The organism is Mycobacterium asiaticum (assembly GCF_001673635.1).
GTDB lineage: Bacteria > Actinomycetota > Actinomycetes > Mycobacteriales > Mycobacteriaceae > Mycobacterium > Mycobacterium asiaticum_C.
Genome location: NZ_LZMH01000061.1, coordinates 1 through 115,343, shown reverse-complemented (window position 1 = coordinate 115,343; position 115,343 = coordinate 1). Strand labels below are relative to the sequence as shown.

Here is a 115,343-nt window from a genome sequence, read left to right as displayed (position 1 = left end):
GTCGAGGAACGGAAGCAGTGCGGTGCTCAGCTCGACTTCCCAAGTGGGGTGCACGGCACTGACCGGTTGGCCGAGCAGCGGGTGCACCGGCCGGTAGTACAGGGCTTCCGCCGCTTCCGGGGTTTCGTTCCAGAAGCGCTTGGACTGCCAGGGGTAGGCGGGAAGTTTCAGCAACCGAGCGCCGGCGCGCGGATATAAGGCGTCCCACGCCAATTCGTGGCCGTTGCTATGAAGTACACCGACGTAATTCAGGAACGTGCGCAGGTCGTCGTCATTGCGGCGTTGCGCGGCCAGGACCAGCGGCTGCTCGGCGCCGGCGATCTCAAAGATGGATGAGGCCAGCGCAGGGTGCGGGCCGAGCTCGACGAAATGGGTGTAACCGTCTTCGAGCATCCGCCGGATGGCGGGCTCGAAAAGAACTGTGGCGCGGGTGTTCTGCCACCAGTAGGCGGCACCGGCAGCGTATTGGTCCAGCCGGTCGCCGGTGACGGTGGAGTACAGCGGGACGGCAGCCGGCTGGGACGACAGTCCTTCGAAGGCGGCGTGCAGTTCCTCTTTGATTTCCTCCATGTAGTGGGTGTGATAGGGCACCTTGCCGGAGAGGTATCGGTTGAACACCTCCGCGTCGTCAAGCCGCTGCGCGATGTCGTCCAGAATGTCTGCGTCACCGGCGATCGTCACCGCTGACGGGCTGTTGATCGCTGCGATGGACACTCGGTGGCCGAACTCTTCCCGCGTCTGCTCGTCGAGTGCCTGCGTGAGCGCTTCGGCGTCGAGGCCGACGGCGAGCATGCGGCCCAACCCGCGGGTTCGTTGCTGCAATCGACTCCGGTGATAAATCACGTGGACCGCTTGCTCGAAACTGAGCAGCCCGGCGAGGTAGTGTGCCGCGACTTCACCGGCGCTGTGGCCGATTACCGCATCGGCGTGGATCCCGAACCGTCGCAGTTGTTCGGCCAGCGCAACCTGGATCGCGAAGTTGGCCGGTTGAGCGACGTCGGTTTCGCCCATCCGCGAATTGGTCTCGTCGCGGCGGAGTTCCTCGATCAGGGACCAGTCCGTGTACCGAGAAAGCTCGCGATCGGTTCGCATGATGCTCTCGGTGAAAGTCGGTAGCACGTCCAGCAATCCGCGGCACATCCGCCACCACTGCGGGCCCATCCCGGTGCAGACGAACGCCAGCTTCGGTACGGTCGGGGAGGCACGGCCCGAAGTAATCTGCCCGCCTTCGGCCAGGGCTTGAAGCTGGTCTCGGGCGTCAGCGACACTCCGCGCGATCAGGGTGTGGCGATGACTGAGGTGGGCGCGTCGCTGCGAGAGCGTATAGCCCAGATCCCGCAACGTGACCTCGGGGTGTGCCTCGAGGTGTGCCGCCAGCCGACCGGCCGCGTCGATCAACGCTTCGTCGTTGCGCGCCGAGATCGGCAGGACGGACAGCGGCAGTTGGCCGGAAGCATCGTCAGCTGAAACGTGCGACTCGACAGCGGGTTCGGCCAGGACCACATGCGCGTTGGTGCCGCCGAATCCGAATGAGTTGACCCCGGCGATGCGCCGCTCGGACCCGGGAAACCGGCGGCCCGTTCGCGGGATGTCGATCTTGAGATCCGTGAGGTCGACCTGATTGCTGGGGTTTGCCAGGTGCAAATGCGGTGGGACGTAGCCGTGCTTGAGCACCAGAGCGGTTTTGATCAGACCCGCTACTCCGGCACCGGCCTCGAGGTGGCCGATGTTGGTCTTGACCGACCCGACCAGCAACGGTTGAGTGAGCGGTCGGCCCGAAGTCAGCGCCGCGGCCAGGGCGCGTATCTCCACCGGGTCACCGACGGGCGTTCCGGTGCCGTGTGCCTCCACGTACCCGACTTCACCCGGCTGGACGCCGGCGTGTCGCAGCGCCGAGGTGATCGCTGCCTGTTGGGATTCCGCGCGTGGGACAGTGATGCCGTCGGTGCGGCCGTCCTGGGATACGGCCGTGCCCAGGATCTGGGCGTAGATCTCGTCGCCGTCGCGCAGCGCGTGTTCGAGCGGTTTGATGACGACGACCGCGCCACCCTCTCCCCGGGCGTAGCCGTCGGCGGATTCGTCGAAGGCCTTGCAGCGCCCGTCGGGACTGAGGAATCCGCTCTTGGACTCCGCGATCGTGGTGTTTGGCCCGATCATGATGTTGACGCCGCCGGCGAGGGCGAGGTCGCTTTCGCCGTTCCAGATGCTCTGCGCCGCCAGATGCACGGCAACGAGCGAGCTCGAGCACGCGGTGTCGATCGTCATGCTCGGTCCGCGGAAGTCGAAGGCGAACGAGATCCGGTTCGCCAGCATTGTCATCATCATTCCGGCGGCGGAATGCGTCTTGAACCGGTAGCGACTGGTGGGTCCCTGGTTCTGCAGCAGTTGGTAGTCGAGGGTGAAGCCGCCGACGAACACCCCGACGTTGGTGCCCGCGAGGCCGTCCGGCGCAATTCCGCCGTCTTCCAATGCCTCCCACGTAACCTGCAGCAAGAGGCGTTGTTGTGGATCCATCGAGTGCGCTTCGCGCGGGGAGATGCCGAAGAATTGTGGGTCGAATTGGTCTATCTCGCTGAGGAACCCGCCGCGGCGGGTCACCATCTTTCCGACTTTTCCTGGCTTCGGGTCGTGGAATCTCGCAGCGCTCCAACGTGTTTCGGGGACATCGCAGGTAGCGTCCGTCGCACCGCCCAGCAAGTTCCAATAGCCCTCCGCAGAATCGACGCCGCCCGGCAGGCGGCATCCGATTCCCACGATCGCCAATGGTGGGTGGCTGGGGCGGTCAGTGCGCATCTTCATGCTTTTCCCGCACATCCTGCTGCGAAAACAAGTCATGCCCCACGGCCATCAATTGCCCTCCCGTCGTAATCGGCACTGCCGCCGTGCGTGGCACGGCCCCAGGTAATTCGTTGCCGGAACGACGATGGATGGGTCGAATTTTCCCGCCCGCTCAACCTGGTCGTAGCTCAGGGACCGCGGTGAGGATCCAGTCTCGGCTGAGCGGATTGGTGGGCTGGGCGTCCCGATAAATCGATCGCAACTCCCGCAACAGCGGATCCCGCTGCCACGCCTGGACTTGCCGCACGACGGCGTCATCCCAGAACATATGGGTTTTGTCCGCTAGAACGGTCTCGACCAGCTGGCCCGCCAGCTGGCGGAGCATCCGGGAGTTGGCATCGAACCGCTCGGCGAAGTTCGGCGCCAAGCCCATCATCGCTTCATGCAGGGCGACCATGAAATTCAGCGGCGAGTACAGGTCGACGAATCCGACCGGCGAATCTTTACTCTCCACCTCGGCCCACTCGCGGAAGAACCGCTGTACCCGGTTGCTGAGTTCGATGAGCCCATCGAGGTGTGGGACGACGGCGGGATCGTCTGCCACCGTCACGAATTTTCCATTTCGGTACAGCAAGCCGATGAATCCCCAATAGAACGCGATGTCCCAGATGACCTTGGCTGACATCACCTTCGGGGTGCCCATGAGCGGGTACTGGTCTTGATACACCGCGATCCACATCTGGGTGAGGGAGCGGAACAGGGAATCACTGATCCCGGCTCGCGCTACCACGTCCTCGCCCTCGAGGTCGCGAACGATCATGTCGGTGATGAGGCCATTGCCGATCGCGACGAGGTCGAGTCCCGAGGAATACAACGGGTCCAGGAAGACTCCCGCATCACCGGTCAGGCACCACCTCTGACGGCCGTCGAACACCTTGGCGGCGGTGTGGCTGTAGTGCTTCATCACCCGGAAGTCCCGGATCAGGTCGTCGTGCCTGGCCAGTTCGTCCGCGCACTGCGGTTCGTGTTCGCGTAGCCATGCCTTGGCCTTCGGCAGCGTGTTGAAGGTGTCGAACGGATGGATCGCGGGGTCGGCGACGATGCCGACGCTGGTGGCACCGGAGGCGAGGCGGATCAGCCATACCCAGTAACCGTCGCCCATCAGGTGGTTCGTGGACAGAGCGCGGTCACCCTCGACCAGCCGGGTGTGCCATGTCGGATCGGTGGTCCACTGGCCCACGTCGAGTTCGACGGCGACGCGCAGCCAGGCGGCATTGCAGTGATGCTCGGTGGCGCGCCTCAGGTCGAGTTGGCGGGACAGCGCGCGGTTTCGCCCTGAGGCGTCCACCACCCAGCGAGCCTTGGTGCTGGTGGTCGAGTCGTCGTCTTGGAAGGTCACCGTGTGCGGCCCGCGCTCGCGGCCGATGTCAACGGATCGGACTCGGCCGCAGGTGATTTCGACGCCGTCGGACACGCATCGCCGATTGAGTTCGTTTTCCAGTCTGCCGCGGTCGATTTGATAAGTCACCTGGGGTACGAAGCTGGAACTACCCAGTTCCATCCGTCGGGCGATGTCGGTGTTGCCGTCCTGGGTAAAGAACATCCGCAGCCCCATCTTGCGAAGCTGAGCGGTGCGCAGGTGCTCGTGCAGGCCGATTCGTTCGCGCAGGTAATGCGCGGAGATCTCGACGGTCGACTCGCCGACCGTGTGGGTGATCTCGGGCACCGGGTGAGCGGTCGCCTCGATGATCAAGACCCGCGTCCCGGGTCGGGCCGAGCGAATCTCCAGCGCCAGTGTGAGGGCGGCGACCCCACCGCCGACGATGACGAGGTCGTGATCGGCGCCGGAGTCATCCTTGGCCAGCTGACTCCGTATTCGTCTGGCCAGAGCCGCCCGAGCCTCGGGGCTCAGCTGTGACAGCTGCGCTCGCATCTCCACGCACTTACTCCCCTCGACACTGAACGCTTTAAATACCCCGATGTTGATTTCGCTACACGGCCAACCGGCTAGCGGTTGCCGGCTGGCTTTCCGTCTTTGTGTCGTCAGCCGCCGCCCGGTGCCGTCCGTAGGCGAACTCGAATATCGGCGACGTCATGAGCGTGGTGACAATGGCGACCATCACCAGGATGGTGAACAGCGTCGGAGTGATGATCCCGGCCTCGAGACCGATGTTGAGCAGGATGAGTTCGATCAGGCCGCGGGCATTCATCAACGAACCCAGCGCGACCGATTCACGCAATGACACCTTCCGCAGCCGGGCGGCCAGAGTGCAGGCGATTCCTTTCGCCGCGATCGCAACGACGAGGATGCCCAGAGTCACGCCCCACAACTGCGGGGTGTTCACCAGACCGATCTCGGTGTTCAACCCCGAATAGACGAAGAACAGCGGCAGCAACAGCGTCGTCGTGACCGGCTCCAAGTTGGCGGTGACGTGTTTGGCAAAGAAGCCGGACGGCATGGCGACGCCCAGGATGAACGCACCGAAGATCGCGTAGATCCCGATCGTGTCGGTGAACCAGGAGCACAGCATCAGCAGGACGAGGACGACGCTGAGGACCGCTGGACTGACCGTGTTGCGGCGTTCGGACATCGGCCCGAGAACATTCAGTGTCCGGCGACCGAGCGTCAGCACCACCACCGTGTAGAGGATTCCGCCGACTATCGCGATCAGTGCCGTTGCGGGATTGCCCCGGTGCATGGCCAGCACTATCGCCAGGATGCACCACGACAGAGCGTCGTCGGTTGCACCGCATGCGAGGGCTAGCGTGCCCAAAGGTGTTCCGGAGAGCTTTTTTTCAAAAATGATTCGGGCGAGCATCGGGAACGCGGTGGTAGCGATCGACGCCCCGAGGAACATCATCGCCATGGCCAAGGTGGTGTTTTTCGCGAAGAAGCCGCCGCCGGCGACCAGCGGCACGGCCAGCACCGCACCCAGCGCCAGCGGCACGAAAATGCCGGCAGCGGAGACCACCGCTGCGGTACCGGCGCGGTGTTTGACCAGGTTGATATCGAAGTTGAGGCCGACCAGGAACATGTACAGCACCAGGCCGATCTGCGCCGCGGTGAACAGCACGACATTGGCCGCACCCGGTGGGAAAAGCTCCTGCTGCACGCCGGGCGCTATCCGTCCCAGCAGCGAAGGCCCGAGAACCACACCGGCCAGCATTTCGCCTACGACCTGAGGTTGACCCAGGCGTTGTGCCAACAGCCCCACGACACGGCAGGCCACCAGGATGACGGCAAGTTCCAGGAAGAAATGAACGGCAACCGCTGCGCCCATGTCACGCCCTCCGCTTCGAGAGGGAGTGCGGCGTAGCGGCATTCGCGAACACGTCTATGGCTCATCTCGTCGTCCGGGACATCCGGCGACCGGATGCGGAGTCGACGACGGTAGCGTCTTCGACGCGGTGAGGTATTGCCGTATTGCGCACGGACTAATCCCGTCTTTCTCCGGGGCTGGTTCGAAGACGTCGGCAACGGGCAAACGGGTCGCTATGGTCAGCGAAGCCCTCGACAACCGTTCGATGTCCAGATTGCTCGTGCCGGCCGCGGTCGGCCTGGCCACCGTGGCGACGCTTTTCGTCAACAGCCTGGCCAACGCGTTGCCCATCAACGGCCAGAGCACGGGTGACGTCACCCGCCGCTTTCAGGTCTACTTCGTGCCGGCCGGTTATGCCTTCTCTATATGGAGCGTCATCTACGCGGGGTTGATCGCCTACACCGTCTATCTCGGTATCACCGCGGGCAAGCGGCGCACCGACAGCGGCGCCGCGCGAGCGATAGCTCCCTGGTATCTGCTGACGGCGTTGGCCAACTGTTCATGGCTGTTCGCATGGCATTACAACCGATTCCCGCTGAGCATGGCGCTGATGGCGGTGCTGCTGGGCGCACTGATCGTCATCCACCGACTGCAGGACGCCCGCCCACCCGCTTCGACGATCGAGCGGTGGGCGGTGCACATTCCCTTTCGGGTCTACCTGGGTTGGGTCTCGGTGGCCACCATCGCCAACGCGACGATCACGCTCGACGCCGCGGGCTGGAATGGATTCGGTCTGTCGGAGCCCACTTGGGGGGTGATCATGATCGTGGTGGCGACCGCCCTCGGTTTGACGATGAGCTTCCGGGGAGATACCGCCTACGCGCTGGTTGTGGTCTGGGCGCTGGTTGCCATCGCGGTGCGCCTGCATCAAACCACTCCCATCCTGATCGCGGCGCTGGCCGGAGCGATCGCGCTGATGCTGTCGCTGCTCTGGCGACGCCTCACTGGTCCACCTGAAAGTCCTTCCGGTGCAACGCAAGCCAGTCGCGGAAAGACTGCAGGTCCGGGTTGAGCTCGCGCACCTGAGCCAGATCGCGGTCGCCGACGAAGCGTGCCGAGTTCTCCGCGTAGTACTGGAACATGTTGCCCATTTCAACCGCGCCGGGAAATCCCTGCCCGCGGAAATCGTCCCAAGCCGGCGGCTGGTAGCTGACGGTTTCGCCCATCGCATCGCTCAGCGCTGACGCGTATTCCTGACCCGTCAGGTGGTCACCGGCGATGCTGACGGTCTGGCCGATGTAGGCCGTGCCGCGCGCGAAGATCTGCAGCGCCGTCTTTCCGATGTCTGCGACGGCAATGCCCGACAAGCGTTGGTCGGCCATCGGCAGCATCAGCCGGAGTTGACCGTCGTCTCCTCGAACAGGTGCCAGCGCGTCGGCGAAACCCTCGAAGAACAGGGTGCTGCGCAGGAACGTGGTCGGCACGTCGTACTCGCGGAAGAACTCGTCCGCCTCTGCCTTTGCGTCGAAATGCGGCACCTTGTAGCGCTCGTCGACGGTCGGCACGCGGTCGTCGTCACCGAAGTGGTCGCGCGTGTCCTCCAGCGTCGACCAGACCACGTGCTCGACGCCGGCCTGCTTGGCCGCGAGCGCGCCCGTATCGGCCTGCGCCAGTTCCCTTTCGGCTCGTGTCCGGATGCCCTCGTCCTCCTCCGACAGCGGCGCCCAGTAGTTGGTGACGATGAACGCCCCGTGCGCGCCCTCGAAAGCGCTGCGCAGGCTTGCGCCGTCGTCGAGGTCGGCGGCCACCACTTCCGCGCCTGCGTCGGCCCAGTTGCGGGCGGCGGTCGACTGCGGGTTGCGCGTCAGCGCACGCACCCCGAACCGGCCGTGCTGATCGTCGAGGATTGCTTTGACCAGGCCCCCGCCTTGGGATCCGGTCGCCCCCACCACTGCGATCAACTTCTTGGTTGTCATTTCTCTGCCTCCTGGTTGATATGTCAACCCATCCCACGCTACGGCGGGCAGGTTGATATGTCAACCCGTGCGGGTACGCTGCATTGCATGACCGAGCGGTGGCACCTCAACCGGGACGAGCTGGCTGCCTGGCGGAGCTTCGTCGACATGCACCACCTCCTGCACCGACACCTGGGCAGATGCCTGCAGCGCGATTTCGGCTTATCCGACTCCGACTTCGAGATCCTGGTGAACCTTTCCGAGGCGCCGGGTGGTCGGATGCGCGCCTACGAACTCGGCCGGGCCACGATGTGGGAGAAGAGCCGGCTGTCCCACCACCTCAGCCGAATGGAAAAGCGCGGCCTGATCAGCCGCGAGATGGATTCCGGTGCTGATGCCCGGTACCCCCAGATCGTGCTCACGACGGCTGGGCGCGCGGCGATCGAGTCGGCGGCGCCCGCGAACGCGGCCCGGGTGAAGGAGCTCTTCGTCGACGTGCTGGGGCCGGAGCGTCTCGCGGTATTTGCGCAGGCGTCCCAAGACGTGTTGGCCGCCGTCGAGGCACAGCACCGAGATTCGTCTGACGACTGAAGGTGGCCGCCGCGATGAGTTTGCCGGCGGTCAGCGGTCAGACTTGCCGACCGCACTGACGCAATCTGGGAGCAACGCATGGGCCTCATTCACCTCGAGCTGTTCGCGACCCTCGACCTTGTCGGGCAGGCGCCCGGCGGCCCCGACGAGGATCCGGCCGGATTCTCGTTCGGCGGCTGGCAGGCGCCCTTGATGGACGAGGTGGCCGGAGCGCAGGTTGGTGCCGCGTACGAGGGCACCGACGCGCTTCTGCTGGGTCGGCGGACCTACGACATCTTCGCCGCATACTGGCCGCACCAGGAAGGCGGCGAGGACAGCGAAATCGCGACACTGTTCAACCGGGTCCCGAAGTATGTGGCTTCGCGCGGCCGGCCGAACCTCTCGTGGAACGGGTCAACCCAGCTCGGCGCGGACCTGGCCGCCGCCGTGCGCGATATCCGTGATCGGCATGAGCACATCAAGGTCGTCGGCAGCCTGGATCTGGTACAGACGTTGTTGCGCGAGCGGCTTTTTGACCGAATCGACCTCTGGCTGCACCCCCTTATGCTCGGCGTCGGCAAAAAGGTGTTCGCCGCTGGCGCGGTACCTACCAATCTCACCCTGCTCGAACCGCCCGCGGCCGGTGGGAAGGGCACGGTCCTGCTGCGCTACGGCCTGGCCGACGGCACGCCCGCCACCGGTGACATGAGCGCGCCCGATCGTGGGCTGAAGCGCGATTAGGCGGTTGCTCTGCGCGCCGCGATAGCGTTGCAGGACAAGCTATTCCGTAACTTCATGCCGCGACGTTTTTATCCTCACCCCGTCAGCGGAGTGCGGATCCCCAGTACCGGCTGCCGGCGTCGCCCGTGACTCCACCCGCGATCCCACGGCCAACGGCGCCGATCGTCGGTCCAGACCAGTTGAAACGCACGGAGGGGCGGCTCGCACAACCGAACCGCGAATTTCAGGTGCACGTCCGGGTGTTCGACCTCGACCACCTCGAGCAGGAATTCGCCCTGATAATCGATGTGTACGGCGGGCTGCAGGACCATGCCGTCGTCAACGATCTGGTGTGCGATCGAATTCAAGATGCGCGTCGACCGCTGCGGGAGCATCCCGGTGATCAGCAATTCGGGCAGACCCCGATCAGTCAACCCGATCGTGTACGCAAACGGCCGTGCGTCGTGCTCGACGTACTGCACCACCCAACCGTGATCCGCGATGATGTCGCGCAACTCGTTCAGGTAATCATCGATGGTGCCGTGGGGGTTGTCGCACTGCCAGCACATATCCCGCTACCCTTCTCCTCGTACCTTCTCTCGTGGTTACGAGCAAGGGTGCACCGACCCACTGACATCGCCCGATCCCCGCGGCGGTCCCGTCTCGGGACTCACTGACCTACCGGACAGTGGTGTAGCGGCGGGATCTACTTCGGTGGCATCCGAATTCCGCCGTCGACACGAACGACTTCAGCGTTCATGTACGAGTTGGTGATCAATTCGATGACCATGGAAGCCAATTCATCGGGCTTGCCAAGCCGGTGCGGAAAGAGCACGGACTCGCCCAGCTTCGCCTTGAAGGCCTCGGAATGTTCGCCTTCACCGTAGATCGGAGTGTCAATGAGGCCGGGCGCCACGGTGTTGACTCGGATACCGACCGCGGACAAGTCGCGTGCAACCGGCAGGGTCAATCCGACGACGCCGCCCTTGGAGGAAGAATAGGCGGCTTGTCCGATTTGTCCGTCGAAGGCCGCGACACTGGTCATGTTCACGATCGCCCCGCGTTCACCGGTCTCGGTCGGCTCGTTGCGGCTCATCGCGGTGGCGGCCAGTCGGATGCAGTCGAACGTGCCGACCAGGTTGATCGCAAGCACCTTCTTGTACGCGTCCAGGTTGTGCGCAGAGGCGAACTCACCGTCCTTGCCGATGGTGCGCTGTGCCCACCCCACACCCGCCGAGTTCACCAGCGCCCGCAGCGGCCCGAGGTCGACTGCGGTGTTGACGGCGTCTTCGATCTGTTCGGTGTTCGTCACGTCGACGTTGACGAACACGCCGCCGATCTCGTGGGCGAGTTCCTGTCCGCGTTCGGCCTGCAGGTCGGCGACGACGACCCGGGCACCCTTGGCGGCGAGTTGGCGGGCGGTCGCGGCTCCAATCCCCGACGCGCCTCCAGTGACGATTGCGCTAGCTCCGTTGATATCCACGGTCTGCACATTACGTGACGGACCGATGCCGTCCGACAGGCGATCGAACCTAGCGGGGGCGGATGCCTGCAGTCAGGCCAATGGCCCTGTCGCGGCGCGCAATTCGTCGCGGGTGGCCAGGGCATGCCTGACGGCGCGGACTAATTCCGACGACGGACCCGCACGTGACCGGAATGAATTCAAGGTCACCTACGTCGCGAAATGTCAGCAACGAGAACGCGCCGTCCCAGTACCTCACCTCGCCATATTGGCGAACCGCGACAGGTGCAACTGGTGTGCGACGGTCACTGTCTTGGTCGGACCGTTACGGTGTTTGGCTAGAATGAAGTCTGCTTCGCCCCCGCGTGGGTCGTCCCGCTCGAAGGCGTCGGGGCGATTCAACAGAATCACCATATCCGCATCTTGTTCTAGCGAGTTGTGAACCCCAATGCCGTTGGCTACGAAATTGTGTGTGCCGCTGACGGTTCCGTCGTAAACATCGTCTTCGCCCAGGCTGCTGATCTCGACAACCGTGTCCCAGTAAACGTCGCTGGTGGCCAGCGCATGAACGTCACGGTCCTCGAGCACCGCTGCGGCGCGGTGCAACCTCGAGCGGCTCGGCGCACGCTTCCACATTGTCGACCCGCAGAACTGGGTACCCATCGCGGCGGCAAACTGACGATGCGTTAACCGCTTTCGGCTCAACGCATCCCGAACTTGAACCCATACGCCCTGCGGCACCGTGTCGAGGTTCGGATTACGCACCACCTGCTCGAGATGCGACACCACCTCTTGCGCCGGTGCCGATTTCGCACCATGCACACCGACGTGGCGAAGGAACCTGAGTTGATTCTCGGCACCATAGATGTGCACGTGCCACGAATCCCGGTACCCATGCTTTTTCGCAAGCTTGATGCGTGCGAAAACACCGACACGCAACAGCAAGTGCGTCACATCATCGGCCAAACGTCGGCTTGTCGTCGCGTAGTAGATGCGCCCTTCGCCCACCTTGCCGTCCCAACGCACGGACCCGTCCGTCGCCCACAGATGCCGCAGGAACAGCGCCACCTGATCGTTGGGCGCACGGAAAACCGCTGCGGGCACGAACTTCTCGTGACTGCGCTTACCGAACAATCCCAGACCGTCGAGCCAGGCGGCGATCGGATTGCGCTGACCGCGTGCCAGCCGGCACGGGGCCGGCATCCGAAGGGTCGTGACGCGTGCCGCCGGATACTCGTCGCGCACCGCTGTCACGCCGAACCGCATGGCCGAGGTCACCGCGAGTAGGTTGGCTTCGTCCGCCGACGCGTAGCGGATGGGCTGGCGCTTCACGCACGATCCGTCGCCGATCATGTGCGCAAGCAGGATGACTTCCGACTCCTCCATGCGCTGCGTGTTCACAGGCTCGGGCACCCGCCGCGGTGCCGCGATGCGGTCACCGATCTTGAGCTGCTCCAACGGAGTCCAGCCTTCGAGCTTCATGAAAGGGTGGTTACCGGTGGCCTCGACCTCACGCCCGGACGCCAGCCGGAGCCGGAACACCTCCTTGCGCCCACTCGGGAAGACGTTGGTCATCGGCCGAGCCACCATGCGCAGCTGTTCATCCAACGACCACACCAACGGTCGCTCGCCGGTGCGCATCAGCTCACCGAACGTCACCTCCGCTCCGGTGTCGGCGCGCAGGATCCTGGTGGCCGCCGTCAGACACCCCGACTCACGGAGGTCAGACAGCATCGGCTTCTTGTCGGTCCGCTGTTCGGGACCGCGGTTCAGCTGGCTGATCGCTACCACCGGTACCTCGAGTTCCTTGGCCAAAAGCTTGAGGTGCCTGGAGAACTCGGACACTTCAATCTGGCGTGACTCGACCTTCTTGCCGGAGGTCATCAGCTGCAGGTAGTCCACTACGACAAGCTTCAGGTTGGCCTTCTGCCGCAGCCGCCGCGCCTTGGCACGGATCTCCATCATCGTCAGGTTCGGTGAATCGTCGATATACAGCGGCGCTTCAGAGATTTCGCTCATCCGCCGCGCCAGCCGCGTCCAGTCGTCATCGGTCATCCGGCCCGACCGCATATCGGCCAGCTTGATCTTGGCCTCCGCCGACAGCAGTCGCATGACGATCTCGGACTTGCTCATCTCCAGCGAGAAGATGACGCTGGCCATCCGGTGCTTGATCGAGCATGAGCGCATGAAATCCAGGCCGAGCGTGGAATTGTGCGTCGGCACCATCCCCTCGCCGGCAAGGTAGAGGTGTTGGTCGTTGTCCACCTCGACGCAACGCACGGGGACACTGGGCACTCGGCGTACCGACTTGATCTGCAGCACGGGCGCGAGCACGGCGACGCCCTGTCCGAACGATCCTGCCGGCGCGATGGTGTCCATACCGCTGCGCAGCTGTGCTGACGTTCGAATACCCCAGCCGGTCGGCCAAAGGTGATTTGCGTCCGCGACGATAGCCGTGCCGTCCGAGAATTCGATTTCGTAGCAGGGGCGGCCCAGCATGACCTCCGTCGCCGCCATGACCTGAGTTGGGATGCCCTCCGCGTCGAGGAGCCAGTCACCGACCGCGACATCACCCATCGTCGTCCAGCCGTATGAAGTGGGCAGTGGGGTGTTCAACGCGAGCGCTTTCCCCACACCCGGCCTCGCCGCAACGATGATCATCTGCCCCGGGTGCAGCCCATTAGTGACCTCGTCCAGCTCCGTAAAGCCGGTCGGCACCCCGCGCGAGATGCCGCCGTTGGACGCAATCGCGTCGATCTCGTCCATCGTCGGCTGCAACAGGTCCTCGAGCGGCACGAAGTCTTCGGACGTCCGCCGCTCGGCCACCTCGTAGATCTCGGCCTGCGCCCGGTCGACGATCTCGGCCACATCAGCGCCGTCGGCCCCGGCATAGCCGTACTGCACCACCCGCGTGCCGGCCTCGACCAAGCGCCGCAGCAAGGCCTTCTCGGCGACGATGGTGGCGTAGTAGCCGGCGTTGGCCGCCGTGGGCACCGTGGAGATCAGGGTGTGCAGATACGGCGCCCCGCCGATGCGGCGCAGCAGGCCGCGGCGATCCAACTCGGCGGCCACCGTCACGGCATCGGCCGGCTCGCCTCGGCCGTAGAGATCCAGGATTGCGTCATAGACGTTCTGATGAGCGGGCCGGTAGAAATCGCCGGGCCGCAGCCGCTCCAGGACGTCGGCGATGGCGTCCTTGCTGAGCAGCATCCCGCCCAGCACCGACTGCTCTGCGGCGAGATCCTGGGGCGGCTGACGACCGTAATCCTCACTCGGAGGCGGGGAATCCATCCCAGGGTGTGGCAGATCGTCAACGACCGCCATCGGCCCTCACCTCCTCTTGACTTAGCACCGAACATATATTCGAAGAATGCGATTCAGAGCGTAAGTCAAGGCACTGACACCCACCCCCGTCCCACCTCATGGCCCCAATTGGCCAAGGCGCCGGGATGAACGTAAACGTTGCTGGCGCATCCTCCAAGGGCCTCTGTTCATGAAGCTGTGCATCGTGTGTGCATATCCATCGACACCAGTGTTAAGGGGGGTGTGGAGAACTTGTGGATCACTGCGGGGTGTTAGGACATCACTGCTGCTGACCGCCATACAACGCCACGAAATCGGTGTGGACAAGAATTGCTACGGCGTGTCGGCGCAGGTTATCGCCTCGGGCGTGTTGGTTTTCGGCCAGATTTTCGCCGCGTGAATGGCGGGTTACACGGCCGGCCGGTCGAGGACCAGAATTCGTTCGCCAGTTCGGGTACGCGAAAACCCGGTGTGGCCGATAGGAGGCGGCCACACCGGGTGAGTAAGACAGCGGCGAGTTAGCTCTGGCCGACGACCTCGAGTGACACCTCGACGTCGATTTCCGGGTGCAGGTGCACCACCACCGGATGGGTGCCGACCGACTTGATGTGTGCCTTGGGCAGCCGGACGATCCGCTTGTCCAGGTTGGGCCCACCCGCCTTCTTGATGGCGGCCACCACGTCACCGGCGGTCACCGAACCGAACAGCTTGCCGCCGTCGGCCGCGGTCTTCACCGGCAGGGCGACCGACCCAAGCGCCTGGATCGCGGTCTTGAGCTCGGTGGCGTGCTCGCGGTCGCGGACCGTCTTCGTCTCCCGGGCCCGACGGATCTCGTCTGCCTGCTTCTGGGCACCGCGGGACGCGACGATCGCCAGACCGCGCGGCAGCAGGAAATTGCGGCCGTATCCGTCTTTGACCTCGACCGTGTCGCCGACGGAACCGAGGTGGTCGACGTCAGCCGTGAGAATCAGCTTCATCGTTGAGTACTTTCGTTACGCGCGCGGCGGTTACCGCGTCGAGGAGGTGAAGGGCAGCAGGGCGACCTCGCGGGCGTTCTTCACCGCAACCGCGATGTCCCGCTGGTGCTGCACACAGTTGCCGGTGACCCGGCGGGCGCGGATCTTGCCGCGCTCGCTGATGTAGGTGCGCAGCAGCGTGGTGTCTTTGTAGTCGATCTGCTGATCTTTCTTGGCGCAGAAAACGCATTTGCGCGCTTTGATCGGCTTCTCCGGAGCCGGGCGCCGCTTGGTGGACTTGGCCATGTCTGTTGTTCTTCCGTTCTCGTGCTCTGAGGTTCTCTAATTCAGAAGGGTGGTTCGTCGTCACCGCCGCCGAACGAACCCGATGCCGGGGCGCTGCCCCACGGGTCGTCGCCGGATCCGCCGGACGGGGCCGGGGCAGATTGGCGGGATGCGCCACCACCGCCGCCGCTGTAACCACCGCCACCGCCGCTGCGGCTGGCCTTGTTGACCTTGGCGGTGGCATACCGCAGCGAAGGTCCGATCTCGTCGACCTCGACCTCGACGACGGTGCGCTTCTCGCCTTCGCGGGTCTCGAAGGACCGCTGCTTGAGCCGGCCGGTGACGATCACCCGCGCGCCGCGGGTCAGGCTTTCGGCCACGTTCTCGGCCGCTTCCCGCCAGATGTTGCAGCGCAGGAACAGCGCTTCGCCGTCCTTCCACTCCCCGCTCTGGCGGTCATAAATCCGCGGCGTTGACGCCACGGTGAAATTGGCCACGGCAGCACCCGACGGCGTGAACCGCAGTTCCGGGTCAGCAGTGAGGTTTCCAACGACCGTGATAGTCGTGTCACCAGCCACAATGTCCTCCTTGGTCCCGCCTGATTCTTACCTGGTCCTGGCCTGATGGTTATTCACGAACGAGCGTAGGCACCGGTCCCGACAGGGACTGCTAGTGCTTGTCGGTGCGCATCACCTTGGTGCGCAACACCGACTCGTTCAGGCTCAGCTGGCGATCAAGCTCGGAGACCGTCGCGGGCTCGGCCTTCAGGTCGACGACGACATAGATGCCTTCGGCGTGCTTGGCGATCTCGTAAGCCAGCCGCCGCCGGCCCCAGATGTCGACCTTCTCGACCGTTCCACCGTCTTTGCGGACGACGTTCAGGAACGTCTCCAAGGACGGGGCGACGGTGCGTTCGTCGAGCGTGGGGTCAAGGATGACCATGATTTCGTATGGACGCATAGGGACCTCATCACCTCCTCTGGTCTGAGCGGCCACGGACGTTCCGCGGCAGGAGGGTCGCCTGCGTCGGCAACCGCATCAGGGTACCGGACGCCGTACCGACCTGGGAAATCACTTCCGCGCCGTCCGGAACTCCGCGGCCCGGGCCCGCGTCGCGTCAAGGGCCTTGGCCACCGAGCCCGTGTCGAACGGGGGTTGGGGGTCGTACTCGATGAGCAGTTGGATCGCCTGCGCGGCCTCGCGGTCGACAAGCAGTTCCACCAACCGCAGCGCCATGTCGATGCCGCTGGACACCCCGGCGGCGGTGATGATGCGCTGCGGCAGATGCTCGACGACCCGCTCCGGCACATACCGCGCGCCCAACTTGTTCAGTTCGTCGATGGCGGCCCAGTGGGTGGTCGCGGTGAGACCGTCGAGCAATCCGGCACCGCCGAGCAGCAGCGCCCCCGTGCACACCGAGGTGGTGAAGATGGTGCCCGGATGGACAGCTCGCAGCCAGCCGCTGATGGTTTCGTCGCCGATGAGCACGCGCGTGCCGATGCCGCCGGGGACCACCACGACGTCGGGCGAATCCACCTCCTCGAAGGTGGCATCGCACGTCACTCCCAGCATGCCGTTCTCGGTGCGGACCTCGCCGCGCTGTCGACCCACGAACACCACCTGCGCCGAAGGCAGGCGCTGCAGAACGTCGTAGGGCCCGACGGCATCCAGGGCGGTGAACCGGGGGAACAGCGGAATGGCGATCTGCATCAGGACTTCTCCCCAACCAATTCAGCTTCCGGGGCCACCGCCCGCTGTTGCGGATGCCGCGCCGACTTGGGCCGCAACCACTTCGGCAGCCAGCTAGGTGGTGCGTCCGGCGCCAGGTCGTAGCTTCCGCCGGCGGGGTCGTCCACCCGGCCCTGCCAGCGCACCAGGTCCTCGCTCGGCCGGTAGATCTGGCGAATCACCAGCGCGCACAACGCTATAACCGCGATGTCGCGCAGCAGCACCGTCGTCGTGAACCACTGCTCGGGCAGCGAACGATTCGGATTGCCGTACAGGTAGTACATCCGCGGCACCCACACCAGCGCATCGATAGTCATCCACACCAGCAGCACCCGCCGATGCGGCACCGCCAGTACCGCCAACGGCACCAGCCACAGCGAGAACTGGGGACTCCACACCTTGTTGGTCAGTAGGAAGACCGCCACCACCAGGAACGCGAGCTGCGCCAGCCGCGGCCGGCGTGGAGCGGTGAGCGCGATGTAACCGATTGCCGCACAACACAACAGGAACAGAACCGTGACAACGGCATTGAGCACCCTCGGTGGCTCCCAGAAGCCCAGGGCAGGGTCGAACCCGTGCCAACCGGTGAACGACTTCACCACATTGAACAGCGAATCCATGTCGTCACCGCGACGGGTGTTGAGCCGGAAGAACTCCGACCAGCCACGCGGATAGAGGACCATCACCGGCAGGTTCACCGCGAGCCAGGTTGCCGCGGCGGTCAGCGCCGTGCGTGCCACGCCCCGCAGCCGCCCGGACCGAATGCCCAACACCAGCAACGGCCCCAGGAACAACAGCGGATACAGCTTGGCCGCCGCCCCCAGCCCGATCAGCACCCCGGCGAGCACCGGCCGGCGCCGCGCCCACGCCAGCAGCCCGCCCATCGCGAAAGCCGTTGCCAGCGCGTCGAAGTTGGTGAAGATCTGGAAGATCACCAACGGCGACGCGGCCACCAGCGCCGCGTCCCACAGCCGGCGTCCGGCCAGTCCCGCCGTCGCCCACACCGTCACCAGCCAGGCCAGCGCCAACCCGAACGCGGCAAAGTTGAAGAACATCACCACCTCGGCCACCACCGGGAGCGGCGCGATCTTGCTCAGGGTGGTGTAGGTCTTGGCGACCGCCATCGACAGGTATTGGTAAACGCCGGTCAGCACCGGATATTCCATGTAGCGCACCGCGAGCTTGCCGTCGTAACGGACCTGCGGCCGACCACCGCTGTCGGTCTCGACCCAGCTGGACTTGTACGGAAACTTGCCCTGGCTCAACAACTCCGCGCCGTAGAGCGGCACCGTGTCGGAGTAGCACAACTCGTAATATGCGCGCTGGTTGTCCCAATTGGCGACCCGCTGATCACCCGGGCCGGTGCCGGTGCTCTGCAGGCACGCGGCCTTCGTCGACCAGCCGAGCGCCAGGAACACCAGCGCGATCAGGAACATCACCCGCAGCGGCGTCATGAAGCGGGTCCGGCCGATCAGCGCGTGCCGCCCAACGCGTCCGCCGATGACGTTGGCCAGGGCCGCCCCGAGCGCATCGGTGCGGCTGGGGCAGTCGCGATTGTCCGCGCTACGCCGATCGGCAGCGATCGGCAGCGGCGAGATGGTGGCGCGTTCGGTCGGAACCTCGGTCACGGGGGCGGCTGGGGGATGTCAGCCGGCGGCGGAAGTCCCGGAACCCCCGGCGGCGCAGTCGATCCGGGAACACCCGGCACACCCGGCCCGCCCGGTGGCGCCGACGGTGCCACGGTGACCGTCTGCGGCGGCCCCACCGGGATGGTGATGCCCGGCGCCACTTCGACGGTGGGCTGGATGACGGTCTCGGAGGGCCGCGGCGGCGGCGGTGGCGGTGCAGCCGGAACCCCCGCATAGCCGCCGATCTCTGTCGGCTTGGGGAAGGTTTCGTTCTGCGCGCCCTTCAGGGCACCGTCCATCGTCGATTTCCAGATGTCCGACGGCAGGCCCGACCCGTACACCGCGCCGCCGGAGGCACTCACCAACGGCTGGTCACCCCGGACCGTGCCCACCCACACCGCGGTGGACAGAGACGGGGTGTACCCGACCATCCACGCATCCTTGTTCGCGGTGGTGTCGCCGAGCTGTGTCGTCCCGGTCTTGGCGGCGGATGCCCGGCCCCCGGCCAGGCTGTGACCACGCGAGTAGCCGGCGATCGGCTGCATGGCCGCGGTCACGTTGTCCGCCACGGCCTTGGGGATGCGTTGGTCACCGCTGTTGTCCGCGGTGCTGGCGTCGAAGAGCACCTGCCCCTCGGAGTTGACCACCTTCTGCACGAAATGCGGTCGGTGGTAGATGCCGGACGCGGCCAGGGTGGCGTAGGCCGAAGCCATGTCGAACACGCGGGTCTGGTACTGCCCCAACACAATCCCGTTGTTGGGCGGTCCGCCCTTGCCGTCCTCGGAAAGGGTGTGCGCGACACCGGGGAAGCTTTCGGCGACACCGGCCTGGTGCGCGGCGTCCGCGACCGCCTGAGGCCCGCCCTTGAGCTTGAGCATGAGCCGGTAGTAGGAGGTGTTCAACGACATCTTCAGCGCCTCGGCCAGGTTGCAGGTCCCGCAACTTTCGCCCTCGACGTTGCCGATCTTGATGCCGTCGACGGTCAGTGGCGAACTGTCCACCTGATAACCCAAACCGATGCCCTGCTCGAGCGCCGCGACCAGAGCGAACACCTTGAACGACGAGCCGGTCTGCAGGCCCGCCTGGGCGAAGTCGAAGCCCTGGGCGTCGGCGCCCCCGTAATAGGCCTTCACCGCCCCGGTACGCGGGTCGATCGAGACCACCGCGGCCCGCATCTCGGGATCCTCGCCGTCCAGGTACTTCGACACCGCCCGCTCCGCGGCCTGCTGCGCCTGCGGGTCGATCGTGGTTGTGACCTGCAATCCTTGGGTGTTGAGCGTCTGTTCATCGATGTTGAACAGTTCCAACAGTTCCTTGGTGACCTGCCGCTCGATCAGGCCGTTGGGGCCGGTGGTCTGGTACGCCGCCCGCGCCTGGTCCGGCGAGACCGTCCTCGGAAAGATCTGCGCGGCGCGGTCATTGGCGGCCAGCGCCTTGGTTTCCACCATGCCGTCCAGGACCCAGTTCCAACGAGCCAGCGCCCCTTCGGGGTCGACGGCCGGGTCCAGCGTGGAAGGACGGCGGATCAGCGCGGCCAGCAGCGCGCCCTCGGAGACGGTGAGTTGCTCGACGGGCTTGTCAAAGTAGGCCTTGGCCGCCGCCGAGATCCCGTACGCGCCGCGGCCGAAATAGATGATGTTCAGGTAGGCCTGCAGCACATCGTCTTTCGACCACTCCCCCGCCATCTTGGTGGCGATGACGAATTCCTTGGCCTTGCGCATCACGCCGCTCCAGCCGTGCTGCGCGGAACCGACCAGCGCGTTCTTGACGTACTGCTGCGTGATCGTGGAGCCGCCCTGCAGGTCGCCGCCGAACAGATTGTTCTTCGCCGCTCGGGCGAACCCGCTGAACGAGAAGCCCGGGTTGGTGTAGAAGCCGCGGTCCTCGGCGGCGATCACCGCCTGGCGGACGTGCACCGGGACCTGGCTGAGGTTGACGTCAACCCTATTGCCTTCGGGCGGCACGATTTTGGCGATCTCCGAGCCGTCGCTGGCCAGGATAGTGGAGACCTGGTTGGTGCGGATGTCACCGGGCCGCGGCACGTCGACGATGAAATAGGCCATCGTGAAGGTGACGATCGGCAGCAAGACCAGCACCGCCGCGCTCAGGTAGATCGAGCGCCGAACCCAGCGCCAGTTGATCTGCTCGGACCAGGTGGGCTTGCGTCGCGGACCACGGCGACCCGAGGGCCCGGTGGGGCCGGGCGGGGGCGGCGGCCCGCCCGGTGGGCGCCCCGTGCCGCCGAGTCGCTCGCGGCCGGACCGCGGCGACGGGGCATCCAGCGCGGCCTTGACCTGATCGAGCGCGTCGTGCTCGACGGGCGCGGACGGCGGCGTGTTGAGCGCGGCCTTGACCTTGTCGATCGGGTCGGCATGTCGCGCCGAGTCGTCGTCGACGACCGGCGGCAGGATCGTGGTCAACCGGTCGTCGGGAGGGACCGGCCGGCGCGGTGGCGGCGAATCGCCCGGGCCACCACCGAGACGCTTGCCACCGGACACCGGCTCGCCCGGGGTGTCGCTGGACGACTGGTGGTGGCGCCCTTCGCTATTCACTGGCCGTGCGGGCGCCGTTGCGCGCCGTCCGCCGGCCGCCACTCCCCCTGGGGGGAGGTGCGGGAACTGCCGCACCCAAGACATACGACTTGACCAGATGGTTCCAGCTGCAGGTCCGGCACACCTCCACGACGTGGACGGCGAACTCGGAGAATCGGCTGGCCAGCAAAACCAGCTCCTCGGCCGTACGCGCCGACCCCGACACCGCGCCGAGGTGTTCACCGAACACCCAGGACACCAACGTGAGTTGTTCCTTGCGGCAGATCGGACACATCACCTTGCTCGGTTTCCCGTGAAACTTCGCCGCGCGCAGCAGGTAGGGGTTGGCGTCGCACACCTCGGAGACACCGGTGCGTCCCGAATACACCTCGGACAGCAGCGAGCGCCGCCGCAGGGCGTAGTCCACTACCTGTCGCTGCAGTCGCACGCTGACCAGAGTACGTCGCCTTCTCCAGCACCGATACGCAGCGCGGCTGTTCGCGCGGGCGTCGGTCGCCGGGGTGATCGCGCGGTGATGAAGTATCGGGTGCTCACACGCTGTGCCGCTCTGGCAACCGCCTTCTACGATCATCCCCGTGGCGAAATCTCGTGGCGGTTGGGGAACAACGCGAGCCAAGGACAGCGACCGGCAACGCGCGTGCCGGATTCTCGACAGCGCCTTCAACGACGGTGAGCTGTCGATGGAGGAGCACCGCGAGCGCGTCGGCATGGCGACCAATGCGGTGACACTGGACGACCTGCAACTGTTGGTCGATGACCTGCAGTCCGCGGAGATCGCGCCGCCGGTGCAGAACCCCGTGGTCAAGCAGGAGAAGAAGTCCACCGGGCGCGGTCTGGTGGTGGCCGCCTTCGGGGTGACGGCGCTGCTGGGCATCGCGATCGGCTGGGGCCTGTACGGGAACACCACGTCGCCACTGGACTTCACCTCCGATCCGGGTGCCAAGTCCGACGGCATCGCGGCGGTCGTGCTGACGCCGCCGAAACAGCTGCACTCGCTCGGCGGACTCACCGGGCTGTTGGAGCAAACCCGGAAGCGATTCGGCGACACCATGGGCTACCGCCTGCTGGTCTACCCCGAATACGCCTCGATCGACCGCAAGGACCCCACCGACGAGCGCCGAGTGCTGGATTACACCTACCGGGGCGGCTGGGGTGATCCGAGCAGTACCGCCAAGAACAGCAGCACCGACACCGCGCTCGTCGACCTCGGCAAGTTCGACGTGAAAGCCGTGGTCGGCATCCTGCGCGGCGCCCCGGAGACCGTCGGCATAAAACCCCAGGACGTCAAGTCGACCTATCTGATCGTGGAGCCGGCGAAGGATCCGACCACGCCGGGGGCGCTGACCCTGACCATTTACGTTTCCGGGGATTACGGCAGTGGGTCCATTGAGCTGGCCGGCGACGGCACGGTCAAACAGGTCCGCTACGTGAGCTGAGCGTGTGACGAACGGCGCATTAACGGGCGGTGGTGTTGTCGCTAATATATCGGGGCGATACGATGACGCGAGGCGTCGCAACGTCGTAATCAGTCGTAATCAGTCGTAATCAGCTGCGCAAAAAGGGGGTGTGACGGTGCTGGAACTTGCCATTCTGGGTCTCCTCATCGAATCTCCGATGCACGGCTACGAGCTGCGGAAGCGGCTAACGGGCCTGCTCGGGGCCTTTCGCGCGTTCTCGTACGGCTCCCTGTACCCAGCGCTGCGGCGGATGCAGGCCGACGGGCTGATCGCCGAGAACGCCGCGCCCGCCGGTACACCGGTGCGGCGGGCCCGCCGGGTTTACCAGTTGACAGACGAGGGCCGCCGCCGGTTCGCCGAACTGGTCGCCGACACCGGACCGCACAACTACACCGACGACGGCTTCGGGGTGCACCTGGCATTTTTCAACCGCACTCCGGCGGAGGCGCGCATGCGCATTCTGGAGGGCCGGCGCCGCCAGGTCGAGGAGCGCCGGGAAGGGCTGCGCGAAGCGGTGGCGCGGGCCAGCAGCTCCTTCGATCGCTACACCCGCCAGCTACATCAACTCGGGCTTGAGTCCAGCGAGCGGGAAGTCAAATGGCTCAACGAGCTCATCGCTGCGGAGCTGGCCGCACCCAATCACGCCGAACAGACGTGAATTCGCGAAACACAAGATCGAACAACGTAGAGACACAGAGTTACGAGGTTAGGAGAACGCCCAATGAGTGAGCAGAACGCGCCCCAGGCGTCCGAGGTACGAGTCGCCATCGTCGGCGTCGGCAACTGCGCGTCCTCGCTGGTTCAGGGCGTCCAGTACTACTTCGACGCCGACGAGAACAGCACCGTGCCAGGCTTGATGCACGTGACGTTCGGCCAGTACCACGTCCGCGACGTGAAGTTCGTGGCCGCGTTCGACGTCGACGCCAAGAAGGTCGGCTTCGATCTCTCCGAAGCGATCTTCGCCTCGGAGAACAACACCATCAAGATCGCCGACGTGCCGCCCACCAACGTGACGGTGCAGCGCGGCCCGACGCTCGACGGCATCGGCAAGTACTACGCCGACACCATCGAGGTGTCCGACGCCGAGCCCGTCGACGTGGTGCAGGCCCTCAAGGACGCCAAGGTCGATGTGCTGGTCTCCTACCTCCCGGTGGGTTCGGAAGAGGCGGACAAGTTCTACGCCCAGTGCGCCATCGACGCCGGGGTGGCGTTCGTCAACGCCCTGCCGGTGTTCATCGCCTCGGACCCGGTGTGGGCGAAGAAGTTCGCCGATGCCGGTGTGCCGATCGTCGGCGACGACATCAAGAGCCAGGTCGGTGCGACCATCACCCACCGCGTGATGGCCAAGCTGTTCGAGGACCGCGGCGTGCAGCTGGACCGCACCATGCAGCTCAACGTCGGCGGCAACATGGACTTCCTCAATATGCTCGAGCGCGAGCGCCTGGAATCCAAGAAGATTTCCAAGACCCAGGCCGTCACCAGCAACCTGCAGCGTGAGTTCAAGACCAAGGACGTGCACATCGGCCCGTCCGACCATGTCGGCTGGCTGGACGACCGCAAGTGGGCCTACGTGCGGCTGGAAGGTCGCGCCTTCGGTGACGTGCCGTTGAACCTGGAGTACAAGCTCGAGGTGTGGGACTCGCCGAACTCCGCGGGCGTGATCATCGACGCGGTGCGGGCGGCCAAGATCGCCAAGGACCGCGGCATCGGTGGCCCGGTGATCCCGGCGTCGGCGTACCTGATGAAGAGCCCGCCCGAGCAGCTGCCCGACGACATCGCGCGTGCCCAGCTCGAAGAGTTCATCATCGAGGCGTAACTCGCCGAGTCAGCGGCGGGCCCAGCTCGTAGAGTCGCGAGGGTGACCGAGACCTCGCATGACGAACTGACCGCCCTTTCCGAGTTCGACCTGCTGGCCGAGAACGCCGAACAGGCGGGTGTCACCGGTCCCCTCCCGCCGGTCGAGCGGGTGCATACCGGCGGGATCAGTGCGCTGCGCTGGGGTGGCTCGCAACCGCGGGTGGTGTTCCTGCACGGCGGTGGGCAGAACGCCCACACCTGGGACACCGTGATCGTCGGCCTCGGTGAGCCGGCGCTGGCGGTGGATCTGCCGGGCCACGGCCACTCCGGCTGGCGCGACGACGGCGACTACTCCCCCGCCAACAACGCCGACACCCTTTTGCCGGTGCTGCGCGAGCTGGCGCCGAACGCCGAGTTCGTGGTCGGCATGTCGCTGGGTGGGTTGACCGGCATCCGGTTGGGCGCGCAGGCCCCCGACCTGGTCAACGAGCTGGTGCTCATCGATGTGACTCCGTCTGCCCTGCAACGGCATTCAGAGATGACGAAGGAACAGCAAGGCACGGTCGCATTGATGCACGGCGAGCGCGAGTTCCCCAGCTTCCAGGCCATGTTGGACCTGACGATCGCCGCCGCGCCGCACCGCGAGGTCAAGGCACTGCGTCGCGGCGTGTTCCACAACTCTCGCCGCCTGGACAACGGCAACTGGAGGTGGCGTTACGACGCCATCCGCGTCTTCCCCGACTTCAGCACGCTGTGGGACGACGTCGCCGCTTTGGCCGCCCCGGTGACCCTGATCCGCGGCGGTTCATCAGGTTTCGTCACCGACGAGGACGCCGACGAACTCAGCCGCCGCGCACCGCGATTCCGCGGCGCCCACATCGTCGAGAATTCGGGTCACTCGGTGCAGAGCGACCAACCGCGGGCGCTGATCGAACTGGTGCGCGGAGTGATCGATGCCGGCCGAGGTCGATCGCCGGATGCCCAGTAACGATCGAGCCAGGCCCGCCGGTCGCCCGCGGGACACCTCCATCGACGATCGGGTGCTGTCGGCCACGCGCGAGTTGCTGCTCGAGGTCGGCTGGGACGATCTGAGCGTGCGGCTGGTCGCTGCCCGAGCGGGTGTCGGCCGGTCCAGCCTCAGCCGGCGCTGGTCTTCCAAAGCCGAACTGGTACTGCACGCGATCCTGGGTGAATCCCCGGACCTGGCACCCTTCGAGGGCACCGACCTGACGGGCTGGATCGAATGGGTGGTGCGCGGCAGCCACGAACTGTTCAACCGACCGGACGTGCGGACGGCGGTACCGGGTCTGCTGCTGGCGCTACAGGAGAACGACGACCTCCGGAAGACACTGTGGACCGCCTTCAGCGGACCCGCGGTGGCACTCTTCACCGAGAAGGCACAGGCGTCAAACCGGCGGGAGCGCCACCGCGCCGAGCTGGACGCCCGGGCCACCCTGGCGATGGCTGCCGGCGCTGCATTGTTTCTGACAACGGTTGGCGTAGAAGATAATTCAGAGATACTGCGAGACCGCATCGCGCAGTTGCTGAAGTCCGCGACGGTACCCACGTTCGAGCGATGATAAGGTTACGAGCCTTACGAGGCCTTATGAGGCCAACGGAATCGTAACTCCAACTCCGAACGAGCCGGTCTGCACACTCATGGGTACCTACGCAATCAGCGGATCGGCGTCGGGCATGGGCCGCGCGACCGCCAACCGGCTGCGAAACGATGGCCACACCGTCATCGGGGTCGACCTCCGGGACGCTGAGGTCATCGCCGACCTCTCGTCGGTGGACGGGCGCGCGCAGGCGGCCCGCGAAGTGCTCGCGGCCGCCGACGGCCGGCTCGACGGCGCCGTCCTGGCCGCCGGCATCGGACCCACCCCCGGCAACCTGCGCCGGATCCCGGAGGTGAACTACCTCGGGGTGGTGGACCTTCTGGGCCAATGGCGGCCGGCGCTGGCAGCCGCCGACGGGGCGAAAGTTGTTGTGGTGTCCAGCAACTCGACGACGACGACGCCGATGGTTCCGGCCCGGACGGTGCGTGCCCTGCTGGCCGGCGATGTGGATCGGGCCGTGCGCAGCGTGCGCGCCTTCGGGCCCGCCCGGCCCGCCATGGTTTACGCCGCGTCCAAGATTGCGGTCAGTAGGTGGCTGCGGTGCCAGGCGGTCCGAGCGGAATGGGCCGGGGCCGGGATCCGGTTGAACGCGTTGGCGCCGGGTGCGGTGCTGACGCCGCTGCTCGAGCAGCAGTTGGCCGACCCGAGGCAGCGTCGCGCGGTGCAGCGCTTCCCGGTTCCGGTCGGTGGCTTCGGCGACCCGGACCAGCTGGCTCAGTGGGTTTGCTTCATGCTGTCCGATTCCGCCGACTTCCTTTGTGGCAGCATCATTTTCGTCGATGGTGGCACCGACGCCCACTTCCGCGGTGCGGACTGGCCGCGACCGGTACCGGCGCGGCGCATCGTCGGCTACCTGCGCAAATTCCTGCGGCCGGGCTTTGATCGGGCTTAGCCCGATGATATATTTCGGTGCCAATGGCATCGAAACTTGCATTCGTCCCGATGCGGCTCGGTCCTCTGACGTTGAAAAACCGCTTCATCAAGGCGGCGACGTTCGAGGGCGTGATGCCTCGCGGGCAGGTCACCGATGCCCTCGTCGACTTCCACTCCGAAGTAGCCCGCGGCGGGGCGGCCATGACCACCGTTGCCTACTGCGCGGTCTCCCCCGGCGGACGAGTGCACCGCGACACCATTGTGCTCGACCGCAATCGGGTACCTCAGTTGCGCCGCCTGACTGATGCCGTTCATGCAGCGGGCGCACTGGTCTGCGCGCAGATAGGCCACGCCGGGCTGGTCGCGAACACCCTATCGAACCAAACGGCTACCCTCGCGCCGTCCACCCGCCTCAGCGCCCCGGCTATGGGCTTGGTTCGCGCTGCCACACCCGGTCAGCTCGAGGCGGTTGTCGACGACTTCGGGGCTGCCGCAAGCAATGCCGTCGAAGCCGGATTCGACGCGGTCGAAATTCACATGGGCCACGGTTACCTGGTCAGCTCATTCTTCAGTCCGAGCCTGAACAAGCGGCGAGACAACTACGGCGGCAACACCACTCGGCGCGCCGAGTTGGCGCGCCGGGTAGCCGAGCGGGTTCGGCGCACGGTCGGCCAGTCCGTTGCAGTCACAGCGAAGTTCAATATGGACGACGGGGTACGCCGCGGGTTCTGGCTCACCGACAGCCTGCCCACCGCCCGCCTACTGCAATCCGACGGACACTTGGACGCACTACAACTGACCGGCGGCAGTTCGTTTCAGAACCCCATGTACTACTTCCGAGGTGACGTTCCTCTCGACGAATTCATCGCCTCGCAACCACGAGCGGTCGGACTCGGCCTGCGTGTCATTGGTCGCCGCATGTTCCGCGCCTACCCGTTCGAAGAAGCCTTCTTTCTCCCGCTTGCCCGGCAGTTTCGTGCGGCCCTGTCCATGCCGCTGATCCTGCTCGGCGGAATCAACCGGCTCGACACGGTCGAAGGAGCGCTTGCCGAGGGTTTCGAATTCGTCGCGATGGCCCGGGCACTGCTGCGAGATCCGAATCTGGTCAACGATTTCCGCGCGGGGGTGGCCGGCGAGGGCCTGTGCGTCCACTGCATGAAGTGCATGCCCACCGTATACACCGGAACGCATTGCGTTGTGCGCCAGTACAGCAACATCTGACTTCGCGGGCGCCTGCGGTGGTCGCCGGCGCCTAGGGTGGTTGTTATGACTGCCGAGACTCGATCTGCCGTCCCCATCCGCATCGGTGTGCAACTGCAGCCACAGCACGCCCCCAACTACAACGACATCCGCGACGCCGTGCGCCGGTGCGAGGACATCGGTGTCGACGTCGCCTTCAACTGGGACCATTTCTTCCCGCTCTACGGCGATCCCGACGGCGCGCACTTCGAGTGTTGGACGATGTTGGGGGCCTGGGCCGAGCAAACCTCGCGCATCCAGATCGGCGCGCTGGTGACCTGCAATTCCTATCGGAATCCAGAACTGTTGGCCGACATGGCCCGCACCGTGGACCATATCTGTAACGGCCGGCTCATCCTGGGCATCGGATCCGGCTGGAAGCAGAAGGACTACGACGAGTACGGCTACGAGTTCGGGACCGCCGGCAGCCGGCTGGACGACCTGGCCGATGCACTCCCCCGGATCACCTCGCGACTGGCCAAGCTCAACCCGGCCCCCACCCGCCACATCCCGGTGCTGATCGGCGGCGGCGGCGAACGCAAGACACTGCGCCTGGTCGCCGAGCACGCCGACGTGTGGCACAGCTTCAGCTCGGCGGACGAGTATCCGGCGAAGTCGGAAGTGCTCGCCAAGCACTGCGAGGCGGTGGGCCGGGATCCGGCCGGCATCGAACGGTCCGCGGGGGTCGGTGGCGGCAAAGAACTGCTCGCCAACGCCGAAGCCCTCACCGGTTTGGGTGTCACTTTGCTGACCGTCGGCTGCGACGGACCGGAGTACGACTTGACGGCCGCGGAAGCGCTCTGCCGATGGCGAGACAGCTCCCGTTAATCCGCGTTTCATCGGCGAAACGTCTCAACGTACCGCTCTGGTCATGAGAAACTTGCCCGCTAGGGGCGCGTGGCCGCCTAAAAGAGACTGCTAGGACCGATGCCGAAGAAGTACGGAACCAAAGAGAAGGACCAGGTTGTCACCCACATCCTCAACCTGGTCCTGACTGGCAGGCTGCGCAGCGGCGACCGCGTCGACCGCAACGAGATCGCCCAAGGTCTGGGCATCAGCCGCGTGCCCATCCAGGAGGCGCTGGTTCAGCTCGAACACGACGGGATCATCTCCACGCGATACCACCGTGGTGCGTTCGTCGAGCGCTTCGACGAAGCCACCGTGCTCGAGCACCACGAACTCGACGGGCTGCTCAACGGCATCGCGTCGGCGCGAGCGGCCGCCAACCCCACCCCGCGCATCCTGGGTGAACTCGACGCTTTGCTGCGGGCGTTGCGGGTAGCCAAGGAGCCCCGCAATTTCGCCGAAATCGCCTGGGAGTACCGCCGGGTGGTCAACGACGAGTACGCGGGCCCCCGGCTGCACGCCACCATCCGCGCGTCGCAGAACCTGATCCCCCGTGTCTTCTTCATGACCTACCAGCACGGCCGGGACGACATGTTGCCGTTCTACGAAAATGAGAACGACGCGATGCACCGGCGGGACCCGGAAGCCGCCCGGGCCGCCTGTGTCGGCCGTTCCGAGCTGATGGCCAAGACCATGATCGCCGAGCTGTGCCGGCGCGGGGTTTTCGTCCCACGGGACCACCCGGAAACCTCCCCGCCCCTCGCGCTCACCGATCACGGCAAAGTCGTGGAGTCCGGTGCCTCCGAGCAGATCTTCAACGGCGTGGCGGCCGAACGGCTGCGGCGGACTCCCTCTCAGGCGCTGTGACCCGGGTTTTTCCCGGGCGGGCACACCCGGGCGACACAGTGCCTCCGCCTGTAGACGTGTCGGGATAGACTGCCGGTTTATGGCGGACAGCGAAGCCACGGCTCCGGAGGTGACGGAGCTCGCTGAGGGGCTGCACCGGTCACTGTCGAAGCTGTTTGCGATTCTGCGCCGCGGTGACCCGAACAACGTGGTCGCCGGCGAATTGACGCTGGCGCAATTATCGATTCTCATCACTCTGCTGGATCGGGGCCCGATCAGGATGACCGATCTCGCCGCCCATGTGCGGGTGCGGACACCCACCACCACGGTGGCGATCCGCCGGCTGGAGAAGATCGGTCTGGTGAAGCGCTCCCGCGACCCGTCGGACCTCCGGGCGGTGCTGGTCGACATCACCCCGCAGGGGCGGGCGGTGCACAACGAGTCGCTGGCCAACCGGCACGCCGCCCTGGCGGCGATGCTCAGCAAGCTGCCCGAGTCGGACCAGGAAACGCTGATGAAAGCGTTGCCGCCGCTGGACCGGCTGGCCAGCAACGAACCGGCCGGGAATCCCGCCGGCTCCGCTGAGTGCCCTGAAAGTGTTTGATTTCAACAAGTTCGGTAATTGTTGAACTCATGCCCACCGCACTCATCACCGGCGCGAGCGGCGGCATCGGCGCCGCCATCGCCACGGCGCTGTCCCCCACCCACACGTTGTTGCTGGCCGGCCGGCCCTCCAGGCGCCTCGACGCGGTCGCCCAGCGGCTCGGGGCCACCACATTCCCGTTGGATCTGACCGATACCGACTCCATCGAATCGAGTTGCGAAGTCATCGACGAACTCGACGTGTTGGTGCACAACGCCGGAGTTTCCGTCCCCGGCCGGGTCGCCGAGTCCCACGTCGACGAGTGGCGCGCCACCTTTGCCGTCAATGTCATTGGCGCCGTTGCCCTTACGCTGACGCTGCTGCCGGCGCTGCGGCAGGCGCGCGGCCGCGTGGTGTTCATCAACTCCGGTTCCGGACGCAATGTGTCACCGGGCATGGCGTCCTACTCGGCCAGCAAGTTCGCGTTACGAGCCTTCGCCGATTCACTGCGCCAGGACGAGCCCTCGCTGCTGGTGACCTCAGTTCACCCGGGCCGGGTGGACACCGATATGCAGCGCGAGCTGGTCGCCTACGAAGGCGGCGAATACGATCCGGGCAGGTTTCTGCGGCCCGAGACCGTCGCCGAAGTCGTCGCCCAGGTGGTGGCCACCCCGCCGGACGGTCACGTCCACGAAGTGGTGATCCGGCCGCGGTAGGTAACCAGGTGGATCACACGACCAGGTTGACCATCCGGCCGGGAACCACGATCACCTTGCGCGGGGACGCCCCCGCCAGGAACGCCTGCACCTTCTCGTCGGCCAGCGCCGCGGCCTGCACCGCATCGGTGTCCGCATCGGCGGCCACCACCACCCGGCCGCGCACCTTCCCGTTCACCTGGACGGGATACTCCACCGTATCGTCCACCAGGTAGGCCGGGTCGGCCACCGGAAACGGCCCGTGCGCCAACGACTTCGAGTGACCCAGCCGCGACCACAGCTCTTCGGCCAGGTGCGGAGCCAGCGGCGCCAACATCAGCACCAGCGGTTCGACCGCCGCCCGGGGGACATCGTCGCGGTGCTGCTTGGTGAGGTGGTTGGTGTACTCGATCAGTTTGGCGGCCGCGGTGTTGTTCCGCAGCGCCGCATAGTCTTCGGACACTCCGGCCACCGTCCGGTGCAGAATGCGCAGCGTATCGGTTTCCAGCTCGCGGTCGACCACCCGGCTCTGACCGGTGTCCTCGTCGATCACCAGCCGCCACACCCGCTGCAGAAACCGTTGTGCCCCAACGACATCTTTGGTGGCCCACGGCCGCGACGCCTCCAACGGCCCCATCGACATCTCGTAGACCCGCAGCGTGTCCGCGCCGTATTCGTCGCAGATCTCGTCGGGGGAGATCGAATTCTTCAGGCTCTTACCGATCTTGCCGAACTCCTGGAAGACCTCGACCTCGCCGTCGGGACCCGGGTAGACGAATTTCCCGTTGCGCTCGATCACCTCCTCGGCGGGCACATAGGAACCGCGGGCGTCGGTGTAGGCGAACGCCTGGATGTAGCCCTGGTTGACGAGGCGGCGGAATGGTTCCCGGGAACTGACGTGACCCAAGTCGTAGAGCACCTTGTGCCAGAACCGCACGTACAGCAGGTGTAGCACTGCGTGTTCGGCGCCGCCGACGTACAGGTCGACGCCGCCCGGATCCTCGGGTCCGTGCTCGGCGGGCCGGGGCCCCATCCAGTAGGCCTCATTTTCCTTGGCGCAGAACCGCTCCGAGTTGTGTGGGTCGGTGTAGCGCAGCTCATACCAGGAGCTGCCGGCCCACTGCGGCATCACGTTTGTGTCACGGGTGTACGGCTTCAGCCCGTCGCCGAGGTCCAGCTCCACATGCACCCAGTCGGAGGCCTTGGCCAACGGCGGCGACGGCTCACTGTCGGCATCGTCCGGATCGAACAACACCGGCGAATAATCGATCACGTCCGGCAGTTCCACGGGCAAGGCTGCCTCGTCGAGCGGATGCGCCCGGCCGTCACTGTCGTAGACGATCGGAAAGGGCTCGCCCCAATACCGCTGTCGCGCGAAAAGCCAGTCCCTGAGCTTGAATTGGACCCGGGCCTCGCCCTTTCCCTCGGACTGCAGCCGGGCGGTGATGGCCTCCTTGGCCGCCGCCACATCCATGCCGTCCAGGAAGTCCGAGTTGACCAGCACGCCGTCGCCGGCGTAGGCGGACTCCGAAATATCGCCGCCGGCAATCACTTCCACCACCGGAAGGCCGAACTGGCGGGCGAAGTCCCAGTCGCGCTGGTCGTGGCCGGGCACCGCCATGATCGCCCCGGTGCCGTAGCCCGCCAGCACATAGTCGGCGATGAAGATGGGCACCGGTGCGCCGTTGGCCGGGTTGGTGGCATATCCGCCCAGGAACACGCCGGTCTTCTCCCGGCTCTCCTGGCGCTCGAGGTCGGACTTGGCGGCGATGGCGCGGCGGTAGGCGGCCACCGCCTCCGCGGGCGTCGCGGCGCCATATGTCCAGGACGGGTCGACGCCGTCGGGCCAGTTGGTGGCCACCAGCTCGTCCACCAGATCGTGCTCGGGAGCCAGCACCAGATAGGTGGCGCCGAACAAGGTGTCGGGCCGGGTGGTGAACACCTCGATGTCGGCGCCGGACCCGTCGGCCTTGGTGGCCGAGAACAGCGCCGAGGCGCCGGTCGAGCGCCCGATCCAGTTGCGCTGCATGGTCTTGACCTTCTCCGGCCAGTCCAGCAGGTTCAGGTCGTCCAGCAGGCGGTCGGAGTAGGCGGTGATCCGCATCATCCACTGCCGCAACCGTTTCCGGAACACCGGGAAGTTGCCGCGATCGCTGCGCCCGTCCGAGGTGACCTCTTCGTTGGCGAGCACCGTGCCCAGGCCCGGGCACCAGTTCACCATCGAATCCGACCGATAGACCAGCCGGAAGCTGTCGATCACGTCCGACCGCTCCCCCGCCGACAACGTCGTCCAGTCCCGCCCGTCTTCCAGACGCCGAGCACCGTTATCCAGTTCGGCGATCAACTCCCCGATGGGACGGGCCTTGTCGACTGCCGTGTCGAACCAGGCGTTGTAGATCTGCAGGAAGATCCACTGCGTCCACTTGTAGAACTCGACGTCGGTGGTCGAGAAGCTGCGGCGGTTGTCGTGCCCCAGGCCCAGCCGGCTCAACTGCCGGCGGAAATTGACGATATTGGCTTCGGTCCTGGTGCGCGGATGGGTGCCGGTTTGCACCGCATACTGCTCGGCGGGCAGCCCGAAGGCGTCGAAGCCCAACGCATGCAGAACGTTACGGCCGCGCATCCGGAAGTACCGGGCGTAGACGTCGGTGGCTATATAGCCCAGCGGGTGGCCGACGTGCAGCCCCTCCCCCGACGGGTAGGGAAACATGTCCTGCACGAACAGCTTGTCGTCGGGAACCGCCGAGCCGTCGGTGGGGGCCAGTGAGCCGACCGGGTTGGGCACGTGGAACGTCCCCAGCCGGGCCCAGGTGTCCTGCCACTTGCTCTCCACGTCGGCCGCGAGCTCGGCCGTATAGCGGTATCGCGGCGCGTCGGAGTCCGCGTCCTGCACGGTCGGCGATTCGGTCACGCCCAACAGGGTAAAGGGCAGCCCCGCTACCCACCGGCCCCGCTCCGGCGGCCACAGCTTGATATCGGTTCCGTTGCGCACCGGTCAGAGGTTCATCCCAGCTCGATTTCGAGCGTGGTAGGCGCCCTGAGCAGTGGTTACATTCAGCCTCGAGGTGGGCTTCAAAGACAACCAGCGCCCCGAGTTATTCCGGAGGGACCGACCGAGATGATTCAGATCGCGCGCACCTGGCGAACACTCGCCGGTGGCATGGCCGCCGGCGCCGTCGGCCTCGTGATGATTGCCGGTGGAACCGCATCCGCGGAACCTCTGGTGCCCCAGCCGGCCGTGCCCGGTCCGGTTCCCATGCAGCCGGCCACCATTCCCGGGCAGAATTCCACGGTGTTTCCCGGCGGTGCCAACAGCAACCGCTTCGCCCCCCTGCCGGTGCAGGCGCCGGCGCCGCTGCAGGCACCCGTCGCGCCGGTCCCGGCCTCGGTGCAGGCACCTGTGCAGGCCCCCGCTCCGGCGACTTTGCCGGCCACGCTGCCGGCCGCCGTACCGGCCGCCGGGCCGGCACCGGCCGCGGCAGCGCCAACTCCCCCTGCGGCGACCCCAGCCGTCACCGGCACCCTGCGCGAGTATTTAGAGAGCAAGGGGGTCAAGCTCGAGGCGCAGCGGCCGCTGAACTTCAAGGCACTCGAGATCACGCTGCCGGTGCCGTCCCGCTGGACGCAGGTGCCGGACCCGAACGTGCCGGACGCGTTCGTGGTGATCGCCGACCGCGTCGGGGGCAACAGTGTGTACACCTCGAACGCGCAGGTGGTGGTGTACAGGCTGGTCGGTGACTTCGACCCGGCGGAGGCGATCACGCACGGATTCGTCGACAGCCAGCGGCTGCTCGCCTGGCAGACGACCAATGCGTCACTGACCAACCTCGGCACCTTCCCGTCGTCGGTCATCGAAGGCACCTACCGCGAAAACGACATGACGCTCAACACCTCCCGGCGCCACGTCCTGGCCACCTCCGGAAACGACAAGTACCTGGTGTCCCTGTCGGTGACGACGGCGGCAAGCCAGGCGGTCAGCGACGCGCCCGCCACCGACGCGATCGTCAACGGCTTCCGGGTGACGGCCCCCGGCACCGCCGGACAGCCGGCCCCCCAGGCACCCGCGCCTGCTCCGCAGGCACCCGCCCGTCCCGCCGCGCCGGCCGCACCGCAGGCACCGGCGTCCCAGACGGTCCACCCGGCGCCGCTGGGTGTGCCCGGCCAATCCGCGCTCGGCGGTCCGGCGCCCAGCCCGGTGACCCCGGCGCTGCCGCCGTTGAGCCCGCTCACGCCCGTGGCGGCGCGCTAGGGCAACGGCGTCCGCAACGGCGGAACCCGGCGCGCACAAACTCCGGCGGGCTCGTATTGTGAGCCCATGCTTATCGCGGGCGTGGTGTGCGTATGTGCGGCCATAGCTTCGGCCGCATTCGGGATCTGGTCGCTCTCGCAGGCCCCTGCCGCGGAGCCCATGCAGCTGGCGCTGCGGTCGATGGCACCCACGCAGTTGGCGGCCGCGGTGATGCTGGGCGCCGGGGGAGTGGTGGCGCTGGCCGCGTCGCCGCAGACCGCGCTGGTGGTGGTCATCGTCTGCGTCGCAGGCGCGCTCGGCACCCTGGCCACCGGCTCGTTGCAGAGCGCGCGGTTCGCGTTGCGCCGGGAATCAGCCCACAGCCGCGTCCAGCCGGCCGGTTGCGCCGGCAGCTGCGGCGTCTGCACGCTGTCCTGCGAGTAGTCGGTTAGTTGCGGCTCACGTCGATCGGGTGCGTCGCCAGCAACGACAGCGGTAGCGGCTGGCGGCGCAGCACCTGACCCCACAGGTCGGCGCGGGGCGGCACCAGCACATCAGAGGGCAACGCGGACAACACAATCCAGTCGTCGCGCTCGATCTCACCCTCGAGTTGCCCGATGGTCCAGCCGGAGTATCCCGCGAAGATCCGCACTCCTTCGACGGCCGGGGCGATCAGGTCGGGGTCCGCGTCCAAATCCACCATCACCATGCGGCCCGCCACATGGCGTAGCCCTGGAACTCCGTCGGGTTCGGCGCCGACCCGCAGCACGGCCAGGCACAACGCGGCATCCCGCTTGACCGGCCCCCCGATGAACATCGTCTTGGGCTTGGCCGCGATCTTGGCCCACTGCGGCAACACGTTGTAGACCGCCGTTTCGCTGGGCCGATTCAGCACCACCCCCAGCGTGCCGCCTTCGTTGTGTTCGACGATGTAGATGACGCTGCGGCGAAACGTCGGTTCCAGCAAATCGGTGTTGGCAAGCAGCAACGTGCCGGCCCGCACCCGCTGTGCGGGAGGGGCGAAATTGTCGTCGGGGTCTTCGTGCGGCGCCACTATCACATCATCGCACCCGCGCCGTGGAGGTCGGCGCAAACAACCACGGTCGGCGGAGATTTGTACTGTGATTGAGACGGCGCAGAGCCGATCCAGCCTTGCCTGTGCCGATTGTGGAAGTGGGTTCAGTGATTCGCACCCGGATGCAGGCAAGCGCACCCGTCGAATTGTGGCGGTCGGTGCGTGCGCTGCCGGATTTCTGGCGACTTTTGCAGGTGCGCATGGCAAGTCAGTTCGGCGACGGCCTGTTCCAGGCCGGTCTGGCGGGTGCGCTGCTGTTCAACCCGGACCGGGCCGCCGACCCGATGGCCATCGCGCGCGCGTTCGCGGTGTTGTTCCTGCCGTATTCGCTGCTGGGACCGTTCGCCGGGGCGCTGATGGACCGTTGGGACCGGCGGCTGGTGCTGGTGGGCGCCAACAGCGTGCGGCTGGGCTTCATCGTTGCGATCGGCACGATCCTGGCGGTGGGGGCGGGCGACATTCTGCTGCTGTGCGCCGCGCTGCTGGCCAACGGCATGGCCCGGTTCGTCGCGTCCGGGCTGTCGGCGAGCCTGCCGCACGTGGTGCCGCGCGAGCAGGTGGTCACGATGAACTCGCTGGCGGTCGCGGCGGGGGCGGTTGCGGCATTCCTGGGGGCGAATTTCATGCTGGTGCCGCGGTGGCTGGGCGGCTCGGGAGACCACGGCGCGGCGGTGGTGATCTTCACCGCGCTCATCCCGGTGGCGCTGGCGTTGGTGCTGTCCTTGCGATTCGCCCCCCGGGTGCTCGGACCCGACGACACCAAGCGGGCGATCCACGGGTCGGCCGGCTACGCGGTGCTGACCGGATGGCTGCACGGCGTGCGGACGGTCGCGCAGCGTCCCACGGTCGCCGCGGCACTGTCCGGGCTGGCCGCCCACCGGATGGTCGTGGGGATCAACTCGCTGGTCATCCTGCTGGTGGTGCACAACATGAAGAACGTCGACGGTGACGGGTTGGGCACCGCGCTGGTGTTCTTCGGCGCCACCGGGCTGGGCGCCTTTCTGGCCAATGCGGTGAACCCCGTCCTGGTTCGCCGCTGGGGCCGTTACGCGACGGCGAATGCCGCGTTGGTGGCCGCGGCCGTCATCCAGTGCGCCGGTGCGAGCTTGTTGCTGCCGGTGATGGTGGCGTGCGGGTTCCTGCTGGGGCTGGCCGGGCAGGTGGTCAAGCTCTCCGCCGACGCCGCAATGCAGATCGATGTGGACGACGCGCTGCGGGGTCACGTCTTTGCGGTGCAGGACGCCCTGTTCTGGGTATCGTTCATCGCCGCGGTGTGGGTGGCGGCCGTGTTCATTCCGGCGGACGGGCACGCGCCGGCGTTCGTGTTGTGCGGTTCGGGGGTCTATCTGGTGGGACTGTTGGTGCACGGCCTGGTCGGCCGCCGCGGCCAGACGACGTAGGAGGTAACGAAGATGGCAGGCCCGGGTCCGTTCGTCGCCGACTTGGCAGCCGAGAGCGACGAGCTCGACGCGTTGGTGGCACCGCTGCCGCCGCAGGACTGGGCGACGGCGACGCCGGCGCCGGGCTGGACCATCGCCCACCAGATCGGGCATCTGCTGTGGACCGACCGGGTGTCGCTGCTGTCGGTGACCGACGAGAGCGGCTTCGCCGAGGTGCTGACCGGCGCGGCCGCCGACCCGGCCGGTTTCGTGGACGCCGGTGCCGAAGAACTGGCTTTGTTGCCGCCGGACAAGCTGCTGAGCGATTGGCGGGACACCCGTCATCGCCTGCACGAGGCCCTGCTCGAGGTGACCGACGGACGCAAGCTGCCCTGGTTCGGGCCGCCGATGAGCGCCTCGTCGATGGCCACCGCGCGCCTGATGGAGACCTGGGCACACGGGCTCGACGTCGCCGACGCGCTGGGCGTCACCCGGCCGCCGACGGATCGGCTGCGCTCGATCGCGCACATCGGCGTACGCACCCGCGACTACGCGTTCGTCGTCAACAACCTGACGCCGCCGACCGAACCCTTCCTGGTGGAGCTGCGCGCGCCCGACGGCGACACCTGGTCGTGGGGACCGGCCGACGCGGCGCAGCGGGTGACGGGCTCGGCCGAACACTTCTGCTTCCTGGTCACCCAGCGGCGGGCGCTGCGCGAGCTGGACGTCGAGGCGGTGGGGGAGGACGCGCAGCGCTGGCTGGGCATCGCGCAGGCGTTCGCCGGTCCACCGGGGCCGGGACGCTGACGCCGCCTTGCCTTTGTCGCCGAGCGTGCAGCTGGGCGAGGCGCTCTCAGCGCGGGTCGGTGCCCTCGCCCGTGATGTCGCCGGTGATGAGGACCCGAGCCCGCGCCACTTCCTGCTTATCGGCCTCGTTGCCGCGCGCCAGCATGCCCGCCGGCGCCATCGGCATCGGGGCGCCCCCGGCGGACACCGTGGGGCCGCGGACTTCGGCGGCGTTGAGTACACCGGCGCGCAGGCTGGTCGGCCTGCCGCCCGCTTCGGGCTCGAAACTGCTGGTGGGGCGGGTGTAGCTGGTCAGCCCGGCACCCGGGAAGCCGGACGTGCCGCCGCCTCCCGGGAGAGCGCCGCCGGCGGCCCCGACCGGGACCGAGCCGCCGGGCGACACCGCCGCGACGTCAGCCGCCGCGCCGGTCGACGGAAACATTCCCGCGAACGCCTGCATCATGCCCTGAGGGAGGCTACTGACGCCCTGCATCGCTTGCATCGGCGCCTGCAACATCTGCTTCAGCGGCTCGGTGGCGCCGGACATCAGCTGCATCGGTTCCTGCATCAGCGAGCCGAGTTGGCCGGCGCCGTCCGTCGGAGCGGCCGTGGCCTGGCCGGTGGTTTGCGCGACCTGGGCCGACGCCTGCGCGGCGTTCTGCATGCCGGTCTGCGCGGCCGCCTGGGCCACCGCCTGCGCCGCGGCTGCCGGAGCAGCGGGGGAGGCGCCCATCGGCGCGAGCGGCGGCGGGACCGCCAGGGCCGCGACCAGTGCGCTCAGCGCGGCCGAGTAGGTCCAGCCCACGCTCGAGTTGTGCGGCCAGTGCTCGCCGAAGTATTCGACGTCACGTTCGACAATCCCCGGGGTGTTCTGTCCGAAGAAATTCGTGGCGTTGAGCACGCTCCACTCGTCGCGGTTGGTTTGCGATACCACCGAGGGAATGACAGCCGACCGCGCGAGCATGAAGGCTTCGACGGCGGCCTGCGTCACGTTGATCTTTTCGGCAGTCCAGCCCACCAACGTCTGCAGTCCCGCGTTGAGGCCGGTGACCGCCACCGTCGACGCGACCGAGCCCACGCCTTGCCACTGCGCCGCGGTGGCCAGGCTGTTCAACGTGGAAAGCCCGGCCGCCAGCTCCTTGTTGGCCGTCTCGGTCACCCAAACAGTCGTGTTGGCAATCACGGAGGCAGGGGAGCCCGCTTCGAAGATTGCAGCGACGACCTCGGGCGGGCCACTCCACCGGGGATCCGGCATCTGCGTGTCCTACAGCCCCACCGCGCCCGCGTTGGCGGCCTCGGCGGCGACCGTGGCGGCAGACGCCAGCCCCTGCGCACCGGAGAAGGCTGCCCGCTGCCCGACGTGCTCCGCGGACGTCGCGAGGTAGGCGGCGCCAGCGGCGTTCAACGCGGCGGCGAACTCGATCGAGTCGGCGTCGGCTGCCATCGGCAGCACCCCGGTGAGGGCGGCGGCACCGGCCGCGGTGGTCGCGGCCATTTCCTCGCTGAGCCCTGCCTCGGCGGCCGCCGACAAGTCAACGGCACCCGGCACCATGCCGAACATCCCAGTCATATCTGCCTCTCGATCGGTCGCGGCCTGCCCGAGCGGCCGCAAGTTGCGCTGAGTCTAGGGTGGCGGCTCTTGCCTGTCGATTCAGGTTTGCAGGTCGCCTACCAGGACTCCTTCCATGACTCCGTCGGTGGTGACCAGCAGACCACGGCCGGGGGGGAGCTGCTGCGCGCTGGTTCGGCCGAAAACTTTGACAGCCGCCGGATCGTTGTCCATGAACAGCGTCGGTGCCCGAGAGCCCGTCATCTTCTGCAGGAACGGATTGGTGACCGCGACTCCTGCCCAGTTGCCGGGCAGCCGCGAGGCGATCACATGCAGGCCGATCTCGCGGCTTCGCTCGATCAGGCCCCACAGCGGCGCGGTCGCCGCGTTCTTGCCCAGCAGACCGTGCGGTCGTAGCTCTTGTTCATCGTCGATCAGCACGAAGTGGTGCGGACCGTCCCAGTCGCCGCGGCTGAGCAACTCGTCCTGGCTCAACCCCGAAGGCGGCAACCGGTCCCTCAGCAATGTCGCCAAGTCGCCGATCACGGTGTCGATGTCATCGGCGGTGTAGGCGTAGGCCCGCACGTGGTCACCCTGGATCTTCCCGATCAGCGAGGTCTTGGGGTCGATGATGGTGATCTGCGCCTGCTCGGGAGTGCACCGCGCCACAACCGACTGCCCGACCGCCGCCAGCGTGGTCGTCTTGCCGCACGACTGCCGGCCGACCACCAGGAGATTGGGCACCACGCGAGCCGGTAACACCACCGGCTGCAGAGCGGTTTCGCCGATCCCGAATGGGATGTTCAACGGATCTGCGTGCCCGGCGCCGGCCACGAACGCGGCGGCGACCTCGGCCAGGCCGATCCGTTCGGGCAGCCGCGCCAAACTCTCCACCCTGCCCACCCCGGTCACGCCCGCGATCAGCGCACCGATGTCGCGCGTGCCCACCCGGTCGCCGGCCGCACCGACCACCTCGGGCACCCCGACCAACAACTCGAAGCCCTCCCGGGTGAGTCCGAACCCGGGGCGGTCCAACGTGTTCCGGGCCGCCTTCTTACGTTCGAATCCCTCGCCCATCTGGGTCTCGTCGGGATTGCTCAGCCGCAACTGGATGCGGGCGTTCGACACATTGACCAGCTGCTGCTTCTGACCCACCAACCAGGCTGTCGCGCTGGTCATGATGTGCACCCCATAGGACAGTCCCTGCCGGGCGATCGCGATGGCACGCTCACCCATGGCGGCGTCCTTGTCGTAGAGGTCGCTGAAGTTGTCGATGACGAGGAACACGTCACCGAACTTGTCGTCGGGATCGGTGCCGCCGCCGGCTGAACCGTCGACGGCGAATCGCCGCTCCCGAAATTCTGAGATGTCGATCTGGTACCTCTTGAAGGACGCCTCGCGGGCCAGGACAAGTCCCTCGATGGAGGCTATCGTTCGTGAAACACCTTCTGCGTCAGTGGGACTCACTACCGACGCCACGTGTGGCAGGTCCTCGACGGGGAACAACGACGCACCGATACAGAAGAAGGCGACCCGTTCGGGCCGGTACATCAGCGCAGCCGAGGTCATCAGCGTCATCAAAGTGGTGGATTTACCGCGCTGCGCCGTTGCCACGACCATGATGTTGTCGGTTTCGGCGTTGACCACATGCACCCGCTGATCATGCTCCTCCGGAATGTCGACCACGCCCAACGGGAACGCCAGGCCGGGGTTACGCCCATAGTCGACATGCCACGGCTTGCCCCGCCAGCGCGCCACCAGCGCATCAACCGGTTCGCTGACTTCAAGTGGGGGAAGCCAGATTTGGTGCGGCGGCCGCGCGGGGTGCGAAATGAGTGATTCGCGGACGACGTCGACCAGCTTCTTCTTGCGGAAGCCGTCGGGATGGAACAGGAACTCGTCCGGCTCTGCGGGTTCGTCGGCGACAGCCAGCGCCGCGCTGTCGGAATCGCTGAGCGGTTGATACGCCCAGGTGTAGGCCCGCGGCTGGGAGAAGCTCATGGCGACCGTCTGGTTCACCTCCATCACCCGCTTCGGCACGACGAACGGCGCGGACACATAGAAGCAGCGGAACTGGTCGAGGTCACGCGGCCCGACTTTGAGCAACGCGTACCCGTTCTCCTGCGACGGCAGATGCAACGCGGCGTCGCTACCGATGACGTCCCGAGAGTCCTCGGCGGTCTCGGCGCGCAGCGCGACCCGGAATGCGATGTTGCTCTTGGCTTTACTGAGCGAGGAGAGATCCAGCCGCTGGCCGCCCAGGGTGAAGAAAACGTTGCAGCCGCGGCCTTCCTGCCCGATGTGGATGACCAAGTCGATCCACTCCGGATGATGAATGAACAGTTCGAGGTATTCGTCGATGATGACCAGCAGGATCGGCACCGGCTCCAGATCCCGGCCCGCCAGGCGCATCTCTTCGTACTCGTTCGCGTCGCGGGCGCCGGCGTTCTTGAAAAGCCGGTACCGCCGGGATATTTCACCGTTGATGGCCTTTCGCATTCGCTCGGCCAGGTGCCGGTCGTCCTTTCCCAGATTGGACAGCGATCCGGCGACGTGCGGAAAACCTTGCAGGTCCTGGGCTGCCGACTCGAACTTCATGTCGACGAAGATCACGATGAACGACTCCGGCGAGTGGGTCAACGCGATACCGCTGCACAGGGACAGGAAGTATTCCGACTTACCCGACCCGGAGGTCCCGATCACGACGGAGTGGAATCCGTAACCGCCGAAGTCCTTGGCGCGCAGGATCACATACTGCAGTTCACCGTTCTGTTTGACGCCGACCGGCACCATCGCCCATCGCGGGTCCCCACGACCGCGACTCTCCGCCCATAATTTGTCGACGTCGAGTTCTCTCGGATCACTGATGCCGAGCGCCCGAAGTAGTTCACCGCCTAGGCTTTCGGTCTCGGACAGCTCGTCGGCGCTCATCGGGGACCAGCGGGCCAGCGCACGCGCATACCTGTTGGCGGTGCTGTCGGCAAGCGCGTCGGCTACCGCGTAGAAGGCGTCGCGGTGGCTGAGCCTGCCGGCACGCAACGCGAATCGCTGGCTCTCGTCGGTGAAGCCGACGCCGACGCCGACCCGGGTTGCCAACCGCAGCACGGTGATACCGGCCATGCCCTTCTGGCCGGTCACCCCTTCCCACTGTTCGGGTGTGCCGACGTTGTCATCCACGATCAGCCAATGCGGTCCCAGCGCCGACGACACCTCGATCGGCGACGGCATGGAGGTCGGGCTCGCCGTCGCCGGTGGGGTCCATGGCCCGCGACCTTTGCGGTGCAATTCGGCATCGAGCGCTTCTTCCAGTTCCGTGGGTGAGGCGAACACCAGCCGACGTAGCCCGCACGCATCGAACATCTCGTCATGTTGGTTGTGCGGCAACCAGACCAGCCACTGCCAGTGCTCGGGATGTCGGGTCACCACCATCAGCTTGAGATCGTGCGGGCTGTGGTAGACCGCAAGCGCGCACAGCATCGCGCGCATCAGTCCGTGCAGCTCGATCGGGTCTTCGGCGACGAAACTGAACCCGGGTTTCGAGCGCAGGCTCAGCACCTTTCCGATACCCCGGATCTTGCTCTGCTCGAGAATGAAGTCTCGTAGTGCACCACCCGTCACGGGCTCCAGCTCTTCGCCGATCGGGACGTCGGGCCACTGTATTGAGACCGCTGACTCGCTGGCTTGCTGTACCCCGACACCGAGCCGCACGTCCAAGAAATCCGGATCGGTGGGGCGCCGTTCCCACATGCGGGGGCCGCCGATGATGGTGTCGAACCGTTGCGGGTCGGCGTGGACGAACAGCTGGGACCGCCGCTGCTGTTGGGCGGCGCGTTGTACTTCCTCGCGGTCGTCGTCAAGTTGGCGTAGATAGCTGCGCCGCTGCTTTTCCTGTTCGCCCCAGGTGATTCGGCGTCCACGGCCGAAGCGTCCGCCGAACATCAGCGCGCCGAAGCCGACCAAGCCGACCATCGGGAAGAACCCCGACTGCAGTGACCGCACGCCGGATGCGTACATCACGACCAGGGTGCCGATGATTCCGATCAACAGGGCCGGCAAGGCGATCATCAGCAGGATGTTGCGCGGCTCGCGTTCGGGCAGCGCCAGAGGCGCGGCCACCGCCACCCGTACCGGCGGGACAGTCGCTGGCGGCGTGCGCCTTCCGCGGACGAACCCTCGTTTGGACATGATCAGTTCCCCGCTTCGTCGGAGTCAGCAATGGGTGCTACCGCGCCTCCTGCGGGTACGGCATCGCGCGCGATCAGGGCGGCGTCCCGAGCGATTGCCGGGCCGGGGGCGAACGTGCGCACAATCGGCCAGGGGGCCTGGACGGCGTGCCGAGGCTCCAGACCCAGTGCTTGCAAAGTCCGTTGATCCGGCTCGATGCCGTACCGGACACCCTGTGGTGAAAGCCAATACAAGCTTTCCCGGCTGTCGGAGACAGCCGAGCCACTGGTGGTTGCGACGAAGTTGGCCGCACCGGGCAGGATCAAAGTCTGGTGCGCCTCGGCCGATTCGGGATTTCGATCGTCACGCACGAGGTGCACCAGCCGGGAATCCATGCCGGCCGGGACCGGCAGGCCACGTCCGGAGATGACGGTGATCCTGGCCTGTGGATCGGTAGCCTGTTTCTCCCACGCGACACATGTGACGGGATTGGCGGCCGTGTCAACGAAATTGAGCTTGCCCGAGGGGTAGTAGTCGACGTCGAGGACGTCGACCACCGGGATGTGAACGAGTTTGTCCGGTGCCACTAGCGTCGGCGCGGTCGAGCCTTGGGAGTCGCCGGTCCGCAGTAGGTCAGCGACGAATCCGGTGATTTTCTGCACTCCGGTGGGCAGCAACACGTAGAAGCCGTTGAGCGCCCCGCCGGCGTCGCGGGACTCCAGGACGCTACCCACCTTGGCGCCGGGTAGCCACCGCGAAGGACTGCCGGATTCCGAAATCGTCGGTAGGACAAGAGGTTCGGTTGACGGCATGGCATCGAACAGCGCGTTGGAGATTTCGACCGGATACGTCACGCCGGGATCGAGCCCCAGGTTGAATGTCACCGATCGGTCGGCCGGATCGATCCGGGATCGCTGCCCGCCCCAGATCACATAGGTCGCACCGCGGTGGGTCACCAATACTGCCCGTCCCGGTTCCAGGGTTGCGGCCCTATCCGCCGACGTGAGTGACCCCGCAATCGATGTCACCAGCGGCGTGGCGGTGCTGGCGCGGGAACCCTGCCGTTGCGCGGTGTCACAGATTGCCCAAGCCGAGACGGTGCCGCCGGTGACCGACAGCGCGTCCGGTACACCGGGAATCCCGATCATCGGGCCGGTCGGATACTTGGCGATTTCATTGGCGGTCACCCACGTGGGGGCGACCGCATTGCCGACCGCCAGACGCGCCGAAGTCAGATTCAGCGCGGGGTAGAGGCGTCCGCCGATCCTGGCGTAGATCGCCCCGGTGTCGCGATTGCCGATGACGGACGACTGGGCGACCAACCCGGCAGGCTTCATCACATGCAGCAAAGCCATCCATCCGACGCCGATCAGCACCAGTACGGTCGAGAGAGCTACCGCCGCTTGCTGTTTGCGGTCGTCGTGCTTCATCCGCACGGAGAACCTGGTGATGGCGGCTCGCAACCGCCGGTTGTAGAACAGGTGCCCAGAACTCTGGTCGCGGTTCGACAGATTAAGTGGCACAGTCATTCTCCTTCCGGCGGGTGCGTACGAATCCCTCCGTACGTCGCCGACGTCACTGCAGGCGGCCGCCGTACCGTGCCTGATTGTCGGCTTCAGCCTCTTCGCGCACCGCTGCAATCGCGAGGTTCAATCTGTCGGCCAGTTCGTTGGGGGAGTAGCCGACCATCACGTCAGGATGCAGGGTCAACTTGAGCAACCGTCCGTCCGAATTTGCCACAGCGTAAACGTCTCCCAGGTCAACGCTGTAGGTGACGGCTTCGGCCTGGGCGACAATCGCTTCCCACTTGTCGGCCGCCTCGCTCAGTGAGCGGAGCACCGATTCCACGAGAGCCCTGTCGCCTTCGGCGCTGAGGTCGGCGATTTCACTGCGACCCGGCCCCGACACCCTGACAGTATGTCGACGCCTCTTACCAGCGTCAATTCAAACCTGCGGGCCGCCTTCGGGCGATGTAGCGGGTGGCTCGGCAACCGCTGCGGCACTGAGCTTCTTGAACCAAGCGAAGTGATAGTTCGCCGATATAGTGTCGCCCGCAACGCGGGCATCGGTGGCGGCCAACAACATGCAGTTGAGCAGCTGCGCCAATTCGACGTCGGGGTACTGAGCCAGCACCTGATAACGCAAGGTGTCCAGGTGAACCCGGAGCAGGTCGGCTTCCTGTTCGACGATTTCGCCACCGCTTGCGGCGGCCTTCGCCGAGGTGTGCACCAACCGCGGCAAACCCTCGCGCCAGTGGGTCGCGGCGCCGAGCTCCCAGTCCAGGTCGTCGACGACAGGCAGTTCGAAAGGTTCCACCGACGCCTCGATATCGTCGGATCCGGTCGGCCAATTCGCCGACTCTCCTGGCGCGTAGGTCGCGGCGCGGGTCGTGGCGCCGAGTAGCTCGGCGGCCCGACCGCTGCGCCGCTGCGGTTCGGGCAGCCGTAGCCCGGCCGGGATCGCGATTGCCGGCGGTATCCAGCCATGCGCGAGGTCGGTGACCAACAGCGTCGTACCGTCCAAGCGCTCCCCGATCGCCCAGTTCACCCGCGGTTCCTGGCGCGCGACGAAGGCCAGCAGCCGCTGCAGCCGCTGCTCACCGTCGGAAGCCTCGTCGGCGGCGGCTGGCGCCGGCGGTGGCGGAATATCGTCCCGGATGGCCGGCATGACCTGCGTCTTGTGCAGATCGATCGGCGGGGGCACATCGTCGACCGGTGGGGGCACGTCCCGAACGGCCGGCAGCACCTGCGTCTTGTCCATGTCGGCGCGGCCGCCGCCGTTGCCGAGCGCGGGTGGCGCGGTGGGTCGCTGCCTCAGGTGTCGCAACTGGCGCATCGTCGAGTCGACTCGGCGCACCGCATCGGCGCGGGCATCGTCGATCACTCGGGCTTCGGCGGCACGGCGCGCCGAATGCGCCAGTTCCGAACGCCGGACAGCTCGCAGATCATCGTTGGCCGACTTGGCAATGCGCTCCAGGTCGGCTCTGAGATAGTCTGCGAGAGTTGCGGTTTCGCCGTCGCTCGGCGACAACTCGGGCGGCCACAGCCCCCCGATCACCCATGGGGTGCAGTCGGGTGGAGCGCTGAAAGTCGGAACGGTCAGAGACTCCTGGGTCGCTCTACGCAGCCGCTCCCGCGCCGTTCTGCGACCAAAGATTCCCACCGGCTAAGCGTACCGGCATCCGGTCGGCCCCGATTGCGGTATCTGCGGACGGTGAATTGTGTGGCCGCTATCGCGTGGGTAGCGTGTGGCCATGGCCGATTCTGCGCTGCAGCAGCAGCTCGACGAGGTGCGTGCGCTGCTCAGCCGCGCGCGAGAGTTGTTCGGCGCCAACCCGATCGAGCCGCCGGTCGATATCGTACCCGAACCCGACGCCGCCAAGACCTGGCTCCCTTAGGTCTCCAACCTCAAAGCCGGGCCCGAAGCTGGTGCGCCAACAGCTTTTCAATCGCCGCGTCGAGATCGGACGACGTCGGAACCTCCGCTGACGGACTGTGCCCGGCCGCGACAATCTCCGCGCGCACTTCCAGTAATGCTTTGAGGCACGACACGTCGGCGGTCAGCACGATCGCCTCCGCGAGGCTTTCGGCGTCCGTCTCCATCGCCGCTTCGCTCAGCGCGACACTGTGCAGGTACCCGCCCCGGCAGGAGCGCACCAGGATGCACCCGCTCGGGTGAACGGTGTCGAACGCAGGGTTGGCTTCAGTCATCGGTGCCGCTGACGTTAGTCATCCGTCGACGACGCCGCCGAGTTTGTCGGCGGCTTCTTGTTCGTGCCGCTCCCACATCGCCGCGGAGGTGTGCAGGCCCTCGGCGATGTCGGCATGATCGTCGGCTTGCTGCTCGTAGCACTGGCGCCTGACCTCGAGCAGTTCCCGGCCGGCCTCGCGGAGTTCGCCGAAAATCGGACCCAGCGAGTCCAGGCTCGCCTGGATTGCGGGGTGCGACGACGGCACGGCCCGTAGCTGCTCCGAGGTCTCCCGGTGCCGGGCAGCGGCTTCTCGCAGCTGCGCCGGCACCACATGGATTCGATCTGCCATAGCTGCCTCCTTGATGTGGGCTTATCAGGCTGTGATGGCCGACGGCCGGGTCGGGGTGGGTAGGTCGGCGTCAGGCGGGGCCGGTGCCGACGGCTGGGTTAGCGGGGGCGGCGGATGTTGCCAGCCTAGGAAGCTCGGCCCGGCGACCGCTGAGATGTGCTGAATCTGGCCTTCGAGCAGGGCCTTGCTGCGACCGAGGGCAAGCGCGTGCCGATCGGTGAACATGCCGATGTCACCCGGGACGACCTGCGCCGGGTCGATCGGGTGTGCCACCGCGGTCCCCGGTGGCGGGATGGTGATGCCCTGTTGCCGGAATGCCTCCGCAATCGGTGTTCCACCCGCCGCAGCCTTGATCGCGGCGGCCAGCTGGGGACTTGCGGCCGTCACCGTCTCCCCGTTGGGCAGCGTCACGGTGGTAGGGCCCGCCGGCGGTGCCTCGGGTTGGCCGGACGCAGGGTCGCGTTCCTCGTCACGTGGATCGTCGTCGCCTCCGTCGTTGGGGTCGTCGCGCTTGATCTTGTCCTCGTGGCGGCGGTGATCATCGAGGTCGGGATCGCCGAAGGCGCCGTCGGCCAGCGCTCCGGAATCCCGGCCGGACCCGCCGCCGGACAGGCCGGGCAGCTGCAGGCCGCTCGGTGCGCCCCAGGACGGCATGCCGCCGCCGGACGGTGCTGTCGCGCCGCCCCCACCAGGCGCCGCGGGCGCCCCGGTGGGTGCGACCGACATCGCGGCTTCCGGCGGGACTGCGCCCGACAGCCCCGGGTCGTCGAACCACAGGGGATCGAGCCCTGGATCACCGTCCGGTGCGGGTAGTTGGCCGCCAGCGCTTGGGGCTGGCTGGGCGGGTGCCGGCGCGGGCCGCAGATCGCCGGATGGCGCCGGTGTCGCCGAACCGCTCTTCGAGGCGTTGTACAGCGACGTCCACGCGGCCATCAAGGCGGACTTCGACGTGTCGTCCAGACTGGCGGTCGCGACGACCTCCCGGATGTCTCTCAATTTGCCGATCAGGAACCGTTGGAAGTCGCGGGCGCCGGCGGGGGTGTCCAGGTCCGTGCGCATCGCTACCGCCGACTCGAGTTCCTGCTGCAACTTGGTGAGCGCATCGCGTCCTTCCATGTTCGTCAGGTGGGCACTGAGGACGGCCGAGATCACTTGCAGGTCGAGTTGAGACGTCGCCGAATTCTGGTGCGCCAAAGCGATTTCGGCTTGGGCGATGGCTTTGGCCGCATCCCCCTCGGTGCGGGTGGGTAAACCGGCGGACGGGGGCATTCCTTGCGGTGAGAACAAATCAGGATGGCGCTGGCGGATCTTGGCCAGGATCGCATCGAGCTCTGGCACGGAGGTCGCAGGCATCAGCGCGGTGGTCACTTCGGCGGCCGTCAGCCCGGTCATCCAGGCTTGCGGGTCTCCGGTGCTTGTTTGGATGCGCCGCATGGCGTCGACGAGGTCCTGGTAGGTCGTCATCTAGGTGATCCGCGCGCCGCCCGACCACTTCATGCCGCGGGACAGTACCCAGGCGCGGCGCCCCGGACAATTCACCCCGACCGTAACCTGGTCTCAACCCCGGTACCGGTCTTGCAGATCGTGCAGCACAAGGCTTTTCGCGTGGCTGATCTCTCGGGCGTGGGTCACGATCGCGGCGATCTCGCGCTGCTTATCTACCAGGAACCGCTGGTATTCGCGCGATCCCAGTGGCGTGTCGGCGGCGAGCTTCGCCTGCTGGGCGCGCTCGATCTCGGCGGCGATCGCGTCGAGTCGCCGGATGCTGTCGAGCATGGTCTGATGTGCGCTGCTCAAGACCTCCGACAGGGTTCGATCTGCCTCGGCGCTTGCGCTGTACTTACCGGCCAGAACGATCTGTCGCTCCCGGAATGCCGCCATCGGGGATCCAATGGATTCCGACATGGGTCAACCTTCTCTCACCAGGGCTCTCACCAGGGCCGCCGAATCTGCACGTTGGTGCCCAGTCGGCTGATCCGCACCGAAGCGCCCGAGTAGGGCGCCTCGACCACGAGATTGTTGCCGATCGCCATTTGCACGTGCCCGGCGTGCGGAAACACCAGGTCACCGGGCCTAATCTGCGAGCGCGGCACCGCGGCACCGTCGTTGATCTGTTGGTAGGTAGTGCGTCCGAGGTGCACACCGGCCTGCGCGTAGGCCCATTGGACCAGACCGGAGCAGTCGAACCGGTCGGGCCCGGTCGCCCCCCACACATAGGGACGGCCGAGGCGCGACAGAGCGGCCCGGACCGCGCGGCCGGCGCGGCCGTGCGCCGACCGCAGCTCCGGACGACGATGCGATGACCGATAACGCAGCGCCCGTAGGGCCGCCACACGCCGCCGGGCCCGACCCCTGGCCGCGACGACGTGCGATCGCTGCGCGCGTAGCCGCGCCACCCGCCGGCGCAGCGCCTCGCGCTGGGCAAGCGGTGTTGTCGACGGAACCGCGGCATCTGCTCGGGCCTCGTCGACGACGTTGCCGGTTAGCCCTCGTGCCGTCGCACGATCCCGGTGCGCACCGGCAAGGATCGCCGCCAACGCATCATCCGTTCGGCCGGCCGACACCAGCGCCGCGTGAACACGGCCCACGGCACCCTGGTAATGCCCTTGTCGCACAGCGGTGTTCGGATCACCAGGCACGTCGAGTGGCATTTGGTCGCGCGCCATCGCCGGCACCGGATGATCGAAGCCAGCGAACAGCTGATGGGCGCGGGTCAACGTCTCGACCTCGGACGGACTCACTGGGCTTGCTCACTGTCCTGGCCCGCGGGCACGTCTGTGCCCGACTCCACAGCCTGCACGGAATCGATGAAAGCGCGCACGCGGGGGAGGACGGCTTGGGAAATCACGCCGCGGGTGCGGATGTCCCACACCTCGTCGGTCCCGATGCCGATCATTGCCGCTACCACCGCGTCCGGCAGAGCCGACTGCGCGCACGCCTGCTCGAACTGCGCACTCAGACTTGACGGCAGACGTTGCAGCAGGGCGCTACGGGTGTCCTCGAGCGCATGCAGGTGTTCCATCAAGCGGGACGCGGATTCGCCGCCGGAATTGATGGCCAATCGCCATGAACTGGCGGCCAGCATCTCCGCCTTGACGCACTGCGCGATCACGTCCTGAATATACGACTCATATTCGTTTGATGTTTTCGCCGGCAGACGGTCGATGAAGGCTTCGAGGGTTTCACGCTGCGCTTCGGCATATCGGGCAAGGACATCGGTGTCGTCGTGACGTCGTACGACAGGATCTCCACCAGCGGGAGCGATCTGGACCGGCTGGGCTGCGAGCAACCGGCTGAGTTCAGCCGCCGGATCGGCCGCGACCACCAGCCGCGAATAGGTGCCCGGCGGCAGACCGAGACCGTTCTCGACCTGTTGAACTGTGCTTTTGTGTGGTTTGCGGACACCGCGCTCGAGATAGCTCAATCCCATGATGCTGACGCCAGTTGCGGCGGCGAGGTCGGCCAGCGACCAATCCCGCGACTCGCGAAGTGCCCGGATCGCCGCGCCTGCCGACTCACGGCTCACGGCTGGCTCCGGCCATGCCCCGGATATTACACAGCGATGCAACCAGCGCTGGTCATATACGTTTTCGTCGCGCTTCTCTTGTGTGCATGGTCGAGTTGTGTATACGCTTCTGTCTACGTTTCGTTATTCGAGGAGGCCAGCATGTCCAACCCCTGTGCAACCAACCCGGAACTCTGGTTCGGTTATCCCGACGACGACGGCGGCGACGGGGCCGCCAAAGCTCGCGCCTACGAGCGCTCCGCCACCGAGGCCCGGATTCAGTGCCTGCGTCGCTGCCCCCTTGCGCAGCAGCGGTTGTGCGCGGAGCGCGCAATCAGGCACCGCGAGGAATGGGGCGTTTGGGCCGGTGTCAAGTTGCCCGGCGGTCAGTACCGCAAGCGTGAACAGCTCGCCCGAGCGCACGAGGTGCTGCGCCGGATCGCCTCGGGCGAGATCAACCCCAGGCAGTTGCCCGAGAACGCGGCGTTGTTGGCGCGCCGCGAGAACGACGCCGTCCCGGCCACCGCGGTGGTGTTGCACCTACCGACCGCCCGGACCGAGGCAGGCCCGCGCTCGGCGGCCTGATGCGGCGGCGGTCAGATCCATTGGATATCAGAGCGGTAGAGCAGGGTATACGGGGGACGACAGGGGCCCCGTACGGGCCGAGGCAACTGACCCAGAGGCGCTCTCATGACCTTCGACCTGACCCCCACCCAAGCGCAACACGACCTGGCGCGTCGAACGCACGAGTTCGCCGAGGAGGTCATCCGCCCGGTCGCCCTGCACTACGACCAGCGCCAGGAGTTCCCGTGGCCCGTCCTGGAGGAGGCGGCACAGCGCGGCTTCTACAGCCCGCTCTTCTACCGCGACCTGATCGGTGACCCGACCGGCATCTCGCTGCCGATGTTCATGGAGGAATTGTTCTGGGGCTGCGCCGGAATCGGTTTGGCCATCGTGATGCCGGCGTTGGCGCTCTCGGCCATCGGCCAGGCCGCCTCGCCGGAACAAATGCTTCAGTGGGCTCCGGAATGCTTCGGGACGCCCGGTGACCTCAAGCTGGCCGCGCTCGCGATCTCCGAGCCCGAGGGCGGTAGCGACGTCCGCAATCTGCGGACCACCGCTACCCGCGACGGGGATGACTGGATCATCAACGGCCACAAGATGTGGATCGGCAACGGCGGCATCGCCAACGTGCACGTGGTGAACGCGGTCGTCGACCAGGAACTCGGCCACCGCGGTCAGGCCCTGTTCGTGGTACCCGGCGGGACACCCGGGCTCGAACTGGTGCGCAAGCTGGACAAGATGGGCTGCCGCGCCTCGCACACCGCCGAGCTCAAATTCAACGATGTCCGGATCCCGGGTGCCAATCTGCTTGGCGGAGAAGACAAACTCGAACACAAGCTGGCCAAGGCGCGGGAGGTGGTCGCCGGCGCCAAGAAATCCGGCTCGGCGACACTGGGCACCTTCGAGCAGACCCGTCCGATGGTCGCCGCGCAGGCTATCGGGATCGCGCGGGCGGCACTGGAATACGCCACCGCATACGCGACCGAACGGGAGGCGTTCGGCGGACCCATCATCGACCACCAGGGTGTCGCTTTTCCGTTGGCGGACTTGGCGACTCAGATCGACGCGGCCCGGCTGCTGACCTGGCGCGCGTCCTGGATGGCGGCCAGCGGCGTCCCCTTCGAACGCGGCGAGGGTTCGATGTCGAAGCTCGCCGCCAGCGAGGTCGCGGTCAAGGCCACCGAACGCGCCATTCAGACGATGGGCGGCTGGGGCTACATCACCGACCACCCGGTCGAGAAGTGGTACCGAGATGCCAAGCTGTACACCATCTTTGAAGGGACCAGTGAAATTCAGCGCATGGTCATCTCCAATGCGCTGGGCTCGGCGGTGGACACCCCGCCGCTGCACGTGACCGTCGAACCGACCGGGGGACCGCTGAACCGGGTGTTCGGTCGCGGCACCCCGCTGCGGTCGCGCGCCGCGGATCGCGCCCTGGCGCTCAAGGACCGGGTGCCGGAGCCGATCATGCGCGTCGCCATGAAGGCGTTGCAGCCGCCCCGAAAGTAGGCCGTGGCGGCGAGTAGGGTCGGCTGTATCGGCGCCAACTGCCGCAGTTCTTGGAGGGCCGGCCATGAGCAACCTCGAAAGCATGCCGGACGAGGTTGCTTGCGGCGCAGTGCAGGCCGCGTCGCGACCCGCGGTGGAGGTGTTGCATCCGCGTGAGGTGCCACTCGGCGGGCCGCGAGCCATGCGGGTCCAGCGGACCCTGCCACAGCGGGAACGCTCGCTCATCGGAGCCTGGTGCTTCGTCGACCACTACGGTCCCGCGTCGGTGCGGATGGATGTCCCGCCGCATCCGCACACCGGCCTGCAGACGGTGAGCTGGTTGTTCAGCGGGGAAGTGGAGCATCGCGACAGCGCCGGTGTGCATGCCAGGGTGCGACCGGGCGAACTGAATCTGATGACGGCGGGAGCAGGCATCTGCCACTCGGAGGTCTCGGTCGATTCCGCGGTGTTGCACGGGGCGCAGCTGTGGGTGGCGCTGCCCGATGCTGCTCGCGACACCGGACGCGACTTCGCCCATTACCGGCCTGAACCGGTGGCGCTGGCCGGCGCACGGGTCCGGGTGTTCCTCGGTGAGTTGGTCGCAAGTCGTTCGCCCGTAACGACTTTCACCCCGCTGGTCGGGGCGCAGATCGACCTCGACGCGCATGCCGTCGTGGAACTGGAGGTCGACCCGGCGTTCGAGCACGGCGTGCTGTGTGACCAGGGTGCGGTGCAAATGTGCGAGGCCGGCCTCGGTGTTGCCCAGCTGGGATACCAGGGACCGGGGCATCGCGTGTTGCCGCTGCGCAATCTGGGGGAACGACCGGCCAGAGTTCTGTTGTTGGGCGGCGCCCCTTTCGGGGAACAACTGGTGATGTGGTGGAACTTCTTGGGCCGCAGCCACGACGAGATCGTCGAGTATCGCCGGCAGTGGGAGCAAGCCGACGACCGGTTCGGCGCCGTGCAGGGCTATCGCGGTTCGGTCGACCGGCTGCCGGCGCCGCCCATGCCCACCACCCGGCTATTGCCCAGGCCATTGCCCGGGTCCGCATCGAAACCGAAGGAGCACTCATGACCGTCGACAAGACCGGCGCAGAAGTCACCATCACCGAGGAGGACCGCAAGTACACCATCTCGGTCGGCGGTCAGGTCGTGGGGTTGGCCGACTACGCCGACCGCGGCGAGCAGCGCGTCTTCCACCACACCGAGATCGACCCCGAGTTCGGCGGCCGCGGCTTGGCGACGCTGTTGTTGGAGCAGGCGCTACAGGACACTAAGTCGGAGGGGAAGCGCATCGTCCCGGTGTGCTCGATGGTGGTGACGGTGCTCAAGAAGCATCCGGAGTACAACGACATCACCGACCCGGTGACGGCTGAGGTCGTGGGGTGGGTCAACACCCAACCGAACTAGGGCTCGTTCTGGTCCCAGGTGGTGGGCAGCATCGGGATCGTCGGTGACCCACCGTATGAGTCGGTGGGCAGCGTCATCAGCCCGGTGGCGTCGGCGTCATCCTTGGTGACCGTGCCGCCGAAGCCCATGGTTCCCGCGCCGCGACTCGACGCCGCGACCGAAGGCTCCTCCGCCGGGGCGGCGTCAGGATCGTCGAAGTCCATGAACTCGTCGCCGTACTGAAATTCCGGCATGGTGTCGGTGCGCCGCCGCCGGGCGCGCCGTTTCTCGCGCGCCGAGACACCCGCGGCGGCCGCCGGAATCCCTTCCGCCGGCGCCTTGGCTCCCGTCCGGTCCCGCAGCGTGGGCGTGAAGCCGCCACCCGGATCGAAACCCGGCACGGCGTACGGCACCAGCGGACCCGCGGCTGCGGGCGTGGCCGCGGTCGGTGCCGGTGCTCCCGCGCCGGCCGCTGAGGCAGCCGGTGCCGCCGCGGAGGTCACCCCGCTCGGCGCCAGACCGGCCAGCGGCAGGACCGCCGAGTGCCCGGTCAGCGCCACCGCGGCCGGAACCGCGGCCTCGCCGGCGGCCGCAGCCGCGGCCGGTCCCAGCGCGAGGAGTTGTTGACCGACGCCGGCCACCACCCCGAGCGTGATCGCCAACAGCGGTTGCAGCAGCAGCTGCGGATAAGTCAGCGCCGCACCGACATTGGAGAAGACCTGATAGGCGACCGCGGACAACAGTGGACCCCAGGTGACCAAGGCCTGGGACGGATTCGTCAGGAAGTCGGTGAGCAGCTTGACGCTGTTACCCAAGGGGTCCTGCAGGAAATCGGTGATCGGCCCGAACAGTTGCTGAACGTAGTTGATGTAGCCCTGCAGCAGCTGGCTGATCAGGTCGGAGAAATTGAGTTGGGTGCCGGCATCCGCCGCCGGTCCCGCGGCCGCCATTTGGGTGGGCGCCGCCGCCTCGGATTTGAGCACCGCGGGCGCGGGCACGGTCTGCGGCACTGCGCCCAACACAGCCGAGGACACCGCGTCGTAGGTGCTCATCGTGGTGGCCGCCTGGACCCACATCCGCACGTAGTCGGCCTCGTTGACGGCGATCGGAATCGTGTTGATGCCGAAGAAATTGGTGGCGACGAGCACGCCGTGCACGATGTGGTTGGCGGCCAATTCGCCGAGGGTGGGCATCGCCGCCAGCGCCGTCGTGTAGGCGGCAGCCGCGGCCTCGTGCTGAGCCGCGGCGGCGTCACTTTTGGCCTGCGCCTGGGCCAACCAGGCCAGGTACGGCGCATGGGCGAGGACATACTCCGCGGCGCTCGGCCCCTCCCAGGAGCTCTGTGCCGCGCCCAGCACGGCGAGCAGTTCGGCGGTCGCGTCGGCGTACTCGACGCCCAGCGCCTGCCAGGCACCCGCGGCCGCCAGCAGCGCCGCTGGACCCGGACCGCTGGACAACAGCGCCGAGTGGATCTCGGGCGGTGCGGCCATCCAGATGGGGGCCGCCATCACGGCTCACCCACCGAATGCGCAATCCCCACCCTTACATTGTGTAGGCAAACCTAACTAGCCCATACCCCTCACCGGCATAGTGGATACCCCCCACCCGCATGCGCGGTGCTGCCACAGCGCTGCGGGCGACCGGCTACCTGCCGTTGCGCTCGCGGTGTTTGCAACCCGGCCAGCAGCAGGGTCGGCGCTTGCCTTCCTCGAGCTCTTCCTGGGTCCGCCGGATGCGGCGCTCGCGGGTCACCTGCTGTTTGGCGTCTTCGACCCAGCAGATGAACTCATTGCGCGCCAGCGGCGTGATGTCCTGCCATAGCGCAAGGGCGGTGGAATTGGCGATCAGCGCGTCTCGCAGGTCAACGGGCAGCTCGTGCACGACCCCACCGGGCACCGTCTGGCTGTTCACGCAGTTAGATTACCGATGTGCGTGGCACGGCTCATTCGTCGTCGTCGTCGAACCGGGGACGGGCCTCGTCCCGCTCGCCGAATGACGATGCGCGGCGCGGAGCCTGGTGGCCGTACACGCCTTCGGGATAGGCCGTCTCGGCGTGCTGAGTGAGGTCGGCGCCGCTCTTCTCGTCCGCCGCGCTGAGCCGGAAACCCACCAGCCGGTCAATCACCTTGGCCAGCACGTAGCTCGTCGCGAAGGCGTACAAGCCGACCACCACCATCGCAAGCGATTGTTTGCCGAGCTGTCCGAGCCCGCCGCCGTAGAAGAGGCCTTTCGGGCCGCTGGTCATCACCGCGGTAGCGAACAGCCCGATCAGCAGCACGCCCACGACGCCGCCGACGAAGTGCACACCCACCACGTCGAGTGAGTCGTCATAGTTGAGCTTGAACTTGGCCAGGATGGCGAACGAGCAGACGACGCCGGCCGTGAGTCCGACGACGGCGGCGCCGAGGGTGTTGACCTCCCCGCACGACGGCGTGATGGCCACCAGACCGGCGACCACGCCGGAGGCCGCACCGAATGTCGTGGGCTTGCCGTCCCGGATCTGTTCCACCGAAAGCCAGCCCAGCATGCCCAAGCAGCCGGCGACCAGGGTGTTGAGGAAGATCGCGGAGGCCATCCCGTTGGCGGCCAGCGCGGAACCCGCGTTGAACCCGAACCAGCCGAACCACAGCAGCCCCACACCGAGGAGCACGAAGGGCAGGTTGTGCGGGCGCATCGCCTCCACCTTGAAGCCGATGCGCGGGCCCAGCACCAGCGCCAGCGCAAGCGCCGAGGAACCGGACACAATCTCCACGACCAGGCCGCCCGCGTAGTCGAGCACGCCCATCTTGTAGAGCCAGCCGGTCGGCGCCCACACCCAGTGGGCGATGACGGCATAGACCGCCACCGACCACAGCGGCACGAACACCATCCACGCGGCGAACTTGGCGCGGTCGGCGATGGCGCCGCTGACGAGAGCCGCGGTGATGATCGCGAAGGTCAACTGGAACGTGGCGAACAGCAGCTCGGGCACCTTGTCGTGCAGGGTGTCCGGGCCGATGCCGCTCATGCCGGCGTGGGTCAGGCCGCCGACGAAGCCGCCGGCCCCGCCGTCGGAGAACGCCAGGCTGTAGCCGACGAGCAGCCACGCCACCGTCACCAGTGGGATTGAGATGAAGCTCATCATGATCATGTTGAGCACGCCGGTCGTGCGCACCATGCCGCCGTAGAAGATCGCCAGCCCGGGCGTCATCAGCAGCACAAGGGCGGTGCTGGCAAGCAGCCAGGCCGTGGCGGCGGGGTCGATGTTCAACTCTGCGGCTCCCTCGGTCGTCGCGTTTTCCAGATAGACCGTAGACGGCGCCGCATCCGCTCCCGCCGAGCAGACGCGAAAGCCCCCTATTTGGGCCACGAAATGGGGCTTTTGCGTCTGCTCGGCAACAAAAAACCCCGGCGCGAAGCCGGGGAAATCTGTGGGCGAAGGGGGACTTGAACCCCCACGTCCCGAAGGACACTGGCACCTGAAGCCAGCGCGTCTGCCATTCCGCCACTCGCCCGAAACAACCGGAGGACCATATCACTGTAGTAGCCGCGCGCCCCAACCGTGGGAGTGGCCCCCGGGCCGTACAGGTCTCTGAACGGTATCGATGTGATTCTCAGAAATCTCACGGTGACGCCGGATCGCACAGTCCCGATACGATTGGGGTTGAAACGCCACGCGGCCGCATCGATTGCCGTCCGCCGACGATCTTCCTTACAACACGAGTGAGGCGAGCGCGCGAGAATGGGTAGCCAACGAGGGCTAGTTCAGCGCATCGAGCGCAAACTCGAAGCGACCGTGGGTGATGCGTTTGCTCGTGTGTTCGGCGGATCGATCGTTCCCCAAGAGGTGGAAGTCCTGCTGCGCCGGGAAGCCGCAGATGGCGTCCGCTCGCTGCCGGGAAACCGCCTTTTGGCACCCAACGAATACATCATTACCCTCAGTGTGCACGACTTCGAGAAGTTGGGCGCTGACCCGGAGCTCACGTCGGGCGCTTTTGCTCGGTACCTGGCCGACTATATCCAAGAACAGGGGTGGCAAACGTATGGTGATGTGGTCGTCCGGTTCGAGCGGTCCTCGAACCTGCATACCGGCCAGTTCCGCGCCCGCGGGACTGTCAACCCCGACGTCGAGCCCCGCCCGACGGTTACACATTCCGCCCCGCCACAATCAGATGATGCGTTTGGCGCAGAACCAGGAGTACGACCGATGACTGACAATCCGAGCTACCGCGGTCAGGGGCAGGGGCGGCCCGACGAGTACTACGACGACCGCTACCAGCAGGGTGGCCCTCCGGGGTATCCGCCCGAGGCCGGCGGCTACCCGCCACAGCAGGGTTACCCGCCGCAGCAGCCCCAGCAGGATCAGGGCGGTTACGGCGGTCAGGGCTACGACCAGGGCCCCCCGCAGGGCGGCTACGACCAGCGCGGCGGCTATCAGGGTGGCTACGACCAAGGCTCCGCACCCGGTGGCTACGACCAGCGCGGCGGCTACCAGGGCCAGGGCGGCTACGGCGCGCCCGGCGGTTACCCGGAGCAGCGCGGTTACCAGGACCAGGGCGGCGGCTACGGCGCCCCCAGCGGCTATGGCGAGCAAGGCGGCGGTTACGGCGACCAGGGCCAGGGCAGCTACGCACCGACGTATGAGGCGCAGCCTCCCGTGGCGCCGCCCGCTCCGCCGGCCGGCGGCTATGGCGGCCCAGGCGGTGGTTACGGCCAGGACCAGGGGTACCAGCAGGGCGGCGGCTACGGCCAGGACCAGGGCTACCAGCAGGGCGGCGGCTACGGCCAGCCGCAGGGCCAACCCCAGGGCGGCCAGCCCGGTTACGGCGGCTACGGCGACTACGGACGCGAGCCCGCCCGCCAGGACGACGGTGGCTACGGCGCCCCGAGCGCACCTTCGGCGCCCCCGGAACCGCAGCGCCCGTCGTACCCCGACCAGGGCGGCGGCTACGGCCAGGACCAGGGTTACCAGCAGGGCGGCTACCGACAGGACTACGGCAGCAGCGGTGACTACACGCAGTACGCCGAGACCGCGGCGCCGGGCGGGTACGCCCCGCAGGGCGGCGGCTACGGTGAGCCGGCCGGCCGCGACTACGACTACGGTCAACCGCCCGCACCCGACTACGGCCAGCAGGCCGCATCGGACTACGGGCAGGTCGGCGGCGGGTACGGCGGCTACGGGCAGGGCGGCTACGGCTCGGTCGGCGCGCAGGTGACCCTGCAGCTCGACGACGGCAGCGGGCGGACCTACCAGCTGCGGGACGGCTCCAACATCATCGGACGCGGCCAGGACGCCCAGTTCAGGTTGCCGGACACCGGCGTTTCCCGTCGGCATCTGGAGATCCGCTGGGACGGCCAGGTCGCGTTGCTGTCCGATCTGAACTCCACCAACGGCACCACGGTCAACAACGCGCCGGTGCAGGAATGGCAGTTGGCCGACGGTGACGTGATCCGGCTGGGTCATTCCGAGATCATCGTCCGGATCCACTGAACCCATTGTTTCGAAGCGGTCGCGCATCTCCCGCGTCGGCCGCTGTCGAAGTATCGTGACTTTGCCGAGGTGCTCGGCAACAGGGGCGCGGGGAGGGCAGTGCCGGGACGGAAAGGACCGCCAGATGCAGGGGTTGGTACTGCAACTGACGCGTGCCGGTTTCCTGATGCTGCTGTGGCTGTTCATCTGGTCGGTGTTGCGGATCCTGCGCACTGACATCTATGCGCCGACGGGCGCGGTGATGGTGCGGCGCGGTCTTACCCTGCGGGGAAACCTACTGTCCCGCCAGCGCCGCGACGCCGCCCGCTATCTCGTGGTGACCGAGGGTGCTCTGCAGGGCGCGCGCATCACCCTGAGTGGACAACCGGTGCTGATTGGCCGCGCGGATGACTCGACCTTGGTGTTGACTGACGATTACGCCTCGACACGGCATGCGAGGCTGTCTCAGCGCGGCTCGGAATGGTATGTGGAAGATCTAGGATCGACCAACGGCACTTACCTCGACAGGGCGAAGGTGACGACTGCGGTAAGAGTTCCCATAGGTACGCCGGTTCGGATCGGCAAGACGGCAATAGAGTTACGCCCGTGACGCGCGGCTACGACGACGGTGCCGGCTCGGCCGGTTTCACCGCCGGGATTGAGGAGTTGCGCCCGTGACCCTCGTCCTGCGGTACGCCGCTCGCAGTGATCGCGGCCTGGTACGCGCCAACAACGAAGACTCCGTCTACGCCGGAGCGCGGTTGCTGGCCCTGGCCGACGGTATGGGCGGCCACGCGGCGGGCGAGGTCGCCTCGCAATTGGTGATTGCCGCGCTGGCCCATCTCGACGACGACGAGCCCGGTGGTGACCTGCTGGCCAAGCTCGACAACGCGGTGCGGGCCGGCAACGCCGCGATCGCCGCCCAGGTCGAAATGGAACCCGACCTCGAGGGCATGGGCACCACGCTGACCGCCATCCTGTTCGCCGGCAACCGGCTCGGCCTGGTGCACATCGGCGACTCGCGCGGTTACCTGTTCCGCGACGGCGAACTGTCACAGATCACCAAGGACGACACCTTCGTCCAGACCTTGGTCGACGAGGGCCGGATCACCGCCGAGGAGGCACACAGCCACCCGCAGCGTTCGCTGATCATGCGGGCGCTGACTGGCCACGAGGTCGAGCCCACCCTGACGATGCGGGAGGCCAGGGCCGGCGACCGTTACCTGCTGTGCTCGGACGGACTCTCCGACCCGGTCAGCGACGAGACCATCGCCGAGGCCCTGCAGATCCCCGATGTCGCCGAAAGTGCTTATCGCCTCATCGAATTGGCGTTGCGTGGTGGCGGCCCGGACAACGTCACCGTCGTCGTCGCGGACGTCGTCGACGACGAGTTCGGCCAGACGCAGCCGATCCTGGCCGGGGCGGTATCCGGGGACGGCGACGAGGACCAGCTGACCCTGCCCAACACCGCGGCCGGCCGCGCCTCGGCGATCGGCCAGCGCAAGGGCGAAGTCACCAAACGGGTTGCCCCGCCGGTCGAACCGCCTCGCCGTCGCTGGTCACGCCGACGGCTCGGGCTGGTCATCGCGCTCGCATTGCTGCTGTTGATCGCCGGTCTGGGCATCGGCAACGCAATCATCCGCAACAACTATTACGTCGCCAACGACAACGGCACGGTCGCCATCATGCGCGGCATTCAGGGCTCATTGCTGGGGTTGTCCCTGCACAGCACCTACTCGGTGGGATGCCTCAAGGGCAACGAGATCTCCGAGGCCAGTCCCGACCAATCGGGGTGCCGGCAGGTGAAGCTGGAGGATCTCAACCCCTCGGCCCGCAAGTCGGTGCAGGACGGGTTGCCCGCCGACACCCTCGAGGGCGCCCGTAAGCAGCTGCGCGAGTTGGCCAAGTCGCTGCTGCCGGAATGCCCACCCGCCCGAGCGACGTCACCGCCGGAGCCACCGGCGCCGTCGACCAACAGCAGCGGCACACCCGAGTCCAATCCGCCGGCGTCGCCGGCCCCCGGCACCCAATCGGCCACACCGTCCACGTCGAGCACTTCGACCACTTCAGCCAACCCCTCCACCATTTCGACGACACCCCCCAGCACCACCCCGGCAGCGCCTGCTACGCCGTCGTCCTCGACGCCGCCGGCGACGTCGCCGACGACGAGCGAAAACCCGCAACCCGCACAGCAAGGCGTGAACTGCCGGGCAGCGGCATGACGACGACGGAACTGCCGGCACCGGTAGCGGTGACCCCACCCTTGCCGACTCGGCGCAATGCCGAGTTGCTGCTGTTGTGTTTCGCCGCGCTGATCACCATCGCCGCGCTGTTCATCGTGGAGGCCAACCAGGAGCGCGGCCTGCACTGGGACCTGAGCACCTATGGGCTGGGTTTTCTGGCGCTGTTCGGAATCGCGCATCTGACGTTGCGCCGTTTCGCGCCCTACACCGATCCGTTGCTGTTGCCGGTGGTGGCGCTGCTCAACGGGCTCGGTCTGGTGATGATTCATCGACTTGACTTGGTGGACAAGGAAGTTGGCCGTCACGGCCACCCGAGTGCCAACCAGCAGATGCTCTGGACGCTGGTCGGTGTCACCGCCTTCGCGTTGGTGGTGACGTTCCTAAAGGATCACCGGCAACTCGCCCGGTACGGCTACATCTGCGGCCTCACCGGCCTGATTTTTCTGGTGATCCCCGCGCTGCTGCCCGCCTCGCTGTCCGAGCAGAACGGTGCCAAGATCTGGATTCGCTTGCCGGGCTTCTCAATTCAGCCAGCTGAGTTCTCCAAGATCCTGCTGCTGATTTTCTTCTCTGCGGTCCTGGTGGCCAAGCGCAACCTGTTCACCAGCGCCGGCAAGCATTTGATGGGCATGACCCTGCCGCGGCCGCGCGACCTCGCGCCGCTGCTGGCGGCGTGGGTGATCTCGGTGGGGGTGATGGTCTTCGAGAAGGATCTCGGGACCTCGCTGCTGCTGTATGCGTCGTTTCTGGTGGTGGTGTACCTGGCCACGCAGCGGTTCAGCTGGGTGGTGCTCGGGCTGGTGCTGTTCGCCGCGGGAAGCGTGGTGGCGTACTACCTTTTCTCGCACGTGCGGGTCCGGGTGCAGACGTGGCTGGACCCGTTCGCCGACCCCGACGGCAGCGGATACCAAATGGTGCAGGCGCTGTTCAGCTTCGCCACCGGTGGCATCTTCGGCACCGGGCTGGGCAACGGCCAGCCGGACACCGTTCCTGCCGCCTCAACCGACTTCATCATCGCCGCCTTCGGCGAGGAGCTCGGGCTGGTCGGGCTGGCCAGCATCCTGATGCTCTACACGATCGTCATCATCCGCGGGATGCGCACCGCGATCGCCACCCGGGACAGCTTCGGCAAGCTGCTTGCCGCCGGCCTGTCCTCGACACTGGCGATTCAGCTGTTCATCGTCGTCGGCGGCGTCACCAAGCTGATCCCGCTGACCGGTCTGACCACACCGTGGATGTCCTACGGCGGCTCGTCGCTGCTGGCGAACTACGTGCTACTGGGCATCCTGGCTCGCGTCTCCGACGGGGCGCGTCGTCCGCTGCGCACCCGCCCGCGCAAGAAGTCGCCGATCGCGGCGGCCAGCACCGAGGTGATCGAGCGCGTATGAACACCTCGCTGCGCCGGATCTCGATGACCGTGATGGCGTTGATCGTCCTGCTGTTGCTCAACGCCACCATGACGCAGGTTTTCACGGCGGACGGGTTGCGTGCCGACCCCCGCAACCAGCGGGTCCTGCTCGACGAGTACTCGCGGCAGCGGGGACAGATCATCGCCGGCGGCCAACTGCTGGCTTATTCGGTGGCCACCGACAGCCGGTTCCGCTTCCTGCGGGTTTATCCCAACCCGGAGGTGTTCGCGCCGGTCACCGGCTTCTACTCACTGCGTTATTCCAGCGCCGGCCTGGAACGTGCCGAAGATCTGCTGCTCAACGGATCCGACGAGCGGCTGTTCGGTCGCCGGCTGGCCGACTTCTTCACCGGGCGCGACCCCCGCGGCGGCAACGTCGACACCACCATCAACCCGCGCATCCAGCAGGCCGGTTGGGATGCGATGCAGCAGGGCTGCGGGGGACCGCCCTGCAAGGGGGCCGTGGTCGCCATCGAACCGGCCACCGGCAAGATCCTGGCGCTGGTGTCGTCGCCGTCCTATGACCCCAATCTGCTGGCATCCCACAACGCCGAGGTACAGGCTCAGGCCTGGCAGCGACTCCGCGACAACCCCGACAACCCGCTGATCAATCGCGCGATCTCGGAAACCTACCCGCCCGGGTCGACCTTCAAGGTGATCACCACAGCCGCGGCCCTGCAGGCCGGGGCGACCGTGAACCAGCAGCTGACGTCGGCACCGACCATCCCGCTGCCGAACAGCACCGCCACCCTGGAGAACTACGGTCGCACCGCGTGCAGCTCCGAACCCACCGTGTCGCTGAGCGAGGCGTTCGCCAAATCGTGCAATACCGCGTTCGTCCAGCTCGGTCTGTCGACCGGCGCCGACGCGCTGCGCAGCATGGCGCAGGCGTTCGGCCTGGACACCGCTCCGGAGCCGATTCCGCTGCAGGTCGCCGAATCGACGGTGGGCGCCATCGCCGACGGTGCGGCGCTGGGGATGACCAGCATCGGGCAGAAGGATGTGGCGCTCACCCCGCTGCAGAATGCGGAGGTGGCCGCGGCCATCGCCAACGGTGGCGTGATGATGCGGCCCTACCTCGTCGAGAGCCTCAAGGGGCCGGACCTGGCCAATATCAGCACCACCGCCCCGTATCAGCAGCGCCGCGCAGTGTCGCCGCAGGTCGCCGCTAAGCTAGCAGAGCTGATGGTCGGCGCCGAGAAACTCGCACAGCAGAAAGGGGCGATTCCCGGCGTGCAGATCGCATCCAAGACGGGCACCGCAGAGCATGGCACCGACCCGCGGCACACTCCGCCGCACGCGTGGTACATCGCCTTCGCACCCGCGCAGGCCCCGAAGGTTGCGGTGGCAGTGCTGGTCGAGAACGGTGGCGATCGTCTGTCCGCGACCGGAGGCGCATTGGCCGCGCCGATCGGGCGGGCAGTGATCGAGGCTGCTTTGCAAGGGGGACCATGAGTCGCCACAGGCGAGTGAGGATTGCAGCGATGGCACGACCCGTCGCAAGCGCGGGTCGCCGACGTCGCGTCGGACCTGAGCGAGGGGAAACATGAGTCCCCGCGTTGGGGTGACGCTGTCGGGCAGATACCGCCTGCAGCGGCTCATCGCCACCGGCGGCATGGGCCAGGTATGGGAGGCGGTGGACAGCCGCCTCGGCCGGCGCGTCGCGGTCAAAGTGCTCAAGCAGGAGTTTTCCCAGGACCCGGAGTTCATCGAGCGGTTCCGCGCGGAGGCGCGCACCACTGCGATGCTCAACCATCCCGGAATCGCGCAGGTCCACGACTATGGGGAAAGCGCGATGGACGGGGAGGGCCGCACGGCCTACCTGGTGATGGAGCTGGTCAACGGCGAGCCGCTGAACTCGGTGCTCAAACGCACCGGCCGGCTGTCCCTGCGGCACGCGCTGGACATGCTCGAACAGACTGGCCGCGCGCTTCAGATCGCCCACGCCGCCGGCCTGGTGCACCGCGACGTCAAGCCCGGCAACATCCTCATCACGCCAACCGGCCAGGTGAAGATCACCGACTTCGGCATCGCCAAGGCTGTCGACGCCGCCCCGGTGACCCAGACCGGCATGGTGATGGGCACCGCCCAGTACATCGCGCCGGAACAGGCCCTCGGCCACGACGCAACGCCGGCCAGTGACGTCTACGCGCTGGGTGTGGTCGGCTATGAGGTGGTTTCGGGCAAGCGGCCATTCACCGGTGATGGCGCGCTCACGGTGGCCATGAAGCACATCAAAGAGCCGCCGCCGCCGTTGCCGGCCGACCTGCCGCCCAACGTCCGGGAGCTCATCGAGATCACTCTGGTGAAGAACCCCAGCCAGCGCTACCGCAGCGGGGGGCCCTTCGCCGATGCGGTCGCCGCCGTCCGGGCGGGTCGGCGCCCACCCCGGCCCAGCGCGACGCCGCCGGCCGGCCGGGCTGCGCCGGCGGCGATCCCGTCGGCCGCACCGGCCCGCATCGCGCCTTCGCCCGCCACCCGCAGCACGGCGCCGCGGCGCGCCGCCCGCGGGCACCGGCCGCCACCGGCTCGACGCACGTTCTCCTCGGGACAGCGGGCGCTGCTCTGGGCCGCCGGGGTGCTCGGTGCGCTGGCGATCATCATCGCGGTGCTCATCGTCATCAACTCGAAAGCCGACACGCAGCAGCAGCAGCCGTCGCCGCCAACTGTCACCAATACCGGGAGCGCGCCGGACGCCGGCTACGGCCCTGGTCCGGGCATCATTGTGGATTGGACGGATCGCGCAGAAACAGGTAATCCTGGACTGCACGCGGCGCCCGCCCGATTCGAGAATGCGCGATGACCACCCCTCAGCACCTGTCCGACCGCTACGAACTCGGTGACATCCTCGGTTTCGGAGGCATGTCCGAAGTTCACCTCGCACGTGACACGCGGCTGCACCGCGACGTCGCGGTCAAGGTGCTGCGCGCCGACCTGGCCCGCGATCCCAGCTTCTATCTCCGGTTCCGGCGCGAGGCGCAGAACGCCGCCGCGCTGAACCACCCGGCCATCGTGGCGGTGTACGACACCGGCGAGGCCGAGACGCCCGCCGGACCGTTGCCCTACATCGTCATGGAGTACGTCGACGGCGTCACACTGCGCGACATCGTGCACAACGACGGCCCGATGCCGCCCAAGCGGGCCATCGAGGTCATCGCGGACGCGTGTCAAGCGCTGAACTTCAGCCATCAGAACGGCATCATTCACCGCGATGTGAAGCCGGCGAACATCATGATCAGCTCCACCAACGCGGTGAAGGTGATGGACTTCGGCATCGCGCGGGCGATCGCGGACAGCGGTAACAGCGTGACCCAGACCGCGGCGGTGATCGGCACGGCGCAATACCTGTCGCCGGAACAGGCTCGCGGCGATTCGGTGGACGCCCGGTCCGACGTCTATTCGCTGGGCTGCGTGCTCTACGAGGTGCTCACCGGTGAGCCGCCCTTTACCGGCGATTCGCCGGTGGCGGTGGCATACCAGCATGTGCGGGAAGACCCCGTTCCGCCCTCGGAACGTCATGCCGGCATTTCCCCCGATTTGGACGCCGTGGTGCTCAAGGCGCTGGCGAAAAATCCCGAAAACCGTTACCAGACCGCCGCCGAGATGCGGGCCGACCTGGTCCGGGTCCACAACGGCGAGCCGCCCGAGGCGCCCAAGGTGCTCACCGGCGCCGAGCGCCGGTCGCTCCTGTCGTCGTCGGGCCACGGCGGTCCGCGCACCGACCCGTTGCCGCGCCAGAATTTCGACGACTCCGACGACGACCGCAACGTCGGATCGGTGGGCCGGTGGATCGCGGTCGTCGCGGTGCTGGCGGTGCTGACCATCGTGGTCACCATCGCGATCAACACCTTCGGCGGTAGTACCCGCAACGTCCAGGTGCCCGACGTGCGGGGTCAGACCTCGGCCGATGCGATCGCCTCGCTGCAGAACAAGGGCTTCAAGACGCGCACCCAGCAAAAACCCGACTCCACGATCCCGCCCGACCACGTGATCAGCACCGACCCGGCCGCCAATACCTCGGTGGGTGCCGGCGACGAGATCACCATCAACGTGTCGACCGGCCCGGAGCAGCGTGAGGTGCCCGATGTATCGGCGCTGACCTACTCCGAGGCGGTCAAGAAGCTCACCGCGGCCGGTTTCAACAAGTTCAAGCAGGCCAATTCGCCGTCCACACCGGACCTGGCGGGCAAGGTGATCGGCACGAACCCGCCGGCCAATCAGACCTCGGCGATCACCAACGTGATCACGATCATTGTGGGCTCCGGACCCGAGACCAAGGAGATTCCGGACGTCTCCGGGCAGACCGTCGAGCTGGCACAGAAGAACCTCACGGTCTACGGCTTCACCAAATTCAGTCAGTCGCAGGTGGACAGCACCAAGCCGGCGGGGGAGGTGATCAGCACCAATCCCCCAAAGGGTCAGACGGTTCCGGTCGATTCGGTAATCGACATACAGGTGTCCAAAGGCAACCAGTTCCTGATGCCCGACCTCTCGGGCATGTTCTGGACGGACGCCGAGCCCCGGCTACGCGCGCTGGGCTGGACCGGCGTGCTGGACAAGGGGGCCGACGTGGATGCCGGCGGCAACCTGCACAACAAGGTGGTCTCTCAGAGCCCAGCGGCGGGGACCGGCGTCAACCGCGACGGTGTGATCACGCTGAGGTTCGGTCAGTAGCCTCTTCGGGACCGGATTGGCCGCCCGAGATGTGCGGCCGGACCGCCGTGAGAACCTCGTTCTCCAGTCGGCGAACCAGGGTGTCGTCGCGCGCCCAGCCGCAGTAGACCAGCCAGTTCGCCAGCATCCGGTGCCCACCTTCGGTGAGTATCGACTCGGGATGGAACTGCACCCCGTGGATCGGCAGCTCGGTGTGCCGGACCGCCATGATCACTCCGCTCGGGGTGTGGGCGATGGCTTGCAACTCGGCGGGCAGCGATTCGGGCAGGATGGTCAGCGAGTGGTAGCGGGTCGCCGTAAACGGGTCCGGAAGCCCTTGCAGCACACCATCATTCGCGTGGTGCACGCTGCTGGTCTTGCCGTGCAGGAGCTCGGGCGCCCGGTCCACTGTGGCGCCGAACGCGACGCCGATCGCCTGATGTCCCAGACATACCCCGAGTAGCGGCGTGTGGGCCGCGGCGCACGCGCGGACCAGGCTGATGGAGGCGCCGGCACGTTCAGGGGTTCCGGGTCCGGGACTGAGCAGTACGCCGTCGAACTCCGCGGCGATCGCGTCCGGGTCACTGAGTCTGGCGTCGTCGTTGCGCCACACTGTCGCCTCGACGCCCAGCTGGCCCAGGTACTGCACCAGGTTGAACACGAAGCTGTCGTAGTTGTCGACGACCAGGATCCGCACCGTCACAGGTTACCGTCCGTGCCGGAACGCCGTTGTCAGTAGCCGATCGGGCCTATCGGCTGCGCGAAGTGCAACCGCACCGGATCGGCATGGCCCGCGACCGCGACGTCGGACTTGACCTCCTCGCGGTAGCCCAGCCCGAACCGGACCACGTACTGCTTGTACAGCGTCACCAGGGGAGCGGCGGCCAGGGCGGCCTGCATGGCCGCGGCATTGCCGATCGCGGTGATCGAATAGGGCGGGCTGTAAGTGCGCCCGTTGAGCAGCAGCGTGTTGCCGACGCAGCGCACGACCGAGGTCGCGATGATGCGCTGATCCTGCATCTGGATGGCCTCTGCGCCGGCACTCCACATCGCGTTGAGGACGCCGTCGATGTCCTGCTGGTGCACCACGAGGTCGTCCGGCGTGGCATCGCGAGGAAAGCGCCCGTTGGCGTCGCGCTGGGCGTCGTTGAGGACTACCACCAGGCCCGGACCATGGACGGGATTCATGTCCGCCTCGCCGGCCAGCTCGGCCGCCCGCCTGAGCATCGCCTGCAGCGCGGTGTCCGATGAGCGGCCATGAAAGGCGTCGATCTTGCTGGTCAGCGCCTGCCGCTCGGAGTCCAGGCGACTGACCGAGTCGCGCGTCTCACGGACCAGGTCGACCAGTCGGGGAGCGTCGCTGCGCCGGATTTCCGATCCACCGGAGACCCCGTGCGTGGCGGCCAGTAACAGGCCGGCCAGCAGGCACACCAGCGGGACACCGAAGCGCCACGGCGAACGGCGCCGATCGATCATCGTGTCTCCGGTTTCCTGGCGTTCGGGCCAAGTGGGCTAGTCTCATGTTCGAGCTCTGCCTGCTTGCAACCGTAATCGTTGCACCCGATATCAGAGGTAACAAATGCCGAAGTCCAAGGTCCGCAAGAAGAACGACTTCACCGTCAGCGCGGTAAGCCGCACGCCGGTGAAGGTGAAGGTCGGGCCGTCGAGTGTGTGGTTCGTCGCGTTGTTCATCGGACTGATGCTCATCGGGCTGGTCTGGCTGATGGTGTTCCAGTTGGCCGCCTACGGCCCGCAAGCCCCTACCTGGTTGCATTGGATGGCCGAGCTGGGTCCGTGGAACTACGCGATCGCGTTCGCTTTCATGATCACCGGCCTTTTGCTAACCATGCGCTGGCACTGACCGACCCGGTCGGGGGTGGGTGCAGCCGGAATGTATTCATCTTGCGGCGGTTTTGTTTGCGCGTCAGCAACCTTCCCGTCACCCAATCACACGCGTGTGATTCATCCCCACTGTTGATAGCGTCTGTGGATAACCGTATCCACCGTGGTAGGAGGGTGCAGCTAAGGCATGCAGCAAACTGAATGGGCGCCACATCCGGCTGGAATCGCTGGTTGCGGGCTTGCTGGCGTCGTGTTGGCTATCGCCACTGTGACCCTCGTCACAGACCCGCCCGGGCGTGTCATCGCCGGCGTGGCGGCGGCGGGTCTGATCTTGTTTGCGGGCGCGTCATGGCGCGCGCGGCCCAAGCTGGCAATCACACCGGATGGTCTGGCCGTGCGAGGGTGGTTTCGAACGCAGACATTGCGTCGGGATTCCATCGAAATCATTCGTATCTCGGAGTTCCGTCGGCACACGCGCAGGGTCCGCCTGCTGGAGATCGAAACCACCGGCGGGGGACTGCTGATCCTGTCGCGGTGGGACCTTGGCACTGATCCGTTGGAGGTGCTGGACGCCCTCACGGACGCCGGATACGCCGGGCCCCGAAAGAAGGGCACGCGCTAACTAGCCGCTAGCTACGCGGCCTTCATCCGGTCTGCCAGCGCACCGTAGCGCGCCTCGCGAGCCGCGCGTCAGGAGATGGTGATCGACTCGATGACGACCGGGTCGGTGGGGCGGTCGTTGCCGTCGGTGGCCGTCGACGAGATGGTCTCGACGACGCGCTGCGAGTCAGCGTCGATGACCTCACCGAAGATGGTGTGGCGGCGGTTCAGGTGCGGCGTCGGGCCCACGGTGATGAAGAACTGGGAGCCGTTGGTGCCCGGACCGGCGTTGGCCATCGCGAGCAGGTAAGGCCGGTCGAACTGCAACTCGGGGTGGAACTCGTCGGCGAACTTGTAGCCCGGGCCGCCGCGACCGGTACCGGTCGGGTCGCCGCCCTGGATCATGAAGCCCCGGATGACCCGGTGGAAAACCGCACCGTCGTAGAACGGGCCCGAGGGGCCACCCGACGCGTTCTGGGTCGAGTACTCCTTGGTGCCCTGCGCCAGGCCGACAAAGTTTGCGACGGTCTTGGGCGCGTGGTTCCCGAACAGGGCAACCTTGATGTCTCCACGGTTGGTGTGCAGGGTTGCGGTGGCGGTCTGAATGGGGCTGTTAGTCACGGGATCACAGTCTGCCACTACCCACGACTAGCGCCGCAGCCGGTGTCGATCGCCCAGGTACTAGCTCGGCGGCTCGGTAACTGATAGGACTGCGTAGGACTTGAGCGGTGCATAGAAAGGCGGCAGATGAGCGAGAAGGCGGAAGCCTCGTTGACCCCCCGCGAGCGACTCACCCGGGGCCTGACCTATTCGGCGGTGGGACCGGTGGACGTGACTCGCGGCGTGGTGGGGCTGGGAGTGCAGTCGGCGCACTCCACCGCGACGGAGCTTCGCCGGCGCTACCGCGAGGGCCGGCTGGCCCGGGAGCTCGCCGCGGCGCAGGAGAGCATCGGCCAGGAGCTGGCGGCCGCGCAGGAAGTGGTCGCCAACCTGCCACAGTTGCTGCAAGAGGCGCGGCGCAACCAGCGGCGGTCCAAGAAGCCGTGGGTGATCGCCGGCGCCGCCGGGGTGGCGCTTGCGGGTGGAGCGATCGCGTTCAGCATCGTGCGGCGCTCGACGCGCCCCGAGCCGTCGCCGCTCCCGCCGAGCGTGGACGTACAGCCGCGTCCGTAATGTTCGTCGTCGAACGTGGGGGCTGTGGATGCTCTGACGGCCGTTTGCCTACGTAAGGCGCACGCTCGGTGGAGCGAAAACCTGTGGAGCCTAGGGGAATCGAACCCCTGACACCCGCCTTGCAAAGGCGGTGCTCTACCAACTGAGCTAAGGCCCCTCGGGCTGGTCGGGTGCTTGACCAGAGGTTGGATCGGGCGCCACGTGCCACACCTCGACATCGCGCCGGGATCGAACCACCGCCGCAGCCGCGCCCAAGGCGGCCGCGGCCAGCGGCAAGGTGAACTTCACACGACGTCTTGACGGGCACATGATCGTGGGCCTAGGAGGACTCGAACCTCCGACCTCTTCGTTATCAGCGAAGCGCTCTAACCGCCTGAGCTATAGGCCCGTACTGCGCATACGGACGAGCGACGAGATTACCGCACCGGCAGCCCTACCCCCAAAACGCGTGCACGCTAGTCGCGGTCGGCCAGTGTCACTTCGATACCGCCGATCAGATCGGTGGTCAGGTTGTAGACGAACGCGGCGATGGTGGCCATCGCGGTCATCAAGACGATGTTGACCAACCCGATCAGCACGGCGCCACCGAAGATCGTTCCGCTGGAGACCAGCTCCCCGCTGCTGCCGCTGGTGTTGTTCAGCAGGTCGCCGACGTTGCTGTTGAGCTTGGCCCACACGCCCATGCCGCCGAGCACCAGGTACAGGAACGCCACGGCGATCATCCAGACGAAGAACAGCGCCACCGACAGCAGCAGCGACACCTTCAGGGTGCTCCACGGGTCGATCCGCCGAATCTGCATGCTGGCGCGGACCGGACCGCGGGCACGCCGGGATCCCACCTGTACCCGCGATTCACGCGATTCGCTGGTCGCCGCGCGGCCGGTGGTGCCCGAGACGCTCGGTGCCTCGGCCCGATCGGCGGCCGGTTTGCGGTCGTTTCGCTGCGACGCCCGCGGGATGGGACCGGACAGGTCCGGCAACTCGCTGGCATAGGCCTCGGCGGGTGAGTTTTCGCTACGCACGGGTGGAGCCTCCGCCTGTGAAGTGGAAGGTGCGGATGTACCGGTGATGAAGCGGTTCAGCCGGGCCTCTGAAGAGGCGGGTGGCCGGACATCGGTCGGCGGGTCAGTGGCCGGCCGGGGCGGCGGTCCTGACTGGGACGCGGCCCGGGCAGCTCCGCGCTGCCAGGGCGGCGAATCCGCGGCGTCCGGTAGGCGGCCGGGTCCGGTCGTCGCCCGGTGCGCGCCGGCGCGTTCGACCGCCCCCTCCCCATTCGGGTTGTCACCCTGATTGGGGGCGCCCGGCTCGTTCGGTGAACTCACCCCGACTCCTAACGTGTGTACTCAAGTAGCTGAGTCTATGCCGGGTTCACCGCGCACCGAGCCACCGCCTGCCTGCCGCTGTGCGCGGCCTAGGTCGCCGGCGCTTCTTCGTCTTCGACGTCCGCCTCGGCGTTCTCCTCGGCGTTGCGGGCGATGGCTAGCAGGGTGTCGCCTTCACCGAGGTTCATCAACCGCACGCCCTTGGTCTGCCGGCCCGCCTTGCGGACCTGGCGCGCCGTGGTGCGGATGACACCACCCACCGAGGTGATCGCGTACAACTCGCTCTCGTCGTCCACGATCAACGCGCCGACCAGCCGGCCGCGTCGGCGGTCGTACATGATGGTCAGCACGCCCTTGCCGCCGCGGCCCTGCACCGGGTACTCCTCGATCCCGGTCCGCTTGGCGTAGCCGCCCGCGGTGGCCACCAGCAGGAAGGTGCCTTCGCGGACCACGTTCAGCGACAGCAGCCGGTCGTCGGCGTTGAACCGCATGCCCTGCACGCCGGAGGTGGCGCGTCCCATCGGCCGCAGCGCCTCGTCGGTCGCCGAGAACCTGATGGATTGTCCGTTGGCCGAGACCAGCAGCAGGTCGTCCTCGGCCGAGCACAACACCGCACCGACGAGCTCGTCGCCGTCGCGCAGGTTGACGGCCACGATCCCGCCCGATCGGTTGGAGTCGAAGTCGGTGAGCTTCGACTTCTTCACCAACCCGTTGCGGGTGGCGAGCACCAGGTACGGCGCATCCTCGTAGCTCTTGATCTGGATGACCTGGGCGATGCGTTCCTCGGGCTGGAAGGCGAGCAGGTTCGCGACGTGCTGGCCGCGCGCGGTGCGCGAGGCCTCCGGCAGCTCGTACGCCTTGGCCCGGTACACCCGGCCCTGCGTGGTGAAGAACAGGATCCAGTCGTGGGTCGAGCAGACGAAGAAGTGCCGCACGATGTCGTCCTGCTTGAGCCCAGCGCCCTGCACACCCTTGCCGCCGCGCTTCTGACTGCGGTACAGGTCGGTCTTGGTGCGCTTGGCGTAGCCGGTCTCGGTGATGGTTACGACGACTTCCTCGCGGGCGATCAGGTCCTCGTCGCTGACGTCGCCGTCGGCCGCGATGATCCGGGTACGACGGTCGTCGCCGTGCTTGTCGACGATCTCGCGCAGTTCGTCGCGCACAATGCCGCGCTGACGTTCCGGTTTCGCGAGAATGTCTTCCAGGTCAGCGATTTCGGCTTCGATCTTGGCCAGGTCGTCGATGATGCGCTGCCGCTCCAGGGCCGCCAACCGGCGCAGCTGCATGTCCAGGATCGCCTGCGCCTGGATCTCGTCGATGTCGAGCAGCTCGATCAGACCGGTGCGCGCGATGTCGACGGTTTCCGACGCCCGGATCAACGCGATCACTTCGTCCAGTGCGTCGAGGGCCTTGACCAGACCGCGCAGAATGTGGGCCCGCTCGTTGGCTTTTCGCAACCGGTAGGTGGTGCGCCGGATGATGACGTCGAGTTGGTGCTCGACGTAGTAGCGGATCATCTGATCGAGCCGGAGCGTGCGGGGCACACCGTCCACGATCGACAACATGTTCGCGCCGAAGCTGGTCTGCAGTTGGGTGTGCTTGTAGAGGTTGTTCAGCACCACCTTGGCCACCGCGTCGCGCTTGATCTCGACGACGATGCGCAGACCGACCCGGTCGCTGGATTGGTCCTCGATATTGGAGATGCCGGCCAGCCGGCCGTCACGCACCTGCTCGGCGATCGAGGTGATGAAGTTGTCGTGGTTGACCTGATAGGGCAACTCGGTGATGACCAGCGAGGTCCGCCCCCGCGAATCCTCTTCTACCTCAACAACTCCGCGCATCCGGATGGATCCGCGGCCGGTCTTGTAAGCATCGGCGATGCCCGCGGATCCGACGATCAATCCGGAGGTCGGGAAGTCGGGGCCCTTGACCCGTTCCATGACGGCGCTCAGCGTGGCCTCTTCGTCGGCGTCGTAATTCTCCAGGCACCAGAAGACCGCCTCGGCCAGCTCGCGCAGGTTGTGCGGCGGGATGTTGGTGGCCATACCCACCGCGATGCCGCCCGACCCGTTGGCCAGCAGGTTGGGGAACCGGCTGGGCAGCACGGTCGGCTCTTGCACGCGACCGTCATAGTTGGGAATGAAATCGACTGTCTCCTCGTCGATTTCACGCAGCATCTCCATGGCGAGCGGGGTCAGCCGCGCCTCGGTGTACCGCATCGCGGCCGGCGGGTCGTTACCCGGCGAGCCGAAGTTCCCCTGCCCGTCGACCAACGGATACCGCAGCGACCACGGCTGTGCCATCCGCACCAAGGTGTCGTAGATGGAGGCGTCGCCGTGCGGGTGGTAGTTACCCATCGTCTCGGCGACTGACCGGGCGGACTTCGCGTGGCTGCGGTCTGGCCGGAACCCGGAGTCGTACATCGCATACAGCACGCGGCGGTGCACCGGCTTGAGACCGTCGCGAACCTCCGGCAGCGCGCGGCCCACGATCACGCTCATCGCGTAATCGATGTAGCTGCGCTGCATTTCCTGCTGAATGTCGACCGGTTCGATCCGGTCTACCGAGTCGTCACCGGGCGGCAACGTCGTGTCAGTCATCTATTCCTCGTCTGATCGTCGAAGGCGGACTGGTTAAACGTCCAGGAAGCGTACGTCTTTCGCGTTACGAGTGATGAAGCTGCGGCGCGCCTCGACGTCCTCGCCCATCAGGATGGAGAACAACTCGTCGGCCGCGGCGGCGTCGTCCAGCGTCACCTGGCGCAGCACCCGCACCGACGGGTCCATTGTGGTTTCCCACAACTCCTTGGCGTCCATCTCGCCGAGACCCTTGTAGCGCTGAATGCCGTCTTCCTTGTTGATCTTCTTGCCGGACTTCAACCCGGCTTCCAGCAGACCGTCGCGCTCCCGGTCGGAGTAGGCGAATTCGGGCTCGCTGCGCTGCCACTTCAACTTGTACAGCGGCGGCTGCGCCAGGAATACGTGGCCATGCTCGAGCAGCGGCCGCATGAACCGGAACAACAGCGTCAGCAACAACGTCGAAATGTGTTGTCCGTCAACGTCGGCGTCGGCCATCAACACGATCTTGTGGTAGCGCAGCTTGGTGATGTCGAACTCGTCGTGAATACCGGTGCCCAGCGCGGTGATGATCGCCTGGACTTCGGTGTTTTTCAGCACACGGTCGATTCGAGCCTTTTCGACGTTGATGATCTTGCCGCGCAGCGGGAGGATGGCCTGGAACATCGAGTCGCGACCGCTCTTTGCCGAGCCGCCGGCCGAGTCACCTTCCACCACATATAATTCCGATTTGCGGGGGTCGGTCGAGCGGCAGTCGGCAAGCTTGCCGGGCAGCCCGCCGAGATCGGTAGCGCTCTTGCGCCGCACCAATTCTCGGGCCTTGCGCGCCGCGATGCGGGCCTGCGCGGACGATACCGCTTTGTTGACAACGGTTTTGGCTTCCGAGGGGTTGGCCTCGAACCAGTGGGTGAGCTGTTCGTTGCAGACCTTCTGCACGAATGACTTGACCTCTGTATTGCCCAGCTTGGTCTTGGTCTGTCCCTCGAATTGGGGTTCGGCGACCTTGACCGAGATGACGGCGGCCAGTCCTTCGCGGATGTCGTCACCGGTGAGGTTCGGGTCCTTGTCCTTCAGCAGTTTCTTGTCTTTGGCGTATTTGTTCACCACCGACGTCAGCGCGCTGCGGAACCCTTCTTCATGCGTGCCGCCCTCGTGGGTGTTGATGGTGTTGGCGAAGGTGTGTACCGACTCCGAGTAGCCACCGTTCCACTGCATCGCGATCTCGACTTCGTGGCCGGTGCCCTTGCCCTCGAAGTCGATGACGCTCTGCTGGATTGGGCTCTTGGTCCGGTTGATGTGCTTGACGAAGTCGACCAGACCACCGGGGTAGTGGAAGGTGCGTTGCTTGACCTTGTGCGGCGCTTTGGATTCGGCCGCCTTCTCTTCGGCGGACTTGGGCGCCTCGGCGGTGTCGCTGACGACTTCGTCGACGACCTCGTCCTGGTCCACCCGCTCGTCGGTCAGGTTGATGGTCAGGCCCTTGTTGAGGAACGCCATCTCCTGAAGCCGGCGCGCCACCGTCTCGAAGTCGTACTGGGTGGTCTCGAAGATGTCCGGGTCGGCCCAGAACCGGATGGTGGTCCCGGTCTTCTTCGTGGCCTCGCCCTGCTTGAGGGTCCCGGGTACGGCGCGGTCGTAGTACTGAGACCACTCGTGCCCATCGCGCTTGATGTCGACCTCGAGTCGGGTCGACAGCGCATTGACCACCGACACACCGACGCCGTGCAACCCACCGCTGACCGTGTAGCCGCTGTTTTCACCGCCGAACTTGCCGCCGGCGTGCAACTGGGTCATGACGACGTCGACCGTCGGGGCGCCGGTGGCGTGCATGGCGACCGGAATGCCGCGGCCGTCGTCGGCGACCTCCACGCTGCCGTCGTCGAGTATTCGCACATCGACCCGGGTGGCGTAACCGGCCATCGCCTCGTCCACCGAGTTGTCGACCACCTCCCAGATGAGGTGGTGCAGACCACGCTCACCCGTGGAGCCGATGTACATGCCCGGGCGTTTGCGGACGGCCTCCAATCCTTCGAGGACGGTGATGGCGGAAGCGCCGTATTCGTTTTGTGCCTTCTTCTTCTGGGCAGCCACGGTCGGAATGCTCTCCTTGGGGTTGCATGCGAGCGGTTCATTCACCGCAGCGGTCGCACTCCTGCCACTCTACCGTGAACTACCGTCAGGACCGATTTTGCGGGCGCGTTTCTACCCATCTCATTGCGCCGTGCGCTCATTATCTTCGTTGTCGCCGCGTCCCGACCTTCCGAATGCGGGTCCGTTAATTTCTGGCGGCTCTCAGAGCGCGACCATCCGGGCTGTCAAGAGCCCTTAGCCGTAGGTGTCCCGCGGGCCTCTGCCGGCGATGTGCCGCGGGCCCTTGCGCCATGACGGCGTCGCTGGGCCGGTGATCTTCAGCGACGTCACCACGCCGTTGCCGACGGCCGCGGCGATCTTAGCCAGCAGTTGTGCTTGCATCAGCCTCAGCTGGGTCGCCCATGCCGTCGATTCGGCCGTCACACTCAGCACCCCGTTGTTGAGTGCGGCCGGGGTCGCATGCTCTGCGATTTGCTCGCCGACCACCGAATTCCAATGCCCGAAGACCGTGCCTTCGGCCACGTGCGTCGTCCAGCCCTGTTGCTTGGCCAGGTCGCGCGCGAGTCGTCCCAGCGGTTGCGGGTCACGCCCGTCCGGGCCGGGACCCGACCAGCTGCGCCGCCCGCCGGCGACGCGTCGACGCGGCACCGGGGCCGCGCGTCCCCGTCCGGCGTCCTGTCCCCGTGCACGAGCTGCGGCGCGCGCGTCTTCCAGGGTTCGCCGAACCAGATCGATGCCCCGCAGTTCGTCGCCGCCCGCGGCGTCCTCGGCCTCGGTCATTCCTGCACCGCCGCAACGGCCGACACCGCGCCGGCGTCGCTGTCCCGCAGTTCGATATGCACCCGGGTCGCGTCCCAGCCGTCCGGGATGTCTTCCAGCACCGCCGCGGTCACCAGCACCTGCTCGGCTGACTCCGCGACGTTAGCCAGCGCCCGGCGGCGCTTGGTATCCAGCTCGGCGAAGACGTCGTCCAGCAACAGCACCGGTTCGCCGCCGTCGGCGCGCAGCAATTCATAGGCAGCAAGCCGCAACGCCACCGCGAACGACCACGATTCGCCGTGACTGGCAAAACCTTTGGCGGGTTGATCACCGAGCCGCAGTTCCAGGTCGTCCCGGTGCGGGCCGACCAGGCAGACCCCGCGCTCGAGTTCGGCTTCACGGCGCGCGGCCAGCGCCGTCAGCAACGTGGCCTCCAGCATCTCCCGGTCCGCGCCGTGATCGGCACCGGGAACCACAGAGTCCGTACTGGCACGATAACCGATTGCGGCAGAACGTGATTCGGGCGCCAACAGTTGGTACGCCTTCTCCACCTCGGGTGTCAGCTGATTCACCAGGTCAATCCGGGCGGCCATCAGTTGGGCTCCGTACTCGGCCAGCCGACTGTCCCAGACGTCCAGTGTGTCCAGCGCGCTGAGGTCACCGCGGAACCGGGCGCCGGACAAGGACTTCAACAATGCGGTGCGTTGCCGCAGCACTTTGTCGTAGTCGGCGCGCACGCCGGCAATGACCGGACGCCGTACCGTTGCCAGCTCGTCGAGGTAGCGGCGGCGCTCGGCGGGATCACCCCGGACCAGGGCCAGATCTTCTGGCGCGAACAACACCGCGCGCAGCACGCCGACGATTTCGCGCGTGCTGCGCGCCGGTGACCGATTCAGTCGCGCCTTGTTCGCCCGGCCCGCGGCGATCTCGAGGTCCACCGCGCATTCCCTGCCGTCGTTGACGACGATGGTCGACACCACGGCGCGTTCGGCCCCGGCCCGGATCAGCGGCGCGTCGGTACCAACTCGATGTGAGCTCAGCGTGGTCGAATACCAGAGCGCCTCAACGAGATTCGTCTTGCCAAAACCGTTCGGACCCACGAAGACGGTACGACCCGGCGTCAGGTCGATTTCCGCATGCGCCCAGGACCGGAAATCCCGTAACGCCAAATGCCGGACGTACACCTACCTCGACGCCTCGATGATCAGCCCGGCAGCCGTACCGGCATAAGCAGATACACGTAATCCGTCGGCACCGCCGGGTACGGGCCACTGCCGGTCGGCACGGCATCGTCGGCCGAAGCCGGCCGCAGCAAAGCCGGCTTACCCGGAGTGGTGAAGCCGAACGACACCCGCTCGGAGTGCAGCGAGCCGAGACCATCGGTCAGGTAGGTGGGATTGAACGCGATCGTCAGTGGTTCACCGGCGTAGTCGACGGCCAGATCCTCCTCGGCGCGACCAACGTCATCCGCCCCGGCCGACAGCCGCAGCATCCCGTCGGCGAATTCCATCCGGACCTGCGCCCCCCGGTCGGCCACCAGCGCGACCAGCTTGATCGCCTCGGTCAATTCGGCCACGTTGATGGTGGCCACCGCGGTGTGTTCGGCCGGCAGCAGCTGACGGAATTTCGGGAATTCGGCGTCCAGCAGCCGGGTGGTGCTGCGTTTGCCGTTGCCGCTGATTCCGAGCAGTCCGTCTTTGCCCACTCCAGATCCAGAACCCAACGACAGCCGTACTTCCGAACCGTCGGCACCGGCCTTGGCCGCTTCGGCCAGCGTCTTGGCCGGGACCAGAACTGAGGCCTCAATGTCCGGCGACAACGCCGACCAGGTCAACTCACGCACCGCCAGCCGGAACCGGTCGGTCGCCGCCAGCACCACCGTCTCACCGGAGATCTCCACCCGGATCCCGGTCAACATCGGCAAGGTGTCGTCGCGACCGGCCGCGATCGCGACCTGGCCGATGGCCTCGGCGAACAACTCCGCCGGCACCGTCCCGGTCTCCTCGGGCAGCGTCGGCAGCGTCGGGTAGTCCTCGACGGCCATCGTCGGGAGCGAGAATCGCGCGCTGCCGCAGGTCAGCGCTACCCGGTTGCCGTCGACGAAGAAATCGACAGGCTTGTTCGGCAACGCCCGGGTGATGTCGGACAACAGCCGCCCGGACACCAAAACGCTTCCAGGGGAGGCGATTTCGGCAGCGACCTGGACCTCGGCGGAGACTTCGTAGTCGAATCCGGAAATCGTCAGACCGTCGTCTGAGCCGGTGAGCAGCACCCCGGAAAGCACCGGCACGGTGGGCCGGGACGGCAGGTTCTTGGCCACCCACGACACCGCTTCGGCGAAGGACTCCCGCACCAAACGAAACTTCAAGTCGGTGACAGCCCGTGTAGTAGCCGCGTCCATTGCGTCCCTTCACCAGAGTTCGAATCCGTACCCGGCTCCCCTGCCGGTGTGTCATTCGCAACGACGACCGTAACGGCAGTCGAACAACAACCGTAGAGCTTCTCGGGCCAACTTGAAAGCTAAACGTAAACGGTGACAAAGCCGGTGCGCGGGCTGCCCGAGGACGCCTCGCACAGGACGTCCCCAGGGGTGTACTTCAAAGAAGAAATTACGGAGAGATCTCAATATCAGTAATAAGGGGTGTGCAAGCTGGGGACAGCCGGTCTTTTTGCTGCTCCGGGCCGGGGTCGGTTGTGGAAGACGACGTGCACGGCTGTGTGGGTGATGCTGGGCGGTTGGGGATGAAGCACTGTGGTGCACCGCGGCGGTGGTGCTGCACTGGAGTTTGGCAGCTTTGTGCACAGGAGTACACACATCGCGCCGCTGGTGCGGTTGTGACTCGAGGTAGAGAAGTTTTTTGGAAAAGGACGCGGGAAACCGGCGATGAGGCGCGTAAGAGGGTGATTCAGCGCTTGGAGCGCTGCCGGATGCGGGTGGTGAGCTCTTTGACGTTGTCGAAGATCTCGCGCCGCTCGGCCATCTCGTTGCGGATCTTGCGCTCGGCGTACATCACGGTGGTGTGATCGCGGCCGAACGCCTGGCCGATCTTGGGCAGCGAGAGATCCGTGAGTTCCCGGCACAGGTACATCGCGATCTGTCGGGACTGTGCCAGCGGGCGGGCCTTGCCTGGACCGCGTAATTCCTCGACGGTGGTGTCGAAGTATTCGGCGGTGGCGGCCATGATGGTGGCCGCGCTGATCTGCATGCCGCTGGCGTCGGCGATCAAGTCGCGCAACACGATCTCGGCCAAGGCCTTGTCGATCGGTGTTTTGTTCAACGAGGCGAACGCGGTGACCCGGATCAGCGCGCCCTCGAGTTCGCGGATGTTGCGCTCGATGCTGCTGGCGATGAGTTCCAGGACGTCGTCGGGTACCGCGAGACGCTCGACCTGCGCCTTCTTGCGCAGAATGGCGATGCGTGTTTCGAGTTCCGGCGGCTGGACATCGGTGATCAGACCCCACTCGAATCGGGTGCGAAGCCGGTCTTCGAGGGTGGCCAGTTGCTTGGGCGGCCGGTCGGAGGAGATGACGATCTGCTTGTTCGCATTGTGCAAGGTGTTGAAGGTGTGGAAGAACTCCTCCTGGATGCCTTCTTTGCCTTCGATGAACTGAATGTCATCGACCAGTAGCACATCGACGTCTCGGTAGCTGCGCTTGAATGCGACTTTGCGGTCGTCCCGCAGCGAGTTGATGAAGTCGTTGGTGAACTCTTCGGTGGAGACGTACTTGACCCGCATGCCAGGGAACAGCCGTTGTGCGTAGTTGCCGGCCGCATGCAGCAGGTGGGTCTTGCCCAGACCCGATTCACCCCAGATGAACAGCGGGTTGTAGGCGCGGGCGGGCGCCTCGGCGATGGCCAGGGTGGCGGCGTGCGCGAAACGGTTCGAAGCGCCGATGACGAAGGTGTCGAATGTGTAGCGCCGATTGAGACTGGTGCCGCCGGCGGCCGAGCCGCCGTCGGAAGCGGCGGGACGCTCGGTGAAGTAGTTCGGCCAGTTCTGCCCCGGCCCGATCACGGTGTCGCTGTCGTCGGTGTCGGGTTCATCAGCCGGCGCCGTGACGTTCTCCGCCGCGGCGACCCCGTCGTCGTCGGCGGGTGGCGGTGCGATGCGCACCCCGAGCTGGATTTGTTGGCCGAGCCGACGGCTGAGTGCGTCAGTGATGGCGGTGCGCAGATGGCGTTCGATTTCGTTCTGCACGAACACACTCGGCACCGAGAGCAGAGCGAAACCCTCGACGATGGTGAGCGGCTGGACCAGATTCAGCCAGGCGCGCTGTTGGGGTGTGAGCGGCGTGGCGAGGGCGTGGCCGTTGGGGGATTCACCGTTGAGTTCGGAGACCACCGCATTCCACACCGTGGCGAATCCAGAACCGGGGTCATCGGTCAACGACGCATCTCCTGGTCCGACGGTCGAGGTGCAACTGCTGATGGCGACGATGCACCTGTCCACATGGTTATCCACAGATGTGGAAAGGAAGGTCAATAGCGTGCCGCCGCCTATTGGCAACGGCTCGTGATCTTCATGCTGTAGACAACCATGCGATTGTCCGCTCAGCTAGTCGATCCGCCATCCTCGCTTCATTATCGTCAGAGTCCCAACTCCGCAGCGGCTTGAATGCTACCCCGCAAGAAGCTAACAGTTTTCGTTGCGGCTGCCAACAGTTCTCTTGTATTCCGCTGGCGTTCTTGATGATCTGACCAGAATCGGCCACGCGCCGGGCCGTCGGGATCGGACCACACCAGCCATCGTCGTGAGTCTGCTGAGGCGGGCGAGGTTTGACCAGGACAAGCCGCATCAGTACCCTCAAACAGTCGCCCGAAAGTCGGCGATACGGCTGCGACCCGGATCATGTGCCCGGGGACCGCGCCGGCCAGCAAGCGGGAAACACCTCCGCTCGACGAATTGCGAAGCATCAGTCGGCGGACGGTTATGCCAACACACGAGGAGAATAGCCGTGGCCAAGGGCAAGCGGACCTTCCAGCCGAACAACCGGCGCCGAGCCCGCGTTCACGGCTTCCGGCTGCGGATGCGTACTCGCGCGGGTCGGGCCATCGTGTCCGGCCGGCGGCGTAAGGGTCGTCGTTCTTTAACTGCCTGATCGCAAGCTCGGGTTCCGTTAGCCGTGCTTTCCGCACGTAACCGCATGCGGCGGTCGTCTGAGTTCGACGCGACCGTGCGGTACGGGATGCGCACGGTGCAGCCGGATGTGGTTGTGCATGTGCGGCGGGGGAGTGACCAACACGATGTCCCCGGGCCACGGGTCGGGTTGATCGTTGCCAAGCGGGTGGGGTCTGCGGTCGAACGTCACAGAGTGGCACGGCGGCTGCGTCACGTTGCCCGGCCGATGCTGGACAGCTTGCACCCGCACGACCAGGTGGTGATTCGCGCCTTGCCGAGTAGCAGGCACGTCTCGTCGGCGTGGCTGGAGCAACAGCTGCGTAGCGGACTACGTCGAGCCTTCGAGCTGGCGGGTACCGAGCGGTGAGCGTCGCCCAGTGGAACCCTGCGCGCGTGGTTCGCTCCGCCGGCAGGGCAGGCACCCCCGTGGCGCGCGCGTTGATCTATGTCATTCAGCTTTACCGGCACATGGTGTCGCCGCTGCGCCCGGCGTCGTGCCGGTTCGTCCCAACCTGCAGTCAATACGCGGTCGAGGCCCTGGCCGAGTACGGAGTTCTTCGGGGAGGTTGGCTGGCGGTAGCCAGGCTCGCAAAGTGCGGGCCGTGGCATCGGGGAGGATGGGATCCAATCCCGGAGCGCCACGAGTGCCGGACCAACTTCGATACTGCGGCCGGAGACGCTCCGGCACAGCAAGGGGAGAGTGGATCTTTTGTTTGATTTCTTCAGCCTGGACTTCATCTACTACCCGGTGTCGTGGATCATGTGGGTCTGGTACAAAGCGTTCGCGTTTGTGCTCGGACCGGACAACTTCTTCGCCTGGGCACTGTCGGTGATGTTCCTGGTGTTCAGCTTGCGCGCACTGCTGTACAAGCCTTTCGTGCGGCAGATCCGTACGACCAGGCAGATGCAGGAACTGCAGCCGCAGATCAAGGCGCTGCAAAAGAAGTACGGCAAGGACCGCCAGCGCATGGCGCTCGAGATGCAAAAGCTGCAGCGCGAGCACGGGTTCAATCCGATCCTGGGCTGCCTGCCGATGCTGGCGCAGATCCCGGTGTTCCTCGGTCTGTATCACGTGCTGCGTTCGTTCAACCGGACAACCGGCGGCATCGGCTTGCAGCAGATGTCGGTGGCGCAGAACAAGCTCGTCGGGAACTACGTCTTCACCCCGACCGATGTGCAGAACTTCTTGAAGGCCAACCTGTTCGGCGCGCCCATCGGCGCCTCGATGACGCAGGGCGGCGGGCTGGATGCGTTCGAACACTTCAGCCGTCCCGCGGTGATCGCGGTCGGCGTACCCGTGATGATCCTCGCCGGCGTCGCGACGTACTTCAACAGCCGCGCGTCGGTCGCGCGCCAGAGTCCGGAAGCGGCGGCCAATCCGCAGACGGCGATGATGAACAAGTTGGCGCTGTACGTCTTCCCGCTCGGCGTGGTGGTCGGCGGACCCTTCCTGCCGCTGGCGATCATCCTGTACTGGTTCGCCAACAACATCTGGACGTTCGGCCAGCAGCACTACGTCTTCGGAATGATCGAGAAGGAAGACGAGGCCAAGAAGCAGGAAGTGTTGCAGCGCCGGGCGGCCAACGCGCCCGCCCCGGGCGCCAAGCCGAAACGGACACCGAAGACGGGACCGGCGGCCGCCGGCGAGGGGGATACGGGCGGCACCGAAACGAGTGACGTCGAAGACGGCGCGACAGACGGCAAACCGGCGAAAGGCACTCAGGCACCCAAGCTGAGCCCGGGCAACCGGAACAGCGGCCCGGGGCGTACCCCAAGGCCGGGAGCACGACCCAAAAAGCGCAAACGTTAGTCAGCGCACCCGAACTTGCCGGGGCTTGCCAACCAGGCCGCACCGCCCCGACTCGACGAGACAGGCAAGAAACGCGGCGCAGCGCCGCCAATAGCAACCCGTGGAAGAGGGGAGAAACACCATGACCGACGCGGAGACCACCGAACTGAACGCGGACGCCGCATCCGACGAGGATCTCACGGCCGACGAGCAGGCCGACTCGGCCGACGACCTCGAGGAGCGGTTGGTCGCCGAGGGCGAGATCGCCGGCGACTATCTGGAAGAGCTGCTGGACCTGTTGGACTTCGATGGCGACATCGACCTGGACGTCGAAGGCAACCGTGCGGTGGTCAGCATCGACGGCAGCAACGATCTCAACAAACTGGTGGGCCGCGGCGGCGAGGTGCTCGACGCTTTGCAGGAACTCACCCGGTTGGCCGTCCACCAGAAGACCGGTGTGCGGAGCCGACTGATGCTCGACATCGCAAGCTGGCGGCGCCGTCGCCGAGAGGAGCTGGCGGCGCTGGGCGACAAGGTGGCCCGGCGGGTGGCGGAGACGGGCGAGCGCGAGGCGCTTTCGCCGATGACACCTTTCGAGCGCAAGATCGTGCACGATGCCGTGGCGTCGGTGCCCGGAGTACACAGTGAGAGCGAGGGCGCCGAGCCCGCGCGACGGGTTGTCGTCCTACGTGACTGACTCGTGACACCGCGCGGCCGGACTGTGACCCGACCGTGATGTGGGGAGTTACAGGCTTGTAGTTCTGAGGGCATCGCGGGAGAGCGAAGGGATGTTTCACGTGAAACATGGCGATTCCCGCGCCGCCGGTCCCCGGCCGCCGGCCCCGGCCGAGACCATCTTCGGGCCGAACCTCGAGCTCGCTCGGCGCTATGCCGAGTTGTTGGCTACTGACGGTGTCCAGCGGGGACTACTCGGACCACGCGAGGCCGATCGCCTCTGGGACCGGCACCTGTTGAACTCCGCGGTCTTCGCCGAGCTGTTGGAGAATGGCGCCCGCGTGGTGGATATCGGCAGTGGCGCGGGCTTGCCCGGCATCCCGTTGTTTCTCGCGCGCCCCGATCTGCGGGTCGTGCTTTTGGAGCCGCTGCTGCGCCGCAGCGAGTTTCTGTCGGAGATTGTGACGAACCTCGGCGTGCCGGTGGAAGTGGTCCGCGGCCGCGCGGAGGAGCGCGCGGTTCGAGACCGACTGGGTGGCAGCGATGCCGTTGTCTCCCGGGCGGTGGCGGCCTTGGACAAACTGACGAAGTGGAGTATGCCGTTGCTGAAGCACGACGGGCAGATGATCGCAATCAAGGGGGAGCGCGCCCCGGATGAAGTTCGGGAGCACCGGCGTGTGATGGAGGCTTCGGGTGCCACCGATGTAAGGGTGGTGACATGTGGCGCGAACTATTTGGAGCAGCCCGCAACCGGAGTAGTGGCGCGGCGGGGCAGGGCTACGCGGCACAAGCAGCGGGCGGGCAGGGGAGCGGAATGAGATTCACCGCCAGGGCCGCGACGCCCGCACCCGCGCCGACCAGAACACCCGTGACCACCGTGCCGGCGATGCCGTCGCCCATTCACCACCCACCCGAAGCCAGATCATCACATGGGGTGGCAGCGACGGCGCCGGGGGCGCACAATCCCACCGTGAATGTTTCACGTGAAACATCGATCGACATCGATACGCCCATAGGGGCCGCGGCCGAACGCGCGATGCGGGTTCTGCATACAACGCACGAACCGCTGCAGCGACCGCGTCAGCGCCGGCTCTTCACCATCGCGAACCAGAAGGGCGGCGTCGGTAAGACCACCACCGCCGTCAACCTCGCGGCCGCGCTCGCGGTGCAGGGCCTCAAGACGCTCGTCATTGATCTCGATCCGCAGGGCAATGCGAGCACCGCGCTGGGCATCGCCGACCGTCAGTCCGGCACCCCCTCGTCGTACGAAGTCCTCATCGGCGAGGTGACACTGCAGGAGGCTATGCGCCGCAGCCCGCACAGCGAGCGCCTGTTCTGTGTACCGGCGACGATCGATCTGGCGGGCGCCGAGATCGAGTTGGTCAGTATGGTGGCCCGCGAGAACAGGCTGCGGAACGCGTTGGCGGAGCTGGACAACTTCGACTTCGATTACGTCTTCATCGACTGCCCGCCGTCACTCGGGCTGCTCACCATCAATGCCCTCGTGGCGGCACCCGAGGTGCTGATCCCGATTCAGTGCGAGTACTACGCGCTGGAGGGGGTGTCCCAGCTGATGCGCAACATCGAGATGGTGAAGTCGCATCTGAACCCGCAACTCGACGTGACCACGGTCATCCTCACCATGTACGACGGACGCACCAAGCTCGCCGACCAAGTGGCCGAGGAAGTGCGCCGGTACTTCGGGGACAAGGTGTTGCGCACCGTGATCCCGCGCAGCGTCAAGGTATCCGAGGCGCCGGGCTACAGCATGACGATCATCGATTACGATCCCGGCTCGCGCGGAGCCATGAGCTATTTGGACGCCAGTCGTGAACTCGCGCAGCGCGATCGACCACCAGCCGGGAAGGGATGACGAATGACGAATCCGTCGCGTAGGAAGGGCGGCCTCGGCCGGGGGTTGGCCTCGCTGATCCCGACCGGGCCCGCCGAGGGGGAGGGCGGTGCGTCTCCGTTCGGACCGCGGATGGGTTCCGCCGCGGCCGACGTCGTGATCGGCGGACCGCTGCCCGATGCCGCCGCCATGGGTGCGGTATACCGGGAGATCGCACCCTCGGACATCGAGCCGAACCCGCGGCAGCCGCGGCAGGTGTTCGACGACGAGGCGCTGTCGGAATTGGTGCACTCGATCCGCGAGTTTGGACTGCTGCAACCGATCGTGGTGCGCGCCGTGCCGGTGTCCCCGGGTGGCGCGCGATACCAGATCGTGATGGGGGAGCGGCGCTGGCGGGCGGCGCAGGAAGCCGGCCTGGCCACCATTCCCGCGATCGTGCGCGAGACCAACGACGACAATCTGTTGCGCGACGCGTTGCTGGAAAACATCCACCGCGTGCAGCTCAACCCGCTGGAAGAAGCGGCGGCGTATCAGCAACTCCTCGACGAGTTCGGGGTCACCCACGACGAACTGGCCGCGCGCATCGGCCGTTCGCGGCCGTTGATCACCAACATGATCAGGCTGCTGAAACTGCCAATCCCGGTGCAGCGACGGGTGGCCGCGGGGGTGTTGTCCGCCGGCCACGCCCGGGCTCTGCTCTCCCTGGAGGCGGGCCCGGATGCGCAGGAGGAGCTCGCGAGCCGGATCGTCGCCGAGGGCCTGTCGGTCCGGGCCACCGAGGAAGCCGTCACCCTGGCCAACCGTGGGGACGGCGCGACGCCGGCCTCTCCGCGGCGCAAGCCCATCCAGATGCCCGGCCTGCAGGATGTCGCCGAGCGGCTGTCCAACGCCTTCGATACCCGGGTGACGGTTGCGCTGGGCAAGCGCAAAGGCAAGATCGTGGTCGAGTTCGGTTCGGTGGACGATCTGCAGCGGATCATCGACCTGATGACCGCAAAAAAGGCCTGAAGCTCCGCATCCGGTCATACCCTGTAATTACGTCACTGTGACACCCACCCGGTGACGACATGGGCGCCGGCCCGTCCGCGCCACCAAGAATGACGGAGACATGCTGTGCCGCAACCAAATTCGAATTCCAGATGGCGGCGACCACGCAGTGCGACCAGTCAGTTGGCAGTGGTCGGGTGAACACTGGCCCAAAAGCGACCGACTCTCCTATCCTGGAAGGGTTGCCGGTGCGTATCAGCCTCGGAAGAGCCGGGCGGATCCCATGCGCGTGAGTACCGCACGGAGGCCAGGAGACTAGTGTCAGCTCGGATTACAGCGCTGCGGCTCGAAGCCTTCGAGCAGCTCCCCAAGCATGCGCGCCGATGCGTTTTCTGGGAGGTCGACCCCGCGACGCTGGGTAAGGACGACCACCTCGCGGACCCGGAGTTCGAGAAGGAAGCGTGGCTGTCGATGGTCATGCTGGAGTGGGGCTCCTGCGGACAGTTTGCGACCGCGATCCCCGACGAGCGCAGCCAGGCCGAACCGCCCTGCGCGGGTTATGTCCTCTACGCCCCACCGCGTGCGGTGCCCCGGGCGCATCGATTTCCCACCGGGCCGGTCTCCGCTGACGCGGTGCTACTGACGTCGATGGGCATCGAGCGCGGGCTGGCCGACGCTGACCTGCCGCACAACCTGATCGCCCGAGTCATTGACGAGTTGGTGCGACGCGGGGTGCGGGCGTTGGAAGCCTTCGGCCGGACCCAGGCCGCCACCGAGTTGCAGCCGCCACTGGATGCCGACGTGCAACCGGTGGTCGAAGCACTCGGCGACTGCTCGGTCGAGCATTGCATCATCGATGCCGACTTCTTGCTGGACGTGGGTTTCGTGGTGGTCGCGCCGCACCCCTATTTCCCGCGTCTGCGCCTCGAGCTGGACAAGGGCCTGGGCTGGAAGGCCGAAGTCGAGGCCGCGTTGGAGCGCCTGCTGGAAAATGCTCAGTCGCAACAGCCGGTGGGAGCGGCGTCCGCGGGGGGAGTGCCGACCGGTAATGCCGTGCAGCGCAACGGCGACTAAGTGCCGCTGATTCTGCTGGCCCGCTCCACGGACAGCTCGTGGGCCAGCAATTCCGCGAAAGTGAAAGTGCCGGTGGGCCGGTCGTTCTTGCCCAGTAGGTAGAGCCGCTTCACCGCGGCGAGAATGCCCTCGGCGATGGCGTCGCGCGTCTGAGGCGACACCAACATCTCGCGGTCGCGCGGATTGGTGATGTAGCCGACGTCGACCTGAACGGTCGGCATCCTGGTGAGCCGCAACAGATCCCACGTCCGGCCGTGGACGCGGCAATCCCGTAATCCGGTACGTGCCACCACTTCTCGCTGGATGAAGTCAGCCAGGTTGCGCCCGATGGTGGACACCGAGCCGTGAGAGTTGCCGAAGTGGAACGACGCCACGCCGTTGGCCGAAGGGCTGGTTTGGGTTTCGCAGCGCAGGCTGATCATCAAGTCCGCGCCAACGGAATTCGCGGTGGCTGCGCGCTCGGCGTCCGAGGGGCTGCGGTTGGTGGGCCGGGAGAGGAAGGTCTCCATCCCGATCGCGGTCATCCGGCCTTCGAGCCGACTGGCCAAGTCCCACAAGATATCTGACTCGCTGATCGGGCCGGCCGGGCCTTGGGTGATCAGGCCGTGGTCGCTGCCGCCGCGGCCCGGATCGATGATGATCCGCTTGCCCGACAGCTTCGGTCCGGAGCTGCGCACCAGCTCTTCCTCGCGGATCGCGTGCGGTGAACCGCCGCTGACCCGCGAACTGAGAAAGTACAAAGACCGCAACGTTTCCGGCCCGCAGATACCGTCCGCCGACAGCCCGTACTCGCGTTGGTAGGACATCAACGCGTTGTGAGTCTGCAGCCCGAAATGTCCGTCGACCAGACCGGTGTAGAAGCCCAGATCCTGCAGGCGTGCTTGCAAAGTCGCGACATCGTCGCCGTAGAGCGGGGCGCCGAACTGGTGATACAACGTGCGGGCACCGAGCCGGTAGGAGGCTTCCTTCAGCGCACGGTAGGTGGCCTCGCCGACGATGCCGTCCACCAGTAGACCGCGGTGCTGCTGAAAGGCCCGCACCGCGTAGTCGAGTTCCTCATCGAACACTTCGAATGCGACGTGCCGACCGGTGGTCAGGTCCTCGTCGGGGTTCTCCAGCATTCCCAGCGCGGCCAGCGCCGCTCGGATCTCGGTGACAGCCGCACCGCGGTCGCCACAGCGCAGCGCGTCGCCGTCTTCGCGGCGCGGACTCGGCATACCAAGGGCCCTCCGGGACTATTGACATCGCATGCAAATGCAGCGCAGTTAACCGGTATTGTCGCAGATCCTCGCCAATATCCGGAAAACCCCAGGCCAATCGGGGACTCGTTTCGGCAACGAGATGGCCTCGCGGCGCGGGCGCGATGGAGTGAATCAGGCGAGGTTGGGCACCGCGTCGGAGAGTTCGCGTAGCAGGGCCGCCTTGCCTTTGGCACCAACGATGCGCTTCACCGGTTGACCGTCCTTGAACAGGATCAGCGTGGGTATCGACACCACTTGGAAGTCGCGCGCGGTCTCGGGGTTGGCGTCGACATCCAGTTTGGCGACGGTGAGGTCAGCGGAGCGTTCGGCGGCGATCTCCTCGAGCACCGGGGCCACCATCTTGCACGGTCCACACCAGGTGGCCCAAAAGTCAACCAGCACAGGCTTATTGCTGGACAACACGTCGCTGTCGAAGGAGGCGTCGGACACCTCGATCGTGGCGGACTTGTCCGATTCGCTCATCGCTGTGCTCCTATCAAATTGTCGGTACTGCCGGTCTCTCCGGCCGCCTCGTGTTCGGCGAGCCACCGCTCGGCGTCGATGGCGGCGGCACAACCGCTGCCCGCTGCGGTGACGGCCTGTCGGTAGGTGCGGTCCACCAGGTCGCCGGCGGCGAACACCCCTTCCAGGGAGGTGCTGGTGGTGCGCCCCTGCACCAGTACGTAACCGTCCGGATCCAGGTCGACGGCGTCGCGAACCAGGGCAGAGCGCGGCTCGTGACCGATCGCGACGAACACTCCGGTCACCGGCAGGGTGGTCTCCTCACCGGTGACGTTGTCCCGGAGGCGCAGGCCGGTGACGGTGGTGTCGCCGTCGACTCCCAGCACGGACTTGTTCGTGAGGATTCTGATCTTCGCGTTGTCCTGCGCCCGCTGGAGCATGATTTTGGAGGCGCGGAACTCCTCCCGGCGGTGCACCAGCGTGACACTGCGGGCGAAACGCGTGAGGAAGGTCGCTTCCTCCATCGCCGAGTCCCCGCCGCCGATCACGGCGATGTCCTGATCGCGGAAGAAGAACCCGTCACAGGTGGCGCATGAGCTGACCCCACGACCCAGCAGTTCCTGTTCTCCGGGCACGTTGAGGTAGCGGGCGGCGGCGCCCATCGCCAGGATGACGGCGCGGGCCCGGAAGGTCTCGCCTTCGGCGGTCACCACGGTCTTGACCGGACCCTGAAGCGACACCGACTCGACGTCTTCCATGCGCAGGTCGGCGCCGAACCGCAGCGCTTGCTCGCGCATCTGGTCCATCAACTCCGGGCCGGTGATCCCGTCCCGGAACCCTGGGTAATTCTCCACCTCCGTCGTGGTCATCAGCGCGCCGCCGAACGCGGTGCCCTCGAAGACCAGCGGCTTGAGCTGGGCGCGGGCGGTGTAGAGCGCGGCGGTGTATCCGGCCGGGCCGGACCCGATGATGATCACATCGTGGATGGTGTCTGGGGCGGAGAAAGCGGTCATGCGGGCCTTTCGGAACCTTCCGGAAACTGAACCTGATCTGCAATCCTACGAACGCCAGCGTAGGCACTGCTGTTCCCGACAGCGACGCACCACACTGAGCCGCGCGTCAGCGGGGAATTGCGGTGCTCGCCAGCATCCCTGTGTCGGCGGCGCTGCAGTTCAGCGCCACCGCGTACGCGATCACCGTGTCGGGCGTATCACCGGGCATCACCAGCACCACCCCGGGGCGGGCATTGACGTCGACCGGCTGCGCGCCGAGCACCTGCACGGAGGCTGGATAACCCAGGCCGGCCAGGCAGGACGCCCGCTGGGCCGCATTGGCGAGGGCTCCGAAATCGGGCGCGCGGTGCAGTAGCGCACGGATCTCCTGATCCGACAGCGGTATCAACGGGACCGGGGTCGAGACGGTGATGTGGTCGGCGGTGGCCGGGGTGCTGGCCGTCGACGGCGGCTCGTGGAGCAGGGCGGTGGTTCCGACGGCGACCGCGGCCACCACCGCGCACAGGCCGGCGATACCGGCGATCAAGCGTGCCGGGCGTACCGGGGGCCGGGCGGCGTGCACGGCGCGGGGCTGTGCGGACGATGTTGCGCCGGCGGCGGCGAGATCGGTGCGCACTCGCTGCAGGGCCTGTAACTGCTCAGCGGCCTGCGGGTCCCTGCGGATCTGCCTGCGCACCCGAGCGGCGGTGTGGTCGTCAAGCAGACCCGCCTGCAGGTCGGCCAGGAGCTCGACCGTCAGGGGCGGATCGTTGTCGTCGGACTCGGCGGAAGTCATCGGCCCCAGTGTCCGCCATGTTCGTGACTCCGGTGGCGGCGGCATCCAGGTAGCCCAGCAGCCGGGCGAGCCGCACCCGGGCGCGGGCGCAGCGGCTCTTGACCGTCCCCTCCGGCACGCCCAGCAGTGTCGCGGTCTCGGCGATCGAGTAACCGTGCATGTCGACGGCGACCACCGCTGCCCGCTGCTCGACGGGAAGTCGCAGCAGCGCCCGATGCACCGCGATCGCCGTCTCCACCTCCGCGGTACGGTCGGCGACCGGATAGATGTCCTGCAGGGGCACCGTCGGCCGGGCCTTGGCGCGGCGCAGCCGATCCAGGCAAGCGTTGAGCGCGATGCGGTGCAGCCAGGTACTGACCGCGGCGTCGTACCGGAAGGAACCGGCGTTACGGTGCGCCGACAGCATCGCCTCCTGCAGCGCGTCGTCGGCGTCCTCGCCGGACATGCTGACGAGCCTGGTGAGCCGGTAGAGCTGGTGATGATGACGCCGGAACAGCTCGGCGAATGCGTGCGGGTCGCCGGCCACATGAGCGGCCAGTAGGTCGGCGTCGCTGTCTCGGCGCGGGCTGGTGGTTCCCGAGAACCTCACCGCCGGACAGTAACCAATCGGTGCCCGCCCGGCACTTCACCTGAGCGGCGGCTCAGGAGGCTTGGACGGTGATCTCGGAGATGTCGGCTTCGCTCTTGCCGTCCGTGGTGCCCAAGGTGGAGATCCACACCAGCAGGTTCGACGTTGGCGACGACGCGTTGACCTGGATGGTGTTGGGGCCGGGCTTGAGCGCGGTAGCCGGGGTCAGCACCGTGGTGTCCTCCAGCTTCGACGGGTTCGCCGTGCTGGATGACCGGATCTCGACCTTGGTCCCGGTGCTGGAGATGTTGAGCGTGACAGCGCCGACCGTGGTCGGGCGGGGCAGCTGCAGCAGCAAGCCGACCCCGCTCTTGAAGCCGGGGAACGGGACGGAGTCGGAGTAGGTGTCGGTATGCCACACGGAGCCGGGATTGCCGTCGATGGCGTTGCCCGCCTCACCCGGGTTGTCCGCGTCGCCGCCGGGGGAGAAGACGGTGGCCTTGGTGGGTTTGACGGTGCTGCCCGACGGCGCGGGGCTGCCCGGCGACTCCGAGGCAGCGGACGACGTCGGGTTGTTCAGACCGAGCTGCTCTCCCTTGATGCCGCTGCCGACGTCGCCGAAAATCTTGCTGACCACCGAGGCCAACACGAGCAGCGCGACCAGGAGCACCGCGGCCCCCGCACCGACGCCGATCAGAATGTTGCGACGCCGGCGCGAGTACACCTCGCCGTCGCGGGCGGCGGCCCGCCGTGGAGCCGCAGGGGCGGGCGGTTCGGCGATCGGCCCCAGCACCTCGGTGCGGTCGGCAACGGCGGTGGCCTGCTGCAGCAGATTCAAAAGCGTTGAGGCACTGCGTATTCCGCCGTCCTCCTGGACGGAGCGGACGGCAACCGCGGAAATCTGGAAGGGTATGTCGCGGTCGACGGCGGTGGGTTCGACGGGCTGACCGTGTGCATCGCGCTCGGCAGGGGCCAACCCGCTGCGCACGCCCGACTCGGGCAGCGGCCACCGGTTGACCAACAGGGCATACAGCGAGGCGCCGATCCCGCGGATGTCGTCCTCGGGGTTGGCGTCCGGCATGGTCGCCGGGTAGGCCAGCACCACGTCGCCGTCGATGCTCACCCGCACCCGGTTGGGATGGTCGATCGACAATGCGACCCCGGCGCGGTGCGCGGCGTCGGCGGCCGCGGCCAGCGACTGCATGGCCCGGACGGCTCCCACCGGTGACGGCGAGGTATCGGCGACTTCCTGTAGCGAGCCGCCACGGATCCACTCGGCGACCACCAGGCCCCCGGATCCGGTGTGCACCACATCCAGCACCCGGGCGATGCCCGGTTTGTCGATCCGGCTCAGGCGCAGGGTGCGGGACAGGATTTCCTGTAGGACGTCGTCGGGCAGCGAACCCTCGGGGTCCACGAAGACGAGTGCCACCTGCCGGTCCAGCGCGGTGTCCATCGCTTGCCAGAAGTGCAGGGGCGGCGTGCCACCGTGCGAGATCAGCAGCCGGTAGCGGCCGTTGGCGATGCGGGCACCGGGCACCAGGTTGTGGTCATCGGGCGGCGGTTCCGGTGCGCGTTCGCGCGGCGCGTCGAACGGTAGCGGCCCGCGCGGGTCGGGTGCGCCGCCGTTGCGCTGGTCGCGGATGCGGCTGGGTCCCCGCTCGGCCGGGATGTCGGGCTGGAAGTCGTCGGCGCGTGGCCGCGGCGGTTCCTCGCCCTTCGGCGAGTCGGGAAAGGCGCGGGGCAAGGCGCTATCCGATGAGCGGTCGGTCACCCCCAGTCCTTTCGCTATCCCGGCCCTGGTTACCGGAGGTTTGCGCCGGGTCGGTTCCTGGCTGACGGATTCCCCCGGCGGGGACGGATTTCTTTGCTCAGGGTACGTGACCGAATGGCGCCCGGACGAGACAGTGGTTGCGGCTGGGTCCGCTTGGACGCGCTGATTTGCGTTGGTTGCTCCCAGCCGGCGCCGGACAGCGGCCAGCGCGGCCTGTGCGTCGGGGACCCGCGCGGCGAGCAGCACGGCAATCAGGATCGGCACCATGATGATCGCCAGCGCGAGCAGTCGCAGCAGTGAACCGATGCCGCCGTGGGCGGTCCAGCGGTCCAGTCCGAGCAGCCGGTCGGCGACGTGGGCGACCAGGCCGGCGAGCAGCGACGCCGAGATCGTCACCAGGATGGTGCGGATTTCGCCGAGGCCGATCAGCCCGCCCCCCCTGGGCCGCAGACTGCGCCGCAGCAGGACGTGCCCGACGATCGCACCGGCCAGGAAGCCGAGGCCGTTGGCCGTTCCCAGATAGCCGGCCACCAGTTGTTTGTTGCTCGTGACGTGCGGTGCGGCCAGTGAGCCGGCGATCTTCACCAGGGTGATCACGATGATGATCACGATCGGCGTCCACGGCTGCTCGCGGGCGTAGAACACCCGCAGTTGCAGCAGCACCAGCGCGTAGGGGATCGGCGTGAAGGCCGACAAGGCGATGGCCGCGCCGAGGTATCCGGCGTCGACCTGGCCGAAATTGCCATAGGCGAACAGCGCGCTGCCGATGGCAGGTCCGCCGACAGTCATGAACGCCACCGCCGGTATCAGCGCGATCATCGTGAGCCGGGTCGCCAATGACAGGTCGGCGAGCACCGCCGGAATGTCGTCGGCGGCGGCGTTGCGGCTCAGCCGCGGCATCACCACCGTCAGGACGGTCACGCCGATCATGCCGAACGGCAGCATCAGCACCAGCCAGGTGTAGTTGTAGATCGCCGGCCCGGACGCGGCCGCGGTGCTGGCGATCTGGTTGCCGACCACCAGACCGAGCTGGCTGATCAGCACGTAGAGCACCATCGCGGCGGCCATCGTGCCGAAGCGCTTGAGCCGGTCGTCGAGTCCCCACAGCGGGCGCAGGCTGATGTGCTGGCGGCCGATCGCCACCAGCAGCACGGCGGTCTGCGCGAACACCCCCAGCGTGGTGCCGATGCCCAGCACCAGCAGTTTGGGGTTGCCCATCTCGACGGGATCCACCGAGAGTTCGCCGGGGACCGCCAGGTACACGCCCAGGGTGGCGATCGCGACGAGGTTGTTGACGACGGGCGCCCAGGCCGGCGGCCCGAACACGTTGCGGGTGTTCAGGATCGCCATGAACACCGAGGACAGCCCGTACACCAGCACCTGCGGCAGCAGTAGGTAGGCGAAGGCGGTGGTGAGCGGTTCGTTGACCTCTGGGTCGCGGCCCAGCATCAAGCGCACCAGCAGCGGTGCGGCCAGCACCGACAACGCGGTGGCGATGATCAACAGGGTGGTGGCCAGCGTGACCAGGCGGCGCACGAAGGCCGCGCCGCCGTCCGGGTCGTCCTGCTCGGCGCGGGCGAGCACCGGCACGAAGATCGCGGTGAACGTGGCTTCCAGCACCAGGGCCGCCACCAGGTTCGGCAGCTGGTTGGCCACCGAGAACGAGCTGGACAGCGCCGCGCCCAGGATGGCGGCCAGCAGGACGATCCGGGCGAATCCGGTGAGCCGGCTGATCAGGGTGGCGAACGCCATGCCCCACGACCGCGAGACCAGGGCGGCGTCAGACAGTTCCTCTTGGCGGGGCCGCTGCGAAGGTGCGGGCTGCCTACGCGGCAGGTTCTGCGGCCGACCCTGCGGCGGTGTGTGCACCCGCCGGGGTGCGGTGGTCATACGCGATGCTCTTCGTGAACCCGATGATCGATCACCTGACGCTGCTCGACGGGCCGGAGGCGGTTGCCCGGCGGCGGGTCGGGGCGATCCAGGTCGGCGCGGTCAGGCTGGCCGCGGAATCGGTGCCAGAGTCGGCGGCCGGCCAGCGTGACCAGGACCGCCGCGGCGGTGAGCGTGATCGCGAACAGCACCTTCCCGTAGGCGTTGGAGTGCACCGAGAGCCGGACCGGTTCACCGAGCGTCGTTCCGTCGGGAGTTCGCAGCCGGACGTCGATGGCGACCCGCTGGGTGAAGTTGACCTCGATTGGCACCCGCAGCGGCAGGTAGCCGGGCGGCAGCTCGATCTCGCCCATGTCGGTGACCGCCATGCCGGGCGGCGCATTCACTTGGAGCCTGACCCGGATCGGAACGGCCAGACCGTTGTGCAGTGCGAGGGGAAGCGGGCTGTGCTCGGTGGCCAGCGTGTAGGAGCCGCCGGGGTTGACGATCGTGACCGAGCCGAAGAAGTCGTCGATGGTGGTGCCGACCACCGTCAGCCGCTGCTGAGCCAGGCCGTTGCGGGTGTCCGGCGGCACCGACTGGCTGAGTGCCCGCAGCATGTCCTCGCGCAGCGGCGCCGTGTACTGCGGTCCGGTCAGGCCGGTGCGCTCGTCGGTCATCAGCGCCGAGGTCAGCTTCCACAGCCGGCCCACCTGTCCGGAGACCTGGTTGGTGATGTCGTCGCCGAACCGGCCCCGGGCCGATGGGTAGGCACCGGGCGGCTCCGGAGATTCGGTGCGTGCCGCCGCGTCGGCGACCAGCGCGGGCAGCGGACGCGGCACCGCCAGACCCGAGCGGATGGTGGTGGCCAACGCGGTCAGGATGGACTGCGCGTCATCGCCCTGCAGGGTCCACGACGCCGGCGGCACCAGAATCTGGGTACGCGGCGCGGCCTCCGGTGTGAGGCTGCGCCACAGCATGGCGCCCAGGGCGTCCTGGCGGCGCGCGGTGCCCGAGTCGTGGGTGAGCCGGATCGAGAGCGCGGGGTCCAGATAAGTCGGCACGGTGGGGTTGGTCCCGACGCCGGCCAGGGCGGCGCCGACGGCGGGATCGAAGGGCGCGGCGACCACCCGCGGGGACAGGCGGCGCGGCGCGATGTTGGCGCTGTCGTGGGTCCCGTCTTGGGCGGTGAAGTCGGCGGCGGCAACGGCGACCGTGCTGTCGTTGGCGTTGAGCAGGGTGACGGCGCGATCGGTCAGCGGACCGTCGGGCAACAGGGCGGTGCCGCGCACGGACGCGACGTCCAGGATTCGGTCGACGATGTCGCTGGTACTGACGGTGGCGGTGGAACTCAAGCCGGGGTCATTGACCCGCTGCAGGGCGTCCAGGTCGGCCTGGGCGTAGGGCAGCGGTGCCACACAGGTCCGGTGGGCCAGTGCGCGCAACCGGTTCAGCCATAGGGTCGCGGCGGCCTGACCGGTGCCCGGATGGGCGGGGGTGCCCGGCAACTGGGCCGCGGCCTCGGGCGAGTTCGACACGACATAGCCGGCGGTCATCGCGTTGACCGTGACGATGAGGTCCGGATCGACCGCCAGGCAAAGCGCGCGGCCCACGGCACCGTCGGGGTCGACGTCGCGGCTGGTGGCCAACTCGGCGGCGGACAGCAACGTGTCCAGTCGGCCGCCATTGGCCAGCGAGTTGGCCAGTTCGTCGTCGACGAGGCGGACCGGAACGGTGCCGCCGGGCACGCCGGGGGCCAACCGGGGGCGGTCGGCCAGCGGCCACAGCATGGTGATCCACACCGGTTTGTTGGTTTCCGGAGCCACCGCAGACTCGATGTTGCCGACCTTGTCCGGCGGCACGCCCACCACGGGAAGCAGGAAGCGCGCGTTGTCGAGGCGCGCGGGTGCGCCGTAGTCGGGGGTGCCGTTGACGTTGACCAGCAGCGGGTAGATGCCGGGCTGCGCGATGGCCAGCGAGGGCTTGGTCAGCGAGCGCATTGGCGCGGACAGGATGAACCCGGCCTGTTGTCCGCGCTGTAGTTCGGGGGCCACCGTGAGGAAGTCGGCGGCGGGCTCGTACTGGTCGGTGCTGCCGTCGAGCGAGGTGCGCAGACTGGCCGAAGCGGTGACCGCCGATGCGTGCTCGAGCCGGACCATGACATCGCGGACCGGGCGGTCGCCGATGTTGATGACCATGCCGGTGACGGTGACGACGGGATCGCTGGTCGTGGTGACGACGTCGGGGGTGACCTGGTCTATCCGGACCTGGACGAAGGGGGTGGCCGTCGGCTCGCCGGCGCCGGCGCGCGGCGTGGTGGCGGGTGCGGTGAGCAACACGGCGAAGCCGGCGACGATGCCGATCACTGCCGCGAACCGCACCAATCTCGTCCAGGAGGCGATCACGGCCCTCGCCCGTGACCGTTCTTCTTGCCCGGCTCGGGATCGTTGGCGTGACGGGTGCGGGAATGGGTCTGCGGCCGGCGCCGCGGGGAACTCGGCGGCAGCGGGGGCAGCGCCGCTTCGCCGTCGTTTTGCAACTTGTCGATCAGCTCGTCGGCGACTTCGGCCAGGCGGCGTTCGTCGGCGTAGGCCAGCCGGGACGGCAACTCCCGGATCGGCACCCACGCCACCTCGGCGACCTCGAGGTCCTCGTCGCACAACTCCCCACCCAAGAACCGCATCAAATAGTGGTGCACGGTCTTGTGCACCCGCCGGCCATCCGTGACGAACCAGTAGTCGATGCGTCCCAGCGCGGCCAGCACGCTGCCCCGGATCCCGGTCTCTTCGGCGACTTCGCGAATGGCGGTCTGCTCGGCGGTTTCGCCCATTTCGATGTGGCCCTTGGGCAGCGACCAGAGCATCCTGCCACGCCGGTCGATGCGACCGATCAGAGCGGCCACCTGTGACTCGCGCGGACCGTCGATGCCGTCGATCACCAGGCCGCCGGCGGAGGTCTCGTGCACGGTGCGCATGCGGTCGGTGCCACGACGTTGCCGAGCGCGACTCTGGGCGGCGGTGGCGGGGGTGGGTGCGGTGTCGGCGGCCGGTTGGCCGTTCGTATTCTTGTCGGCCGAGCGGTCGGCCGAGCGCACACCGCCACCACGACCGCGACGCCGTCCGCGACGTCGGCGTGGTTTGGCCTGTTCGCCGTCCGACACCCAAGCGATATTAGCTGGCACGGGCCGGTCTTCCGGATGCACTCGCCGTCGACGGATACCTTTGATCACTTCTGTCGCCGCGGTCGCATCAGCCACAGCAGCCTCTCCGGCGGGCGGCACTCTTTTTGCCCGGCTTACAGCGACAGTGTCGGTGCCGTGACCCCGGCGTGGGCTGAGTCACCCGGCTGGCCCGACTACGCTGACCGAACGTGGCTGAACTCGCTCAAGATGCCGAACTGCTGACCGCGGCCGCGGTCGCGTTACACCAGCACGCCGCCCTGCTGGGTGAGCTGGGGGCGGCGTTCGCGGGTGCCGGACACGAGCTCTACCTGGTCGGCGGTTCGGTGCGGGACGCGGTGCTGGGCCGGCTCAGCCCGGATCTGGATTTCACCACCGACGCCCGGCCCGAGCAGGTGCAGAAGATCGTGCGGCCGTTGGCCGATGCGTTGTGGGACACCGGCATCGAGTTCGGCACCGTCGGGGTTGGTAAAGACCAGCACCGTCTCGAGATCACCACGTTCCGCGCCGACACCTACGACCAGGTGTCGCGCAACCCCGAGGTGCGGTTCGGTGACCGGCTCGAGGACGACCTGGTGCGGCGCGACTTCACCGTCAACGCGATGGCCGTGCGCATCACCGCCGACGGCCTCGGTGAGTTCCTCGATCCGCTCGGTGGCCTGGCGGCATTGCGCGCCCGGACGCTGGATACCCCGACGTCCCCGGAGGTGTCCTTCGGCGACGACCCGCTGCGGATGCTGCGCGCCGCGCGGTTCGTCTCCCAACTCGGCTTCACCGTGGCGGCGCGGGTGCGCGCCGCGATCGAGGAGATGGCCCCGCAACTGGCGCGGATCAGCGCCGAGCGGGTGGCCGCGGAGCTGGACAAGCTGCTGTTGGGCAAGGACCCGGTGGCCGGCATCGACCTGCTGGTGCAGACCGGGATGGGCGATGTGGTGCTGCCCGAGATCGGTGGCATGCAGATGGCCATCGATGAACACCACCAGCACAAGGACGTCTACCAGCATTCGCTGAACGTGCTGCGCCAGGCGATTGATCTGGAGGACGATGGCCCCGATCTCGTATTGCGTTGGGCCGCACTGCTACACGACATCGGTAAGCCCGCCACCCGCCGGCACGAACCTAACGGGGGAGTGAGCTTTCACCACCACGAGGTGGTCGGCGCCAAGATGGTGCGCAAGCGGATGCGGGCGCTGAAGTACTCCAAGCAGATGATCGACGACGTGTCGCAGCTGGTGTACCTGCACCTGCGGTTCCACGGCTACGGCGAGGGCAAATGGACCGACTCGGCGGTGCGCCGCTACGTCACAGACGCCGGTCCGCTGCTACCGCAGCTGCACAAACTGGTGCGGGCGGACTGCACCACCCGCAACAAGCGCCGGGCCGCGCGGCTGCAGGCCAGCTACGACCGGCTCGAGCAACGCATCGCCGAGCTGGCCGCCCAGGAGGACCTGAACCGGGTGCGTCCGGATCTGGACGGCAACGAGATCATGCGGCTGCTCGACATCCCGGCCGGCCCGCAGGTGGGGGAGGCGTGGCGGTTCCTCAAGGAGCTGCGCCTGGACCGGGGCCCGCTGTCCGCCGACGAAGCGACCGCCGAGTTGTTGGCGTGGTGGAAGTCTCGAGGAGACTGATCGGACTAGTGCGGTAGTCCGATTCCGCCAGCTGGGTGCCAACCAGGGAGGCGGGTCTGCCGTGAAGTCTGTTTCCAGCACCGAGGCAAAGGCGCGACTCAACGCGCTTCTGACCAAGTGCGTGAGACGGGGCGCGGGACCTTCCCGCCTACGCGGGAGACACCATCGTCGCCGGGCGGCTCGCCTGGGACCACACCCGACCCGTTTGATCGTGTTCTCGTTGCTCAAGCTGCGCGAAGAAACCTGACTCTGGTTACCAACGATCACCAGATCCTGCGTGCGGCGCTGACGCCGACAATTCGAGCCTGACAGCGGGAACCCAGCGCCCTGCCGGCGCATCAGATCAGGCATGGACTACTGCCTGGCGGGAGACGATGGCACGGCCTCGATTTGGACCCGGCCGCTCGATCTTGACGTGGACGGGGATGGCAACCTCGACGCGATCGGCCTGGACTTGGACGGCGACGGCATGCGCGACGATGCCCTCGCGGACCTGGACGGGGACGGCTTGGCCGACCACGCCGTCTTGGACATCGACAACGACGGCTCGCCGGAAAGCTTCTTCGTTGACGATGGATCGGGCACTTGGGCGGTTGCCGTCGACCGGGGCGGGCAGGTTCGATGGTTCGGCCTGGACGGCGTCGAGCACACCGGTGGCCCGCTGGTGGACTTCGACGGCAGCGGCCACCCTGACGACCAGTTGATCGATGCGAACGGCGACGGGCTTGCCGATCGGGTGCTCTGCAGTGGTCCCGACGGGCTCAGCGGATATGTCGACACCGACGGCGACGGTCGTTGGAATATCCGGCTTACCGACAGCAATGGCGACGGAGCTGCCGATGGCGCCACAGCTCTTTGAATTCAATTAAATTTCGCACAGCTAAAAGAAACAATCGTTCACTGGATAATACTGAATCGTTTGCAGGACTGGCAGTAATCTTTCCCCGTTTGACAGCGCTGGGGTTCTCGTGTGCACTAAACAGCCTGTTCCCCAACCTAAGTATCCCCTGAGGCGTCTGAAGTGACAGGCCGGGGCACCTGGTCTAGTTTTACCCAGACCCCAAGCTCGGGCAGTGCAATGAATTGAGGGAGACGTAAATATGGCAAATACGACAGTTGTTACTCCGGAACTGTTACGCAGTACTCAACAGCGGATCGAGACCCGGTTGCAAGAGGCGGCTGTGATCGCCAACCAGTATCTGAGCGGTCACGAAAACATCATCGGCGCCACCGGATGGGCGGGCGACGCCGGCTCGACTTCGCTGAGCACGGCGGGCCAGATTCACCACGATCTGCAGCAGATCATGGCGGGCGGGCACCGCCTGGCCAACGGCCTGGGTCGGGCGGCGATTCTGATGGAGAACCACGAAGCGGACGCAGCACACAACCTCAACGGTGTCTTCGGCGGGGGGACGCCGGCAGTCTGATTCGCCCATCGACTCTTCCGAAAATCGACCGACCTGACCACGTAAGGAATCCACCGCCATGACAGATCACATCGTTTACAACCACGGCGCCGTCATCGGCTTCGCCGGTGAAGTCGGGGCGCAGGCCGCGCAGTTGATGGAGATCCACGCCGACGTCCTCCACCTCACCCAGGGCCTCGGCGACTTCTTTCAAGGGCACGGCGCCACCGCCTTCTTCGACGCTCAGCAGCAGATGCTGCGAGGCCTGGAAGACATGATCCAGACCGTCACTCGGCACGGTCACACCGTGCACAACGTCGACGAGATGGCCCAGGCGACCGACGCGCAGATGGGCGCTCTATTCACCTAGCCATTACGAGCGGGCCGAGAGGGCGCATGCGGTGCGTGCGCCCTTGACGCGCGCAGAAGGACATCGTGCTGACCACCACTCTCGACGGGCTATGGGCCCTGCAAGTACTCACCGGCATCGAAACGGTTGCGCCTGAGTTGGGCCTGCGGCCGCATCTGCCCAGTGTGGAGCCCAGGCAGCTGGCCCTGTCCCACCCGGTCACAAGCGAACTGCGGGACGCAGGTGTCATCGACGAGTCCGGCATCGTGGATAACACCGTGGTCGAGTGGCTGACCGTACTCTCTCGCCGCGATATCGCGCTGTTCGTCCAGATCCGCACGCCGGGCGATGACCAGGCCGCCCGGGTGCTGATCGCCAGATTCGCGCAATGGTGGGTGGCTGTCGAGCGCTCTGCAGATCTGGTGCGCATCAGCGGCGTCGGCACCGCCAGCGCCGAAGCACCTGCCTGTTCGATGCTGTGCACGGAGATCGAGAGATTGTGCGGCCAGAACACGCCAGCGCCGTTGCGGCCGGTCACGCTCGACACCGACATGTTGCGCTCCATGCCGGACCGACAAGCGTTGCACGAACTGTTGGTCGACCAGCGGCTACACCCCGACCAGTTGCAAGTGCTGGAGCTGGCCGCCGACCCGGACCAGTCCGCTCAAGCCTCAATTGTGGCAATCCAATCCGGGGTGACCACCGGGCGATCCGATCGCACGCACCTCGAGGCCAGCCCTGTGACGATCATCGACACACCGGCGGGTCGGCTGGTCGTCGACGACATCCAATCGGCCGGCAAGACATGGACGATCATCGCGCCTGGTACGCAGAGCAACATCGATGCGGCGGTCCGCCGCATGGTGCGGCGCCTGCCGGCCGACCAGGACTGGCATTCATACCGGAAAGTTGTGTAGTCGAAAGGGATTACTCGAGTGTTAGCAATCGCACCGTGACGCAATCGGTTTCGGGCACCCTACGCATTTCCGACATGGTGGCGCCGCGCAAGATTCCCCCCGGGTCGGGCTGGCGGAAGCTGCTGTACGGCATTTCCTTCCGCGCGATCAACCTTGGTGAATCACCCGCTGAACGCCATTACCGAGAATTGCAGGAGCGAATCCGTCGCCACATCCGGAAGCAGTACGTGATCGGCGTGATCTCCGGTAAGGGCGGCGTCGGCAAAACGACGATGACCGCGTGTATCGGTGGGGTATTCCGGGAATGCCGGCCCGAGAATGTCGTTGCCATCGATGCCGCACCGGGGTTCGGCACGCTGACCGGTCGGATCGACGAGTCTCCGCCGGGTGACTACTCGGCGGTGCTGAACGACACCGATGTTCAGGGCTATGCCGACATCCGGGAACACCTGGGGCAGAACAGCATCGGGCTCGATGTGCTGGCCGGCAACCGGGCCTCGGACCAACCGCGGCCGCTCGTCCCGTCGATGTTCACCGGGGTACTTTCCCGCTTGCGCCGCACCCACACCGTCATCGTGGTGGACACCTCCGACGACTTGGAGCACCCGGTGATGAAGGCGGTGCTGGAGGCTTGTGACGCACTGGTTTTCGTCTCCGGATTGACGGCGGACACCTCGCTACCGGTGACGCGCGCGATCGACCTGTTGCGGTCGATGGGCTTTCATGAGCTCGTATCACGCAGCACGGTCGTCCTCAACGACAGCCGCAACAAATATGATCCCGAGGCCCGCAACTACCTCACTGAGCGGTTCCGCCAGTCCGGGGCGACCGTCGAATTCATGCCGTACGACCCATACCTCGCCAAGGGCGGCATCATCGATACCCGGCATGAATTGAAGAAGAAAACTCGGCTGCGACTGTTCGAGATCACCGCGGCGCTGGCGGACAAGTACATTCCGGATGCCGACAGGCCCCGGTGATGGCGAAAGTCTCGTTCCCGGCGCGGTGCGCAGTGGCCGTCGTCTGCGGTGAACACCTTCTCTCACAGGTGTATCCGGCTTCGGTGCCGATCGAAGTCTTCATCGACAATGTCGTCGAACTGCTCAATGACGAACTCAAGCGTCGCGGGGTCAGCGGATTGGAACCCGATGTCGGATACGAGTTGCACAAGGCCAACGGGGTTCGCCTCGACATCACCAAGACCCTCGACGAACTCGGCGTGGAAGACGGCGCCACCTTGACCTTGGTACCCGCTGTCGACGGCGAATCCTTCGAGCCGCAATATGAGTCGCTGTCCACCGGACTGGCCCGTGTGGGTAAAAGGCTCTTCGAACCGGTAACGATGCAGACCGCCGCCCATACCGCGCTGGCGATCGTTGCCATGGTGGTGGCGGCGATCGCCGGTTTAGCGGTGTGGCTACGTCTTTCAAGTTCGTCGGCATTACCCAGCATCGTTACCGGTGTCGCGGGCCTGCTGACCGCCGGCGGGGCCGTGGTGGTGTGGCGTTGGTGGTCGCACCGCGTCGACATGCTGGACGGGCTCAGCGGGTTGGCCGTCCCGCTGCTCGCGGTGAGCCTGGCCACGGCCGCCCCGGGCCGGGTGGCATCGGCGCACCTCTTCATCGGTGCCTTGGCGGTCGCAGTGTTGACGTCCGCCGTCACGGCAATGACACAGCGCCACATCGACATCGCCACTGCGGTCGTCACCCTGTGCACCCTCGGCGGCACGGTGGCGGCGGTACGCATGTGGTGGCCTGTTCCCGCCCAGTGGCTGGGAATGAGCATGCTGGTCGCGCTTTTGCTGGTGCTGACATTCGCGCCAACCGCCGCGCTCTGGGCGGCCCGGATCCGCCCACCCTATTTTGGTTCCATCACTGGACGAGACCTGTTCCGCCGCACCGACGGAATGCCGGTCGACGCGGTCTCCCCGGTGACCGAAGGAACAGAAGGCGCCGAGGACGACGCCAACCCGGACACCACGCCGCGTGGGTCGCAGATCACCACCGCAGCGATCAAAGCCAACGGCGTGCTGACCGGCATCTGCATAGGCGCGGCGTTCAGCTTGCCGGCAGCAGTGTGGGCCACACTCATGCCCGGACGCGATCGCAGCACCGCGGCCGCCGCACTCGTAGGCCTGTTCGTGGTCATCTTCATCAGCCGCGGCCGTGCCTTCGCGGACAAGCGCCAAGCCGTCGCATTGGTATGCGGTGCCGCCGCAGCCACCTGCGTAGGTACCGTCAAATACGTTGTCCAGCAGCCGTCTTCGGCACACCACACGCTGCTTCCCGCGACTATGCTGCTGGGGGCCTTCGCGGCGGCCGGTCTGTTGGCTGCCCTGCTGGTTCCGGTAACCAGATTTACCCCGCTGGTCCGAATGGGCGCCGAGTGGCTGGAGATAGTTGCGATTATCGTTGCGCTGCCGCTGGCGGCCTGGATCGGTGGGCTCTTCACCTGGGTGCGAATGCGATGAAGCCGACAGCCGCTCTAGTACGGCGCGTCGGTGTGCTCGCCGCCGTGATCCTGTTATCGGCCCTCGCATGCAATCCCGGTGCTGCACGAGCGATTCCACCGCCAGTGATCGACCCCGGCCGGGTACCCGCGGACGGCAAACCCGCCTCCGAACAGCCGATGCGGCAGAGCAACATGTGCGCACGCACCGTCACCGTGGCCGACCCCAATGTGTCGGTCGCCGCACCCGGCTTCACCATGCTCAACATCAGCAAGGCGTGGCAGTACTCGACCGGTAACGGGGTACCGGTGGCCGTCATCGATACGGGCATCAATCCCAGTCCGCGGCTTCGAGTGGTTGCCGGCGGTGACTACATCATGGGTGGCGACGGGCTGACGGACTGCGACGCCCATGGCACCATCGTCGCTTCTGTGATCGGTGCGGCCCCGCAGGGCAGTCCAATGCCGTCCCCGATGCCCGCTATTTCGGCCTTCCCGCCACCGGCCGGACCGCCGGCGGTCGATGCGGCGCCGCCACCACCCGGTGGGCCGCCGCCGCCCCTCGCCCCGTCTCCGCCGCCCACCCCGGTCACGGTGACCGAGACGAAACCGGTGCCGGTTCCCGCAGCGCCGCCTCCCGACGAACCTTCCAATGCGCCAGGTGATCCCAGTACCGGAGCGGCCGACGTCCCCGAAGTCCCCGGGCCCCCGCCGGGAGCGCCCGACGGAGTCGCAGGCGTTGCGCCACACGCCGTGATCATGTCGATCCGACAGTCGTCACGGGCCTATGAGCCGGTGAACCCCGGGCCCGGTGACATGGAAGTGCGCAAGAAGGCGGGTTCGATCGCGACCCTGGCCAGGGCGATCGTCCATGCCGCCAATATGGGCGCGAAGGTCATCAACATCAGTGTCACCTCTTGCGTCTCGGCCGCCGACCCTTTGGACCAGGCCGCGATCGGCGCGGCCGTCTGGTACGCCGCCACGGTCAAGGACGCGGTGGTCGTCGCCGCCGCGGGCAACGACAGCGAGGACGGCTGCGCGCAAAATCCGACCTTCGACCCGCTGAATGCATCCGATCCGCGCGACTGGCACCAAGTGAAAACCGTTTCCTCACCGTCATGGTTCGCCGACTACGTGCTGTCGGTGGGTGCGGTGGACAACACCGGTGCCGCGATCACCAAGAGCCTTGCCGGTCCTTGGGTGGCAGCCGCCGCACCGGGCGTGGGCATCATGGGCCTGTCCCCTCAGACCGGCGGACCGGTGAACGCCTACCCACCGATCCGTCCCGGCGACAAGAATATGCCGATCTGGGGTACCAGCTTCTCCGCGGCTTACGTCAGTGGCGTCGCCGCCCTTGTTCGCGCCAAGTATCCGACGCTATCGGCCCATCAAGTCGTCAATCGGATACTGCAGACCGCGCACAACCCGCCCCGCGGCGTGGACAATCAGGTCGGCTACGGTGTGGTGGACCCGGTGGCCGCTCTGACCTTCGATGTTCCTCCGGGAGAACGACTTCCGCCGCCCGCACACAGCCGGATCGTCACGCCGGCGGCTCCGCCGGCGCCCCCGGATCACCGAGCCCGCAACGTGGCGCTGATCCTCGCCGGTATCGTCGCTGCCGGTGGTGCCGCGGCGTGGCTGGTGGCGCGGGTGCGGCGGCAACGATGACGTTCACGACCAAGGTGGTGAGCATCGTTGCGATCTCTGTTGTCACCATCGCCGGACTCGCAGCCTATGGGTATGCCGGCGCGACCACCGGTCTGGTGATTGGCTTGGCCGCTGGGGCTATTCCGTGGCGGCGGCGGACGGCGTGGTCCTGGTTGCTGCTGTGGTGTCGGCGCAACCGCCCGATGCGGTGGACGCAGCCGCGAACCGTCGCCAACGATCGGGCCGGTGGGGGAGTGCGCTTTCAGGACGGTGTTGCCGCGGCGGCCGTACAGCTGCTCGGCAAGGCGCACACCCCAACCCTTTTCACCGGTTCGGCTTCGGTGGATACCGAAAATGTCCTGCAGATCACCGAATTGGTGCCGCTGCTAGAACAGAGCCTGGGGCTGAAGCTGGATTCTCTGAGCGTGGTCAGCACGGGAGCGCGCCGCCGCAGCACTGGCGACTACCCGCGGGTCTACGACACCCTGATCGGCACACCGCCTTACGCCGGGCAACGCGAAACGTGGCTTATATTGCGGATCTCGCTGCTGGACAACGTCGAGGCGTTGCGTTGGCGTGGCTCAGCCGGGACCGCGACGCTTGCCGCGGCACAACGCATCAGCGCCGCCCTCCGGCAGCAGGGAATCCGATCCAGGGTCGCGACCGCCACCGACATCGTCGAACTCGAGCGCAGGCTGGGCCGGACCGCACTGGAGGCGGGCAACCGGCGGTGGACAGCGGTGCGGGGGACCGGCGGGTGGCTGACAACCTATGGGTACCGGCCGCAGGACCTCACCACCGAGAACCTGGCGCAGGCGTGGACGATCCGATGCGACGGAATCACCCAGAACATCACGCTTTTCGGTGATGGCCGCGCGATGGGCACGTTGACGGTGCGCAGTGCCCAGCCACCGACCGCGCCGCCGAGCACGATGTTGCAGACGCTGCCCGGGGAGCAAGCCCAGGCCCTCGCGGCGAATCTGTGTGGCCCTCGCCCGCCGCTGCCGCGAATCCGGACCGGGCGCTTGATGGACGCGCTGGTCGTTCCGGTGGGACCATCGGGTGTGCTGCTCGGGAAGGTGGGCGGCGGTAGACGAATACTGCTGCCTCTGGACGATCCTGGTGAGTTCAGCCGGGTACACATTTCGGCCGACGACGCGCTCTCCAAGCGAATCGTGGTGCGACTGACGGGTGCCGGTGAGCAAATCACCGTTCACACACGCAACCCGAAGCGTTGGGACAGCATCCGGATGCCGGACGTGGCGATCACAGATCAGGCCAGGCCAGTCGCAGGCACGACGGTCAGCGTCGTCGACGGCACCGTCACACCCGCGCCGCGTCCCAATACTGTTGTCTCAGTGCATGACTCGGGTAAGCCGTATTCTGGCGCCGCCGAGGTGCTGATTACCCAGCGTAGCCCGGCGACGGTGGATGTGACGGTGGGCGGTCAGACCTACAGCGTCGAGGTCGAGCTGTTCCGCGCCGAGAACCGCTATGTGTCATCCGAACCGACCAGCCTGCGCAGTGCCGACCTCGCTTCGGCGGAATATCCATGACGAGCAGCACCACGACGTCGGCCGCACGCAAGCGGTTCGATCAGGCAATGACGCTGCTGGACAGCGATATCGAGGCCGCCGGCGCCCGATTCCGCGAAGCCACCGAGCTGGATCCGTCAATGGCAGATGCCTGGCTCGGGCGCATTGCCGCGGGCGACGAGGCGCTGACCACGGTGGAACAGCTCTACAACTACGGTGCGCGGTTGCACCGGGAGACGAATCGCCTGGGTGTGCGGTTGTCGGCGCCCATCAAAGCCGGGCCCTACCTGTCTATCTCGGTGACGGAGTCGTCGCACGCCGGTCTGGCGCTCGCCAGCGCATTGGTCGACGCCGGACACTACGCGCGGGCCGAAGCGCTGCTGGCCGATCCGGCATTGCTCGACACCTGGGAAAATCACCACTGGAAGCAGTACATCGCCGCCCATTTGATGTTCGTCACGCAACGGTGGCCAGACGTGATCACCGCTGCGGCGGCGATTCTCCCGCCGCAGGCCATCATCATGCCGGTGGTTACGGCGGCGACATGCGCCCTGGCCGCGCATGCCGCGGCGCATCTCGGCCAGGCACGGGTCGCGTTGGACTGGACCGACCGGGTCGCCCTGCCGAGGTGTGATGAATTCCCTTTGATCGCGGCCGATCTCGCCTACGTCAAGGGGATGGCGTATCGGCAGCTGGGCGAGGAACATCAAGCGCAGGTGTGGTTGTCCAAGGCCACCATCAACGGCGCGCTGGTGGAGCCGGCCAAGCAGGCGCTGAGCGACCCGGACCTGCAATTGTTGGTCACCGCGGAAGACGCCATCGCATCCCGCACGGACAAATGGGATGTCAGCACCCAGCGATCCGCTCAGCAGCGCACCGAGGCCGAACACGAAGAGCGGCGTGAACAACTGCTGCGGGAAGGGCGCGCGCTGCTGGACAACCAAGTCGGGCTCGCGGAGGTGAAGCGGGCGGTCGCCGAGCTCGAAGACCAGATCGAGGTCCGGGCGCTGCGCCTGGCGGCGGGATTGCCAGTGGCCAACCAAACCAACCACATGCTGCTGGTCGGCCCGCCTGGTACCGGCAAGACGACCACGGCCGAAGCGTTGGGCAAGATCTATGCCGGTCTGGGCATCGTGCGTCATCCGGAAATCATTGAAGTCAAAAGAGCCGACTTCTGCGCTGAGCACATCGGCGCGTCGGGTCCGAAAACCAATGAGCTGATTGCTCGTTCGTTGGGACGGATCCTGTTCATGGACGAGTTCTATTCACTGGTGGAACGCCATCAGGACGGCCGGCCGGACATGATCGGCATGGAGGCGGTCAACCAGTTGCTGGTGGCACTCGAGGTCCACCGCTTCGACTTCTGCTTCATCGGCGCCGGCTACGAGCGGGAGATCGACGAATTCCTCACGGTGAACCCAGGTTTGGCGGGGCGTTTCAATCGCAAATTGCGTTTCGAGTCCTACAGTCCGGACGAGTTGGTGCAGATCGCGGTCCGTTACGGTGAGCCGCGTGCGACCGTTATCGAGCCGGACGCCGCGGCCGCGATGAGGTCGGCCTGCGCGACGCTACGTAATTACCGCGCACCCGACGGTACGCACGGCATCGACGTCATGCACAACGGCCGGTTCTCCCGCAATGTAGTGGAACGTGCTGAGCGGCTGCGGGATTCACGGGTGGCCGCTCAACACCGCAGCGCCAAGGGTTCGGTGACCGTCGAAGACTTGCAGACGCTATGCGCCGATGACGTGCTGACCGCGGTGCTCGACGCGTGCGCGGAGAAGCACGTGCCGATCGCGCTTTGATCGCGGCTACACCTCGATGACGACCGCGCCGCCCTGACCGCCGCCGGCGCACATCGCCGCCACGCCGATCCCGCCCCCGCGCCGGACCAATTCGTAGGTGAGCGTCGTGACCATCCGCGCACCGGACGCCGCGATCGGGTGGCCGAGGCTGCAGCCGCTGCCCGAGAAGTTGACCTTCTCCTCGTCGATGCCGTACTCGCGGCAGGCCGCGATCGGCACCGAGGCGAACGCCTCGTTGATCTCCCACAGCGCCACGTCGTCGACCGACAGCCCGGCCCGCTGCAGCACCTTGCCGATCACCTTCACCGCACCCAGCCCGCAGTCGCGGGGCGCAACGCCCGCGGCGGCCCAGGCACGCACCTTGCCCATCACGTTCAGGTTGTTGGCGGCCGCGTAGTCGGCGTCCACCAGCGCGACGGCCGCGGCGGCGTCGTTGGTGCCGCTGCTGTTGCCGGCGGTGATCGAGAAGCCCTCGATCTCGGGGTGCAACACCTTCAACCCGGCCAGCTTCTCCACCGTGGTGTCGCGCCGCGGGTGCTCGTCGACCGAGAAGTCCACGACAGAACCGTCGTGCACCGTGATCTTCAGCGGCAGGATCTCGTCGGCGAACTTGCCCGCGTCCTGGGCCGCGACCGCACGCTGATGTGAGCGGGCCGCCCAGGCGTCCATTTCTTCGCGGGTGATGCCGACGGACTGCGCGGTGTTCCACCCGACGGTGATCGACATGTCCTTGGCCGGCGCGTCCGGCGTCTCGACGTGGGTGGGCGGCATCCACCGCTCCTCGAACTTCAGCTCGGGCCCCGGGATGCGCCAGTTGGTCAGCGGCGTCATCGACAGCGACTGCACGCCCCCGGCGATCAGCACCCGCTCCATGCCGGAGCCGATCTGCGCGGCGGCGTTGCCGATCGCGGTCAGGCTGCCCGCGCAGTGCCGGTTGACCGACTGGCCCGGCACGTGCTCCAGCCCGGTCGCACTGGCCGCGTAGCGGGCCAAATCACCGCCGCCATAATGGGATTCGGCGAAGATGATGTCGTCGATCTCGGCCGGGTCCACCCCCGAGCGGCGCACCACCTCGGGCAGAACCGCGGTGATCAGCGTCTCGGGTGGGGTGTTGACGAGCGTGCCCTTGAATGAGCGGCCGATCGCAGTCCGGACAGCGCCGACGATCACGGGTGTGGCCATAGCAGAACCTCGAACTTCCTGTCGGGGGATCGACCGAATCGTACCAAGTACGGTATTTACAATAGTAGCCAGCTATGTAACGCGGGCAGGGCCGCGATAGTTCAGTTCGCCGGCGCACCCATCTTCGCTGCTGATCAGCGTCTGCACTCCCGACCGTAGGTCCACCGCAGGCCCGTCGAGTCGAGAGGTCGGCTGAAGCATCGGGGCGTTGGCCACTCCGCGCCCCACCACCGTCAAAGCGCCTGTGCGCGCACATATCTGACCGATTCGGTTTCGGGCGCCCAGAACTTGTCAGACCCTCCTGTCAGGATGGGGTTATGTCTTCGATCGCGTCGCCGCCGGTGGGGCTGCGGCCTATGGATCGGTTGGAGGTGTTGTTCGAGGAGTTGGCGGAGTTGGCCGGGCATCGTAATGCCATTGATGGGCGGCTGGTGGAGATCGCCGCCGAACTTGAGCGCGACGAATTGTGGGGCATGACCGGGGCGCGCTCGCTGGAGATGGTGATGGGCTGGAAGATGGCCCTGTCCTCGGCGAACGCGAAAACGATCACCGCGATCGCGCGCCGGCTCGAGGAGTTCCCGCAGTGCGCGGCCGGGTTGCGGGAGGGTCGG

General features: G+C 66.7%; 103 protein-coding genes, 3 tRNA genes and 1 pseudogene (1 of these 107 running past the window's edge). 53 read left to right on the top strand and 54 right to left on the bottom strand.

The window, feature by feature from the left end:
* The 3 genes from A5645_RS17645 to A5645_RS17635 all read right to left on the bottom strand — a co-directional run.
* Window positions 1-2,793: the 5' portion of a type I polyketide synthase gene (locus tag A5645_RS17645; protein ID WP_065130528.1), read on the bottom strand. It extends 2,727 nt beyond the left edge of the window; the window shows 2,793 of its 5,520 coding nt (coding positions 1-2,793); the start codon lies at window positions 2,791-2,793; the stop codon falls past the left edge of the window.
* 157 nt (window positions 2,794-2,950) lie between these two features.
* Window positions 2,951-4,711 carry an NAD(P)/FAD-dependent oxidoreductase gene (locus A5645_RS17640; protein ID WP_065130475.1) on the bottom strand — a complete coding sequence of 587 codons (1,761 nt, stop codon included), beginning with the start codon at window positions 4,709-4,711 and terminating at the stop codon, window positions 2,951-2,953.
* Between the two features lie 58 nt (window positions 4,712-4,769).
* The gene (locus tag A5645_RS17635; RefSeq protein WP_065130474.1) at window positions 4,770-6,059 is read right to left on the bottom strand and encodes a cation:proton antiporter; all 1,290 of its coding nucleotides are present in this window, start codon (window positions 6,057-6,059) and stop codon (window positions 4,770-4,772) included.
* Between the two features lie 244 nt (window positions 6,060-6,303).
* Between A5645_RS17635 and A5645_RS17630 the strand changes: the two genes are divergently transcribed.
* Window positions 6,304-7,110: a TspO/MBR family protein gene (locus A5645_RS17630; protein ID WP_436405507.1), complete on the top strand. Its 807-nt coding sequence runs from the start codon at window positions 6,304-6,306 to the stop codon at window positions 7,108-7,110.
* Here the strand turns inward: A5645_RS17630 and A5645_RS17625 are convergent.
* The gene (locus A5645_RS17625) at window positions 7,040-8,014 is read right to left on the bottom strand and encodes an NmrA/HSCARG family protein (RefSeq protein ID WP_065130473.1); all 975 of its coding nucleotides are present in this window, start codon (window positions 8,012-8,014) and stop codon (window positions 7,040-7,042) included. The two genes, A5645_RS17630 and A5645_RS17625, sit on opposite strands and share 71 nt — an antisense overlap.
* A gap of 87 nt (window positions 8,015-8,101) precedes the next feature.
* Here A5645_RS17625 and A5645_RS17620 point away from each other — a divergent pair, with 87 nt between their 5' ends.
* A complete protein-coding gene (locus tag A5645_RS17620; protein WP_065034250.1) occupies window positions 8,102-8,584 on the top strand; it encodes a MarR family winged helix-turn-helix transcriptional regulator in 483 nt (160 codons plus the stop codon).
* 78 nt (window positions 8,585-8,662) lie between these two features.
* The gene (locus A5645_RS17615) at window positions 8,663-9,304 is read left to right on the top strand and encodes a dihydrofolate reductase family protein (protein ID WP_065130472.1); all 642 of its coding nucleotides are present in this window, start codon (window positions 8,663-8,665) and stop codon (window positions 9,302-9,304) included.
* 74 nt (window positions 9,305-9,378) lie between these two features.
* Here the strand turns inward: A5645_RS17615 and A5645_RS17610 are convergent, their stop codons facing one another.
* The 11 genes from A5645_RS17610 to A5645_RS17560 form a co-directional block, all read right to left on the bottom strand.
* Complete coding sequence (locus tag A5645_RS17610; protein ID WP_065034252.1) at window positions 9,379-9,852, bottom strand: DUF4262 domain-containing protein; 474 nt, start codon at window positions 9,850-9,852, stop codon at window positions 9,379-9,381.
* A gap of 137 nt (window positions 9,853-9,989) precedes the next feature.
* Window positions 9,990-10,766, bottom strand: coding sequence for an SDR family NAD(P)-dependent oxidoreductase (locus A5645_RS17605; RefSeq protein ID WP_065034297.1), 777 nt, complete (start codon window positions 10,764-10,766; stop codon window positions 9,990-9,992).
* Window positions 10,767-11,000: 234 nt separating this feature from the next.
* Window positions 11,001-14,069 carry a replicative DNA helicase gene (locus A5645_RS17600; protein ID WP_065130471.1) on the bottom strand — a complete coding sequence of 1,023 codons (3,069 nt, stop codon included), beginning with the start codon at window positions 14,067-14,069 and terminating at the stop codon, window positions 11,001-11,003.
* Window positions 14,070-14,566: 497 nt separating this feature from the next.
* Entirely contained in the window at window positions 14,567-15,025 is a 459-nt protein-coding gene (gene rplI, locus A5645_RS17595; protein WP_065034254.1) for a 50S ribosomal protein L9, read from the bottom strand.
* Window positions 15,026-15,055: 30 nt separating this feature from the next.
* Window positions 15,056-15,310, bottom strand: coding sequence for a 30S ribosomal protein S18 (gene rpsR / locus A5645_RS17590; protein ID WP_036362152.1), 255 nt, complete (start codon window positions 15,308-15,310; stop codon window positions 15,056-15,058).
* Between the two features lie 41 nt (window positions 15,311-15,351).
* Window positions 15,352-15,867: a single-stranded DNA-binding protein gene (locus A5645_RS17585; protein ID WP_065130470.1), complete on the bottom strand. Its 516-nt coding sequence runs from the start codon at window positions 15,865-15,867 to the stop codon at window positions 15,352-15,354.
* A gap of 91 nt (window positions 15,868-15,958) precedes the next feature.
* Entirely contained in the window at window positions 15,959-16,249 is a 291-nt protein-coding gene (gene rpsF / locus A5645_RS17580) for a 30S ribosomal protein S6 (protein WP_036362157.1), read from the bottom strand.
* A gap of 111 nt (window positions 16,250-16,360) precedes the next feature.
* A complete protein-coding gene (locus tag A5645_RS17575; protein ID WP_065130469.1) occupies window positions 16,361-16,999 on the bottom strand; it encodes a DJ-1/PfpI family protein in 639 nt (212 codons plus the stop codon).
* Window positions 16,999-18,645, bottom strand: coding sequence for a glycosyltransferase family 87 protein (locus tag A5645_RS17570; protein ID WP_065130468.1), 1,647 nt, complete (start codon window positions 18,643-18,645; stop codon window positions 16,999-17,001). The genes A5645_RS17575 and A5645_RS17570 overlap by 1 nt, the downstream gene beginning before the upstream one ends.
* Window positions 18,642-21,197, bottom strand: a complete 2,556-nt coding sequence (locus A5645_RS17565) for a transglycosylase domain-containing protein (RefSeq protein WP_436405506.1) — start codon at window positions 21,195-21,197, stop codon at window positions 18,642-18,644. The genes A5645_RS17570 and A5645_RS17565 overlap by 4 nt, the downstream gene beginning before the upstream one ends.
* On the bottom strand, window positions 21,190-21,624 hold the full coding sequence (locus A5645_RS17560) for a DUF5318 family protein (protein WP_036362163.1): 435 nt from the start codon (window positions 21,622-21,624) through the stop codon (window positions 21,190-21,192). The genes A5645_RS17565 and A5645_RS17560 overlap by 8 nt, the downstream gene beginning before the upstream one ends.
* 139 nt (window positions 21,625-21,763) lie before the next feature.
* On the opposite strand from A5645_RS17560, the gene A5645_RS17555 reads away from it, so the two are divergent.
* The 11 genes from A5645_RS17555 (at window position 21,764) to A5645_RS17505 (ending at window position 31,173) form a co-directional block, all read left to right on the top strand.
* Window positions 21,764-22,633 (top strand): DUF1707 SHOCT-like domain-containing protein, encoded by an 870-nt coding sequence (locus A5645_RS17555; RefSeq protein WP_065034299.1) that lies wholly within the window; start codon window positions 21,764-21,766, stop codon window positions 22,631-22,633.
* A 136-nt stretch (window positions 22,634-22,769) separates the two neighbouring features.
* On the top strand, window positions 22,770-23,312 hold the full coding sequence (locus tag A5645_RS17550; RefSeq protein WP_065034300.1) for a PadR family transcriptional regulator: 543 nt from the start codon (window positions 22,770-22,772) through the stop codon (window positions 23,310-23,312).
* A gap of 63 nt (window positions 23,313-23,375) precedes the next feature.
* Window positions 23,376-24,470 (top strand): inositol-3-phosphate synthase, encoded by a 1,095-nt coding sequence (locus A5645_RS17545; RefSeq protein WP_036362168.1) that lies wholly within the window; start codon window positions 23,376-23,378, stop codon window positions 24,468-24,470.
* A 42-nt stretch (window positions 24,471-24,512) separates the two neighbouring features.
* Window positions 24,513-25,439 carry an alpha/beta fold hydrolase gene (locus A5645_RS17540; RefSeq protein ID WP_065130466.1) on the top strand — a complete coding sequence of 309 codons (927 nt, stop codon included), beginning with the start codon at window positions 24,513-24,515 and terminating at the stop codon, window positions 25,437-25,439.
* Window positions 25,429-26,031 carry a TetR family transcriptional regulator gene (locus tag A5645_RS17535; protein ID WP_065034301.1) on the top strand — a complete coding sequence of 201 codons (603 nt, stop codon included), beginning with the start codon at window positions 25,429-25,431 and terminating at the stop codon, window positions 26,029-26,031. The genes A5645_RS17540 and A5645_RS17535 overlap by 11 nt, the downstream gene beginning before the upstream one ends.
* Before the next feature lie 79 nt (window positions 26,032-26,110).
* Window positions 26,111-26,962 carry an SDR family oxidoreductase gene (locus A5645_RS17530; RefSeq protein WP_065130465.1) on the top strand — a complete coding sequence of 284 codons (852 nt, stop codon included), beginning with the start codon at window positions 26,111-26,113 and terminating at the stop codon, window positions 26,960-26,962.
* 23 nt (window positions 26,963-26,985) lie between these two features.
* A complete protein-coding gene (locus A5645_RS17525; protein ID WP_065130464.1) occupies window positions 26,986-28,164 on the top strand; it encodes an NADH:flavin oxidoreductase in 1,179 nt (392 codons plus the stop codon).
* A gap of 45 nt (window positions 28,165-28,209) precedes the next feature.
* The gene (locus tag A5645_RS17520) at window positions 28,210-29,010 is read left to right on the top strand and encodes an LLM class F420-dependent oxidoreductase (protein WP_065130463.1); all 801 of its coding nucleotides are present in this window, start codon (window positions 28,210-28,212) and stop codon (window positions 29,008-29,010) included.
* 99 nt (window positions 29,011-29,109) lie between these two features.
* Complete coding sequence (locus A5645_RS17515; RefSeq protein ID WP_081288410.1) at window positions 29,110-29,895, top strand: GntR family transcriptional regulator; 786 nt, start codon at window positions 29,110-29,112, stop codon at window positions 29,893-29,895.
* A 79-nt stretch (window positions 29,896-29,974) separates the two neighbouring features.
* Window positions 29,975-30,478 carry a MarR family winged helix-turn-helix transcriptional regulator gene (locus tag A5645_RS17510; RefSeq protein WP_065130462.1) on the top strand — a complete coding sequence of 168 codons (504 nt, stop codon included), beginning with the start codon at window positions 29,975-29,977 and terminating at the stop codon, window positions 30,476-30,478.
* 29 nt (window positions 30,479-30,507) lie between these two features.
* Complete coding sequence (locus tag A5645_RS17505; RefSeq protein WP_065130461.1) at window positions 30,508-31,173, top strand: SDR family oxidoreductase; 666 nt, start codon at window positions 30,508-30,510, stop codon at window positions 31,171-31,173.
* A gap of 13 nt (window positions 31,174-31,186) precedes the next feature.
* On the opposite strand, the gene leuS is transcribed toward A5645_RS17505, so the two are convergent.
* Window positions 31,187-34,063: a leucine--tRNA ligase gene (leuS, locus tag A5645_RS17500; RefSeq protein ID WP_436405505.1), complete on the bottom strand. Its 2,877-nt coding sequence runs from the start codon at window positions 34,061-34,063 to the stop codon at window positions 31,187-31,189.
* Window positions 34,064-34,270: 207 nt separating this feature from the next.
* On the opposite strand from leuS, the gene A5645_RS17495 reads away from it, so the two are divergent.
* Both A5645_RS17495 and A5645_RS17490 read left to right on the top strand, forming a co-directional pair.
* Complete coding sequence (locus A5645_RS17495) at window positions 34,271-35,401, top strand: LpqN/LpqT family lipoprotein (protein WP_065130460.1); 1,131 nt, start codon at window positions 34,271-34,273, stop codon at window positions 35,399-35,401.
* A gap of 66 nt (window positions 35,402-35,467) precedes the next feature.
* Entirely contained in the window at window positions 35,468-35,824 is a 357-nt protein-coding gene (locus tag A5645_RS17490; protein WP_065130459.1) for a hypothetical protein, read from the top strand.
* Between the two features lie 4 nt (window positions 35,825-35,828).
* On the opposite strand, the gene A5645_RS17485 is transcribed toward A5645_RS17490, so the two are convergent.
* On the bottom strand, window positions 35,829-36,437 hold the full coding sequence (locus A5645_RS17485; RefSeq protein WP_155768059.1) for a YqgE/AlgH family protein: 609 nt from the start codon (window positions 36,435-36,437) through the stop codon (window positions 35,829-35,831).
* 101 nt (window positions 36,438-36,538) lie between these two features.
* On the opposite strand from A5645_RS17485, the gene A5645_RS17480 reads away from it, so the two are divergent.
* Entirely contained in the window at window positions 36,539-37,855 is a 1,317-nt protein-coding gene (locus tag A5645_RS17480) for an MFS transporter (protein WP_155768054.1), read from the top strand.
* 12 nt (window positions 37,856-37,867) lie between these two features.
* Window positions 37,868-38,641 (top strand): TIGR03084 family metal-binding protein, encoded by a 774-nt coding sequence (locus A5645_RS17475; RefSeq protein WP_065130458.1) that lies wholly within the window; start codon window positions 37,868-37,870, stop codon window positions 38,639-38,641.
* Window positions 38,642-38,687: 46 nt separating this feature from the next.
* Here the strand turns inward: A5645_RS17475 and A5645_RS17470 are convergent, their stop codons facing one another.
* The 6 genes from A5645_RS17470 to A5645_RS17445 all read right to left on the bottom strand — a co-directional run bounded on the left by A5645_RS17470 (window position 38,688) and on the right by A5645_RS17445 (window position 47,495).
* A complete protein-coding gene (locus A5645_RS17470) occupies window positions 38,688-39,875 on the bottom strand; it encodes a PPE domain-containing protein (RefSeq protein WP_065130457.1) in 1,188 nt (395 codons plus the stop codon).
* 9 nt (window positions 39,876-39,884) lie between these two features.
* A complete protein-coding gene (locus tag A5645_RS17465) occupies window positions 39,885-40,190 on the bottom strand; it encodes a PE family protein (protein WP_366663767.1) in 306 nt (101 codons plus the stop codon).
* A gap of 81 nt (window positions 40,191-40,271) precedes the next feature.
* Window positions 40,272-44,354, bottom strand: a complete 4,083-nt coding sequence (gene eccCa / locus A5645_RS17460; RefSeq protein ID WP_065130455.1) for a type VII secretion protein EccCa — start codon at window positions 44,352-44,354, stop codon at window positions 40,272-40,274.
* A 2-nt stretch (window positions 44,355-44,356) separates the two neighbouring features.
* Entirely contained in the window at window positions 44,357-45,856 is a 1,500-nt protein-coding gene (gene eccB / locus A5645_RS17455) for a type VII secretion protein EccB (RefSeq protein WP_065130525.1), read from the bottom strand.
* Between the two features lie 52 nt (window positions 45,857-45,908).
* A complete protein-coding gene (locus A5645_RS17450; protein ID WP_065130454.1) occupies window positions 45,909-46,241 on the bottom strand; it encodes a DUF2710 family protein in 333 nt (110 codons plus the stop codon).
* A 36-nt stretch (window positions 46,242-46,277) separates the two neighbouring features.
* Window positions 46,278-47,495 (bottom strand): DUF5631 domain-containing protein, encoded by a 1,218-nt coding sequence (locus tag A5645_RS17445; protein WP_065130453.1) that lies wholly within the window; start codon window positions 47,493-47,495, stop codon window positions 46,278-46,280.
* Window positions 47,496-47,586: 91 nt separating this feature from the next.
* Here A5645_RS17445 and A5645_RS28200 point away from each other — a divergent pair, with 91 nt between their 5' ends.
* Complete coding sequence (locus tag A5645_RS28200) at window positions 47,587-47,730, top strand: hypothetical protein (protein ID WP_172830557.1); 144 nt, start codon at window positions 47,587-47,589, stop codon at window positions 47,728-47,730.
* A gap of 10 nt (window positions 47,731-47,740) precedes the next feature.
* On the opposite strand, the gene A5645_RS17440 is transcribed toward A5645_RS28200, so the two are convergent.
* The 6 genes from A5645_RS17440 to A5645_RS17415 form a co-directional block, all read right to left on the bottom strand.
* On the bottom strand, window positions 47,741-48,043 hold the full coding sequence (locus A5645_RS17440) for a DUF2694 family protein (RefSeq protein ID WP_065130452.1): 303 nt from the start codon (window positions 48,041-48,043) through the stop codon (window positions 47,741-47,743).
* An 18-nt stretch (window positions 48,044-48,061) separates the two neighbouring features.
* Window positions 48,062-48,373 carry an ESX-1 secretion-associated protein gene (locus A5645_RS17435; protein WP_065034274.1) on the bottom strand — a complete coding sequence of 104 codons (312 nt, stop codon included), beginning with the start codon at window positions 48,371-48,373 and terminating at the stop codon, window positions 48,062-48,064.
* 24 nt (window positions 48,374-48,397) lie between these two features.
* A complete protein-coding gene (locus A5645_RS17430) occupies window positions 48,398-49,837 on the bottom strand; it encodes a DUF4226 domain-containing protein (RefSeq protein ID WP_065130451.1) in 1,440 nt (479 codons plus the stop codon).
* Between the two features lie 93 nt (window positions 49,838-49,930).
* On the bottom strand, window positions 49,931-50,278 hold the full coding sequence (locus A5645_RS17425) for a DUF4226 domain-containing protein (RefSeq protein ID WP_065130450.1): 348 nt from the start codon (window positions 50,276-50,278) through the stop codon (window positions 49,931-49,933).
* 26 nt (window positions 50,279-50,304) lie between these two features.
* A complete protein-coding gene (locus A5645_RS17420) occupies window positions 50,305-51,114 on the bottom strand; it encodes a C40 family peptidase (protein ID WP_065130449.1) in 810 nt (269 codons plus the stop codon).
* Window positions 51,111-51,899, bottom strand: a complete 789-nt coding sequence (locus A5645_RS17415) for a helix-turn-helix domain-containing protein (RefSeq protein ID WP_065130448.1) — start codon at window positions 51,897-51,899, stop codon at window positions 51,111-51,113. The genes A5645_RS17420 and A5645_RS17415 overlap by 4 nt, the downstream gene beginning before the upstream one ends.
* A 141-nt stretch (window positions 51,900-52,040) precedes the next feature.
* On the opposite strand from A5645_RS17415, the gene A5645_RS17410 reads away from it, so the two are divergent.
* The 4 genes from A5645_RS17410 (at window position 52,041) to A5645_RS17395 (ending at window position 55,340) form a co-directional block, all read left to right on the top strand.
* Window positions 52,041-52,463: a WhiB family transcriptional regulator gene (locus A5645_RS17410; protein WP_065130447.1), complete on the top strand. Its 423-nt coding sequence runs from the start codon at window positions 52,041-52,043 to the stop codon at window positions 52,461-52,463.
* A 105-nt stretch (window positions 52,464-52,568) separates the two neighbouring features.
* Window positions 52,569-53,951 (top strand): acyl-CoA dehydrogenase family protein, encoded by a 1,383-nt coding sequence (locus A5645_RS17405; RefSeq protein WP_065034280.1) that lies wholly within the window; start codon window positions 52,569-52,571, stop codon window positions 53,949-53,951.
* A 64-nt stretch (window positions 53,952-54,015) separates the two neighbouring features.
* Window positions 54,016-55,005, top strand: a complete 990-nt coding sequence (locus A5645_RS17400; RefSeq protein ID WP_065130446.1) for a pirin family protein — start codon at window positions 54,016-54,018, stop codon at window positions 55,003-55,005.
* Complete coding sequence (locus A5645_RS17395) at window positions 55,002-55,340, top strand: GNAT family N-acetyltransferase (protein WP_065034282.1); 339 nt, start codon at window positions 55,002-55,004, stop codon at window positions 55,338-55,340. Before A5645_RS17400 ends, A5645_RS17395 begins: the two co-directional genes overlap by 4 nt.
* Here A5645_RS17395 and A5645_RS17390 read toward each other — a convergent pair.
* From A5645_RS17390 to A5645_RS17375, 4 genes are all read right to left on the bottom strand, one after another.
* A complete protein-coding gene (locus A5645_RS17390) occupies window positions 55,337-56,827 on the bottom strand; it encodes a PPE family protein (RefSeq protein WP_065130445.1) in 1,491 nt (496 codons plus the stop codon). The genes A5645_RS17395 and A5645_RS17390 overlap by 4 nt on opposite strands.
* Window positions 56,828-56,963: 136 nt before the next feature.
* Window positions 56,964-57,230, bottom strand: coding sequence for a YdeI/OmpD-associated family protein (locus A5645_RS17385; protein WP_065034284.1), 267 nt, complete (start codon window positions 57,228-57,230; stop codon window positions 56,964-56,966).
* A gap of 31 nt (window positions 57,231-57,261) precedes the next feature.
* The gene (locus A5645_RS17380) at window positions 57,262-58,569 is read right to left on the bottom strand and encodes an ammonium transporter (RefSeq protein WP_065130444.1); all 1,308 of its coding nucleotides are present in this window, start codon (window positions 58,567-58,569) and stop codon (window positions 57,262-57,264) included.
* Between the two features lie 161 nt (window positions 58,570-58,730).
* Window positions 58,731-58,813 (bottom strand) — tRNA-Leu (locus tag A5645_RS17375).
* Between the two features lie 227 nt (window positions 58,814-59,040).
* Between A5645_RS17375 and A5645_RS17370 the strand changes: the two genes are divergently transcribed.
* The 7 genes from A5645_RS17370 to pknB all read left to right on the top strand — a co-directional run bounded on the left by A5645_RS17370 (window position 59,041) and on the right by pknB (window position 69,093).
* Window positions 59,041-60,789, top strand: coding sequence for an FHA domain-containing protein (locus A5645_RS17370; protein ID WP_065130443.1), 1,749 nt, complete (start codon window positions 59,041-59,043; stop codon window positions 60,787-60,789).
* Window positions 60,790-60,913: 124 nt separating this feature from the next.
* Entirely contained in the window at window positions 60,914-61,378 is a 465-nt protein-coding gene (locus tag A5645_RS17365; RefSeq protein ID WP_036362250.1) for an FHA domain-containing protein FhaB/FipA, read from the top strand.
* A 64-nt stretch (window positions 61,379-61,442) separates the two neighbouring features.
* Complete coding sequence (locus tag A5645_RS17360) at window positions 61,443-62,990, top strand: protein phosphatase 2C domain-containing protein (RefSeq protein ID WP_065034287.1); 1,548 nt, start codon at window positions 61,443-61,445, stop codon at window positions 62,988-62,990.
* Complete coding sequence (locus A5645_RS17355; RefSeq protein WP_065034288.1) at window positions 62,987-64,399, top strand: FtsW/RodA/SpoVE family cell cycle protein; 1,413 nt, start codon at window positions 62,987-62,989, stop codon at window positions 64,397-64,399. The genes A5645_RS17360 and A5645_RS17355 overlap by 4 nt, the downstream gene beginning before the upstream one ends.
* Window positions 64,396-65,874 (top strand): D,D-transpeptidase PbpA, encoded by a 1,479-nt coding sequence (gene pbpA / locus A5645_RS17350; protein WP_065130442.1) that lies wholly within the window; start codon window positions 64,396-64,398, stop codon window positions 65,872-65,874. The genes A5645_RS17355 and pbpA overlap by 4 nt, the downstream gene beginning before the upstream one ends.
* 91 nt (window positions 65,875-65,965) lie before the next feature.
* Complete coding sequence (locus tag A5645_RS17345; RefSeq protein WP_065130441.1) at window positions 65,966-67,222, top strand: serine/threonine-protein kinase; 1,257 nt, start codon at window positions 65,966-65,968, stop codon at window positions 67,220-67,222.
* Window positions 67,219-69,093, top strand: a complete 1,875-nt coding sequence (gene pknB, locus A5645_RS17340; RefSeq protein ID WP_065034291.1) for a Stk1 family PASTA domain-containing Ser/Thr kinase — start codon at window positions 67,219-67,221, stop codon at window positions 69,091-69,093. Before A5645_RS17345 ends, pknB begins: the two co-directional genes overlap by 4 nt.
* Here the strand turns inward: pknB and A5645_RS17335 are convergent.
* Together A5645_RS17335 and A5645_RS17330 are read right to left on the bottom strand one after the other, a co-directional pair.
* Complete coding sequence (locus A5645_RS17335) at window positions 69,071-69,769, bottom strand: aminodeoxychorismate/anthranilate synthase component II (protein WP_065130524.1); 699 nt, start codon at window positions 69,767-69,769, stop codon at window positions 69,071-69,073. The two genes, pknB and A5645_RS17335, sit on opposite strands and share 23 nt — an antisense overlap.
* A 35-nt stretch (window positions 69,770-69,804) precedes the next feature.
* A complete protein-coding gene (locus A5645_RS17330) occupies window positions 69,805-70,548 on the bottom strand; it encodes a DUF881 domain-containing protein (protein WP_065130440.1) in 744 nt (247 codons plus the stop codon).
* A gap of 103 nt (window positions 70,549-70,651) precedes the next feature.
* On the opposite strand from A5645_RS17330, the gene crgA reads away from it, so the two are divergent.
* Window positions 70,652-70,933: a cell division protein CrgA gene (gene crgA, locus A5645_RS17325; protein WP_036362273.1), complete on the top strand. Its 282-nt coding sequence runs from the start codon at window positions 70,652-70,654 to the stop codon at window positions 70,931-70,933.
* Window positions 70,934-71,101: 168 nt separating this feature from the next.
* Window positions 71,102-71,536: a PH domain-containing protein gene (locus tag A5645_RS17320; RefSeq protein ID WP_065034293.1), complete on the top strand. Its 435-nt coding sequence runs from the start codon at window positions 71,102-71,104 to the stop codon at window positions 71,534-71,536.
* 68 nt (window positions 71,537-71,604) lie between these two features.
* Here A5645_RS17320 and A5645_RS17315 read toward each other — a convergent pair whose 3' ends face one another.
* Window positions 71,605-72,153 (bottom strand): peptidylprolyl isomerase, encoded by a 549-nt coding sequence (locus A5645_RS17315; RefSeq protein WP_036362276.1) that lies wholly within the window; start codon window positions 72,151-72,153, stop codon window positions 71,605-71,607.
* A gap of 108 nt (window positions 72,154-72,261) precedes the next feature.
* Here A5645_RS17315 and cwsA point away from each other — a divergent pair, with 108 nt between their 5' ends.
* Complete coding sequence (cwsA, locus tag A5645_RS17310) at window positions 72,262-72,687, top strand: cell wall synthesis protein CwsA (RefSeq protein WP_065034294.1); 426 nt, start codon at window positions 72,262-72,264, stop codon at window positions 72,685-72,687.
* An 84-nt stretch (window positions 72,688-72,771) separates the two neighbouring features.
* On the opposite strand, the gene A5645_RS17305 is transcribed toward cwsA, so the two are convergent.
* From A5645_RS17305 to dnaA, 9 genes are all read right to left on the bottom strand, one after another.
* A tRNA-Ala gene (locus A5645_RS17305) sits at window positions 72,772-72,844 on the bottom strand.
* Between the two features lie 157 nt (window positions 72,845-73,001).
* Window positions 73,002-73,075: transfer RNA gene (locus tag A5645_RS17300), tRNA-Ile, on the bottom strand.
* 67 nt (window positions 73,076-73,142) lie between these two features.
* A complete protein-coding gene (locus A5645_RS17295; protein ID WP_065034052.1) occupies window positions 73,143-74,009 on the bottom strand; it encodes a DUF3566 domain-containing protein in 867 nt (288 codons plus the stop codon).
* Between the two features lie 89 nt (window positions 74,010-74,098).
* Window positions 74,099-76,609: a DNA gyrase subunit A gene (gyrA, locus tag A5645_RS17290; RefSeq protein ID WP_065130439.1), complete on the bottom strand. Its 2,511-nt coding sequence runs from the start codon at window positions 76,607-76,609 to the stop codon at window positions 74,099-74,101.
* 33 nt (window positions 76,610-76,642) lie between these two features.
* The gene (gyrB, locus tag A5645_RS17285) at window positions 76,643-78,676 is read right to left on the bottom strand and encodes a DNA topoisomerase (ATP-hydrolyzing) subunit B (RefSeq protein WP_065034067.1); all 2,034 of its coding nucleotides are present in this window, start codon (window positions 78,674-78,676) and stop codon (window positions 76,643-76,645) included.
* 234 nt (window positions 78,677-78,910) lie between these two features.
* Complete coding sequence (locus A5645_RS17280; RefSeq protein WP_065130438.1) at window positions 78,911-79,456, bottom strand: DUF721 family protein; 546 nt, start codon at window positions 79,454-79,456, stop codon at window positions 78,911-78,913.
* Window positions 79,453-80,619 carry a DNA replication/repair protein RecF gene (gene recF / locus A5645_RS17275; RefSeq protein WP_065130437.1) on the bottom strand — a complete coding sequence of 389 codons (1,167 nt, stop codon included), beginning with the start codon at window positions 80,617-80,619 and terminating at the stop codon, window positions 79,453-79,455. The genes A5645_RS17280 and recF overlap by 4 nt, the downstream gene beginning before the upstream one ends.
* 20 nt (window positions 80,620-80,639) lie before the next feature.
* Entirely contained in the window at window positions 80,640-81,836 is a 1,197-nt protein-coding gene (gene dnaN, locus A5645_RS17270) for a DNA polymerase III subunit beta (RefSeq protein ID WP_065130436.1), read from the bottom strand.
* Window positions 81,837-82,341: 505 nt separating this feature from the next.
* Window positions 82,342-83,823: a chromosomal replication initiator protein DnaA gene (dnaA, locus tag A5645_RS17265; RefSeq protein ID WP_065034068.1), complete on the bottom strand. Its 1,482-nt coding sequence runs from the start codon at window positions 83,821-83,823 to the stop codon at window positions 82,342-82,344.
* A 568-nt stretch (window positions 83,824-84,391) separates the two neighbouring features.
* On the opposite strand from dnaA, the gene rpmH reads away from it, so the two are divergent.
* The 9 genes from rpmH to A5645_RS17230 all read left to right on the top strand — a co-directional run bounded on the left by rpmH (window position 84,392) and on the right by A5645_RS17230 (window position 90,932).
* A complete protein-coding gene (gene rpmH / locus A5645_RS27220) occupies window positions 84,392-84,535 on the top strand; it encodes a 50S ribosomal protein L34 (protein ID WP_019735309.1) in 144 nt (47 codons plus the stop codon).
* Window positions 84,536-84,559: 24 nt separating this feature from the next.
* Entirely contained in the window at window positions 84,560-84,922 is a 363-nt protein-coding gene (gene rnpA, locus A5645_RS17260; protein ID WP_065034057.1) for a ribonuclease P protein component, read from the top strand.
* The gene (gene yidD / locus A5645_RS27215) at window positions 84,919-85,272 is read left to right on the top strand and encodes a membrane protein insertion efficiency factor YidD (RefSeq protein ID WP_155768053.1); all 354 of its coding nucleotides are present in this window, start codon (window positions 84,919-84,921) and stop codon (window positions 85,270-85,272) included. Before rnpA ends, yidD begins: the two co-directional genes overlap by 4 nt.
* Window positions 85,256-86,365: a membrane protein insertase YidC gene (gene yidC / locus A5645_RS17255; RefSeq protein ID WP_081288408.1), complete on the top strand. Its 1,110-nt coding sequence runs from the start codon at window positions 85,256-85,258 to the stop codon at window positions 86,363-86,365. The genes yidD and yidC overlap by 17 nt, the downstream gene beginning before the upstream one ends.
* A gap of 121 nt (window positions 86,366-86,486) precedes the next feature.
* Complete coding sequence (locus tag A5645_RS17250; protein WP_065130435.1) at window positions 86,487-87,041, top strand: Jag family protein; 555 nt, start codon at window positions 86,487-86,489, stop codon at window positions 87,039-87,041.
* Between the two features lie 91 nt (window positions 87,042-87,132).
* Entirely contained in the window at window positions 87,133-87,837 is a 705-nt protein-coding gene (gene rsmG, locus A5645_RS17245; protein WP_065130434.1) for a 16S rRNA (guanine(527)-N(7))-methyltransferase RsmG, read from the top strand.
* Between the two features lie 68 nt (window positions 87,838-87,905).
* The gene (locus A5645_RS17240; RefSeq protein ID WP_253867037.1) at window positions 87,906-88,892 is read left to right on the top strand and encodes a ParA family protein; all 987 of its coding nucleotides are present in this window, start codon (window positions 87,906-87,908) and stop codon (window positions 88,890-88,892) included.
* A gap of 3 nt (window positions 88,893-88,895) precedes the next feature.
* The gene (locus A5645_RS17235; protein ID WP_065130433.1) at window positions 88,896-89,879 is read left to right on the top strand and encodes a ParB/RepB/Spo0J family partition protein; all 984 of its coding nucleotides are present in this window, start codon (window positions 88,896-88,898) and stop codon (window positions 89,877-89,879) included.
* A 297-nt stretch (window positions 89,880-90,176) separates the two neighbouring features.
* Window positions 90,177-90,932 (top strand): acetyltransferase, encoded by a 756-nt coding sequence (locus A5645_RS17230; RefSeq protein WP_065130432.1) that lies wholly within the window; start codon window positions 90,177-90,179, stop codon window positions 90,930-90,932.
* On the opposite strand, the gene A5645_RS17225 is transcribed toward A5645_RS17230, so the two are convergent.
* The 8 genes from A5645_RS17225 to A5645_RS17190 all read right to left on the bottom strand — a co-directional run bounded on the left by A5645_RS17225 (window position 90,929) and on the right by A5645_RS17190 (window position 101,794).
* On the bottom strand, window positions 90,929-92,149 hold the full coding sequence (locus tag A5645_RS17225; RefSeq protein ID WP_065034062.1) for an N-acetylmuramoyl-L-alanine amidase: 1,221 nt from the start codon (window positions 92,147-92,149) through the stop codon (window positions 90,929-90,931). The genes A5645_RS17230 and A5645_RS17225 overlap by 4 nt on opposite strands.
* Before the next feature lie 156 nt (window positions 92,150-92,305).
* Window positions 92,306-92,656 carry a thioredoxin gene (gene trxA / locus A5645_RS17220; protein WP_065130431.1) on the bottom strand — a complete coding sequence of 117 codons (351 nt, stop codon included), beginning with the start codon at window positions 92,654-92,656 and terminating at the stop codon, window positions 92,306-92,308.
* On the bottom strand, window positions 92,653-93,648 hold the full coding sequence (trxB, locus tag A5645_RS17215) for a thioredoxin-disulfide reductase (protein WP_065130430.1): 996 nt from the start codon (window positions 93,646-93,648) through the stop codon (window positions 92,653-92,655). Before trxB ends, trxA begins: the two co-directional genes overlap by 4 nt.
* 106 nt (window positions 93,649-93,754) lie before the next feature.
* Window positions 93,755-94,423: an RsmA family anti-sigma factor gene (locus A5645_RS17210; RefSeq protein WP_065130429.1), complete on the bottom strand. Its 669-nt coding sequence runs from the start codon at window positions 94,421-94,423 to the stop codon at window positions 93,755-93,757.
* Window positions 94,344-95,012, bottom strand: coding sequence for an RNA polymerase sigma factor SigM (gene sigM / locus A5645_RS17205; RefSeq protein WP_081288406.1), 669 nt, complete (start codon window positions 95,010-95,012; stop codon window positions 94,344-94,346). The genes A5645_RS17210 and sigM overlap by 80 nt, the downstream gene beginning before the upstream one ends.
* A gap of 52 nt (window positions 95,013-95,064) precedes the next feature.
* A complete protein-coding gene (murJ, locus tag A5645_RS17200) occupies window positions 95,065-98,655 on the bottom strand; it encodes a murein biosynthesis integral membrane protein MurJ (protein WP_081288405.1) in 3,591 nt (1,196 codons plus the stop codon).
* Window positions 98,652-101,039, bottom strand: a complete 2,388-nt coding sequence (locus A5645_RS17195) for a hypothetical protein (protein ID WP_172830556.1) — start codon at window positions 101,037-101,039, stop codon at window positions 98,652-98,654. Before A5645_RS17195 ends, murJ begins: the two co-directional genes overlap by 4 nt.
* On the bottom strand, window positions 101,036-101,794 hold the full coding sequence (locus A5645_RS17190; protein WP_065035768.1) for an NUDIX hydrolase: 759 nt from the start codon (window positions 101,792-101,794) through the stop codon (window positions 101,036-101,038). Before A5645_RS17190 ends, A5645_RS17195 begins: the two co-directional genes overlap by 4 nt.
* 209 nt (window positions 101,795-102,003) lie before the next feature.
* Between A5645_RS17190 and A5645_RS17185 the strand changes: the two genes are divergently transcribed.
* From A5645_RS17185 to eccA, 10 genes and pseudogenes are all read left to right on the top strand, one after another.
* Window positions 102,004-103,443 (top strand): CCA tRNA nucleotidyltransferase, encoded by a 1,440-nt coding sequence (locus A5645_RS17185; protein WP_065130427.1) that lies wholly within the window; start codon window positions 102,004-102,006, stop codon window positions 103,441-103,443.
* A gap of 349 nt (window positions 103,444-103,792) precedes the next feature.
* Window positions 103,793-104,302 carry a pullulanase gene (locus A5645_RS17180; protein ID WP_065130426.1) on the top strand — a complete coding sequence of 170 codons (510 nt, stop codon included), beginning with the start codon at window positions 103,793-103,795 and terminating at the stop codon, window positions 104,300-104,302.
* 241 nt (window positions 104,303-104,543) lie between these two features.
* Window positions 104,544-104,870, top strand: a complete 327-nt coding sequence (locus tag A5645_RS17175) for a WXG100 family type VII secretion target (RefSeq protein WP_065035765.1) — start codon at window positions 104,544-104,546, stop codon at window positions 104,868-104,870.
* A gap of 58 nt (window positions 104,871-104,928) precedes the next feature.
* Window positions 104,929-105,219, top strand: a complete 291-nt coding sequence (locus A5645_RS17170) for a WXG100 family type VII secretion target (protein WP_065035764.1) — start codon at window positions 104,929-104,931, stop codon at window positions 105,217-105,219.
* Between the two features lie 65 nt (window positions 105,220-105,284).
* On the top strand, window positions 105,285-106,115 hold the full coding sequence (locus A5645_RS17165; protein WP_065130425.1) for an ESX secretion-associated protein EspG: 831 nt from the start codon (window positions 105,285-105,287) through the stop codon (window positions 106,113-106,115).
* Between the two features lie 44 nt (window positions 106,116-106,159).
* Window positions 106,160-107,095, top strand: a pseudogene (locus A5645_RS17160) (MinD/ParA family ATP-binding protein); the annotation flags it as partial.
* The gene (gene eccD / locus A5645_RS17155) at window positions 107,095-108,585 is read left to right on the top strand and encodes a type VII secretion integral membrane protein EccD (protein ID WP_081288403.1); all 1,491 of its coding nucleotides are present in this window, start codon (window positions 107,095-107,097) and stop codon (window positions 108,583-108,585) included. The pseudogene A5645_RS17160 and the gene eccD, both read left to right, overlap by 1 nt.
* Window positions 108,582-110,231, top strand: coding sequence for a type VII secretion-associated serine protease mycosin (gene mycP / locus A5645_RS17150; protein ID WP_065130424.1), 1,650 nt, complete (start codon window positions 108,582-108,584; stop codon window positions 110,229-110,231). Before eccD ends, mycP begins: the two co-directional genes overlap by 4 nt.
* Complete coding sequence (eccE, locus tag A5645_RS17145; protein WP_065130519.1) at window positions 110,228-111,766, top strand: type VII secretion protein EccE; 1,539 nt, start codon at window positions 110,228-110,230, stop codon at window positions 111,764-111,766. Before mycP ends, eccE begins: the two co-directional genes overlap by 4 nt.
* Complete coding sequence (gene eccA, locus A5645_RS17140) at window positions 111,763-113,550, top strand: type VII secretion AAA-ATPase EccA (protein WP_065130423.1); 1,788 nt, start codon at window positions 111,763-111,765, stop codon at window positions 113,548-113,550. Before eccE ends, eccA begins: the two co-directional genes overlap by 4 nt.
* Before the next feature lie 6 nt (window positions 113,551-113,556).
* On the opposite strand, the gene A5645_RS17135 is transcribed toward eccA, so the two are convergent.
* Window positions 113,557-114,732, bottom strand: a complete 1,176-nt coding sequence (locus A5645_RS17135) for a thiolase family protein (protein ID WP_065036193.1) — start codon at window positions 114,730-114,732, stop codon at window positions 113,557-113,559.
* Window positions 114,733-115,049: 317 nt separating this feature from the next.
* Here A5645_RS17135 and A5645_RS17130 point away from each other — a divergent pair.
* Window positions 115,050-115,343: DUF222 domain-containing protein (locus tag A5645_RS17130; protein ID WP_155768050.1), on the top strand; the 294-nt coding region annotated here is incomplete at its 3' end.

Excerpts from the sequence above, each read along its gene's own strand:
- A5645_RS17640 (WP_065130475.1), bottom strand. The coding sequence starts at position 4,711 with ATGCGAGCGCAGCTGTCACAGCTGAGCCCCGAGGCTCGGGCGGCTCTG.
- A5645_RS17635 (WP_065130474.1), bottom strand. The coding sequence starts at position 6,059 with ATGGGCGCAGCGGTTGCCGTTCATTTCTTCCTGGAACTTGCCGTCATC.
- A5645_RS17630 (WP_436405507.1), top strand. The coding sequence starts at position 6,304 with ATGTCCAGATTGCTCGTGCCGGCCGCGGTCGGCCTGGCCACCGTGGCG.
- A5645_RS17625 (WP_065130473.1), bottom strand. The coding sequence starts at position 8,014 with ATGACAACCAAGAAGTTGATCGCAGTGGTGGGGGCGACCGGATCCCAA.
- A5645_RS17620 (WP_065034250.1), top strand. The coding sequence starts at position 8,102 with ATGACCGAGCGGTGGCACCTCAACCGGGACGAGCTGGCTGCCTGGCGG.
- A5645_RS17615 (WP_065130472.1), top strand. The coding sequence starts at position 8,663 with ATGGGCCTCATTCACCTCGAGCTGTTCGCGACCCTCGACCTTGTCGGG.
- A5645_RS17610 (WP_065034252.1), bottom strand. The coding sequence starts at position 9,852 with ATGTGCTGGCAGTGCGACAACCCCCACGGCACCATCGATGATTACCTG.
- A5645_RS17600 (WP_065130471.1), bottom strand. The coding sequence starts at position 14,069 with ATGGCGGTCGTTGACGATCTGCCACACCCTGGGATGGATTCCCCGCCT.
- rplI (WP_065034254.1), bottom strand. The coding sequence starts at position 15,025 with ATGAAGCTGATTCTCACGGCTGACGTCGACCACCTCGGTTCCGTCGGC.
- rpsR (WP_036362152.1), bottom strand. The coding sequence starts at position 15,310 with ATGGCCAAGTCCACCAAGCGGCGCCCGGCTCCGGAGAAGCCGATCAAA.
- rpsF (WP_036362157.1), bottom strand. The coding sequence starts at position 16,249 with ATGCGTCCATACGAAATCATGGTCATCCTTGACCCCACGCTCGACGAA.
- A5645_RS17575 (WP_065130469.1), bottom strand. The coding sequence starts at position 16,999 with ATGCAGATCGCCATTCCGCTGTTCCCCCGGTTCACCGCCCTGGATGCC.
- A5645_RS17545 (WP_036362168.1), top strand. The coding sequence starts at position 23,376 with ATGAGTGAGCAGAACGCGCCCCAGGCGTCCGAGGTACGAGTCGCCATC.
- A5645_RS17535 (WP_065034301.1), top strand. The coding sequence starts at position 25,429 with ATGCCCAGTAACGATCGAGCCAGGCCCGCCGGTCGCCCGCGGGACACC.
- A5645_RS17530 (WP_065130465.1), top strand. The coding sequence starts at position 26,111 with ATGGGTACCTACGCAATCAGCGGATCGGCGTCGGGCATGGGCCGCGCG.
- A5645_RS17525 (WP_065130464.1), top strand. The coding sequence starts at position 26,986 with ATGGCATCGAAACTTGCATTCGTCCCGATGCGGCTCGGTCCTCTGACG.
- A5645_RS17520 (WP_065130463.1), top strand. The coding sequence starts at position 28,210 with ATGACTGCCGAGACTCGATCTGCCGTCCCCATCCGCATCGGTGTGCAA.
- A5645_RS17515 (WP_081288410.1), top strand. The coding sequence starts at position 29,110 with ATGCCGAAGAAGTACGGAACCAAAGAGAAGGACCAGGTTGTCACCCAC.
- A5645_RS17510 (WP_065130462.1), top strand. The coding sequence starts at position 29,975 with ATGGCGGACAGCGAAGCCACGGCTCCGGAGGTGACGGAGCTCGCTGAG.
- A5645_RS17505 (WP_065130461.1), top strand. The coding sequence starts at position 30,508 with ATGCCCACCGCACTCATCACCGGCGCGAGCGGCGGCATCGGCGCCGCC.
- A5645_RS17495 (WP_065130460.1), top strand. The coding sequence starts at position 34,271 with ATGATTCAGATCGCGCGCACCTGGCGAACACTCGCCGGTGGCATGGCC.
- A5645_RS17490 (WP_065130459.1), top strand. The coding sequence starts at position 35,468 with ATGCTTATCGCGGGCGTGGTGTGCGTATGTGCGGCCATAGCTTCGGCC.
- A5645_RS17475 (WP_065130458.1), top strand. The coding sequence starts at position 37,868 with ATGGCAGGCCCGGGTCCGTTCGTCGCCGACTTGGCAGCCGAGAGCGAC.
- A5645_RS17470 (WP_065130457.1), bottom strand. The coding sequence starts at position 39,875 with ATGCCGGATCCCCGGTGGAGTGGCCCGCCCGAGGTCGTCGCTGCAATC.
- A5645_RS17465 (WP_366663767.1), bottom strand. The coding sequence starts at position 40,190 with ATGACTGGGATGTTCGGCATGGTGCCGGGTGCCGTTGACTTGTCGGCG.
- eccCa (WP_065130455.1), bottom strand. The coding sequence starts at position 44,354 with ATGTCCAAACGAGGGTTCGTCCGCGGAAGGCGCACGCCGCCAGCGACT.
- A5645_RS28200 (WP_172830557.1), top strand. The coding sequence starts at position 47,587 with ATGGCCGATTCTGCGCTGCAGCAGCAGCTCGACGAGGTGCGTGCGCTG.
- A5645_RS17440 (WP_065130452.1), bottom strand. The coding sequence starts at position 48,043 with ATGACTGAAGCCAACCCTGCGTTCGACACCGTTCACCCGAGCGGGTGC.
- A5645_RS17435 (WP_065034274.1), bottom strand. The coding sequence starts at position 48,373 with ATGGCAGATCGAATCCATGTGGTGCCGGCGCAGCTGCGAGAAGCCGCT.
- A5645_RS17430 (WP_065130451.1), bottom strand. The coding sequence starts at position 49,837 with ATGACGACCTACCAGGACCTCGTCGACGCCATGCGGCGCATCCAAACA.
- A5645_RS17425 (WP_065130450.1), bottom strand. The coding sequence starts at position 50,278 with ATGTCGGAATCCATTGGATCCCCGATGGCGGCATTCCGGGAGCGACAG.
- A5645_RS17410 (WP_065130447.1), top strand. The coding sequence starts at position 52,041 with ATGTCCAACCCCTGTGCAACCAACCCGGAACTCTGGTTCGGTTATCCC.
- A5645_RS17405 (WP_065034280.1), top strand. The coding sequence starts at position 52,569 with ATGACCTTCGACCTGACCCCCACCCAAGCGCAACACGACCTGGCGCGT.
- A5645_RS17400 (WP_065130446.1), top strand. The coding sequence starts at position 54,016 with ATGAGCAACCTCGAAAGCATGCCGGACGAGGTTGCTTGCGGCGCAGTG.
- A5645_RS17395 (WP_065034282.1), top strand. The coding sequence starts at position 55,002 with ATGACCGTCGACAAGACCGGCGCAGAAGTCACCATCACCGAGGAGGAC.
- A5645_RS17390 (WP_065130445.1), bottom strand. The coding sequence starts at position 56,827 with ATGGCGGCCCCCATCTGGATGGCCGCACCGCCCGAGATCCACTCGGCG.
- A5645_RS17370 (WP_065130443.1), top strand. The coding sequence starts at position 59,041 with ATGGGTAGCCAACGAGGGCTAGTTCAGCGCATCGAGCGCAAACTCGAA.
- A5645_RS17365 (WP_036362250.1), top strand. The coding sequence starts at position 60,914 with ATGCAGGGGTTGGTACTGCAACTGACGCGTGCCGGTTTCCTGATGCTG.
- A5645_RS17355 (WP_065034288.1), top strand. The coding sequence starts at position 62,987 with ATGACGACGACGGAACTGCCGGCACCGGTAGCGGTGACCCCACCCTTG.
- pbpA (WP_065130442.1), top strand. The coding sequence starts at position 64,396 with ATGAACACCTCGCTGCGCCGGATCTCGATGACCGTGATGGCGTTGATC.
- A5645_RS17345 (WP_065130441.1), top strand. The coding sequence starts at position 65,966 with ATGAGTCCCCGCGTTGGGGTGACGCTGTCGGGCAGATACCGCCTGCAG.
- pknB (WP_065034291.1), top strand. The coding sequence starts at position 67,219 with ATGACCACCCCTCAGCACCTGTCCGACCGCTACGAACTCGGTGACATC.
- A5645_RS17330 (WP_065130440.1), bottom strand. The coding sequence starts at position 70,548 with ATGATCGATCGGCGCCGTTCGCCGTGGCGCTTCGGTGTCCCGCTGGTG.
- crgA (WP_036362273.1), top strand. The coding sequence starts at position 70,652 with ATGCCGAAGTCCAAGGTCCGCAAGAAGAACGACTTCACCGTCAGCGCG.
- A5645_RS17320 (WP_065034293.1), top strand. The coding sequence starts at position 71,102 with ATGCAGCAAACTGAATGGGCGCCACATCCGGCTGGAATCGCTGGTTGC.
- cwsA (WP_065034294.1), top strand. The coding sequence starts at position 72,262 with ATGAGCGAGAAGGCGGAAGCCTCGTTGACCCCCCGCGAGCGACTCACC.
- gyrA (WP_065130439.1), bottom strand. The coding sequence starts at position 76,609 with ATGACTGACACGACGTTGCCGCCCGGTGACGACTCGGTAGACCGGATC.
- A5645_RS17280 (WP_065130438.1), bottom strand. The coding sequence starts at position 79,456 with ATGACCGAGGCCGAGGACGCCGCGGGCGGCGACGAACTGCGGGGCATC.
- dnaN (WP_065130436.1), bottom strand. The coding sequence starts at position 81,836 with ATGGACGCGGCTACTACACGGGCTGTCACCGACTTGAAGTTTCGTTTG.
- A5645_RS17250 (WP_065130435.1), top strand. The coding sequence starts at position 86,487 with ATGACCGACGCGGAGACCACCGAACTGAACGCGGACGCCGCATCCGAC.
- rsmG (WP_065130434.1), top strand. The coding sequence starts at position 87,133 with ATGTTTCACGTGAAACATGGCGATTCCCGCGCCGCCGGTCCCCGGCCG.
- A5645_RS17240 (WP_253867037.1), top strand. The coding sequence starts at position 87,906 with ATGCCGTCGCCCATTCACCACCCACCCGAAGCCAGATCATCACATGGG.
- A5645_RS17235 (WP_065130433.1), top strand. The coding sequence starts at position 88,896 with ATGACGAATCCGTCGCGTAGGAAGGGCGGCCTCGGCCGGGGGTTGGCC.
- A5645_RS17225 (WP_065034062.1), bottom strand. The coding sequence starts at position 92,149 with ATGCCGAGTCCGCGCCGCGAAGACGGCGACGCGCTGCGCTGTGGCGAC.
- trxA (WP_065130431.1), bottom strand. The coding sequence starts at position 92,656 with ATGAGCGAATCGGACAAGTCCGCCACGATCGAGGTGTCCGACGCCTCC.
- trxB (WP_065130430.1), bottom strand. The coding sequence starts at position 93,648 with ATGACCGCTTTCTCCGCCCCAGACACCATCCACGATGTGATCATCATC.
- A5645_RS17210 (WP_065130429.1), bottom strand. The coding sequence starts at position 94,423 with ATGACTTCCGCCGAGTCCGACGACAACGATCCGCCCCTGACGGTCGAG.
- murJ (WP_081288405.1), bottom strand. The coding sequence starts at position 98,655 with ATGACCACCGCACCCCGGCGGGTGCACACACCGCCGCAGGGTCGGCCG.
- A5645_RS17180 (WP_065130426.1), top strand. The coding sequence starts at position 103,793 with ATGGACTACTGCCTGGCGGGAGACGATGGCACGGCCTCGATTTGGACC.
- A5645_RS17175 (WP_065035765.1), top strand. The coding sequence starts at position 104,544 with ATGGCAAATACGACAGTTGTTACTCCGGAACTGTTACGCAGTACTCAA.
- A5645_RS17170 (WP_065035764.1), top strand. The coding sequence starts at position 104,929 with ATGACAGATCACATCGTTTACAACCACGGCGCCGTCATCGGCTTCGCC.
- eccD (WP_081288403.1), top strand. The coding sequence starts at position 107,095 with ATGGCGAAAGTCTCGTTCCCGGCGCGGTGCGCAGTGGCCGTCGTCTGC.
- mycP (WP_065130424.1), top strand. The coding sequence starts at position 108,582 with ATGAAGCCGACAGCCGCTCTAGTACGGCGCGTCGGTGTGCTCGCCGCC.
- eccE (WP_065130519.1), top strand. The coding sequence starts at position 110,228 with ATGACGTTCACGACCAAGGTGGTGAGCATCGTTGCGATCTCTGTTGTC.
- eccA (WP_065130423.1), top strand. The coding sequence starts at position 111,763 with ATGACGAGCAGCACCACGACGTCGGCCGCACGCAAGCGGTTCGATCAG.
- A5645_RS17135 (WP_065036193.1), bottom strand. The coding sequence starts at position 114,732 with ATGGCCACACCCGTGATCGTCGGCGCTGTCCGGACTGCGATCGGCCGC.